The 115,343-nt window shown below is 48.6% G+C and carries 83 protein-coding genes and 1 other annotated feature (1 of these 84 cut by a window edge); of the genes, 60 read left to right on the forward strand and 23 right to left on the reverse strand.

The features are described from left to right. Positions 1 to 18: 18 nt before the first annotated feature. The 3 genes from BM200_RS00580 to BM200_RS00590 are packed head-to-tail and all read right to left on the reverse strand — an operon-like array spanning position 19 to position 2,988. Positions 19 to 1,404, reverse strand: coding sequence for a mandelate racemase/muconate lactonizing enzyme family protein (locus BM200_RS00580; protein ID WP_217649549.1), 1,386 nt, complete (start codon positions 1,402 to 1,404; stop codon positions 19 to 21). A 46-nt stretch (positions 1,405 to 1,450) separates the two neighbouring features. Then, complete coding sequence (locus tag BM200_RS00585; protein WP_091180124.1) at positions 1,451 to 2,194, reverse strand: SDR family NAD(P)-dependent oxidoreductase; 744 nt, start codon at positions 2,192 to 2,194, stop codon at positions 1,451 to 1,453. Next, on the reverse strand, positions 2,191 to 2,988 hold the full coding sequence (locus BM200_RS00590; protein WP_091180125.1) for an SDR family NAD(P)-dependent oxidoreductase: 798 nt from the start codon (positions 2,986 to 2,988) through the stop codon (positions 2,191 to 2,193). The genes BM200_RS00585 and BM200_RS00590 overlap by 4 nt, the downstream gene beginning before the upstream one ends. 251 nt (positions 2,989 to 3,239) lie before the next feature. Here BM200_RS00590 and BM200_RS00595 point away from each other — a divergent pair, with 251 nt between their 5' ends. The 6 genes from BM200_RS00595 to BM200_RS00620 all read left to right on the forward strand — a co-directional run bounded on the left by BM200_RS00595 (position 3,240) and on the right by BM200_RS00620 (position 9,476). Next, positions 3,240 to 3,893, forward strand: coding sequence for a GntR family transcriptional regulator (locus BM200_RS00595; RefSeq protein ID WP_091180126.1), 654 nt, complete (start codon positions 3,240 to 3,242; stop codon positions 3,891 to 3,893). A gap of 49 nt (positions 3,894 to 3,942) precedes the next feature. Then, complete coding sequence (locus BM200_RS00600; RefSeq protein WP_175532691.1) at positions 3,943 to 5,082, forward strand: helix-turn-helix domain-containing protein; 1,140 nt, start codon at positions 3,943 to 3,945, stop codon at positions 5,080 to 5,082. Positions 5,083 to 5,139: 57 nt separating this feature from the next. Next, positions 5,140 to 6,144 carry a mannonate dehydratase gene (locus BM200_RS00605; protein ID WP_091180131.1) on the forward strand — a complete coding sequence of 335 codons (1,005 nt, stop codon included), beginning with the start codon at positions 5,140 to 5,142 and terminating at the stop codon, positions 6,142 to 6,144. Positions 6,145 to 6,319: 175 nt separating this feature from the next. After that, the gene (locus BM200_RS00610) at positions 6,320 to 7,273 is read left to right on the forward strand and encodes a carbohydrate ABC transporter permease (RefSeq protein ID WP_091180134.1); all 954 of its coding nucleotides are present in this window, start codon (positions 6,320 to 6,322) and stop codon (positions 7,271 to 7,273) included. Next, the gene (locus BM200_RS00615) at positions 7,270 to 8,106 is read left to right on the forward strand and encodes a carbohydrate ABC transporter permease (RefSeq protein ID WP_091180137.1); all 837 of its coding nucleotides are present in this window, start codon (positions 7,270 to 7,272) and stop codon (positions 8,104 to 8,106) included. The genes BM200_RS00610 and BM200_RS00615 overlap by 4 nt, the downstream gene beginning before the upstream one ends. 47 nt (positions 8,107 to 8,153) lie before the next feature. Next, positions 8,154 to 9,476 carry an ABC transporter substrate-binding protein gene (locus BM200_RS00620; protein WP_091180139.1) on the forward strand — a complete coding sequence of 441 codons (1,323 nt, stop codon included), beginning with the start codon at positions 8,154 to 8,156 and terminating at the stop codon, positions 9,474 to 9,476. Positions 9,477 to 9,545: 69 nt separating this feature from the next. On the opposite strand, the gene BM200_RS00625 is transcribed toward BM200_RS00620, so the two are convergent. From BM200_RS00625 to BM200_RS00640, 4 genes are all read right to left on the reverse strand, one after another. Further along, complete coding sequence (locus BM200_RS00625; protein WP_091180141.1) at positions 9,546 to 10,073, reverse strand: hypothetical protein; 528 nt, start codon at positions 10,071 to 10,073, stop codon at positions 9,546 to 9,548. A 151-nt stretch (positions 10,074 to 10,224) separates the two neighbouring features. Further along, entirely contained in the window at positions 10,225 to 11,073 is an 849-nt protein-coding gene (locus BM200_RS00630) for a carbohydrate ABC transporter permease (protein ID WP_091180143.1), read from the reverse strand. 20 nt (positions 11,074 to 11,093) lie between these two features. Beyond that, positions 11,094 to 11,981 carry a carbohydrate ABC transporter permease gene (locus BM200_RS00635; protein ID WP_091180146.1) on the reverse strand — a complete coding sequence of 296 codons (888 nt, stop codon included), beginning with the start codon at positions 11,979 to 11,981 and terminating at the stop codon, positions 11,094 to 11,096. 88 nt (positions 11,982 to 12,069) lie between these two features. Next, entirely contained in the window at positions 12,070 to 13,317 is a 1,248-nt protein-coding gene (locus BM200_RS00640) for a sugar ABC transporter substrate-binding protein (protein ID WP_091180149.1), read from the reverse strand. 505 nt (positions 13,318 to 13,822) lie between these two features. Here BM200_RS00640 and bglX point away from each other — a divergent pair. The 3 genes from bglX (at position 13,823) to BM200_RS00655 (ending at position 20,448) form a co-directional block, all read left to right on the forward strand. Continuing rightward, positions 13,823 to 15,979, forward strand: a complete 2,157-nt coding sequence (gene bglX / locus BM200_RS00645; RefSeq protein WP_091180152.1) for a beta-glucosidase BglX — start codon at positions 13,823 to 13,825, stop codon at positions 15,977 to 15,979. 44 nt (positions 15,980 to 16,023) lie between these two features. Then, entirely contained in the window at positions 16,024 to 19,386 is a 3,363-nt protein-coding gene (locus tag BM200_RS00650; RefSeq protein ID WP_091183386.1) for a GH36-type glycosyl hydrolase domain-containing protein, read from the forward strand. A 78-nt stretch (positions 19,387 to 19,464) separates the two neighbouring features. Continuing rightward, on the forward strand, positions 19,465 to 20,448 hold the full coding sequence (locus BM200_RS00655; protein ID WP_091180154.1) for a LacI family DNA-binding transcriptional regulator: 984 nt from the start codon (positions 19,465 to 19,467) through the stop codon (positions 20,446 to 20,448). Positions 20,449 to 20,515: 67 nt separating this feature from the next. Here BM200_RS00655 and BM200_RS00660 read toward each other — a convergent pair whose 3' ends face one another. Beyond that, entirely contained in the window at positions 20,516 to 21,592 is a 1,077-nt protein-coding gene (locus BM200_RS00660) for a substrate-binding domain-containing protein (RefSeq protein ID WP_091180156.1), read from the reverse strand. 406 nt (positions 21,593 to 21,998) lie between these two features. Here BM200_RS00660 and BM200_RS00665 point away from each other — a divergent pair, with 406 nt between their 5' ends. From BM200_RS00665 to BM200_RS00680, 4 genes are all read left to right on the forward strand, one after another. Further along, a complete protein-coding gene (locus BM200_RS00665) occupies positions 21,999 to 22,934 on the forward strand; it encodes a glycoside hydrolase family 43 protein (protein ID WP_091180158.1) in 936 nt (311 codons plus the stop codon). A 193-nt stretch (positions 22,935 to 23,127) separates the two neighbouring features. Continuing rightward, a complete protein-coding gene (locus BM200_RS00670) occupies positions 23,128 to 23,679 on the forward strand; it encodes a hypothetical protein (RefSeq protein ID WP_139230740.1) in 552 nt (183 codons plus the stop codon). Beyond that, entirely contained in the window at positions 23,633 to 26,695 is a 3,063-nt protein-coding gene (locus BM200_RS00675; RefSeq protein ID WP_483869912.1) for an alpha-mannosidase, read from the forward strand. The genes BM200_RS00670 and BM200_RS00675 overlap by 47 nt, the downstream gene beginning before the upstream one ends. Positions 26,696 to 26,698: 3 nt before the next feature. Next, positions 26,699 to 27,370 (forward strand): SGNH/GDSL hydrolase family protein, encoded by a 672-nt coding sequence (locus BM200_RS00680; RefSeq protein ID WP_091183388.1) that lies wholly within the window; start codon positions 26,699 to 26,701, stop codon positions 27,368 to 27,370. A gap of 77 nt (positions 27,371 to 27,447) precedes the next feature. On the opposite strand, the gene BM200_RS00685 is transcribed toward BM200_RS00680, so the two are convergent. Both BM200_RS00685 and BM200_RS00690 read right to left on the reverse strand, forming a co-directional pair. Then, the gene (locus BM200_RS00685; protein ID WP_091180166.1) at positions 27,448 to 28,530 is read right to left on the reverse strand and encodes a Gfo/Idh/MocA family protein; all 1,083 of its coding nucleotides are present in this window, start codon (positions 28,528 to 28,530) and stop codon (positions 27,448 to 27,450) included. Positions 28,531 to 28,567: 37 nt separating this feature from the next. After that, on the reverse strand, positions 28,568 to 29,518 hold the full coding sequence (locus BM200_RS00690) for an MTP-1 family protein (protein ID WP_091180168.1): 951 nt from the start codon (positions 29,516 to 29,518) through the stop codon (positions 28,568 to 28,570). 144 nt (positions 29,519 to 29,662) lie between these two features. Between BM200_RS00690 and BM200_RS00695 the strand changes: the two genes are divergently transcribed. The 13 genes from BM200_RS00695 to BM200_RS00755 all read left to right on the forward strand — a co-directional run bounded on the left by BM200_RS00695 (position 29,663) and on the right by BM200_RS00755 (position 46,601). After that, positions 29,663 to 30,520 (forward strand): helix-turn-helix domain-containing protein, encoded by an 858-nt coding sequence (locus BM200_RS00695; RefSeq protein ID WP_091180171.1) that lies wholly within the window; start codon positions 29,663 to 29,665, stop codon positions 30,518 to 30,520. Between the two features lie 434 nt (positions 30,521 to 30,954). Continuing rightward, positions 30,955 to 31,869 (forward strand): ABC transporter permease, encoded by a 915-nt coding sequence (locus tag BM200_RS00700; RefSeq protein ID WP_091180173.1) that lies wholly within the window; start codon positions 30,955 to 30,957, stop codon positions 31,867 to 31,869. A 13-nt stretch (positions 31,870 to 31,882) separates the two neighbouring features. Continuing rightward, on the forward strand, positions 31,883 to 32,779 hold the full coding sequence (locus BM200_RS00705) for a carbohydrate ABC transporter permease (RefSeq protein ID WP_091180175.1): 897 nt from the start codon (positions 31,883 to 31,885) through the stop codon (positions 32,777 to 32,779). Positions 32,780 to 32,893: 114 nt separating this feature from the next. Next, positions 32,894 to 34,534 carry an extracellular solute-binding protein gene (locus BM200_RS00710; protein ID WP_091180177.1) on the forward strand — a complete coding sequence of 547 codons (1,641 nt, stop codon included), beginning with the start codon at positions 32,894 to 32,896 and terminating at the stop codon, positions 34,532 to 34,534. A gap of 33 nt (positions 34,535 to 34,567) precedes the next feature. Next, positions 34,568 to 35,335, forward strand: coding sequence for a sugar phosphate isomerase/epimerase family protein (locus tag BM200_RS00715; protein ID WP_091180179.1), 768 nt, complete (start codon positions 34,568 to 34,570; stop codon positions 35,333 to 35,335). A gap of 262 nt (positions 35,336 to 35,597) precedes the next feature. Then, a complete protein-coding gene (locus BM200_RS00720) occupies positions 35,598 to 37,586 on the forward strand; it encodes a discoidin domain-containing protein (protein WP_091180182.1) in 1,989 nt (662 codons plus the stop codon). Between the two features lie 27 nt (positions 37,587 to 37,613). Continuing rightward, on the forward strand, positions 37,614 to 39,650 hold the full coding sequence (locus tag BM200_RS00725; protein ID WP_091180184.1) for a discoidin domain-containing protein: 2,037 nt from the start codon (positions 37,614 to 37,616) through the stop codon (positions 39,648 to 39,650). A gap of 5 nt (positions 39,651 to 39,655) precedes the next feature. Then, a complete protein-coding gene (locus tag BM200_RS30255; RefSeq protein ID WP_245772842.1) occupies positions 39,656 to 41,236 on the forward strand; it encodes a galactose-binding domain-containing protein in 1,581 nt (526 codons plus the stop codon). 166 nt (positions 41,237 to 41,402) lie between these two features. After that, positions 41,403 to 41,855: a signal peptidase II gene (gene lspA, locus BM200_RS00735; protein ID WP_091180187.1), complete on the forward strand. Its 453-nt coding sequence runs from the start codon at positions 41,403 to 41,405 to the stop codon at positions 41,853 to 41,855. Positions 41,856 to 42,040: 185 nt separating this feature from the next. Continuing rightward, positions 42,041 to 44,062 (forward strand): beta-galactosidase, encoded by a 2,022-nt coding sequence (locus tag BM200_RS00740; RefSeq protein ID WP_091180189.1) that lies wholly within the window; start codon positions 42,041 to 42,043, stop codon positions 44,060 to 44,062. A gap of 126 nt (positions 44,063 to 44,188) precedes the next feature. Further along, the gene (locus BM200_RS00745; protein WP_091180192.1) at positions 44,189 to 45,082 is read left to right on the forward strand and encodes a nicotianamine synthase family protein; all 894 of its coding nucleotides are present in this window, start codon (positions 44,189 to 44,191) and stop codon (positions 45,080 to 45,082) included. Positions 45,083 to 45,220: 138 nt separating this feature from the next. Continuing rightward, positions 45,221 to 45,796, forward strand: coding sequence for a LysE family translocator (locus BM200_RS00750; protein WP_091180195.1), 576 nt, complete (start codon positions 45,221 to 45,223; stop codon positions 45,794 to 45,796). Positions 45,797 to 45,821: 25 nt separating this feature from the next. Next, positions 45,822 to 46,601, forward strand: a complete 780-nt coding sequence (locus tag BM200_RS00755; RefSeq protein ID WP_091180198.1) for an AraC family transcriptional regulator — start codon at positions 45,822 to 45,824, stop codon at positions 46,599 to 46,601. A 39-nt stretch (positions 46,602 to 46,640) separates the two neighbouring features. Here BM200_RS00755 and BM200_RS00760 read toward each other — a convergent pair whose 3' ends face one another. Further along, positions 46,641 to 47,504: a helix-turn-helix transcriptional regulator gene (locus tag BM200_RS00760; protein WP_091180200.1), complete on the reverse strand. Its 864-nt coding sequence runs from the start codon at positions 47,502 to 47,504 to the stop codon at positions 46,641 to 46,643. 169 nt (positions 47,505 to 47,673) lie between these two features. On the opposite strand from BM200_RS00760, the gene BM200_RS00765 reads away from it, so the two are divergent. Beyond that, positions 47,674 to 48,711 (forward strand): glycoside hydrolase family 88/105 protein, encoded by a 1,038-nt coding sequence (locus BM200_RS00765; RefSeq protein ID WP_091180202.1) that lies wholly within the window; start codon positions 47,674 to 47,676, stop codon positions 48,709 to 48,711. Between the two features lie 68 nt (positions 48,712 to 48,779). On the opposite strand, the gene BM200_RS00770 is transcribed toward BM200_RS00765, so the two are convergent. Continuing rightward, positions 48,780 to 53,900 carry a DUF7507 domain-containing protein gene (locus BM200_RS00770; protein ID WP_139230741.1) on the reverse strand — a complete coding sequence of 1,707 codons (5,121 nt, stop codon included), beginning with the start codon at positions 53,898 to 53,900 and terminating at the stop codon, positions 48,780 to 48,782. Positions 53,901 to 54,171: 271 nt separating this feature from the next. Here BM200_RS00770 and BM200_RS00775 point away from each other — a divergent pair, with 271 nt between their 5' ends. After that, on the forward strand, positions 54,172 to 55,449 hold the full coding sequence (locus tag BM200_RS00775; protein WP_091180208.1) for an ABC transporter substrate-binding protein: 1,278 nt from the start codon (positions 54,172 to 54,174) through the stop codon (positions 55,447 to 55,449). 48 nt (positions 55,450 to 55,497) lie between these two features. Here BM200_RS00775 and BM200_RS00780 read toward each other — a convergent pair whose 3' ends face one another. Continuing rightward, the gene (locus BM200_RS00780) at positions 55,498 to 56,469 is read right to left on the reverse strand and encodes a glycoside hydrolase family 113 (RefSeq protein ID WP_091180210.1); all 972 of its coding nucleotides are present in this window, start codon (positions 56,467 to 56,469) and stop codon (positions 55,498 to 55,500) included. 308 nt (positions 56,470 to 56,777) lie between these two features. On the opposite strand from BM200_RS00780, the gene BM200_RS00785 reads away from it, so the two are divergent. The 6 genes from BM200_RS00785 to BM200_RS00810 all read left to right on the forward strand — a co-directional run bounded on the left by BM200_RS00785 (position 56,778) and on the right by BM200_RS00810 (position 63,963). Beyond that, positions 56,778 to 58,097, forward strand: coding sequence for an ABC transporter substrate-binding protein (locus BM200_RS00785; protein WP_091180213.1), 1,320 nt, complete (start codon positions 56,778 to 56,780; stop codon positions 58,095 to 58,097). 89 nt (positions 58,098 to 58,186) lie between these two features. Further along, complete coding sequence (locus BM200_RS00790) at positions 58,187 to 59,071, forward strand: carbohydrate ABC transporter permease (RefSeq protein WP_091180215.1); 885 nt, start codon at positions 58,187 to 58,189, stop codon at positions 59,069 to 59,071. 1 nt (position 59,072) lies between these two features. Further along, the gene (locus BM200_RS00795) at positions 59,073 to 59,903 is read left to right on the forward strand and encodes a carbohydrate ABC transporter permease (protein ID WP_091180218.1); all 831 of its coding nucleotides are present in this window, start codon (positions 59,073 to 59,075) and stop codon (positions 59,901 to 59,903) included. A gap of 301 nt (positions 59,904 to 60,204) precedes the next feature. Then, positions 60,205 to 62,073: a sensor histidine kinase gene (locus BM200_RS00800; RefSeq protein ID WP_245772843.1), complete on the forward strand. Its 1,869-nt coding sequence runs from the start codon at positions 60,205 to 60,207 to the stop codon at positions 62,071 to 62,073. A gap of 21 nt (positions 62,074 to 62,094) precedes the next feature. Beyond that, positions 62,095 to 63,153, forward strand: a complete 1,059-nt coding sequence (locus tag BM200_RS00805) for a LacI family DNA-binding transcriptional regulator (protein ID WP_091180221.1) — start codon at positions 62,095 to 62,097, stop codon at positions 63,151 to 63,153. A 45-nt stretch (positions 63,154 to 63,198) separates the two neighbouring features. Then, on the forward strand, positions 63,199 to 63,963 hold the full coding sequence (locus BM200_RS00810; protein WP_091180224.1) for a response regulator transcription factor: 765 nt from the start codon (positions 63,199 to 63,201) through the stop codon (positions 63,961 to 63,963). Between the two features lie 139 nt (positions 63,964 to 64,102). On the opposite strand, the gene BM200_RS00815 is transcribed toward BM200_RS00810, so the two are convergent. Next, positions 64,103 to 66,415: a helix-turn-helix domain-containing protein gene (locus BM200_RS00815; RefSeq protein ID WP_091180227.1), complete on the reverse strand. Its 2,313-nt coding sequence runs from the start codon at positions 66,413 to 66,415 to the stop codon at positions 64,103 to 64,105. A 307-nt stretch (positions 66,416 to 66,722) separates the two neighbouring features. Between BM200_RS00815 and BM200_RS00820 the strand changes: the two genes are divergently transcribed. From BM200_RS00820 to BM200_RS00840, 5 genes are all read left to right on the forward strand, one after another. Continuing rightward, complete coding sequence (locus tag BM200_RS00820; protein WP_091180230.1) at positions 66,723 to 68,330, forward strand: type 2 periplasmic-binding domain-containing protein; 1,608 nt, start codon at positions 66,723 to 66,725, stop codon at positions 68,328 to 68,330. A gap of 74 nt (positions 68,331 to 68,404) precedes the next feature. Next, positions 68,405 to 69,304, forward strand: a complete 900-nt coding sequence (locus tag BM200_RS00825; protein ID WP_091180232.1) for an ABC transporter permease — start codon at positions 68,405 to 68,407, stop codon at positions 69,302 to 69,304. A gap of 19 nt (positions 69,305 to 69,323) precedes the next feature. Further along, positions 69,324 to 70,193 (forward strand): carbohydrate ABC transporter permease, encoded by an 870-nt coding sequence (locus BM200_RS00830; RefSeq protein ID WP_091180235.1) that lies wholly within the window; start codon positions 69,324 to 69,326, stop codon positions 70,191 to 70,193. A gap of 61 nt (positions 70,194 to 70,254) precedes the next feature. Beyond that, a complete protein-coding gene (locus BM200_RS00835) occupies positions 70,255 to 74,802 on the forward strand; it encodes an Ig-like domain-containing protein (RefSeq protein WP_091180238.1) in 4,548 nt (1,515 codons plus the stop codon). A gap of 183 nt (positions 74,803 to 74,985) precedes the next feature. After that, positions 74,986 to 75,567 carry a hypothetical protein gene (locus tag BM200_RS00840; RefSeq protein ID WP_091180240.1) on the forward strand — a complete coding sequence of 194 codons (582 nt, stop codon included), beginning with the start codon at positions 74,986 to 74,988 and terminating at the stop codon, positions 75,565 to 75,567. A gap of 115 nt (positions 75,568 to 75,682) precedes the next feature. Here the strand turns inward: BM200_RS00840 and BM200_RS00845 are convergent, their stop codons facing one another. Genes BM200_RS00845 through BM200_RS00860 form a run of 4 tightly spaced genes read right to left on the reverse strand, consistent with a single transcriptional unit; the run spans position 75,683 to position 82,463 of the window. Beyond that, positions 75,683 to 76,639: an alginate lyase family protein gene (locus BM200_RS00845; protein WP_175532692.1), complete on the reverse strand. Its 957-nt coding sequence runs from the start codon at positions 76,637 to 76,639 to the stop codon at positions 75,683 to 75,685. 24 nt (positions 76,640 to 76,663) lie between these two features. Next, on the reverse strand, positions 76,664 to 80,644 hold the full coding sequence (locus tag BM200_RS00850; protein ID WP_091180246.1) for a glycoside hydrolase family 2 protein: 3,981 nt from the start codon (positions 80,642 to 80,644) through the stop codon (positions 76,664 to 76,666). A 31-nt stretch (positions 80,645 to 80,675) separates the two neighbouring features. Next, entirely contained in the window at positions 80,676 to 81,320 is a 645-nt protein-coding gene (locus tag BM200_RS00855; RefSeq protein WP_091180248.1) for a hypothetical protein, read from the reverse strand. A 3-nt stretch (positions 81,321 to 81,323) separates the two neighbouring features. After that, positions 81,324 to 82,463, reverse strand: coding sequence for a glycoside hydrolase family 88 protein (locus BM200_RS00860; RefSeq protein WP_091180250.1), 1,140 nt, complete (start codon positions 82,461 to 82,463; stop codon positions 81,324 to 81,326). A 117-nt stretch (positions 82,464 to 82,580) separates the two neighbouring features. Here BM200_RS00860 and BM200_RS00865 point away from each other — a divergent pair, with 117 nt between their 5' ends. Continuing rightward, positions 82,581 to 83,456: an AraC family transcriptional regulator gene (locus tag BM200_RS00865; protein ID WP_091180252.1), complete on the forward strand. Its 876-nt coding sequence runs from the start codon at positions 82,581 to 82,583 to the stop codon at positions 83,454 to 83,456. A gap of 19 nt (positions 83,457 to 83,475) precedes the next feature. Here BM200_RS00865 and BM200_RS00870 read toward each other — a convergent pair whose 3' ends face one another. Continuing rightward, positions 83,476 to 84,345 (reverse strand): helix-turn-helix transcriptional regulator, encoded by an 870-nt coding sequence (locus BM200_RS00870; protein WP_091180254.1) that lies wholly within the window; start codon positions 84,343 to 84,345, stop codon positions 83,476 to 83,478. 166 nt (positions 84,346 to 84,511) lie between these two features. On the opposite strand from BM200_RS00870, the gene BM200_RS00875 reads away from it, so the two are divergent. Next, on the forward strand, positions 84,512 to 86,485 hold the full coding sequence (locus BM200_RS00875) for a beta-galactosidase trimerization domain-containing protein (protein WP_091180257.1): 1,974 nt from the start codon (positions 84,512 to 84,514) through the stop codon (positions 86,483 to 86,485). A 35-nt stretch (positions 86,486 to 86,520) separates the two neighbouring features. Beyond that, the gene (locus BM200_RS00880) at positions 86,521 to 87,654 is read left to right on the forward strand and encodes a serine hydrolase domain-containing protein (RefSeq protein WP_091180259.1); all 1,134 of its coding nucleotides are present in this window, start codon (positions 86,521 to 86,523) and stop codon (positions 87,652 to 87,654) included. A 53-nt stretch (positions 87,655 to 87,707) separates the two neighbouring features. On the opposite strand, the gene BM200_RS00885 is transcribed toward BM200_RS00880, so the two are convergent. The 3 genes from BM200_RS00885 to BM200_RS00895 are packed head-to-tail and all read right to left on the reverse strand — an operon-like array spanning position 87,708 to position 91,305. Then, on the reverse strand, positions 87,708 to 88,811 hold the full coding sequence (locus BM200_RS00885) for a Ger(x)C family spore germination protein (protein ID WP_091180261.1): 1,104 nt from the start codon (positions 88,809 to 88,811) through the stop codon (positions 87,708 to 87,710). Then, on the reverse strand, positions 88,808 to 89,893 hold the full coding sequence (locus tag BM200_RS00890) for a GerAB/ArcD/ProY family transporter (protein WP_175532693.1): 1,086 nt from the start codon (positions 89,891 to 89,893) through the stop codon (positions 88,808 to 88,810). Before BM200_RS00890 ends, BM200_RS00885 begins: the two co-directional genes overlap by 4 nt. Then, positions 89,890 to 91,305, reverse strand: a complete 1,416-nt coding sequence (locus tag BM200_RS00895; protein WP_091180264.1) for a spore germination protein — start codon at positions 91,303 to 91,305, stop codon at positions 89,890 to 89,892. Before BM200_RS00895 ends, BM200_RS00890 begins: the two co-directional genes overlap by 4 nt. 167 nt (positions 91,306 to 91,472) lie before the next feature. On the opposite strand from BM200_RS00895, the gene BM200_RS00900 reads away from it, so the two are divergent. From BM200_RS00900 to BM200_RS00910, 4 genes are all read left to right on the forward strand, one after another. Continuing rightward, complete coding sequence (locus BM200_RS00900; RefSeq protein ID WP_091180267.1) at positions 91,473 to 92,513, forward strand: NAD(P)-dependent alcohol dehydrogenase; 1,041 nt, start codon at positions 91,473 to 91,475, stop codon at positions 92,511 to 92,513. A 101-nt stretch (positions 92,514 to 92,614) separates the two neighbouring features. Next, positions 92,615 to 92,995: a MerR family transcriptional regulator gene (locus BM200_RS00905; RefSeq protein ID WP_091180270.1), complete on the forward strand. Its 381-nt coding sequence runs from the start codon at positions 92,615 to 92,617 to the stop codon at positions 92,993 to 92,995. Between the two features lie 154 nt (positions 92,996 to 93,149). Continuing rightward, positions 93,150 to 93,308 (forward strand): hypothetical protein, encoded by a 159-nt coding sequence (locus BM200_RS29855; RefSeq protein ID WP_175532694.1) that lies wholly within the window; start codon positions 93,150 to 93,152, stop codon positions 93,306 to 93,308. A gap of 36 nt (positions 93,309 to 93,344) precedes the next feature. After that, positions 93,345 to 97,016, forward strand: coding sequence for a glycoside hydrolase (locus BM200_RS00910; protein ID WP_245772844.1), 3,672 nt, complete (start codon positions 93,345 to 93,347; stop codon positions 97,014 to 97,016). 84 nt (positions 97,017 to 97,100) lie between these two features. Here the strand turns inward: BM200_RS00910 and BM200_RS00915 are convergent, their stop codons facing one another. Then, positions 97,101 to 97,589, reverse strand: a complete 489-nt coding sequence (locus BM200_RS00915; RefSeq protein ID WP_091180272.1) for a pyridoxamine 5'-phosphate oxidase family protein — start codon at positions 97,587 to 97,589, stop codon at positions 97,101 to 97,103. Positions 97,590 to 97,794: 205 nt separating this feature from the next. On the opposite strand from BM200_RS00915, the gene BM200_RS00920 reads away from it, so the two are divergent. The 14 genes from BM200_RS00920 to BM200_RS00985 all read left to right on the forward strand — a co-directional run. Further along, positions 97,795 to 98,724, forward strand: a complete 930-nt coding sequence (locus BM200_RS00920) for a glycoside hydrolase family 43 protein (protein ID WP_091180275.1) — start codon at positions 97,795 to 97,797, stop codon at positions 98,722 to 98,724. An 84-nt stretch (positions 98,725 to 98,808) separates the two neighbouring features. Continuing rightward, positions 98,809 to 99,066, forward strand: a binding site (T-box leader). 89 nt (positions 99,067 to 99,155) lie between these two features. Next, on the forward strand, positions 99,156 to 100,826 hold the full coding sequence (locus BM200_RS00925) for a glutamine--tRNA ligase/YqeY domain fusion protein (protein WP_091180277.1): 1,671 nt from the start codon (positions 99,156 to 99,158) through the stop codon (positions 100,824 to 100,826). A gap of 150 nt (positions 100,827 to 100,976) precedes the next feature. Continuing rightward, positions 100,977 to 101,738, forward strand: coding sequence for a hypothetical protein (locus tag BM200_RS00930; RefSeq protein ID WP_091180280.1), 762 nt, complete (start codon positions 100,977 to 100,979; stop codon positions 101,736 to 101,738). 241 nt (positions 101,739 to 101,979) lie between these two features. After that, positions 101,980 to 103,059 carry a stalk domain-containing protein gene (locus BM200_RS00935; RefSeq protein WP_175532695.1) on the forward strand — a complete coding sequence of 360 codons (1,080 nt, stop codon included), beginning with the start codon at positions 101,980 to 101,982 and terminating at the stop codon, positions 103,057 to 103,059. Between the two features lie 124 nt (positions 103,060 to 103,183). After that, entirely contained in the window at positions 103,184 to 103,537 is a 354-nt protein-coding gene (locus BM200_RS00940) for a hypothetical protein (protein WP_091180285.1), read from the forward strand. 490 nt (positions 103,538 to 104,027) lie between these two features. Continuing rightward, on the forward strand, positions 104,028 to 104,453 hold the full coding sequence (locus BM200_RS00945) for a hypothetical protein (RefSeq protein WP_091180287.1): 426 nt from the start codon (positions 104,028 to 104,030) through the stop codon (positions 104,451 to 104,453). Between the two features lie 117 nt (positions 104,454 to 104,570). Next, a complete protein-coding gene (locus BM200_RS00950) occupies positions 104,571 to 106,007 on the forward strand; it encodes a glycosyl hydrolase family 28 protein (protein ID WP_091180290.1) in 1,437 nt (478 codons plus the stop codon). Positions 106,008 to 106,332: 325 nt separating this feature from the next. After that, complete coding sequence (locus BM200_RS00955; protein ID WP_091180292.1) at positions 106,333 to 107,460, forward strand: glycoside hydrolase family 88 protein; 1,128 nt, start codon at positions 106,333 to 106,335, stop codon at positions 107,458 to 107,460. A 36-nt stretch (positions 107,461 to 107,496) separates the two neighbouring features. Next, on the forward strand, positions 107,497 to 108,465 hold the full coding sequence (locus BM200_RS00960; protein ID WP_091180295.1) for an ABC transporter permease: 969 nt from the start codon (positions 107,497 to 107,499) through the stop codon (positions 108,463 to 108,465). Between the two features lie 18 nt (positions 108,466 to 108,483). Beyond that, on the forward strand, positions 108,484 to 109,356 hold the full coding sequence (locus tag BM200_RS00965; protein WP_091180297.1) for a carbohydrate ABC transporter permease: 873 nt from the start codon (positions 108,484 to 108,486) through the stop codon (positions 109,354 to 109,356). Between the two features lie 72 nt (positions 109,357 to 109,428). Next, complete coding sequence (locus tag BM200_RS00970) at positions 109,429 to 111,006, forward strand: extracellular solute-binding protein (protein WP_091180300.1); 1,578 nt, start codon at positions 109,429 to 109,431, stop codon at positions 111,004 to 111,006. Between the two features lie 80 nt (positions 111,007 to 111,086). Then, a complete protein-coding gene (locus tag BM200_RS00975) occupies positions 111,087 to 111,998 on the forward strand; it encodes a glycoside hydrolase family 43 protein (RefSeq protein ID WP_091180301.1) in 912 nt (303 codons plus the stop codon). A 102-nt stretch (positions 111,999 to 112,100) separates the two neighbouring features. Beyond that, positions 112,101 to 113,609 (forward strand): response regulator, encoded by a 1,509-nt coding sequence (locus BM200_RS00980; protein WP_091180304.1) that lies wholly within the window; start codon positions 112,101 to 112,103, stop codon positions 113,607 to 113,609. Positions 113,610 to 113,614: 5 nt separating this feature from the next. Then, on the forward strand, positions 113,615 to 115,343 hold the 5' portion of the coding sequence (locus BM200_RS00985) for a sensor histidine kinase (protein WP_091180306.1). The gene runs 8 nt beyond the window's last position; the window shows 1,729 of its 1,737 coding nt (coding positions 1-1,729); it begins with the start codon at positions 113,615 to 113,617; the stop codon falls past the right edge of the window.

A 115,343-nucleotide genomic window follows, 5' to 3' on the forward strand; every position in this document is an offset into this window, starting at 1 on the left:
TTTGATCTTACTTGCTGCTCAGCTCCAAAGCCGGTCGTTGGACCAATAGCCGTTCCATTCGTCGGTAGGGAGCCACAGCCCGGGGATTTCCGGGTGCAGATGCTGTGCGATAACCTCGTCGTTAAGCTCTTCGATTCCAAGGCCCGGCGCATCAGGGACATGGATGAATCCATTCTGAACAAGCGGCTTTGGCAGCTTGCTGACGATCAGATCGTCCCACCATTCGACATCGACGGAATGGTATTCGAGCGCCAGGAAGTTTTCCGTGGCGGCTGCGGCATGCACGGCTGCCAGGCAGGCGATCGGGCTCTCCGCCATGTGGATAGCCATCGCGACGCCGTATTCCTGGGCCATATCGCCGATTTTTTTCGTTTCCAGAATGCCGCCGGTCGTCAATACGTCGGGATGGATCACCGATACGCCCCCGGATTCAAGCAGGGGCCTAAAGTTCTCCTTGAGATAAATGTCCTCACCGGTGCAGATCGGTGTGGTCACCATGCCCGCGAGCTGGGCATATTGATTCGTGTATTGCCACGGAATCATGTCTTCCATCCAGGCCAGATTATATTTTTCAACTCGATGGGCGAGCTTGATACAATCCTGCACGCCGATATGTCCGAAATGGTCAATCGCGAGAGGTACCTCGTAGCCGACGACCATGCGAACGTCGGCAACGTATTGCTCCAGCATGTCGAGACCCTTCTCGGTCACATGAATGCCCGTAAACGGATGAGCGATGTTATAAATATCGTAGTGGCGGCTGCGAATTTCCCGCAGCTCGTGCTCCGTGAGAGTCGAATGCTTGCGCGAATACCAGGCTTTGGACAACGCTTTCATTTCCTCCAAAAAGCCAAGCGGGGCGCTTAACGTTCCGGGCTCATTAATAATTTGATTGATGCCTAGGTCCATCTTCAGGAAGGTAAACCCTTGTTCCATCCTTTTTTGCAGCGCTAAGCCCATTGCCTTCCCCGTATCCTTACCGTTAACGTCGGTGTCGCAATACATGCGGATCCGGTCGCGGAATTTGCCGCCCAGCATTTGATAGATCGGCATGCCGTAAGCCTTGCCGGCAATATCCCATAAGGCGATTTCAATGCCGCTCACCCCGCCTCCTTGCCGGGAATGTCCGCCGAATTGTTTAATTCTGCGGAACAGCTTGTCGATATTGCACGGATTTTCGCCCAGAAGCCTGCTTTTGAGCTGAAGGGCAAATTGTCTGTCGGCGCCGTCGCGCACTTCGCCGAAACCGACGATACCTTGGTTCGTGAACACTTTGATCAAGCTGCAGTGCATGGGAGCGCCTGCAATATCGGCAAAACGAATATCGGTTATGCGAAGCTCCGAGGGCTTGGAGAAAGTATTGACGTAGGATAATGTGCTTTCATAGGTTTCCTTTTGAGTCACGGGCATTGCTCCTTTTAGAAATATAGGTTTTGACATAATCGCGCGGTTACATTAACATGCCCGCACCATCCACGCGGATGGTGGAGCCTGTCATAAACGAGGTTTCGTCCGAGGCCAGGTAGCAGGCCAGAGAGGCGACGTCCGCAGGCAGTCCAACACGTCCAAGCGGGAATTTTTTGAGGTTTGGCCTGCTATGCGAAGTCTTGAACTTACCGACGTCAATTGCGCCGGGCGCAATTGTATTGACCGTAATGCCGTAACGCGCGAGCTCGATAGCGCTTTCTCTGCCAAGCATTTTGATGCCGCCTTTCGACATGCAGTAGACCGCGTCGAAATCGGTCGGTCTTTTGCCGTGGACGGAAGAGATGTTAATCATGCGGCCGAAATTCCGTTTCTTCATATAAGGGATAACCGCCTGCATGCATTGCCAGTATCCTTTAAGATTGATATTCATGACGCGGTCGTACAGTTCTTCCGTATATTCGAACAACTGAAGGTTAAGCTGCAGGGCCGCATTGTTGACCAGAATGTCGATGCCGCCAAGCTTAGCCGCGGCCGTATCAACCATGCGGGCAATTTGCTCCCGGTCAGCGACGTCGGCTTGCACGGTCATGCACTGGCCGCCTAACTCCTCGATTCGATGCTGCGTGTCTTTGGCTCCTGCATCGCTGGAATTGTAGTGAATGGCAACCTTTGCGCCCCGCCTTGCAAGCTCTATGGCAATGCCTTTGCCGATCCCCGTTCCCGCGCCGGTGACGAGTGCCGATTTTCCTATCAAGCTTTGGCTCATTGCGATCGCGTCTCCCCCTCGGCGGGCTTGTTCATGCGATGATCCATATAATGCAGGAGGAAGCCGCCGTCCATTCGGATATCTGCTCCGTTCAAATAGCCGGCTTCCTCCCCGGCAAGGAAGAAGGCAAGCTCGGCCAAATCGCTGGCCGTTCCAAGCATCGCGCCGGGCACCTTATAACGGTAATCGTCGTAAAGGCCCGAAATATGACTTTGAAAAGTAACGTCCGAACCTTCGACAGGGCCCATCTCTATCACATTGACGCGGATGCCGAACCGGCCGAGAAACAACGCCGCTTCATGGGCCAGCATCTTGACCGCGCCTTGCGAAGCGCTGTAAGCAAAGGACGATCCGGTCGGCTTTTCGTTGTGAATGGAGCTGACGAAGATGATGCTGCCCCCGCTTCTATCTGCCATCCGTTTTCCGAACGTCTGGGTGCAGAAGAAGGCGGATTTGGCATTTGCCTGCATGATTTCGACAAACTCCGTTTCTTCGCAGCTTTCGACATGGGCTGGTCTTGTCACGCAACAATTGTGAATCATGACATCGACAGGGCCAAGCAGCTTCTCGGCCTGATCGAGCATAGTCGATAAGTCGCGGCTGCTGCTTAGATCGGCATGGGTCACAAGCACCTTTGACCCCGCTGCTATGCAGGAAACGAGCACGTCTTCCCATTCCTTCTCGTCAAGACGACTGTTCAGAATCAGATTCGTTCCGACCTGGCTGAACCGTGCGATGAGGCCCTTGCCAGACCAGCTGTCGGCATCCGCGATGAAGACTACGTTCCTGGGCAAACCGTTTACACCCCCTCATGAATCATGGATTCCCTTTGGTCTTCGTTTTTCGTTACATGACCATCTTACCGAGCGATTGAAGCGAAAAGCGATGCCGTATAATTATGATTTTGTTTGTTTTTTTACGGTCGACGACCTGAAATGAAAGCGGTTAATTTTCATCTTGACATTCCCGTTCGAAGCGACTAGCATCAAATTATCGATTATCGATAATCCACAAAAATTTCCAAATTACAAGGTGGTGATAACCCGTGTCCATCCAAACAGACAGTTCAGCGCAAAGTCCAATCTCTCTTAGCGAGCATGTCTATACCACCTTGAAGAGACAGATTATGAAGGGTGAACTGCTGCCCGGACACCGCATGATCGTTCTGGATATCGCCAAACAATTCAACGTCAGCCAAGCACCCGTCAGGGAAGCGCTCGAGAGGCTGAAGCAGGAAGGTTTCATTGTCGGCAAAATGAATAAAGGATCGGTTGTTTCCGAAATAACCGCCCAGGAAATACGCGATATATACGCACTGCGGCAAATGGTCGAGGGTCACGCACTTCGCAGAGCGATGAAGGTGCTGGAGGATAAGGATATTGATTATCTTGAAGGCGTCATTGCCGGCATGCGTGAAGCCATCGATCAAGGGGATTCGTACCGTCTGGTTGAGCTGGATATGCTCTTTCACGGTTACTTTTATTTGCGAAGCGGGAATGCGCTGCTTTATGACATTTGGAACAGCATCAAAACAAAGATTATGCGCTTTATTACCGTAACGAACCGGGATCACCCAGGCTACTCTCTCTCCGACTCTCATACCGAAATTTTGGACCTCATCAAATCGGGTGACGTCGATCTTTCGGAAACGAAGCTGATAAGGGGATTGGATTTCTATAAAAATTACACCGGAGAGTAACTCGGGAGCCGAAATGACTTATTCATCCTTTCTCAAGAGAGGAGTGTCGATGATGAAGCAAGGGGTAATGGTTCGTGCCAGAACGCTCAACGACCTGCTCCCCGGCATCGCGGGAGATATGAAGAGGAGCCTTGAAGAGAGCGGGCTTCACGCTAATTACGCTTACCCGGCACTGGCTCTGTTCAGCGTTAGTACCGCTGAGGTGGATTTATGGTCGCGAAGATACGCCGTCGATGAACTGTATGCCGTCATCAAGCGACATGGGCCCGGCAACACGGCTGTCCTTCCGGATGACAAAGGGCATGTCGGAGTCATTTTCTCGTGGGACGACCGCGAATCCATAACGGAGTTATACAGCAGCATTTGCAACCAAGAGCAAGGCCTCTACCCTCAAATCACACTTGGAATCAGCAATCCTTATCCGCAACTATCTGAGCTGCATCAAGGATACGAGCAAGCCCTCCTCGCCACGCAACACCGATTCTACCAAATTCATTCACAGCCCATTTACTTCAGCGGCATTAACGAGTATGCACAGGGTGCCGAATATCCCAAGGAAATGGAGGATGAGCTCCTGCATCTCCTGACTGGGCACTCGATCACCAAATCTGCAGCAACCCGGCAAGGGGTAGAAGGGTTCTACGAGATGCTAACTCGGAACGGTCCGCTGCCGGTCAAGAAAGTCGTCGACGCAACGCTTCAGCTGCTGGTCAGCCTGCAGCTCCGGGTCAAATCCGCACTTGGTCAGCCCCATCTATGCAGCACGCCCGATATTACGGCGCTTATGCAGCTGCAAACGCTGGAGGAAATGAAAGACAAGGTTTGCGAGGCGATTAAAGGAATGGGGGGGACGTCTTATGCCTCCGACAGCCTTAATCGCAATTTAATCAAGAAAGCGGTTACATTAATGGAAGAAGAGTACGATAGGGCATCGCTGCATTACGTCGCCGAAAAGGTATACATTACTCCCGCCTACTTAAGCTCCTTATTCAAATCGAAAATGGGCGTCACGTTTATCGAGCACCTGACCTGCATTCGAATCTCAAACGCCAAAAAACTTCTCAAGCAAACGCATCTGAAAAACTATGAGGTTGCTGAACGAGTCGGTTATCACGACTCCCGCTACTTTAGTCAAATTTTCAAAAAGAAGGTAGGTTTGTCGCCAAGCGAATTCCGGGACGCGAATTAAGGAATCCAACAATCGCGAGTGGAGGTTATTAACGAAAATGAAGGAGTGTGTTCCGTCATGAAGTTAGCCGAGTTTTTCACTTCTCAACCGAACCAGCTATGGCATTTGGCGAAGCAGATGGGCGTTGATTACGCCGTTGGTCCGCTGCCAAGGGAAGAGAACGGCATGAAGCCCTGGGATTATATGAATCTGCTTCACATGAAGCAGCGCTACGAGAATCATGGTATCCAGCTGCTTGTCATCGAATCGGCACCGCCGACGAATAAGATTAAGCTTGGCCTGCCGGGGCGCGATGAGGAAATTGAATGGATGGGGCAGCTCATCACGAATATGGGGGCTCTTGGCATTCCCGTTTTATGCTACAATTTCATGGCTCAATTTAATTGGTTCCGCACGTCGACGACAACGCGTACCCGCGGCGGAGCGCTCGTGTCCAGCTACGACCACTCCTTAATGCACAACGCGCCGCTTACGGAAGCGGGCATCGTGACGGAGGATCAATTGTGGGACAATCTGCGTTATTACTTGGAAAGAATTGTTCCGATTGCCGAGAAAGCGAAGGTCAGGCTGGCTTTGCATCCCGACGATCCGCCTATAAGCCCGATTCGAGGCGTATCGCGCATTCTCCGAAATGCGGAGGCACTGCAGCGCGCAATCGATCTTGTGCCGAGCGAATTCAGCGGAATTACACTATGCCAAGGCACGCTGGCGACCGCGGGAGAGCATATCCCGGATGTCATCCGCCATTTCGCGAGTCAGAACAAATTATTTTTCGTGCATTTCCGAGACGTTGTCGGAACGCCGGACAAATTCCAGGAGACTTTCCATGATGACGGCAAAACCGATATGTACGAGGCGATGAAGGTGTATTATGAAGTTGGATTCGACGGTCCGTCGAGACCCGACCATGTACCGACTATGGAAGGGGAAGACAATACGAATCCCGGGTACGAAACGCTTGGACGTCTGTATGGCGTAGGTTATATTAAAGGCTTAATGGAGGCTGCAGGGGCGGAATGGAAGTCGTCTGCCGGGAGCCTGGACGGATTAGCGGTTCAATAGAGACAGGAAGCTATGCATGCTGCGGCTGCATAGCTTTTTTTGTGAGCAGAGAGGCTTGCTAAAGCCGATCAAGAGCGTAAAAAAACAAACCAATTCATAATTCTATCGCATGTACACTTGTAAGCGATTTCAATAAAATGAGCCTATAGATGCTGTGAGGGGAGATGAACGCGAGATGAAGGCTGAAGCTGTGAATAAGCCGGCGGCTGTAAAGCTGCGCTTGACGAAGAAACTCAAAAGATCGAACAATAACAATCTGGCAGGCTATATATTCATTTCGCCCTGGCTGCTCGGCTTTTTGCTGCTTACGGTATGGCCGATCATCCAGTCGTTTTATTTGTCCTTTACGGAGTATTCGCTGCTTGAAGCTCCGACCTGGACCGGAACGCAAAACTACGTCAACATTTTCAAGAACGATACCGATTTCACGACATCGCTGAAGGTCACCTTTATTTTTGTATTGTTTTCTGTCCCGCTTAAGCTTTTCTTCTCATTAATGGTCGCGATGATGCTGAACAAAAATTTGAAGGGCATGAATCTTTATCGGACGGCGATCTATTTTCCTTCTCTCATTGGCGGGAGCGTAGCCGTAGCGGCGCTGTGGCGCAACATGTTTAGTTTGAACGGTTATTTCAATCAGGTTCTTGCCTGGTTCGGCATTGAAGGCGTCGGATGGATCACGAATCCGGATACCTCGCTTGGAACGCTGATTTTGCTTAATACGTGGCAATTCGGCTCTACAATGGTCATCTTCCTGGCCGGTCTGAAGCAGATTCCAAACGAGCTTTATGAATCGGCATCGGTCGATGGTGCTTCAAAGATTCGGAAGTTTTTCCACATTACGCTGCCGATGCTGTCGCCGGTTATGTTTTTCAACCTGGTGCTTGGTATTATCGGTTCGTTCCAAATGTTTACCGCCGCCTCCATCATTACGCAGGGTGGTCCGATCAATTCGACGTACATGTACGCACTGTTCCTCTACGATAAGGCGTTTAAGCATTATCAAATGGGATACGCTTCCGCGCTTGCCTGGATTCTGCTCGTTATTGTAGCACTAATTACCGCCATTAACTTTCTGGTATCGCGCTACTGGGTATTTTACGAGACGGATGGAGGGAAGCAAAAATGAACAATGCGCTTAGAAGTAATAAATTCACCAGCCATCTGCTGCTGATCGTGTTCTCTCTCCTGATGCTTTACCCGGTTATCTGGTGGGTTGGCGCTTCGCTCAAAACGACGGCCGAGATGAGCTCGCCTTCCATCTGGCCTTCAACACCGATTTGGGAAAATTACACGCAGGGCTGGCAGTTTTCTCCGGAATTTACGTTTGCACGTTTCTTCGGAAATACGCTCCTTATGGAGTTTTGGAACGTGCTGGGCGGCGTTGTCACAAGCGCGATTGTTGCATACGGCTTTGCACGGTTGAACTTCAAGTTCCGCGGCGTATTATTTTCGATTCTCTTGCTTACGATGATGCTTCCGGGGCAAGTGACGATCGTTCCGCAATATATTCTCTACAATAAGCTGCAGTTTATGGACAGTTATGTTCCTCTAATTCTCCCGCATTTCTTCGGCGGCGGCGCATTCTTTATCTTTTTGCTGGTGCAATTCATAAGGGGCATCCCGAGAGAGCTGGATGAGGCTGCCAAAATCGACGGTGCATCGGTTTACGGCATTTTCTATCGGATTGTATTGCCGCTTATAAAGCCTGCTTTGGTGACGGTGGCGATCTTTACGTTCATATGGAGCTGGGACGATTACTTCGCACAAGTGCTGTATCTGAATTCGGTTGGCAATTTTACGGTCAATCTGGCTCTGCGCATGTACGTGGATCAATTTGAAGTCCAATGGGGCAAGCTGCTCGCGATGTCACTTGTTTCGGTTATGCCGTCCGTCGTTTTGTTTTTTTTCGCGCAGAAGCATTTCGTCGAGGGAATCGCAACGACGGGCTTAAAGGGATAACAACATGGCAGGTACAGCTCAAATTATAAGGTAAAGGGGAAAAGAGAATGAAGCAAAGTATTCTCAAAGGATTAACGTTATTGACGCTTGCAGCTACATTAGCATTGACGGCTTGCGGGAATAGCGGCGGGAATAATGGAGAGTCGAATGCTGCAAACAGCGGCGGTAAAGCAGATCCCAATGCTCCGGTAAAGCTTAAGATCATGTGGCAGGGACCGGATACCAGGCATCAGGCGATGCTAAAAACGCAGGAGGTGTATACGAAATTAAATCCATCGGTCACCTTCTCGCCTGAATATATGGCATGGGACGATTACTGGAAGAAGCTGCCGACGCTTGCTGCTTCCCATTCGCTGCCGGATGTCCTTCACATGGACGGCGCATACATTCAGGAATTTGCGACGAGAGGCACACTGGAGGATTTATCAGATATCGATCTGACCGGCGTCATTGATGATAAAACGTTGGAAAACTTGAAAATAGACGGCAAGCTTTACGGCATCCCGATCAGCCGTAATGCGCAAGGCATTGCATTTAACAAGGAAGCGCTTGCGGCTGCCGGCATCGAGCTGCCGAAGAAAGACTGGACGTGGGATGAATATTTTGACTTTGCAAGAAACGCGCGCGCCAAGCTTCCGGAAGGCGTCTATCCGATCGGCGATTCGACTACGTGGGATCATTACCTATACTATCAAATGTCGTACGGCAAAGGCCCGATTATTCAAGAGGATGGCAAGAAATTCAATCTCGACAAAGAGCTGTTCATGAAGTTCTACGGCATATATGCGGAATTCCGCGAAAAGAAAATCGTTCCTCCTGCGGACATGGGCAGCGCCTTCAAGGATAATGATCCACAGGCCGATCCGATGGCAAGCGGCAAAGTAATGACACGAGGAGCCACGGTTGGTTCGGTAGGCGCGCTGACGCAGTTAATGCCGGGGAAAGTGGGCATCGTCAACATGCCGGTCGGGCCGGAGGGCGGCGGATGGGCGCAGCCGACTATCTTCCTGAGCGTAAGCACCGATGCGAAGCATAAGGATGCAGCTAAGGCTTTCATCAAATGGTTCGTTACGGAAAAGGAAGCCGGCCAAACGTATGGGATGAATTTCGGCATTCCGATCTACGACGATATTTACGCAGCTCTTGAGCCTAATTTGGAAGAGAAGGATAAGCTCGGCAAGGAATTGTACGACGTGGCGAAGGATAAAGCGATGCCATTCTCACCGGCTGCTGCAGGATGGACGGAGTGGATAGACAATTACAAGAAAACGATGGATGCCGTAATGTTCGGCCAGAAATCGCTCGAAGATGCTTATAATGAAATAACCAAATCAGGCAACGCGATCGCGGAAAAGCAAAGCTCAAAATAATCTTTTACGAATCATGAAAAGCGGCAAACTCATCCGGGTTTGCCGCTTTTTTAGAAATCCCAGGGGGATTTAAGGTTTTTCTATTCCAACGTTTGCTAAGGCAGTTTCTCTCGCGGCATTGTGAGCTAGTCTATGTAAGTGGTTGTTTTTCTTGTGTTTGCTCATATATTTGATCTGAATGCTAACATCGGGGTACAAAAGATTGAGGCTGGCTAGAGTTGCTGCTAGTTCTTCTCTTCCTCGCTCCTCTCGAACATGCGACTGTGCTAGCAGATGCGAAATGCGGATACAATCGGTAAATATGACCGCAATCTTCGGTTGATGCTCCATTAAGGCGCCTGCAAGTGTTTCCAGGCTGAATTTGATCGCCATCATTTCACCGTAATTTGAGCCGTAATCCTTTGTTAGGGGCAGTTTCTTGGCTGAGAGGCTTATGGTTCGATTAAACACCATGCAGCAAGCTGCGCCATAAACGTTGCGCGAGGCGAAGCCCGCGTAATCGCAATACAGGAACATGGTTCCTTTATTTACGATATGTTGTCTTAGCTTAGGGTTTGCAAAAGCTTTTCTGACCAGCAGGTTATTGAATAAATCCATGAGCAGCATATCTCCAAGTCATTCGTATTCGATCAGCATAAACCGACAGAGCATAATTTAAACCTGTGCAATCCGTATTAGTGGAAAAAGGATTAACAATAAGAGGCAGCCATCAAGGTCAATAATGACCTTGATGGCTGCCTCTGGTGTTTTACTTAATGCCTGAAATGGCATAGTTCTCAATAATATGTTTCTGGAACAAAATGAAGATGATGATGATCGGCACAACCATAAAGGTAGAGCCGGCCATTTGGAGCGCATAGTTGCCGCCATATTGCCCTTTGAGCAAGGATAGGCCGACGGATAGGGTGTAGAGCTTTTCATCATTAGCGATAATAAGCGGCCATAGGAAGCTGTTCCATCCGCCGATAAAGGCAAGAATCCCCTGTACGGCGAGAATAGGCTTGGAGATCGGAAGCACAATCTGAAGGAAAGTACGGAATTCGCCTGCACCGTCTAGACGAGTTGCCTCCAGAAGCTCATCCGGGATGGTGGACATGAACTGGCGGAACAAGAATATGCCGAAAGCTCCGACAAGGCCAGGCAATACGATACCAATCATCGTATTCGTCAGATGCATTTGATTCAGGATCAAGTAGACTGGAATCATCGTCACTTGACCAGGAATCATCATCGTTGCGAGCACGATATAAAACAGTTTATTGTCAGCTTTGAACTTATATTTCGCAAAACCAAAGCCGGCCATTGCATTCATGAATAAGCCGATAAACGAGAAGAAGACGATCATAAGCGTATTTTTCAAATAGACGCCAAAGTTCATATTCTGGAACAAATTTTTAAAGTTTTCTGTTGTGAATTTCTCAGGCAGCAGGGTAGGCGGGATGTTCTGAATCTCGCCCTCCGGCTTGAAGGCAGACAGGATCATCCATACGAAAGGAAGGATGACCAATATACCGCCAACGGTGAGGCAAATGCCCAGTATCCACTTGAGCAATTTGTCGCTGCTTGAGGCGTTTGATGCTTTTGCTTGCGAACTCATCCGTTACACCTCCGTGTGGACTATAGATCGGTTTCTTTATTTTGAAATTTGAATTGTACCATTGTAATAACAATGATGGCGATAAACAGGACAAACGAACCAGCTGCTGCATAACCGAAGTGGCTAAGCTGGAAGCCATTGCGGTAAATGAACAGGGCTACGGAAGTCGTGCTGTCGAGCGGTCCGCCATTTGTCATGATGAATGGTTCCTCGAAGAATTGCAGCCAGCCGATCATCGTTGTGATCGATACGAAGAAAATCGCGAAGCGAAGCATAGGAATAGTAATATGGATAAGCTGCTTCCATGTGCTGGCTCCGTCAAGCTGAGCTGCTTCATAGTAAGATTTCGGGATACCTTGCAGTGCGGCGATGAAGATGATCATATTTAGACCGACCCCTCTCCATACCGCCATGAGAATAAGTGAAATCTTGGCCATAATTGGATCTTGCAGCCAAGGGACGGCAGGCAGATGGACCGAATCGAGTACATAGTTGAGGAGACCAAATGCAGGGTTGTAGAGGAAGCCCCATACGACCGCAACGGCAACAACGTTCGTCACCGAAGGCATGTAATATACAATTCGGAAAGCTTTAAACACACGGTTCGCGCCGAAATTAATCATGATCGCAATCGCAAGCGAGCATAAGATGACAAGAGGTACCCCGACAATAACGTAAAACAAGGTATTCAATATGGCTTTCGTGAAAATGGGATCTGCGAGTACGTCAATATAGTTTTTGAGTCCGACGAATGAAATATTGGACCAATCAGCAAGTCCGGCCAAGTCCATATTCGTAAAGCTTATGATCAGAGCCACGAGGATCGGTAGTAATGAAAATAAGGTAAGTAAAATAAGCGTTGGAGCGATAAAGAAATATGGTGCCTTGCTCTGGGACATCCCTTTCATATACGACCCTTCCTTTGCTATGAGCGCCATTCCAAAATGGAACCGACAGCGACTCCGTTACAGGAGGCGCTGTCGATACTAGCGATCATTATTTATTCAAGATTTCCTCGGATTTAGCATTGAAGCTGTCCAGTTCTTTTTGTACGTCAGCATTTTTATTGCGATAAATTTTCTCGAACGTAGTCAGAACGTTTTGAGCAATTTCTTCCCAAGGCTTGATAAGCGGCATTGGCTCAGAAGCATTCATTTGCTCGCCGATTACTTTGAGGTTAGCGTCAGATGTCAGAACAGGATCTTCCCAAGCTTTCTTAGTGGAAGGAAGGGAGTTCGTCAGTTCCAGCCATTTCAATTGTGTCTCAGGCTTGCTCATGTAATCCAGGAATTTCATTGCTTCGTCTTTATGCTCTGTATATTGGAAGACGGACAAGTTGGAGCCGCCAAGAGCAGAGATATTGTTTTCTTTAGCAGGAAGAACAGCTGTAGCCCATTTGCCAGCAAGCTCAGGCGCTTGATCGTTGATCAGTTTGATCATCCAAGGTCCGCTGATGAACATTGGAAGAATGCCATCGCCTTTGAATGCAGGGATGATGTCCATGCCAAGATCAATTGGTGCTTCGCCATCTTTGAAGAAGCTGTTCAAGTAGTCGACTGCTTCTTTGAACTCAGGCTGATTGAACAGCGGCTTGTTGTTCTCGTCGATCAGCTTAGAGCCGTTTTGACGAGCAAACATGAACAGAAGAGACTGCTCATTCACATCAAGGCTGATGCCGTATTTGTTGCCGCCGCGAGCTTTCAGCTTCGTTGCAGCGTCTTTCAGCTCGTCCCAAGTTTTTGGAGCTTGATCGTAGCCAGCTTCCTTAAGAAGATCTGTACGGTAGTAAAGGACGCGAGTGTCGATATACCAAGGCACGCCAACCGTTTTGTCCTCGAATTTAGTCGTAGTAATGGAGCCTGGGAAGAAATTCGATTCAGCCAGCTCAGGATATTGTTCGATATAAGGAGTAAGATCCATAAGTGCACCAGCAGAGCTGAATTCAGGAATCCATGTTGTACCCATTTGAAGAACGTCAGGGCCTTTTTTAGAAGCAACAGCCGTGAGCAGCTTGTCATGTGCAGTATCCCAAGGAAGGGCTTGTACATTTACTTTAATGTCAGGGTTTTCTTTTTCAAACTCCTCAACAATCTTCGGCAGAGATTTAGCTTCCTCACCCATACCCCAAACGTTGATCGTTACCTTGCCGTTAGCGGCTTCATCGTTATTGCCTCCTCCACAAGCAGAGAGTGCTCCGATAAGCATCATGGAGCTGGCTAAGACAGTTACCGTTTTCTTAAACATAAATAATTCCTCCCAAGTTAATGATTATGTTTAGTACTATGCAGTGATTAAGTGCATGTTATGCACTCTAGCGGCTGATATTTAACATAGTAGCCGCATTTTTAAGCTATTTTGCTGAACCTTGCATTTCTGAAACAAGAACATTCGCCACATCTATATGACATGCTATTTCATGTGGTGAAACGTTTCTATGATACAGAAACAACCCCGCTTACAACTTTCAAACAGATAAGGATAATGCAATCGAAACGTTTCGAGGTTATTATAATTCAAAGTGAAATCGTATTCAAGCGTTTTTTTATAAGGCTTAAATAGGGATTATATAGCAATAGAAACGTTTCAATTTTTGTTGCAGCAGCAATTGACGTCTCTTTTTGAATTGTTTATAATCCAAAATAGAAAACAATCGAAACGTTTCGATATGTGTAAAGACAGGCGTTAGACACTTCTATAAGTAAAGAGATGCTGACCTGCAAACAATAAAGACAACTGGAGGAATACGGATATGATGAAGCAACCTGCCGAACTTTTGCAGCTTATGACACTTGAAGAGAAGATTGGCCAGCTGCTTCAGCTGGCGGCGCCATTCTTCCAAGGTGCGGATGGACAAATAACTGGGCCTATGGCTGAGATGGGCATAACGGAAGAGACGGTTCGCAATACCGGCTCGGTGCTTGGCTTGACTGGTGCTGAAGATGTTATTAACGTCCAGAAGCAGCATTTGGCGACTAATCGTCTAGGAATACCACTGCTCATTATGGCGGATATCGTTCATGGCTACAAAACAATCTTCCCGGTTCCACTGGCGATCGGCTGCTCGTGGGATTTGGAGCTGGCTGAGCAGAGTGCTGAGATTGCTGCTAAGGAAGCGGCTGCGGCTGGAGTACATGTCACGTTCGCTCCAATGGTTGACCTCGTACGCGACCCGAGATGGGGCAGAGTAATGGAATCGACTGGCGAGGATCCTTATCTGAACAGCGAGTTTGCAAGAGCATTCGTAAGAGGATTCCAAGGGAAAGATCTTGTGAATGATGTCAGCCGTGTCGCTGCCTGCGTGAAGCATTTTGCAGCATATGGGGCAGCAGAAGGTGGACGCGACTACAATACGGTCGATCTATCTGAGCGTCAGCTTCGCGAATTTTATTTGCCTTCCTATAAAGCAGCTCTAGATGAAGGCTGCGAGATGGTGATGACGGCATTCAATACGGTGGATGGCATTCCGGCAACAGGCAACAAGTGGCTTATGCGTGATCTGCTTCGCGGAGAGTGGTCGTTTGACGGCGTCATGATTTCTGATTGGGGCGCGGTAAAAGAATTGATCCCACACGGTGTTGCGGCGAATGAGGCGGAAGCGGCGATAAAAGCGATCAGAGCTGGTGTGGATATCGAGATGATGACGACTTGTTATTCCGATCATCTGCAAAAGCTTGTTGAATCGAAGGAGATTGACGAAGCGCTGATCGATGAGGCTGTGCTTCGTATTTTGGAGCTTAAACAAAAGCTTGGGCTGTTCGAACAGCCATACCGCGGCGCAAATGCGCAGCTTGAGCAGGAACTTGTAAGCTCGGAAGCACACCGGAACGCTTCTCGGGAGCTGGCGCTTAAATCATGTGTTCTCTTGAAAAATGATTCCGTTCTCCCGCTTAATCGCGAACAGAAAATCGCATTAATCGGCCCGTTTGCGGCGAATGGCGATATTCTTGGCCCTTGGTCTTGGCTTGGATCCAAGGATGAGGCTGTCCAGCTGGCAGCAGGCATAGGAAGCAAGATTGATGCATCGCTCTTGTCTGTAACAGAGGGCTGCGGCATTGAAACCGCAACAGAGGAACAATTAAAAGCGGCGATTGCAGCGGCAAGTGAGGCAGATGTTCTTGTTCTCGCACTAGGTGAGCATTCGGATATGAGCGGAGAAGCGGGAAGCAGATCCAATATCCAGCTGCCACAAGTTCAACTGGAACTGATTTCTAAGCTGAAGCAGCTCGGTAAGCCAATGGTTGCTGTCTTATTTAACGGACGCCCACTTGATTTGCATGGCGTTATTGATCAAGCGGATGCAGTACTGGAAGCCTGGTTCCCTGGAACAGAGGGTGGAGCCGCTATTGCGGAGCTGCTGTTTGGTGAATCAGAACCAACGGGAAGGCTGACAATGTCATTCCCTTATTCCGTAGGACAAATTCCAGTCTATTATAATCGGTTTAATACCGGCCGACCGCAAGGCGCACCGGATGCTCAGGTGAGGTATGTTTCCCAATATCTAGACATTCCGAATGAACCACTCTTGCCATTTGGCTACGGGCTAGGCTATACGACCTTTAAATACAGCGAAGCGGTGATGGCTGCGGATACGATGAGCGCATCGGAACCATTGCAGGTCAACTTAACGGTAACAAACACGGGAACTCGCGCCGGTGAGGATATCGTGCAGTTATATGTAAGGGATATGGCGGGCGATGTTGTTCGTCCATTGCAGGAGCTGAAAGCATTCAAGAAGGTTATGCTGCAGCCGGGCGAGAGTAAAGAAATCTCCTTCACGCTTGAGGAGCAGCAGCTGCGTTATTATCATGCTGATCTTACCTTTGCCAGCGACCCTGGTGAATTTGAACTTTATATCGGTCCTAATAGCCGGGATGTATCGGCGCTAAAATTCAAACTAAGCAAGTAGATAGAAAGGCAGTGAGTGGAGTGGAAGTCAATACGCTTAAGGCAATGGATTTGGTACAGGTAAAAGCGGGAGAGCTGACGTTTGATTTTCTAAACAGCGGGGATCTTTCAAAAGCCATGCATCAAGGAACGTTGCTGAATCAAGTAGTGTCGAACCCGGTGGATGGATCGCTTAACAACATTTATTTGCGCATGTTTAGCGCTGAAGGCATTTCTTACGAGCCATTGCTTGGCATTCGTTCAACGAGCCGCATGTCGGCTGCAGGTGGTCGTCTGCTTTGGGAGGGGACAGCGTTTGGGGCTATCTCTTACCGTGTTGTATTCACTGCGACAAAGGACGGCATTTGGTTCTGGGATGTAACGCTTGACTTGCAAGGAAGCGAAGCGAAGATCGATATCATTTATGGTCAAGATATTGGACTGGCTGATATTGGTGCGGTACGGACAAATGAAGCCTATATGTCCCAGTATGTCGACCATAAAGCGTTTAAAGACGAGGAACAAGGCTATGTGCTCTGCTTCCGTCAGAATCAGCCCATGCAGGGCGGCGCATTCCCTTATATGCAGCATGGTTCGCTTACAGGTGCGGCTGGCTATTCGACAGACGGGTTCCAATTTTTTGGCCTAAGCTATAAAGAAACAGATGTGCCAGAAGCACTTGGCAAGTCTGAATTGGCGAATGAAGTATATCAATACGAATTCGGATATGCAGCTCTGCAATCGGAACTTACTCAGCTTAAAGGGGAAGCTCGCTTCGTATTTTATGGGATGTTCAAGGCGAATCATCCTTCAGCTGTTGACTCATTGGAGTTCCTAACAGAGGTGCGTAACGCTTGGGAAGAGGCTGAGCGTACAAAAGAGGCTGATCTTGCAGCAGCTTCTAAGCCTGTAGGAAAGGTTGAGTTCTCTACTGCCATCGGTTCTCCGGTACAAACGGCTTCGCTGACTGCAGCTGAGATGGATGCTTATTTCCCAGTCCGTCATCAAGAGGAATGGCAGGATGGCAAACTCTTGTCCTTCTTCACGGACACGCATGAGCATATCGTGCTGAAGGAGAAGGAGCTGCTTGTTGAGCGTCCGCATGGTCATATTCTAATGTCCGGCGGCAACGACAAAATGACGGAGAACGTCATGACGACTACTTCTTATATGTATGGTATTTTCAATTCCCAGCTGCTTGCAGGCAATACGAACTTCCATAAGATGCTTACCAATGCCCGCAGCGCTCTGAATACGTTCAAGACATCGGGTCAACGTATCTATATTGAGCAGGAAGGAACATACCGCCTGCTCACTATGCCTTCGATGTTCGAGATGGGCTTCAACTATGCCCGTTGGTATTACAAAATGGCAGAAGATACGCTTATCATTACGAACTTTACAACCGTTGATACACCTGAGGTGAAGCTCCAAGTTCGCTCGATAAGCGGGAAAACGTATCGTTACCTCGTTACGAACCAAGTGTCGATGAACACGAATGAATTTGAGCTTCCCTTCTATATGGAGCAAGCGGATGGCGTGCTTACCTTTAAGGCAGATCATGAATCAATCAGCACGTCCGTTTTCCCTGATCTGCAATACCGGATGAATGTTGCCGGAGCGGATGTGACGGTTGGTGATGAAAGCCTGCTTGTCAGCGGAGTTAAGCAAGGAGCGGGTTCGTTAGTCGTTCTTTCGCTTGGTGCGAGTGCACAATGGACGATCACGATGCAAGGACTTCTGCATGGTGAGAATCTTCCATTTACAGAGCGGCAATCGGAGCTTGAAATCGAGCGCTACCGTGAATTTTTCCGTCATGTAATGAACGGCTTCCGTTTATCGGGAGAAGGTACTGCTGATGCTGCAGCTGAGCTGAATAAAGTGAATGCACTGGCATGGTGGTACACGCATAATATGCTCGTCCATTATTCCGTTCCACATGGTCTGGAACAATACGGCGGCGCGGCGTGGGGAACTCGTGACGTCTGCCAAGGGCCAACGGAATACTTTATGGCGATGCGAAAATATGAGCAGGTTGCAGAAATTCTGAAGACGGTCTATTCGCATCAATATGAGGATGACGGCAATTGGCCGCAATGGTTCATGTTCGACAAATACTCCCGCATTCAGCAAGAAGAGAGCCATGGCGATATTATTGTATGGCCGCTGAAAGTGCTGGGCGATTATATTGCTGCGACGAAAGATTACAGCATTTTGCAAGAGCGTGTTCCTTATACGGTGCGCCATAAAGGTGAGTTCACGACGGAAACAGCAACGCTTCTTGATCATGCTCTGAAGGAAATTGGTTATATTATCGATCATTTCCTGCATGATACGCATTTGTCTTCGTATGGCGACGGTGATTGGGATGATACCCTTCAGCCGGCTAATGCGCAGTTGAAGCAATATATGATCAGCAGTTGGACGGTTGCGTTAACTTACCAAACGATTGCACAGTTTGGGCGAGTGATGGAATCCGTAGATGCTGCTCTAGCAACGGAACTTACAGAGCTGGCTTCCGCTATCAAAGAAGATTTCAACCGATACATGCTTCAGCAAGAAGTGATCCCGGGCTTTGTCTATATGGAGAAGCCAGGCGATGCGAAGCTGATGCTTCACCCAACAGATACAACTACAGGCATTCAATACCGACTTCTCCCAATGACGCGCAGCATGATCAGCGAGCTGTTGACTGAGGAGCAAGCGGCGGAGCATTATCGCATTATTAAAGAACAGCTGTATTGCCCGGATGGAGTGCGGCTCATGAATCGTCCTGCGCAGTATGCGGGCGGCGTGAGCACAAACTTCAAACGCGCGGAGCAAGCTGCGAACTTCGGCCGTGAGGTTGGTTTGCAATATGTGCACGCTCATATCCGCTATGTAGAAGCAATGGCGAAGCTTGGTAAATCCGATGAAGTATGGCAAAGCCTGCTCATGATTAATCCAGTTGGTCTGCGGGATGTCGTGCCAAATGCAGAGCTGCGCCAAAGCAACTCGTATTTCAGCAGCTCCGATGGTAAGTTCAACAACCGTTATGAGGCACAGGATCGATTCGGCGAACTGCGCGAAGGTACAGTGCCGGTTAAAGGCGGCTGGCGGATTTATTCAAGCGGCCCTGGAATTTATATGAACCAATTGATCTCGAATGCACTTGGCATTCGTCAATCAGAAGGCGAGATGGTGATCGACCCGATTCTGCCTGCCAAGCTTGACGGCATGCAATTCGAATTCATGTGGAACGGCTTGCCGGTTACCTTCATCTATCGGATCAGTGATGCGAAGCAGATCACAAAAGTAACGATTAACGGCAAGGAGATGCCGCTAATACCGTCAGCTAACCGCTATCGTACAGGTGGCATGCAAATTCCGGGTGAGCAATTGCAAGCAAGCCTGCATGCATCGTCCAATCGGATAGAAATTTTCATGTAAGAAGCAGACTGGCGGTATCCAAGAACCGCCAGTCTTTGTGATATAATGGTGGAACAATGATAGATAGGAGCGAGAACTGTGGTTAGTATTAAGGATATCGCTAAACAAGCACGGGTCTCGATCTCGACGGTATCTTATGCGCTTAACGGCAGCCCCAAGGTGACAGATGAGACGACGGCAAGAATACTTGCTATCGCCAAGGAATTGAATTATGTCCCGAATGCGGCTGCAAGATCGCTTAAGACGAGGGAAACGAAGATTATCGGTGTCTTTCTTACCGACTTCAGCGGGGCGTTCTACGGTGATCTCCTGCAAGGGACGAAGGAGATTCTGACGCAAAAGGGCTATGACCTTATAGTATGCAGCGGCAAGCAGTCCCATCGGATGTTGCCCGAGCGAATGATCGACGGAGCCATAATATTGGACGAGACATTTGGCAACGAACAGCTGCTGAGCTATGCAGATCGTGGTCATAAGCTTGTTGTGCTCGATAGAGAGCTTTCACATTCGAATATTAATCAGGTGCTGCTGGACAACAAGGCAGGAGCTATGCTGGCTGCAGAGTATCTGATCGAGCAAGGACATCGGAAGCTTTACGTCGTTACGGGACCTAACGGCTCGTATGATTCGAAGCAGCGGCTGCAGGCAGTTACACAAGTGGTAGAGAGGACAGCTGGTGCTCAGCTTATTGTTATCGAAGGCGACTTTAACAAAGCAGCGGGAGAGCGGGCAGCCGAGAGAATAATGGCAGACAGCAATAGCGGCCTGGTCTCCTCAGCAGTATTTTGCTTCAATGATGAAATGGCGATCGGTATGTTTAACTATTTGTCAGAGCATCATCCAAACGTTAAGATCGGGGAACAAATTCATATCATCGGATTCGATAATATGGAGCTGGCTTCCTATACGCAGCCGCGCCTATCCACGATTGATTATTCGAAGCGCAAGTGGGGCGCACTTGCTGCCGAACAGCTGATCAAGCTTATAAGCGGTGATACGGTTGAGCATGAACGGATCTATGTTACTCTGATCAAAGGTTGTTCAGTTGGATCGGAAAAGTAATTCAAAATAGCAGGAAATGTTAAAAGAGATTCTCTATCCTGGATAGGGAATCTCTTTTTTTTGACTATTAGACCGGACTAACCGTATCGCGAATAACCAGACTAGTAGGCAGCATGACTTTTTTGTTGCCGTAGGAATTACCTTCGCTGATTTCAAACAGCAGCTTGGCGCTCTCGTAGCCAAGAACGTCGAAATATTGCTTTACGGTACTTAATGCTACTTTAGCAAATTTGGAGCTTTCAAAATCATCAAAGCCCATAAGCGAAATTTGCTCCGGAATTCGAATGCCCCGGCTGGTCAGTTGCTCAAGCACTTCAAGGGCTCGTTTGTCATTGGCGCAAAATAGCGCCGTAATTTCTCCCTCCTGAATTTGGCGGGTGAGCGCATCGTAATCCAATTCCTTCTCCAGATACAAAAGCTTTCTGTTAGAAGGCAGGGAAGCATCTGCAATCGCATTGTTATAGCCGTTATAACGGTCTACCTCTGGACTGAGATGGAAATCGTAAGCGGCAAACCCGATCTGCGTATGTCCATTCCGAATCAAGTATTCCACGGCTTCATAAGCTCCGTCGTGATTGTTGCAAGTCACAACATTGACGGGATACCCTGGAGGATAACGGTCAAGCATGACAAAAGGAATCGATTTCTTGCGGACATCATTCAGATAGCTCTTCGCTGCGACAGGATCGGAGGAGTAAATGAGAAGCCCGCGAATACCCGACTGGAGCAGTCTCAGAATAAGCTCGCGTTCTTCCTCGAAGTTATTTTCCACAAATTCAATAATCAATTTGCAATCGTTTTTGCCGAGAAAGGATTGAATGCCTTTCATAATTTGCATATAGGAGCTGTCGTACATTTCAACTCCGGAGATCACAAAGGCAACCAAATTAGAAGCTTTCTCAGCTATGGCCGTTTGGCTCGCCGCCACGAAGCTTCCTTTTCCCCGTATGCGGTAAATAACCCCTTCGTTAACTAACTCGGAAAGCGCCTTTCTGACCGTAATCGAGCTGACATTCAACATTTTGGAAAATTCGGACTCACTTGGTATACGATCATCCTTCGTAATTTCCTGATTCTCGATTTGGGCCAAGACATAGTCCTTAACGAGTTGATACTTGGGTAATGCAGGTTCTTTTTCGCTCATTCTCGAGTCACCTCATAACAACATTTCTTTGATTATAACTTAACTAAAGTCAAAATGGTATACTAACTTTTTCTGAAAGTTGCGAAATATGAAGGTTTTCGTGAAGATTTTGCGAATAGAGCCGGAAGTTGCACGTTTTTGAACAAAAAAGGTTTGAAAAATTTAGGAGTTCGTATTACTATAAGTTCCAAGATAGTGTGTGAACTTGTTGTGGTTAGCATAATAAGTTTGGCTGTCAAGTGTATAGTAAGCGAGGAGGGATAGGTAAAGTAGAGATTGTCAGGTTTGTGTAAGCGCTTAACCTTGAGGGATAAGTCGGTGGAAGTCCACCTTCTATAAAGCTATGAATCTAATCTATTCTTCTTCGTATACATACTTTCTTACAACAGAATTGGAGGATTAATAAATGAATAATCGATTGTTTAGCAGCAACCCTGTGTTTTCCGGCTGGTATGCCGATCCGGAAGCGAGAATCTTCGAAGGGCGGTACTGGATTTATCCGACATACTCCGCGAAATACGAGGAACAGCTTTTCCTGGATGCCTTTTATTCGGATGATTTGGTCAATTGGACGAAGGTGGAACGGATTCTTGCGATTGAAGATTTTAGCTGGGCGCATAAAGCCGTATGGGCACCTTCCCCTATAGAGTGTAACGGGAAATACTATATCTATTTCTCGGCCAATGATATTCAAAGCAATGACGAAGCCGGGGGTATCGGCGTCGGGGTAGCGGACCGGCCGGAGGGGCCATTCCGCGATGCCATCGGAAAGCCATTGATTGACCGCTTCCATCATGGAGCGCAACCTATCGATCCGCATGTTTTTCAGGATGAAGACGGCCAGGTATACCTCTATTACGGAGGATGGGGGCATTGCAATGTCGTCCGTCTGGGTGAGGATATGATTAGTCTGCTTCCATTCGAGGACGGCAGCCTCTATAAGGAAGTGACGCCGGAAGGTTATGTAGAAGGCCCTTGTATGATCAAGCGAAACGGCCTTTACGTCTTTATGTGGGCAGAAGGCGGATGGGGCGGACCGGACTATCGGGTAGCGTACGCATTGGCAGACTCGCCGGTCGGACCATTCGAGAGAATGGATACGATTTTGCAGCAGGATCCTGAAGTAGCAACCGGTGCGGGCCATCACGGCTATATTCAAATTCCGGATACGGATGAGTACTATATCGTCTATCATCGGCGTCCATTGACAGAAACTGCAGCGAATCATCGGGTGGTTTGTATCGACAGGCTTATCTTCAATGAGGATAACACGATTCGTCCTGTGAAAATCAGTTTTGAAGGTGTCCGTGCACGTACACTCGGAGCGAATGGTCAACTATAAGGAGGTAACAATTGATGTTACGAGGATTAACGCGTGCCGGAATCGGTGCGATCGACAGTGATGAGAGATTTATAGAATTGACAGCTGCCGGAGGGTTCCAGGCGGTAGATATCGATGCCAATTGACCGGTTGGGACTCGTACGGACTCGCGATTTTCTCTGATCATAGAACGGATTATTCACATGGGGAGGATGTGCCGCTCTCTCTGACATTGGGATGGGGCGGGGAAGGCGGCTTCTGGTGGGGCAAACGTCCGCTGCAGAACGTTCAAGAGATGCGTTACGCGATCTTGCCTTATAGCGACCGTTGGGAGCGGGCAGGCATTCAGCGTGAATCTCGGCGTTGGACAGAGCCGCTGCTGCCGGTACACATTCGGTTATCTTCCAATACTGCACAGAACATGTCGCTTCTGCAGGTAACGGATCCTTCAATCGAGATCAGCTCCGTGCAGCGGGATGGTAAGGACCTCCTCGTAAGATTGTACAATTCGGGATCCGATTCTTCGAGCTTCACGTTCATTGTTGGTTCCGAGTCGGGCGATGTCACGGCCGCCCAGCTCGACGGAAAACATAAGGAGCGGCTGCCGCGCACGATACGGCCTGACTGCGGCTCGGAAGTAGGGATGTCGCTGCCTTGTCATAGTCTTGCCACCCTGCGAATATCTGACATTAGATACAACAAAGACGAATCTATAGGATGTGAACCCGGACTTGAATACGAGAAAAGAGATTCAGTATCAACTTGAAAACCTGCTTAGAGCCAAGCAAAGGTTGATTTATAAAAAAATATCTGCAGTCGAATTTACCGGTTTTATCACAAATGAACGCCTTTCTTATTCAGAGATCAGTAACTGCGGGTTCGAGCCAATACATCCTGGTGATCGTTGGGGCAGCAATTGGATGTATTTCTGGCTGCGCGGAACAATCGTTGTTCCGAAGGAAGCAGAGGGCAGGCGGCTGGTTGTGGTTGCGGATTTTGGCTCGGAAGCGACGCTCTACATTAACGGAATAGTTAGCGGAGCGATGGATATGCAGCATCATGATGTGACGCTGACCCGAAGCGCCTCGGAAGGGGAGCAATTCGAGTTCGTTGCCGAAGCTTACGCCGGTCATTCCGATCAACAGCCGGTATTTGGCGAATCATATCTCTGCCTGTTTGAAGAAGATGTCTATCAGTTTTTCATCGATCTCGAATGCTTATGGCAGGTTCTTACGTTCACCGATGCCAACTCGCTGCGGGCTGCGGAAATTAACCGATGTTTGACGGATGTGATAGCTGCCGTTGATTTCGGGCTGCAGGGAGAGAAGCTTATAGATAATGTTCGGTTCTGCCGAGATTTGATGGAGCCGCTCCTCTCCTGTGTGAACGGTTCAACATCACCGCTCTTGTTCCTTATGGGGCAATCCCATCTTGACATCGCCTGGCTGTGGCCGATTGAAGAGACGAAGCGGAAAATTGCCCGCACGATGTCCAACCAGCTGGCGCTTATGGAGGAATATCCGGACTATCAGTATGTCCAGAGCCAACCCTATTTGTTCCAGCTGGCCAAGGAGCTTTATCCGGAGATGTACGAACGTATGAAGCAGAGAGTGGAGGAAGGACGGATCATTCCCGAAGGCGGGATGTGGGTAGAGTCCGATACGAATCTCGCAGGCGGGGAAAGTCTGATTCGCCAATTCCTTCATGGCAAGCGGTTCTTCCAGGAGGAGTTCGGCAAGGACAACCAGATGCTGTGGCTGCCCGATGTATTCGGTTATTCCGGCAATATGCCGCAGATTATGAAAGGCTGCGGGATCAACTATTTTGCTTCCGTGAAGATGTTCCAGACCTACGAGAATGTTGTAGATCCGTTCCCGTACAATACGTTCATGTGGGAAGGCATTGACGGTTCGGGGATTTTGACCCATTTGCTGGATTATGGCGACTATCCGATTCGCGTGAATCCGTCGTTCTTAATTGGGCAGTGGAATGACCGTGTGCAGAAGGATGGCATTGCCACCAGACTCGTGCAGTACGGACATGGAGACGGCGGCGGCGGGGCTAACCGGGATGATATGGAGTTCCTGCGCCGGCTCGAAAATCTGGAAGGCGTACCGCGGACGAGACAAGGTTCGCCGATTGATTTTTTTGAAGATCAGGTGGAAAGAGGGATTCCGGACGCGAAATACGTTGGAGAGCTGTATTATCCTGCCCACCGGGGGACGTATACGACGCAGGCCCAGTTGAAAAGGTTGAATCGCAAGACGGAAATAGGCTTCCGCGAATTTGAATTATGGGGTGCGGCGGCGGAGCTGCTGCAGAGAAAGGCTTATCCGTACGAGCGAATGGATCACCTATGGAAGCAGCTGTTATTGCATCATTTCCACGATATTCTGCCCGGTACGTCTATTCATCGAGTCCATGAAGAGGCGCAGGCTGAGCTGGCCAGGCTGCATGAAACTATGCATGTAATGGCTGGCGAGACTAGAGCTTCTCTGCTAGAGAGCAAATCATCAGGCGTCACCGTATTTAATTCGCTTTCCTGGGACAGGAAGGAGCTTGTTGCCTTGCCCGATGGCGTTCAAGCGATTGCAGACCATACAGGGAATGCGGTGCCGGTACAATGGCATGACGGCACCCTATATGCCGAACTGGAGTCGCCGTCTATGGGCTGGTCAACTTATGGAGTCATTCGGGAAGAGCAAGAGGTGCCGACCGTCGCTTCGTCAGCTGTTTGGGCTACCAAGTCGCATCTTGAGAACGAGTATTTGACCATTGAGATGAACGATCGAGGCGATCTCATCAGTATTGTAGATAAACAGACGGGCACCGAATGGGCAGCGGATTCTTGCAACGCCATAGCGATGTACAGGGACCAGCCTTCCGCATTTGATGCTTGGGAGATTGACCGCCGCTATCAGGCATCCAAGGTAGCGCTGGAAGACAAAGCGGTAATTACCGTCACGGCTAATGGACCACTATTTGCCAATATCCGCATAGAGCGGAAGCTTCATGAGTCAACGATGGTACAGGATATCCGGATTCGGACCGGAAGCCGGAGAGTTGAATTCCATACAACGGTGGAGTGGAATGAGAAGAACAAAATGCTGCGTGTGGATTTCCCGGTTCGGATTCACGCGAATGAGTCGATGCAGGAGATTCAGTTCGGTTATGTGCGCAGGCCTAATCACGCTTCCCGGCCGCATGATGCGGACCGGTTCGAGGTAAGCCAGCATAAGTGGACGGCGCTTGCGGAGACGAACCGCGGCTTTGCTCTGCTCAATGATTGCAAGTACGGCGTTGCGGTAAAAGATCAAACGATCAGCATGACGCTTCTTCGTTCGCCGTCTTATCCGGATGAAACCTCCGATCAAGGAACGCAACAATTCACTTATGCCTTCCTGTTCTGGGACGGAGCGTTCCACGACAGCCGGGTCATTCAAGAAGCTTACGAACTTAATTATCCGCTTCACGCCTTAAGCGGAACGCGCAGCCTGACCGAACAATCTCTGCTTCAGGTTGATCAGGCGAATGTCATTGCGGAGACAGTCAAGCTTGCCGAAGACGGCTCCGGGGATTGGATCATACGTCTGTACGAAAGCAAAGGATCCTCTGCGTCTTGCGGCATTCGCGTTGGGCTGTCCTATTCGGCTCTGTTTGAGACCGATATGCTGGAACGTAACCTGACGGAGCTGCCGGTCGAAAATGACCGTATCAGTCTGCAATTCCGGCCATTTGAAGTGAAAACCATTCGTCTTGCACATACAAGGGAGGTATCTTAAATGATGAAGCTCGGGCAAGGACAAAGGCTTGTGATGATTGGTGACTCGATTACCGACTGCGATCGTAAATTCCCGCAAGGGGAAGGTTTGTTTCAAGGCGTCGGCAAAGGCTATGTTGCCTTGGTGGATGCCATGCTGCAAACCGCTTATCCGGAGCTGTCCATCCGGGTAACCAATATGGGCATCGGCGGCAATACCGTGCGTGATTTGAAGGCAAGATGGCAGACGGACGTGCTGGAGCTGAAGCCGGATTGGCTGACCGTTATGATTGGCATTAATGATGTGTGGAGGCAGTTCGATCAGCCGTTTATTCCGGAATCGCATGTGCTGCTGGAGGAGTATGAGCAGACCCTGGAGGAATTGGTGACGTCCGCGCAGCAAGGGCTGCAAGGACTTCAGGGAGTTATCCTTATGACTCCATTCTATCTGGAGCCTAACCCGGAGGATTGGATGCGCAAACGGATGGATGAATTCGGTCAGGCAGCCAGAAGAGTCGCAGAGCGGTCTGGTGCCCATTTCATCGATATCCAGGCGGCATTTGCTTCACAGTTCAAATATGTACATCCTACTGCCATTGCCTCTGACCGGGTGCATCCAGGTTTGGCTGGCCATATGGTTATTGCGCGGGCGGTACTGCAGGCTCTCGGCTTTGAGTGGAAGCGGATGGAAGGCTAGCAAATATGGCGCCATAGGGATTTCTCCCGATGGCGCCATTATCCGTCTTTCCATCTATAAAATTAGGATTACGGTTATCAGAACGGAAGCTCGATGGCAACCTCTCTCTTCAAAGAGGAGGAGCGGAGCACCCCGTCGATAATGGCTTGCTGAATGACGATCTGTTCTCCCGGAATTGGAGCGGTACGTCCTTCCCGAACGGCCTCGGAGAAGTCGCGGACCTTCTCAAAGAACAGGTTGGTATCCGAGTTGGTAACAGGGATAGGGGTCTCTGTCTGCTTGCCCATGAAATCATGGAACAGCTTCATGTCGCCAACGCGGCCATCCCAGACTCCGGACCAGTTCCCGGTACCAAAAGGATTAACTTTAAGGCCGCCTTCTGTACCAAGGAACATTGTGGAGCCGAGGGAATCCATGTGCATAGCCCATGAAATCTTGAATTGCAGCACCAGATCATTCTCAAAGCGGACAAGCGCGACTCCGAAATCCTCTACATCGAATTTGTCCGCTTCCGGGTGATATACCGGATTGGTGCCAAAATGATTGGAGGTATACGCCGATACGGTAAGCGGTTTAGGATATCCGAGCGCATTCAGCGCCATGTCAAGGGAATAACATCCGATGTCTGCCATGGCACCAGCGCCAGCGAGATCCTTGCGGATGAAGGTTCCGCCCGGCATGCCGCGTCTGCGTCCGCCGCCAGTCTCTACATAGTAGACCTTGCCGAGCTTGCCGGATTGGACGATATCGTTAACGACTTTCATATTAGGGTCATAACGGGGTTGGAAGCCAATTGTAAGCATGCTACCGGTTTCCTGGGAGGCATGAACCATATCAATCGCTTCCTGCAAGGTAACGGACATCGGTTTTTCAAGCAGTACAGCCTTGCCTGCCCGCAAAGCGTCTACGGTCGTAACGTGGTGCGAAGCATTTGGCGTACAGATGCTGACGCCGTCCAGATCTAGCTCAAGCAGCTTCCGGTGATCTTCAAAAGGGCTGGCGCCATGCAGCTGCTCCTTGTCAATAAAGCTCTCCGCTTTGCCGGAGATTACATCGGCGACCGCTACAATCTCGACATCAGTCAGCTGTTTATATGCTCTTACATGCGCAGAGGCAATTCCGCCGCTGCCGATAATTCCGATTCGTTGTGTTTTTGCCATTTTTAAATTCGTCCCTTCTTTTTATGGGTTGTAAAGGTTATTGCGGGAAGGTTACAATCGGCCCTTCCTGTTCAAACGGGTAATCAATCACGATGCGGCCGGATTCGGTATCGCCGATACCGCTGTACAGATTAACCTTGCCGTCAGGCCGCATTTCGATGCCGGCTGTAAAAGCACAATCGGTCAGATTGGACTTTTTGGCAGGTCCTTCGGGATAACAAGAACGGGTGCCTATAATTTTAAGATCGGTGAACTGATTTGTTTGCGGATCCAGTACGAACGACATGTTCATATAAGCTAACGTGCCATTGTCAGATTTATAGCAAATATGTCCTATAACGCCGATTTTACCGCTCTCCAGAAGGTATGCCTGGTTGCAGCCGCCCCACTCGTCCTTCTGGAATAGTCCGGGAATATGCGGCGCGTTCTCGATGATCTCCGAAGACAGCTCATCAAGACTATTAATGACGGTGAAGCCGATCAGAGATTCACTTCCGTATTTTTGACGCACTTCTTCGCTCCGCGGTCTGGAGAATACGCCAATCCTGCTATCAGGAAGCTGGACAAGCCGGATATCCTTCATGCGATCCGGACCCGTCGTGAAATAGAGAAGATCTTGAAGATCTGTCCCTTTGTAAAAATAACCGTAAAACGTATCCAGCTGGCCCTGGTTATAACGGACATGCGTGCCGCCAAGGATAAGCTGCTTGTCAATAATACTGATATAAGGGTCCTCAAGCTGATAGATCATCGTATCCGGCACAAGGGTCCATTCATTCGGGCCGGTTTGTTCAAACAAGCGTACCCAGGAGCGGGCCCATTCATCCCGTTTTTCTACACGGCCATATATAAAGCGCTTACCGTTCCATTCGAACGGAATCGATGGATTGTAGACGTCAAAGCCGGCGATGCCTTTGAAGCTAAGCTTGGCGCTTTCGTAAACGCGTTTGTTGTCTTCGAAATGCCTGCGCTGCTCAATCAGATTCATTGCTCGAAATCTCCTTTCGATCGTTTGTCTAGTCAGCTTAATCGTAATGGAAGAAAGGCTATAAAATCTTGTTTATATTTAATATATTTTATGGTATTTTGACATGGTATTTAAGAGCGCGTAAAAGATGTGGGGGTGGCAGCAATGTTAAAGCTTCTTGCGGCGGATGGCATAGACCCGGAAATTCAAGCTCACTATCGGCTAATCACTTCAATTAACGATACGGTTGGCATGCATACCCATGATTTTTTTGAACTGTTTCTTATCTTGAAAGGCAGTGTTGTTCATGTCATTAACGGCACCCGGCAGCTGCTGCAGGAGAACACGCTTGTGTTCATACGTGACCGCGACGTTCATTGCTATGAACAAACGGGTGAAGGGGATTGCCAGCTCATTAATCTTTCTTTTTATAAAGAGGTTATTGATGAATTGTTCGGCTTCCTGGGGGCCGGGTTTCCGAGTGATAGGCTGTTTGAGCCGGAATTACCACCGACCATTCTGCTTACCAAGACGGAGAAGGAGTATGTGCGTTACCGGCTCGACCAGATGAATGTAATCCCATCGGACGAGAAGCTGGTCGTCAAAGCAGAGGTGAGAGCCTTGCTGACGGATCTATTCTCCCGTTATATCAGAATTACAGCGGAAAAGGATGATCCCTACGGACAACCGGATTGGTTTCTGGCGCTTTGCTCGGAGATGAGGAAAAAAGAGCATTTTACAAGGGGGACATCGGCATTACTTCAGCTGTCAGGCAAATCGCATGCGTATCTATGCAGAATGTTTAAGCTGCATCTAAAGATCTCGCCTACGCAATTCATTAACGAGCTTCGAATGTCTTACGCAGAAAATTTGCTGCTTAACACCGATATAGACATTCTGGACATTAGTATGGAGACCGGTCTTGAGAACGTTAGTTATTTCTATGAGTTATTCAAGAGAAGACATCATATGACGCCTTATCGATTCCGTCAATTCGGCAGAATCATGCGTGACAAATTGTGAAGAGCCTGATTCGCCAACCGAATCGGGCTTTTAGCCTATGTTAAAGGGTTGGCATACTAACTTATACTAACTTCAGCTAAAATAATAGGAAAATGTAGGAATAAAACTGTATTGACGTCTCAAAAAGTATGTGTTAATTTTAACATAGTATAATAAGATTAGGAGGGGAGATAAGCCGTTCCTATTGAATCGCATCCCTTATTGGCCATGCTCCTTTCTGTGTACAAATTATGTAGTTAACTTGGATATCGCCTATGAAGCATCTTGTATGGGCTCAAAAATGAATACGCTTCCATGTAAAAGGCTTGACTTTAGTTTTCCAAGTTTAATAACGCAGCAGGGATAAATTCATCGTGTCGGAATCAAAAATTCAATCTTTAAAAAAAGTTAGTTGGTATACTAATTTGGACAATAGCTCTTGAAGGGGTGTTATTTTGGAGACAACCAATAGAAGCTTGTGGTCAAGGATAATAAGACATCGCTATCTTTATTTAATGGTTTTGCCGGGTTTTCTGACGGTTCTCGTCTTTAATTACTTTCCGATGTACGGCATTCTAATTGCGTTTAAAAACTATAGCGCGTCAAAAGGAATAATGGACAGTCCATGGGTTGGATTTAAATACTTTAACACTTTCTTTCATGATCCGATGGCGTTCAGGGTGCTCAAGAACACTTTATTGTTAGGGGTATTTACGTTGTTCTGGTCATTCCCCGCACCAATTATTCTTGCCTTGCTATTTAATGAACTGCGAAACAAGAGATTTAAAAAGATTGTTCAAACCGTTTCCTATTTTCCGCATTTCATATCGGTTGTCATTGTTGCCGGCATGATTAAGGAGTTCACGGCGAGAGACGGACTGTTTAATGATATCATTTCCTTTTTTGGCGGAACGCCTATCATGTTTCTGTTGGAACCGGATTATTTCAGAACGATTTTCATCTCGTCGGGGATTTGGCAAGGGATCGGTTTCGGTACGATCATTTACCTGGCAGCATTAAGCGGCATAGACCCTACCCTTTATGACGTTGCGGAAGTGGATGGCGCCAACCGGTGGAAGAAAGTTGTACATATTACATGGCCGTCCTTAAAATCAACAACCGTCATTTTGCTGATCTTCGCCGTCGGAGGAATACTGGGGTCTGACTTCCAAAAAATTATACTGCTCTATTCGCCTGAAACTTATAGTGTGGCAGACGTCATTGGATCTTACGTTTACCGGCAGGGGATATTGGGGGCGCAATACGAGTATACAACGGCCATCGGCTTGTTCATGTCCGTTATATCCTTCATTGTTCTGTATCTGACCAATTTGATCAGCCGCAAGGTATCGGATACAAGTTTGTTCTAGGAGATGAGAAGCAATGAAAAAGGTGAGCTTGGGTTCCAGAGCTTTTGATACGGTTAATATTCTGATCATGCTGATGATTATGGTTACTGTACTGTACCCGATTCTGAACATTATGGCTACTTCCGTGAGCAGCTCCCGTTTTATTTCATCCGGAAGCGTGACCGTCTGGCCTAAAGGCTTCAATATTGAGGCCTATACCACCGTATTTAAAGATCCTTTTATCTTTAAAGGTTATATCAACTCGATTATGTATGCGGCAGGCTCCACGGGTCTCATGCTGCTGTTTACCTCCTTGATGGCGTACCCTCTTACCGTTCAGGGCTTTGTAGGGAAGAAGTTTCTAACGATCTTTCTCATGATTACGATGTTTTTTGGCGGGGGCTTAATTCCTACCTATTTGCTTATGCGCAGCATGCATTTGCTCGATACGATATGGGTTATGATTCTGCCGGGTGCAATCGGAGCGTATAACGTCTTTCTATTCCGGACCTTCTTCATGAACATTCCGGCGGAGCTGAAGGAGTCCGCCTTAATGGATGGAGCCAATGACCTGGTGGTCCTGTTCCGAATTGTTCTGCCCTTGTCCAAGGCACTGCTCGCGACCTTTGCTTTGTTTGGGCTGGTAGGGAGCTGGAACAGCTGGTTCGAGGCCTTGGTTTATCTTCAGGATCAGGATAAGTATCCGCTGCAGATGGTATTAAGAAACTATTTGTTTACCCTGGACACCAATGCCATAGCAGGCAGGGTGGGCGCCGGCAACGTTGCGATTAATCAGGCGGGTGATTCCCTTGATCCGCAGGCGATAAGAATGAGTGTCATCATTATCACGATGTTCCCGATTATGTGTATTTATCCTTTCTTCCAGAAGCATTTCACAAAAGGGGTACTGGTTGGCTCGATTAAGGGCTAGCGGTAACGCGTGCAGGATGGAAGCCAGGATCCTAATTGGGAGGTGGTTCATAGCGCAGTATCCAGTAAGCCTCATTTCATGCTGTAAACCAATAATTATACAGGAGGGGTTTGTATGAAAAGAAAGACCATGTCTTTGCTTTTAGCTTCCATGTTGGCTCTCACAGTAGCAGGCTGTACCAATAATACCAATGACGCACCGGATAATTCGTCCAGCTCGAATGCGGGTACGACAGACAGCAAGCCTTTGAGCTTTTCGGTAGCGCTGCCATCTAACGGTGTTGATAACGAAAACAGCATGATGGGGAAAGAATGGCAGAAGGAAATGGAAGCGTACATGGGCAGGGAGGTTAATATAGACTTCAACTATATTCCTTCCTCCGAATACGATGAGAAGCTGAAATTAATGATCGCCAGTGATGATCTGCCGGACTTTTTCGTTACTCCATTATTCTATGACACGACTGAAATGGCGGAAGAAGGCCAGATTCTTGAGCTAAGTCAATACAAGGATCTTATGCCGAATTATATGAATTATTTGAGTAAGGTTAAGAATGGCTTGACGCGCGTGACCAACGCAGAAGGCAAAATGTATACCTTCAAAGAAACGTCAACGCCAAGGTACCCGGCTGATAAAGGCATGCTGATTCAAAATACATCCTCTTACCGTTACGATCTTTTCCAGCAAAATAATATTAAAATTCCCGAAACATGGGATGACGTGTACCAGGCCGCTAAGAAACTGAAAGAGCTGTACCCGGATAAATATCCGATCGCTACTAGATGGAACAGCTTGCGCTCTCTGTTCGCTGCTACTCATGTGAAGGATGATATTTTTTGGGATGGCAGCAAATATGTTTACGGCGTTCTTGAAGACGGATACAGAGACGCATTGCAATTTGCCAATAAGCTCTACGCGGAGAAGCTTCTAGATCCGGAGTATACGATTGATACGGATGATACGCTTAAACGAAAAGCCTTGAATGGCGATAACTTTATTTGGCTGGCGCAATGGTTCACGACTCCGGCGGAATATACGAGAACGGTGAATGACGGAAAAGTGTTCGCGGTTACTCTTTACCCGGATAATCCGGATTACGGAAAATCGTGGCAGGAAGTTGCAAACGGCAATACGCCGGATCTGGGCTGGGCTCAGTTCTGTATCAATGCCAAAACGAAAGTTCCGGAAGATCTGATCAAGCTTATTGACTATCAATACACGGACAAGATCATCAACCTCGTGACTTGGGGGATTGAAGGAACCACATATACGGTTGGAGCAGACGGTGTGCAAACCTTTAACGATGAATTTAAAAGCGCGCCGGATCCTTGGTTAGTCGGCGATAAGTACGGGATCCGCGCAAGTAAAAACTATAACCCTGGTCTGCAAATGGTTAATGATGCCAAAGCGTTCGTAGACTTCGCAGCCAAGGATTATACTTACTTTGATGGCAAATATGAAGAGGTTCCTATCGAGAAATCGCCATACCTGACGAGCTTGCCGATGCCTAAGAATGATTATGTTCCATCCTCGTACAGCGAGCCTAGCATCCAATTCACGCAAGAAGAAAGCCAGAAGATTTCTGAAATTATGAACCCGGTCAAAACCTTCGTGACGGAAGAGCAGGCAAAATTCGTATCGGGCAAATCCAGCTTTGAAGATTGGTCCAAATTTACGGACAAAGTTAAGAAAATGGGCGACATCGATAAAGTGCTTCAAATTTACAACGATGCTGCAGCTCGTGCAACGAAGTAATTCATGCAGGGTTACAGATAGGAGTGAGAGATATTGGCTAAACCAATCATTGGTCTTCAACTATATACCTTGCGTGATTTAACGGAGAAAGACTTTCCGGGCACGATTCGCAAAGCTGCGCAGCTAGGCTATAAAGCGGTGGAGTTTGCGGGATATTACAATACGCCTGCCAAGGAAGTCAGGGCGCTACTGGATGAGCTTGGTCTGCAAGCACCATCTGCTCATGTCGGGCTGAATTATTCCGAAGCAGCAGATATAAGGTCATCGGAGCTTGACCGGCAGATTGAGTATGCTCAGGAACTTGGTCTGCAGTATATGGTAGCACCTTCGGCGCCTCTGCCCGATCATCCAACTTTGGATGATGTGAAGAGACTGGCGGCTATTTTTGAAGAAGTTGGAAAGAAAGTGTCTGATGCAGGAATGACATTTGGTTATCATAACCATGATTTTGAATTTAAACTGGTCAACAATAAACCTGTTATGGATCATTTTCTGGAGCTGGTTCCAGCACAATATCTCATCGCTGAATTTGATCTGGGCTGGATTCATACGGCAGGCTATACGCCCGTGGATTATGTAAAGAAATACAGCGGCCGTGTACCGCTCGTACATTTTAAGGATTTTGTGGAAGGTCGCAGAGATACCGAGGTAGGCAAAGGTGCTGTTGATCTCGCAAGTGTATTGCAGGTTGCGGAGGAATCGGGCATCAAGTATATCTTTGTCGAGCAGGAAATCTTCTCCTCGTCATCACTTGAGAGTGCGGCAATCAGTCTGGCGTTTTTTCATAGGAACGGCTTTTAAACTGCAGGAGCGGTAGAAGAAGTTTCACAAAAATTGAGGAGCAGTTTGCCGACAGCATGCTGCTCTTTTTTTGTGAATGCAATTGGCATCTATCATAAATGTAAGCGCTTTACTTTTGAGAGTCGGGTCAAAACGGATGAAAGGAGGTGATGCGATGACATTATGAGAGAAGCGATTAATGGAAACGTGAAGGAGGTACATTGCGACATCATAGATTACGAGATGCGATAGGGACATTATATTGATCGGAGGATTATTACGCATGCATATGAAGTTTCGAAAAACATCCGGGTTTGTTGCCTCTATTCTGCTGAGTCTGGCTATATTCCCGGGGACGATGTCCGCGGACAATGCCGCACCGTCACCCGTGTCCAGCCAGGTTTATAGTGAGCAGCCCTTTAGCATTCAGGTCGTCGATTCAGAGACCGGACGGGGGATTCCGGCTGTAGAACTGAGGACAACCAATAACATGACTTACTATACGGACAGTGCAGGATACGTCGCCTTTAAAGAGGCGGGGCTGATGAATGATACGGTATTTTTCCATTTGTCCAGTGATGGCTATAAGGTTCCCCAGGATATGTTCGGGTATTATGGGCAAGCCGTTGAGGTGACGCCCGGAGGAAGTGCTACGCTGACGATGGAACGGGTGAATATCGCCGAACGGCTGTACCGCTTGACCGGCCAAGGTATTTACCGGGATAGCCAATTGCTTGGCAAGACGCCCCCGATTGAAGATCCGCTTTTGAACGGAAAGGTTATGGGCCAAGATTCCGTTCAGACGATCAAATACAAGGGCAAGCTGTATTGGTTCTGGGGTGATACGGATCGTGTTGCTTATCCGCTGGGGAATTTCCGTGTCACGGGGGCTACCTCGAAGCTTCCGGGGCAAGGTGGTCTTGATCCGGATGTGGGTGTCGATCTGGACTACTTCACGCAAGAGGATGGCTTCGTCAAGAGTCTTGTGCCGCCGCTGCCAGACGGAGCAAATATCGCATGGGTATTTGGTTTAATGACGGCTAAGGATTCAACCGGGCGGGAGCGGCTGCTTGCCGGCTACAGCACGCATGATCCGAATCTGTCCGCCTTCGGCATTCTCCAGTTCAACGATCAAACAGAGCAGTTCGAGCAGCTTGTCCAATTCCCGGACAAGGACGATTGGCGCCATCCGGGTGGTCAAGCGAGCTACTACAAGGAGAATGGCAAAGGGTATTGGGTATTCACCGAGCACCGGATGCCAAATCTCCGTGTACCGGCAACCTATGATTCGATCAAGGACTATACAAAGTATGAGTCTTTCACGCCGCTTAAGCCCGGGACGACCTATAACGGAGCGAATACTCAGCTTGAACGGGATGCCGCAGGCAAGCTTGTGTGGGGCTGGAAGAACAATACGCCGCCGCTGAAGCAGGACCAGGAGAAGGAGCTCATCCGTCTGGGATTAATCAAGGAAAACGATCCGCGTTATTTCCAGCTGAAGGATGTAGACACTGGCGCTGACGTAACAATCGCAGGCAGCTCAGTTGAATGGAATGACTACCGCCATCGTTACGTCATGTTTGGTCAGCAAATGGGCGGAAGTACATCAGGACTTGGGGAAATGTGGTTCGCGGAGGCACCAGCGCCGCAGGGGCCGTGGACAACCGCTAAAAAAATCATTACGCATGACAACTACACCTTCTATAACCCGGCTCACGACGAGTTTTTCGACAAAGAGGGCGGCAGATACATCTACTTGGAAGCCACCTATACAAATACGTTCACAGACAGTGAACCAACGCCGCGCTATAACTACAATCAGATGATGTATAAGCTTGATCTGGCCAATCCGAAGCTTGGGCTTACGCCGCTGGCGACTGATTTGGCCAACGGCAAAGCAATCACCTCTTCATCGCAAGAGAAGGGCCACTCGGCAAGCTTGGCTAATGACGGGAACTCACAGACATTCTGGACATCTGCATCCAAACGTCCGCAATGGCTGAAGGTTGATCTTGGAGTTCCAAGCACCATTCAACGTGTCGTGTTGAACTGGGGAACAACGTACGGCAGAGCGTACCAGCTTCAAGTTTCAAACGATGGGAAGAAATGGACCAATGTTTACAGCACGACAGCCGGTGATGGTGGTGTCGACGAAATAAAGCTCAAGGATATGAAGGCCAGGTATATTCGGATGTACGGTACGCCAAGAAGCGTCTTTGACGGCTATTCCGTGCGGGATTTCGAAGTGTATGGAACCCCGCAAAACACCTGATAATTCTTGAATGGAGGAGATAAACGCATGAAATTTCATTCTCGCAAAGCATCTCTAATAATGGCGGGTGTCCTGCTGGCAGTGGCCATTATCCCCGGCACTTTCGCATCGGCAAGCGCATCGGATAGTCATCCTTCCGGAACGCAAAGCCAAGTTTTTAATCAGGAGCTGTTTAAAATTCACGTCGTTGACGCCGAGACGGGCAGAGGTATACCGGCTGTGGAGCTGAAGACGACAAATAACATCCGCTTCTATACGGACAGCGCCGGCAACGTCGCTTTTGACGAGCCGGGACTAATGAATGAAACGGTCTTCTTCCATCTCTCCAGCAACGGGTATGAAGTTCCGACAGACATGTTCGGCTATCGCGGTCAAGCGGTCAACGTGACGCCGGGCGGAAGCGTGACGATTCAGATGAACCGGATCAATATCGCGGAACGGCTGTACCGGGTAACAGGGCAAGGCATCTACAGGGACAGCGTTATGCTTGGAGAGACGACGCCAATTCAAGAACCGCTTTTAAACGGGAAGGTCATGGGGCAGGATTCGGTTCAAACCATTAAATACAAGGATAAGCTGTACTGGTTCTGGGGCGATACGGACCGGCCTTCCTATCCGCTTGGGAATTTCCGCGTGACAGGCGCTACCTCGAAGCTCCCTAGCCAAGGTCTGGATCTCGATGTTGGCGTAGACCTCGACTATATTACACGCGAGGACGGCTTTGTGAAAAGTCTCGTTCCGCCGCTTCCGGATGGAGCGAACATTGCTTGGATTTTTGGACTGATGACGGTAAAGGACAATAATGGTGAGGAACGGCTGCTGGCCGCTTATAGCACGCATGATCCTAACCCTCGTTCTTTCGGCATTCTGATCTTTAATGATGAAAAGCAAGAGTTCGAGCAGCTGGTCCAATTTCCAGGTACCAGCGACTGGCGCTACCCGGGAATGGGCGGTCAAGGAACGTATTACGAGGATGGCGGCAAAGGGTATTATATTTTCACGCAGTACGAGTATCCGAATATTCGGGTAGAGGCGAAGATGGAATCGATCGTGGATTACACCCAATACGAGTATTTTACCCCGCTTGCGCCAGGGACGACTTATGCCGGGGCGGACACGCAGCTTGAGCGTGACGCTGAAGGCAAGCTGGTATGGGGCTGGAAGAAAAACACGCAAATGCTTACGCAGGATAAAGAGAAGGAGCTTATTGGACTCGGTGTCCTTCATGCAGACGATGAGCGCTATTTCCAGCTGAAAGACGTGGATTCAGGCGACGAGGTTCGAATCGCCCAAAGCTCCGTCGAGTGGAATGAATACCGCCACAGCTATGTGATGATTGGCCAGGAGAAATTTGGGAAGACATCGCTGCTCGGCGAAATCTGGTTTGCGGAAGCACCTGCTCCAAACGGACCGTGGAAGGTCGCGAAAAAAATAATTACCCACAACGAGTATTCCTTCTATAATCCTTCCCAGCATGAATATTTCATCAAGGATAATGGCCGTTACCTCTACTTCGAGGCAACCTTCACCAATACGTTTACGGATGCTCCCGCTATGCCGCGTTACAACTATAATCAGATGATGTATAAGCTCGACCTGGCAAATCCGGTGCTGAATTTGACGCCGCCAACCGGTCCGGAGCTCGTAGAACTCGCTAAAGGCAAAGCGATTACCGCTTCTTCCTCGGAGAGCTCGAACCCGGCCGCCCAAGCCAATGACGGAAACAGCCAAACGCGCTGGGCATCCGACTCCTCCGACCCGCAGTGGATTCAGGTCGATCTTGGAACTCCAAGCCTCATCAGCCGGGTCAGACTGGATTGGGAAGTCGCTTATGGCAAAGGCTACCAGATTCAAGTGTCGAATGACGGACAGAACTGGACCGACGTCTACAGCACGACTTCGGGAGACGGGGGCACCGATATCATCAACTTCGACGAAACTGAAGCTAGATATGTAAGGATGTACGGTACTTCCAGAGGTACGATGTACGGCTATTCGTTATGGGAGTTCAAAGTGTTTGGGCAGGCAGCGGATACAGAAGCTCCTGAACAATTGGAGGAGTAAATCCGATGAAAAAGAGGATGAAAGCAATGCTCACGGCAGTTGTAGGGGTAACTACGGTATTATCATCCGGCCTTCTTGACAATCCGGCTCCGGCTTCGGCGGCCGATCCTGTGCTGACTTCCTCAACGGCGGATAATTGGACCAATCTGTTCAACCGGGCAGGCTATTCCAATACCTGGTTAAATGCTGACGGGATTTACTCCACCCCTCTAAATGAGGTGGACTCGATTGGAAGTGCCGGCAGCAGTTCCAAGACGTTTTTTATCTTTAGCGATACGATACTTGGCTCTGCCAATGCTGCCGGTACAATCAGCAATCTGGCCTATCAGAACCATTCCTCGGCCGTATTGACGGGAAACACTCCTACGGTTAGCAACATGAGCTTCAAGTATGGGGATAAGGCTAATCTGAACACATCTCAGGGGAACAACCTGTTCGGGTATACGGCCTGGATGCAGGAGGCTATTGCGCTCGGAGGGAATGTGTATGTTTTTGGTATTCCGTTTGACGGCGATTGGAAGCCCAAACAGGTCGACTTAATTACCATACCAGTCGTTAATGGAGAGCCTAATTACGCCGGGTTTACCAAAACCTCGGCCGTCTCCAAGCTATATTTTAAAAATACGACCTATTTGTACGACTATGGAGTTGGCATAATGAACAACTCTGCCCAAGCGGGAGCGCCGAATCCGGACGGTTATATCTATCTGTACGGATACAGGGATGCGCTTATTGGCGGACAGAAGGATTTAATCGTCTCTAGAGTACTCCGGTCCGAGTTCCCGAATTTTAACAATCTGAAATATTGGAACGGAAGCAGCTGGAGCTCGACAATTACGGATTCTGCCGCTCTGTTAAGTAATGTCTCGACCGAGCTAAGCGTTACACCTGTTACCAGCGGGCCTTATTCTGGGAAATATATTGCTGTCTATACCAACGGCGTACAGAGTGCCGATATGATGTATGCCATTGGTGACAGTCTGACAGGTCCGTTCGCGCAGCCGGTTAAATTCTATACCGCACCCGAATTTGAAGGCGTGGGCTCCGGTCAGCGTTACACCTATAATGCAAAGGCGCATCCTCACCTCTCAAGCCCGGGACAGCTGCTTATTTCCTATAATGTAAACCGAATGGGCGGAGCGAATAATACGAATGATTACAGACCAAGGTTTGTTAATCTGAATTTAGGGTCAAGCAACCTAGCTTTGAATAAAAGTGCAACAGCTTCGTCTACTGACGACGCTTCAAGTCGTACGGCAGTTAAAGCTTTCGACGGAAATTCGGGTACTCGGTGGTCGTCGGCATACAGCGACCCGCAGTGGATTTACGTGGATCTTGGTTCTTCGCAAACGATTAGCCGTGTGAGGCTTAGCTGGGAAGCCGCATACGGTAAGAGCTACCAGATCCAGGTATCAAACAATGCTTCCGACTGGACGACCGTCTACTCAACTACAACAGGAGATGGCGCCATTGATGACATTACTTTCAACGCCGTCAGCGGCAGATATGTCAGGATGTACGGAACGCAGCGAGTGAATGCAGGGTGGGGCTATTCCTTGTGGGATTTTGAAGTATACAATAATTAGACTTTAGAAAAAGAGACATCCGATTCCTGTTATTTGGGAACGGATGTCTCTTTTACTGGACTGGCCTATCAAGCATTTGTAGTCAATCGAGTTAAGAGATTATGATATCATTAAGCGAAATAGAGGATTAAACAGGGGGAAATGAACGAGGAAAGGCGAGAAGTCTATGCTTTTTTATATCATTGCAGCATTTGTTGTATTGGTCGATCAACTATCAAAAATAATAATCCGTATTAACGTAAAGATTGATGAAACCTACACTCTATGGGGTATTCCAATGACTCACATTGAGAACAGTGGGATGGCTGGAAGCCATTTTCAAGGTTATGGCCGTCTCTTTGGGATCTTGGCTGTTCTGTTTATTGTGGTTGTGATCTACAATCGAAGAAAAGGAATGTTTAATGAGAAAACGACCGAGATTAGCTTGGCTTTCCTGGTAGGGGGAGCGGCTGGAAATGGCATTGATCGACTGTTGTTTGGGGAGGTCACTGATTTTTTAGTGTCGCGTTCCGGTAACGGTGTGCTCAATATGGCGGATCATGCGATTGAAATCGGAGTGTTGCTATTAATCATTAGTTTTGTCATTCGACCGTTAAAAAGAGTCTTTCGTCATAGTTGAGCTTATGATTCGCAAGATTTTAATCTTAATGGGTAATGAGTGTTTTAATTTGGCAGTCTTTCAAAGTTTGAATGACAATATTTTGTTATAGGTCGCATCTTTTTGTCGTTTAAACCTATCCGCTCGTCCACTAAAATGAAGGTGAGAGTTTACTTCAATAAGGTGAATAAAAGGAGAGCTCAAGGATGCAGCAATTATACTATGGCGTGGCTTATTACGATGAGTATATGCCTTATGAGAGGCTTCAGGAAGATATTCGAATGATGAAGGCTGCCGGTATTAATGTCGTCCGGATTGCTGAATCGACATGGAGTACCCATGAGCCGCAAAACGGGATCTTCGATTTCACCAGCGTTGACCGTGTGCTTGACGCAATGCATGAAGCAGGCATTCATGTTATTGTCGGAACGCCAACGTATGCTGTGCCGACTTGGATGGTTAAGGAACATCCGGACGTGCTGGCAGAGACGCCAAACGGACCGGGGCGTTATGGCGCAAGACAGATTATGGATATTGCCAACCCGACGTACCTCTTTTATTCGGAAAGAATTATTCGCAAGCTGATTGGACGAGTATGCAAACATCCTGCTGTTATTGGTTATCAGGTGGATAACGAAACGAAGCACTACGGCACGAGCGGCCCGAATGTTCAGCATCGGTTCATTAAATACATGAAAGAAAAATTTGGTACAGTGGAGCGGCTGAATAAGGAATTTGGCCTCGACTATTGGAGTAACCGGATCAATGGCTGGGAAGACTTTCCTTCCGTTGCAGGTACCATTAATGGCAGCCTTGGCGCAGAATTTTCCCGGTTCCAGCGCCAGTTGGTTACGGAATTTCTGGCTTGGCAGGTTTCCATTGTTAATGAATATAAACAGCCTGATCAATTCGTGACCCATAACTTTGATTTTGATTGGAGAGGACATTCGTTTGGTGTTCAGAAGGATGTCGATCATTACGAAGCAGCAAAAGCACTCGATATTGCCGGAGTTGATATCTATCATCCCTCGCAGGACGAGCTGACAGGGAAGGAGATCTCGTTTGGAGGCGACTCCACTCGTTCGCTGAAGGGCAACAATTATTTCGTCATCGAGACACAAGCGCAGGCGTTCCCGAATTGGACTCCTTATCCTGGTCAGCTTCGGCTTCAAGCCTTCAGCCATCTTGCCTCAGGGGCTAATATGGTCGCTTATTGGCATTGGCATTCGATTCATAACTCTATTGAAACGTATTGGAAGGGCCTGCTCAGTCATGATCTGAAGAGCAATCCAACGTATGAAGAAGCGGTAACGATTGGCCGCGATTTCAAGCAGCTGTCTGCTAACCTGATTAATTTGAAGAAAGAGAACCGGACTGCAATCCTTGTCAGCAACGAGGCTCTAACCTCGATCGAATGGTTCAAGCTGCCTGGAGGCGAAGTGCGTTACAACGAAATGGTTCGTCTGCTCTATGATCGGTTATATGAGATGAATATCGGTTGTGATTTCTTGTATCCAAGCGCTTATGACAGGTTCGAGAACTATGACCTGATCGTCGTACCGGCGCTTTATGCGGCTTCAGACGAGCTTCTAGAGAAGTTGAACCGGTATGTGGAGTCAGGCGGTCATGTTGTTTATACGTTTAAGAGCGGGTTTGCGAATGAACATATAAAGGTCCGGACCGGCATTCAGCCAGGAATTATAGAAAAGGCATGCGGCATCCAATATAGTCAGTTTGTAGAGCCCAATAAGGTCTCGCTTAAGGGAAATCCATTTGGAGTTGACGAGGAGTCCAATCAAGTGAAGGTCTGGATGGAGCTCCTTACGCCAACTAAGGCAGAGGTGCTCGCCTGGTATGATCATCCTCATTGGGGGACCTATGCAGCTATAACCGAAAACAAATACGGCCGCGGTACAGCCACCTATATCGGTTATGTTCCAAGTTCGGAGGTTGCGGGTAAAGTGTTAGAAAGAGCGTGCAAGGCTGCTGGAATATATGGTCCGGATCAGGCCCTTCGCTTCCCGTTAATCGTGAAGTCGGGAGTTAATGAAGCAGGACGGACCATCCGGTATTACTTTAACTATTCGAATCAGCCGGAGTCGTTCTCTTATCCCCATGGGAACGGGATTGAGCTATTGTCTGCCCGGAATATCGCCTCGGGCGAGCAAATCGCGTTAGATCGCTGGGGGCTGGTGATTATTGAAGAAAGCGAAGCCTCTATGAAATAATTTGAAAAGACTGCCTTGATCGTAAGATCAAGGCAGTCTTTTTGTCATAGGAGTATCCTTCTACATCCTTGCCCAATTGAATATATTTCGAAGTAATGGAAGTGGGATGAAGGAGGAGTCGGGCAAATGGACGTTTATTCTGCGGGTTCTGCTATACATACAGCCAGCTTGCCAAGAATGCAAGTGATTAACGATTTTATCGCTTTTATCCGTGAAGCCAATGAGCTTCTTCAGAGAGAAATAGATCTTTCTCCTGCTAATCAACTGGTCATGAGCATGATCAGCCGCCTGTCCCTTCAACTGCGATCCCGCTATTTACCGGAAGAGGTACAAGCTGTTCTGAGCAATGAGTATATTCGGTTGCACCAACGGCAATTGCAGGATAAGCTGTCAGAAGCCGAATTTCTGACTGAGCTAAGCGATTCCCGTCAAGCCAGCAAATCCCAGGAGCCCGTCCTGGATGCTGTGAAAGGGCTGCCTCATTGGCCTGTTTATGTCGCCTTGGTCAGACAGGAATTGTCCACTCTTCACCGGTTTACCCGCGAGGATCGCCAATCAGACAAGTCGCCGATTGTCTTTGTTGGCAGCGGACCAATGCCTCTAAGTCCAATCATTTTGCATCTGCTTGGCGATGTGGAGGTCATCTGCGTAGAGATGGATGCTGTTGCCTATGAAGCCTCTTGCTCGCTGCTTGAGCACATGGGCTTGGGCAATAAAGTGTCTGTCGTATTGGAGAATGGCTCAAGGTTCGATTATGGCTCTTATAACCGGATCTTTGTTGCTAGTCTCGTCAGAAATAAACAGGCGGTGTTCGAACAGATTAACCGCACCTCTCCGAGTCCTCTGGTAGCTGTCCGCACAGCGGAGGGAATGAAGCAGATCATGTATGAGGCTATTGATGAAACACAGCTGCAAAGCCAAGGTTGGCGGATTCTGGGGCGGACTATTCCGGACGAGAATCTGGTTATTAATTCGACCTTGTTTCTGGAACATGCAGCGCCTCATTCCATGCTGGATTGACTGCGGTTAGAGTAATAAGTGGCAGACAACTCCCTACACTTGGAGGTTGTCTGCCACTTTTGTGATCTGCAATAATATACTATAGGCCATTTCTTTTCGGATGTAGGATAGGAGAAGAGCACGAAAGGGGCGCTTCTCATGGATATGACATCCTTTTTACTGTACTGCATGATTGCTACTTTTACACCCGGGCCTACGAATATTCTCATCTTGTCTACCGTAACTAAGGATGGAGCAAGGAAGGCGATGAAATTCTCGTATGGATCGGCGATTGGCTTTGGCTTATTGCTAGTTATTTCTGCTGCCTTAAATACGGTGCTATTAACGGTAATGCCAAAAATTCTGGTCATTATGCAGATAACAGGAAGTCTCTATATGGTCTATCTAGCTTATCAAATGGTCAAAAAGAATACTTCACAAGCAACAGTTAACCAAACGGTGACCTTTCTATCCGGTTTCCTGCTGCAGTTTTTAAATCCAAAGACCGTATTGTTTGCACTGACCGTCATTCCGACTTTTATTATGCCTTACTGCAGCGGAATCCCGATGGTAACGGCTTATATCGCGGGGATAACTTTGATCGGGTTTGCTGCTTTTATTACCTGGGTTCTGTTTGGTGCCGTCTTTAAGGAATTTTTACATAAGCATCAAACGGCTGCGAATCTGATCATGGCTTTATTTTTAGCTTACGCAGCCATCATGATATGGGAATAGGCAAGCTTAAGCAGAGGAGTGCGAAATGGAGAAATTTATTTATAAAAAATCGGTAGGCATTACGGCGTTATCGGCAAGCATGACGGAATTTAAATATAAGAAGCATGCGCACAAGGAGTACGCGATAGGTGTTACCCTGCGCGGTATTCAACATTATAATTTGGACGGCAGTCTGCAATTATCCCATAAGAACGGCATTATGCTGTTTCATCCTGAACAGACCCATGACGGAATGGCACATGATAAGTCAGGACTTGATTATGTCATGCTTTATATCGATCCCGAGCTGCTGCTCGAAGTGATGGAGAAGAAGGATATCGTGCGCTTCTCAAGCCCTATCGTGTATGATCGGACGCTTGAACAAAAAGTATTAAATCTGTCGAGCGCCATATTAGGCGAAAAAGAGGAGGCGTTGTGCAGTGAATTATTTTTGTCCCTCACGGATCGCCTTGTTCAATCCAGTCTTTCGACAGACTACATGAGGAAAGATAACGCGTTAATCCGGAAGGCCAAGGATATGATTCATGCCAATTTGGAGCATGTTTTGAAGCTGGATGAGATTGGTAAGGAGCTTCAACTGTCCAAATATCAGTTTATTCGTCTATTCAAAGCTCAGACAGGAATATCGCCTTACCAGTATTTTCTTAATTGCAAGGTGGAACATGCCAAGCGGGTCATTGAGCAAAGCAAAGACATTTATTCTGCTGTAGCTGCCTGTGGTTTTGTTGATTTGACTCATCTGAATAAGCATTTTAAAAGCGTATATGGAACAACCGCATACGAGTATATCGCACATTTGAAATAAAAATGGTTGAACAGGCTAGAATCCTGCTCAGCCATTTTTTTATTTCTGCACGAGCTTCCGGTAAGCACGCGGGGACAGGCCGGACAGCTCCTTGAACACCTTGCCGAAGTGGGAGAAGTTTTCGAAGCCGCAGCGCTCGGATACTTGGGTAATGCTCAAGTCCGTTTCCCTTAGAAGATGCTCAGCCTCCTTAATCCGGGTGGTATTGATATATTGGCTGAAGCCAAAGCCGGTCACTTCCTTGAAGACGCGGCACAGGTGGCCTTTACTTATATAGAATTGCTTGGCCAGGTCGTCCAGATGCAGCGGCTCCCGAAAATGCTGGTTAATATGGCGGATAATATCGGTCACCTTCCGCTGGACGGGAGTAAGCTCAACGCTAGGCAGCTGTTTGCGTTTCTGCGTGTGGCGGGCGGTGAACAGCAGCAATTCGATCGCCATGTTCCGGATATGCAGCCGATAGCCGGGGGGAGATTCGCTCAGCTCACTCAGCAGAGAGGCAAGCAGCGATTCAACATGCATTTGTTCCTGAAGGTTCAGCTTCACGATCGGATGATCAGCACCGAAGGGAGCAAGCAATAGCTCCGTCTCCTCCCGGATTAATCCGGCAAAGAAGGCATGGTCGTAATGAAGAACTGCCCGTTCATGATTAGGCTTGTCCAGTTCCGAGGTTTTGTGCACAACGTTGGAATCGATGAGCACCAAATCTCCGGCACGGACGTGGTAGACCGAATCTCCAATAAAGAAGTTTCTTTCCCCGTTATATAAATAGAAGAGTTCATAGGCTCTATGGTAGTGGGTATTATCCATGGAATGATAGCCGATTCTCCGGTCATATTCGATCCAGAGCGGCTCGCTGATTGATCCATAAAGCAGCTTGCCGGGAAGTGAGGGCATCGTCATAGAGAAACTCCTTTCATGATCATCGGTATGCCCATTATATCAATATTTGCGGTGTTTAAGGAGTAATTGTGTATAAATGCGGAGAAATCCTTCTAAAATTCATGCTAATCTGGGGTTGGAATCATTTTAGGATATGCCCTGAAGGCTTACAAACGGAGGAATGATGGCGATGAAAAAATTCGATATCAACGAAGAAGAAGTAAAGGAACTAATCGACCGCGTTGTCCGCAGAACGATGAATATGGATTTTACCTGGAACTGGTCTTGCGGAGTTGCTTTCTATGGAATCAGCAAAGCCTGGGAAGTAACGAGAAATCAGGACTATATTGATTTTCTGGTCAAATGGGTGGATGAATATTTGGAGCTTGGTCTGCCGGCATTAATGGTGAATTCCTGTGCGATGGGGCACACGATGCTGACGCTGCATGAAGCAACGGGCGATCAAAAATACCTTGATCTTGCTCTGATGAAAGCCGAATATTTGCGCAAGGATGCCATCCGTTTCGGTCAAGGGGTATTCCAGCATACGGTATCGTCTAAAAATGACTTTCCGGAGCAGGCGTGGGCGGATACGTTGTTTATGGCGGCCTATTTCCTGCTTCGGTTAGGCTTCAAGCTAGACAAGAAGGAATACATTGACGATGCTCTTAATCAATTTTACTGGCATGAAGAATATTTGCAGGATACGAAGACCAATCTGTTCTATCACGCTTGGGATAACGTAAGGGGAGATCATCTGTCCGGCATTTATTGGGGCAGAGCAAATGCATGGGCTGCGTATACGATGGCTCAAGCTCATAAAATGCTGAATCCGTTCATGCCGATGTGGATGCAGCTTGGCGGAGCGGTTGGCGATCAATTAAGTTCTCTGGTCAGACTGCAGTCTCCAAAGGGATTGTGGCGTACGGTATTAAATGACGAGAGCTCCTATGAAGAAACCTCTGCCTCCGCGGGGATTGCCGCGGCAATGACGATCTATGCGCATCCGCTGCATCAGAATTATATGGCTAAAGCGTATGAAGGCATCCTCGCGAATATTGATGAAGACGGCTCGGTCCGCAATGTTTCGGCGGGTACAGCGGTGATGTATTCGGCAGATGATTACAAGGTGATCTCCAAGAAGCGGGTGCAAGGATGGGGTCAGGGACTGACGTTGGCTTATCTGGTCGCGCTGCTTCAGAACAAGGAAGTTGTAAGTGCAATTTAGTTGAACAGTACCGAGAATAGGCATAGTAACGGCCGGTCCTTTGGCGAAAAGGACCGGCTGTTATTTCTTTATTCTTCTTCTTCGGGAATCACGGTTACCGACGCACTTGCTTCGCGTAACGGCCCGTTATCGGATACCAGCGTCACAGGACTTACGATGATCGTTTCTTCTTCAACATCCGGTAGTACAAAAGGGACCCTTAACGTCTCGCTTGCTCCGGGGTCGAACTCCGTCAGCCGCAGCTGCACGTCTAGAAGCGGAGCGCTTAATCGGACATTTAATAGCGGTACATTCCCCGTGTTGCTGGCCCGAAGGGTAAAGAATACCGTCTCGCCGGGGCGTCCGATTGGACGGTCAACCGTTTCGGTAAGCGAGGCATCCGGCAATGCTTGTGCTTGAACGGTTACCTCCCCTTGCTGCAGCGGCGTCTCGTCGGAGAAGACGGTTACCGTATTCCGGAATACCGTTCCGCCTGATGTTCCTGCCGGTATCGGCAGTTGAAGGGTAAATGTTCGGCTTTCTCCGGGAACGAGTACAGGGATACGCGTGCGGAAGCCAAGCAGCGGATCAGAAATTCGAACATTGGTGAGCGTTCTGCCCGTAACGTTGGTTACGATGATCGTCTTGAGTACGGTCTCCCCCGGCTTTGGCGATTCCGGCAGCGCTTCGATGTTCACTTCCGGCAGCTCGGCAGGAATCGTAACGGTAATTCTTGCTTCATCTTGCAAGGAAGATGTACCGGCCGGCTGTTCCGGCCAGGTGACCGTCACCCGGTTAGCGATTACCGTTCCTTGCGTTGTGCTTGCAGGCACCACAAAGGCGAAACTTATCCTTTCCGTCTCTCCTGGGGCGATTACCGGAATATTGAACTGTTCACCGGTGAGGGAATCTTGTATGGCTACGCTGGTTGCTGGTGCGGAACCGGTATTTGTTACTTCAACCGTATACTGGATCGTTTCGCCCGGCTCAGCGACAGTCCGGTCCGAAAGTTTGCGGACAGTTAAAGTGGTCACTTCAGCAGGTGCAATCTGCACAACAACTTCGGCAATGGTTTCGATCAGCGGCGTCTGATCGGATGACACGGTAAACGTATTTCGAATGATACTTCCAATTACGGTATCATCCGGGATGGTGAAAGACAGTGTCCGGGTTACCGTTCCGTTCGCAGGCAGACTGGCGATCGTCTCGCTAAGTCCCAGCAGCGGATCGCTTAGTACAACGTTTGTCTGTGGGATATCCAGCAAATTCGTTACAGTCAGTGCATAGGTCACTATCTCCCCAGGGGAAGCCGAATTTCGATCCGGCAGCTTATGAATGACGAGCGAAGGGGCAGGAAGTCCTTGCACAGCAACTTCGGCAACCGTTTCGAGCTGCGGCGTCTGATCCGAGACAGCTGTAAATGTGTTTCGAATGATGCTGCCAATCAGCGCATCTGCCGGTACGGTGAACATAAGTGTCCGGGTTACGGACCCGTTGGCTGGCAGACTGGCAATCGTTTCGCTTAGTCCCAGCAGCGCATCGGACAAGATGACGTTCGTTTGAGGAATATCAAGCAGGTTCGTAATAGTCAGCGTATAAATGACCGTTTCCCCAGGAGAAGCCGTATTGCGGTCCGTTATCTTCTGAATTACAAGAGCCGGGCCGGGCGTCTCCAGCACGACAACCTCGGCAATCGTATCAAGTATAGGGATTTGATCGGATTCGGCTGTGAACGTGTTCCGAATAACGCTGCCGGCTTCCGCATCTAAGGGAATGGTAAACACTACCGTCCGGGTAATTGTTCCATTTGCGGGAAGACTGGGAATCGTTTCACTGAATCCCAGCAGCGCGTCGATCAGAACGACATTTGTTTGGGGGACATCGAGCAAGTTTGTTATGGTCAAGGTATAGGTAACGGTCGTTCCCGGTACAGCGGCGGCAAGGTCGGATTCCTTAAGGAGTGTCAATCCAACACCATCTACCGTGACATTCGATTCGACCTCCTGGCCGCCGGTTTCGTTCGATATTACGCTGAGAATATTAATAATATTGGATCCGATCGGTGTCTCCCGCGGAATAGTGAAGGTAAACAGGATTTCACGAACTTCGCCTACCGCAAGATCCGGACCAGGCTGGTCAATCCCCAGCAACGGATCGAGGATTCGGATTCCGGTTAGAGGAACATTGCCGATATTCGCCAGAGTAACGGTGTATTGGATCGTTTGGCCTATCACGCTAGAGAGCGAGTCAGGAGATTTAATGATTCCAAGACGCGGATCAGCAGGAACCGTTATTTCTTCATTGGCAAAAACGGGCTCCGTCTGATTGCTGACGGCTACGGCAGTATTCGTGTAGTTCTGCGGCTGCGTTTCCAGCGGAATGAATAAGGACAAAACGAACGTTTCGCTTTGTCCGGGGAAGAGTACCGGAACAACCGTTTCGAATCCGGTAAGATCATCGGTTACAGAAACATTTGTCATGTCCGTATTCCCGGTGTTGATGACCGTAATGAAGAAATTCACCGATTCTCCCGGGAGAACCACGTTACGGTCCGCTGTCTTGATAATCTCAAGCCGAGGCACCGGCAGAACCTCGACTACAGTTCCGATTTCCTCCGGATTTGGCAGATTATCTGCCGTAATTTTTGCCAGATTGGCTATGGTTGGTCCTGCTTGCGCATCCGGAGGGATAACAAATGGCCAGTCGATAACAATGCTCATTCCAACGTGGATATCACCGACAAATTCGTCCAGCCCGATAAGCGGATCGGTAATATGAACATTGATCAGATCGGCATTGCCATGATTCTCAAGAACAATGGTAAAGAAAACCACCTCTCCGGGAGTTGCAGCTGCCGGATTTACGTTCTTGAAAGCGACCAATACAGGAGTTCCCGTCACGAGAATTTCCGTCTCCGCAACAATAGGCTCGCCGATCTGGTCAGCCCTAACGGTTACCGTATTTCTGAACAGCCCTAACGGGAAATCCTGCGGTACATGGAATATGAAATCAAAGATTTGAATCGAAAATGGCGGAAGCTCAGGAATGACATGAAAAAAGCCCAGTATATGATCCTCAATAACCACATTTGTGAGCGGGGCTGCATTAGGGTTATGGATTTCAATAAAGTAGGTTACTTGCTCACCCGGGCTTACTTCGAACCGATCCGTAAATTTGTTAACCAGAATATCAAAACCAAGGCTGAATTTCATGACGAATGCGTCGCTGCTGCCGCGCAGGAAAGGTTGAACTACGCCGGGTGTAACCGGGAAGTTGGGAGAGAAGGTCTGGCCGGTCAAGTAGACACTGCCTTGATTGTCAACAGCGACAGCATTATCGGCATCGCTTGAACTGCCGCCAATGAAAGTCGAGAAGACAAGCGACGCACCATCAATGTTAAATTGGGTAAGGAAACCGTCTCCGCCTTCCGGAAACGGCTGAATGGCGTCAGGCGTGATAGGGAAATTAAACGAACCTGTATTCCCTGTCACATAAGCGAAGCCTGACCGCACGGCTATACCGTTACCGGAATCGGCTCCTTCCCCGCCAAGAAAGGTGGAGTACACCAAGTAATTGCCATCGGGACTAAGCTTGGTTACAAAAGCGTCAGAGGCCCCGCCATGATAAAAAGGCTGGTAGGCTCCTGGCGTTATTGGAAAATCAAACGAAGTGGTGCTTCCCGTTACATACGCCTGACCGAACTCATCGACCGCTATCCCCTTAGCTTCATCATCGCCTCCACCTGTAAGGTAAGTCGAATAGAGCAGAGCAGTACCATTACCGTTAATTTTAGAAACGAAAGCGGATATGACACCGTTAGGCGAGATTTGGAACGCTCCTGGCGTGGTTGGGAAGTCGAAGGAGGTCGTCATACCGGTTACATAGGCGTCGCCGGAACCGTCTACCGCGATGCCGAACGCTTCATCAATACCAAAGCCGCCAAGGAATGTAGAATATTCAAGCAACGTGCCGTCCGGAGATATTTTCGCAACAAAAGCATCCTCAAGATTGCCGTTAAGTACTGGCTGCAGCGCACTGGAAGTGATCGGAAAATCAAAGGAGTTTGTCGACCCCGTCACATAGGCGCTACCTACACCATCGACTGCGATGCTAAAGCCCGTGTCCACTCCCTGTCCGCCAAGAAACGTGGAATAGATAAGCGAGCTTCCATCAGGGCTTAACTTGGTTACAAAAGCATTTTGATTGCCAACCAAAAAAGGCTGAAAAGTATTGGGTGTGGTCGGAAAATCAGGGGATAAGGTCTGCCCGGTTAAATAGGCATGGCCAAACTCATCAACCGCGATGCTGTTCCCTTGATCGGCACTGCTGCCGCCAAGGTAAGTTGAATATTCTAAAGAGCTGCCGTCGGAATTTAATTTCGAGACAAATACGCTGGACGATCCGTCGATAGAGGGTTGGAAGGCTCCCGGGGTGATGGGGAAATCAAAAGATAAGGTTTGCCCGGTCACATAGGCATTGCCAAATGGATCTGCCGCTATGCTGAAACCGGTATCCGTATCGCTTCCTCCAAGGAAAGTGGAATAAGTAAGCGCAGGATCAATAATTAATTCATAGTTCGGGTTATATTCTTCGACTTCAAATCCATAAATACATGCTTTCTGTCCCTCGGGTAAAATAAACCGGCTTTCAACTGTAACCCTAAGACCGTCAATGATCTGATAGCTTACGGGTTTCTTTTCCGTCAATATGCCGTAGGGGGTGCAGATTTGAAGATCGCCTTCACTGCTTACAGCCAAGCTGTCTGAACCGTAGTAAGCAAAACGAATATCTCTAAGCCTTGCACCGGGCTGCGCAATGACGTCGTATTTGAAATCTCCGTCAGCGGCATAAAAGAAAACGTCAATTCCCGGCCAAGGCTCACGATATGCAATCTCACGGTAGGTAGGAAGGTTGGTGTGCCAATTTGCGGGATCCTTGCCGGTCAGATAATGAACCTTTTCCGATTGAGGTTGTCTTCCTTCCGGTAGTAATGGACCGTTGGCGGCCAGGAAGCGCAGGGAGAGGGCTAATCCTTCCTGTTTCCCTGTGAAAACCAGTAGCACCTCTTCGGGAGAAAAACCGACCCTGCATCCCGGCCCATTTGAAACATAACGAAAAGCATTCCTGACCTGACCGGCATTTTTGGTGAAAGTCATTGGATTCTGCCATTTATTCCGAAATGGCATTTGTTGCTTTGTATGACCTTTCAACAAAATTATCTCCTCCTTTGCGTTTCTCCAGCGTGCTTTCCTTTACGACGGGTAAAGCCAAGTGTCTTAGAAACAACTCTTGAATAGATGTATGAGGCTCATTTATGCATATTGCTTAAGTTATAAAATTTATTTGGCGTAACTTGTACGGCTTTTTCGATAGTTAAGGCGGGATCCATTAGTAGTATTGAGAATAAGCTTATCGTATAATGAATAGAAAGCGCTTCCTGTCGAGTTTCGTCTAATATAGTAGTTGAAGGGGGGACGAGCATTGCGGAAAACAGCCTGGATGATGCTGATCATAATTGCCGTATCCTGGGTGCTGGCAGGCTGCTCGGGCAGGGGGGAAACGGACGGAAATGGGAATAGAGCCGAAACGGAGGCTGCCGGCGTCCAAACGTTAACGGTTCTGACTAATCGAATTGATTTGATCGAGAATGGCACCATGGAGCGTTATGCCAAGCCGTTCGAGCTGGAGCATCCGGGTACCAAGATTGAGTTTCAGGGCTTGGGCAATTATACGGCTGACATTATGACTCGTCTTTCTACCCTTAATATGGGGGACGTGCTTCTTCTGCCTGCAAATATGCTGGCGCAGGATCTGCCTCAATATTTTGAACCGATACCCGATAAATTGTTCGACTCGGTCCGCTTCGCTGATTATAAATCGGTAAATGGCGTAAGGTACGGCATAGCTTCCGGTGCTTCAACGATTGGTATTGTATATAACAAGAAAGCTTTTGAAAAAGCCGGGATCAGTGAGGCTCCGACAACCCTCAGTTCCTTCTACGAGGTATGCGAAAAGCTGAAGGAGGCAGGGATAACACCGGTTTTTCTCAATTATGGCGCACAATGGCCGATGAAAACCTGGGGAGAAGAGCTGGTCAGCTTTATGACAGGGGATCCGGATTACTTGAATAAGATGGCTGAGACGGATAAACCTTGGGATCTGGATAATCAATGGGGACATTCGATAAAGATTGTCCAAACCTTGATTCATAAAGGCTACACGGAGCAGGGGCTTATGACTAATCAATGGGAAAGCTCGAAGAAGAAATTAGCCAGCGGCGACGCGGCGATGTTCCTGAACGGCAATTGGGTCATTAATCAAATTATAGAAGCGGGTGCTGATCCGGATGAGATTGGATTTTTCCCGTTTCCTTACGATGATTCGGAGAAACGGTATGCCCCCATGCTGCCGGACTGGTTCGTAGGCGTAAGTAAATTCAGCAGTAACAAGCAGCTTGCGGAGTCTTGGGTGAAGTATTTCGTAACCCAATCCGGATACGTGGAAGAGCAGGGATATTTACCGGTCAAGATTAATTCGGACACGGCTATGTCGCCGCAGCTTGAACAGTTCATGTCGTTCTCTCCTTCTTTCGTGGAAAGCGTCCCCCCAAGCGACAAGTTTCTCCAAATAGCTGAAAAAGCGAATATCTCATTATGGTCGGGTGATTACATCCAGGAATGGATTGCATCTTCAGATCTGCAAAAAACATTCGAGCAATATAACGCCAGGTGGCAAGAAGCGCGTCAACTGGAACAATAACAAAGGAGGCTCCGCCATGAGACGGAGCCTCCTTTGTTATTGCTCGGTTTAATCCTGCAATACGGATGATTGGGATGGATTCTTAATCTTGTGCGTATAGTAAGCTCCGACAACTTCCTCTCCTGATTTGCCGAACATGCAGTAATCGTCGTTGGAAGAAGCCTGATCCTCGCGATATAGCAGAGCGGGCCAGTCCCATAGCATAAAGCCGCCGACCCAATCTCTGGAGTCGCAGCATCGGAACATGGTCTCCAGATAACGTTGTTGAACCGATTCATCCGGATCGCCCGCCAATCCCCAGTCATTAGGCAAATATTCAGAGCCCTGCCGGCTTGGGCAGCCGGCTTCCATGAAGAAGAAAGGCTTCTGGTGGCGCTTGACGACGGCTTCAATCCGGTCGAGCTGACGCTCCCAATCGTTGATGGGGTAATACCCGCTGGAGGAGATGACATCAACCGCATCCCACCAGGTTACGTGGTCTTCCTGATATTTATCGCAATTATAAGTAATGATTCCTGTATAAACAGCTCTTACCTTCGCAATTAATGCCCGCCATTCCGATTCTCTCCGGTCTGTCTGAACCATCTCACAGCCAATGCACAGCATTTCACAGCCTGTTTCTTCAGCAATAACCGCATAGTGAAGGATGAACTCGGTGTAGGATGAGAACCACTCCGACCACTTTGGCTCACAAGGAACATCATGGTCGAAGAAGTTGATATGTGCCCGCCAAGTGCCATCGGCGCAGTTGACGACCGGCTTCAACACGACATTTAATCCAAGCTGCTTCGCTTCCAGGATGGCATGCCGGACTTCGCTGTCCGTAACCGTAGGCGCATCTTGATAAGATATAATTGTAGCTTGAGGATGAGCCTGCATCGCGGCAAAGGTAATAGCCGTCCAATTCACGTGCAGCCGCTTTGCCATTTCATGCATCGACCGGATCGCTTCATCTCCTTCCCAAGTACCTCTGACACCTGTCCAGCCCCAAGTCATTCCTCCGATAAACTGATTGTTCATGTACACCTCTCCGTTAATAGATTTGTTAGCATAACAAAAATAACATTGTTATCACCAGTAAACAGCATAGCGGTTCGTTTGGCAATAGCTTGAACAAAAAAGTTAAGCATGGTAGCCGAGAGTGCCCTTAATTCTAATGTAGGCATATAAAATACCATAAAATAACGATTTTGAAGCGGTTTCAAAATTGTTTATCCAGAAGTGTTTTGAAGACTATAAAAGATAACACAGACCATTTTCTTCTCGGGGATAAGATTATATACTCGAAATGCAAGCGGTACCATAAATGAAAAGAGGGGGAAGTAAGAATGAATAAGAAGTATTTGTTATTATTAACGTCTGCAATTATGCTAACAGTTTTATCGGCCTGTGGCGGGAATAACGCCAATAACGCGAAGAACGGCAATGCCGAGCCTACCAATACAGGAGCGGAAGCAACCGCAGCGCCAACCGCTTCAGGCAACGGGGCGGAAGAGATTAAAGGGAAGATCGTCTTTCTGACTCAACGCACGGATATGATCGGCAAAGAGTTTAACGATTACAAAACAAGGTTTGAAGAGAAGTATCCCGGTGTAACCGTTGAGTTTGAGGGAATTCTCGATTACGAGAAAAATTCGAAGATCCGGATCGCTTCCGGCAAGTTCCCGGATGTCATTCTGATCGGACCTGGTATTCCAAATTCCGATTTCCCGAAATATTTTGCCCCGCTGGATGACATCCCGTTCTCTGATGATATTCGCTTCAAGGATCTAAAAGCATTCGAAGGCAGCATGTACGGTATTTCATCCGGCAACAGCACAGTTGGCATTGTGTACAACAAAAAAGCTTTTGAAAAAGCGGGAATTACGGAAGTGCCAAGAACACTTGATGAGTTTTACGCAGATGCACAAAAGCTGAAGGATGCCGGCATCGTTCCGCTGGCTTCGAATTTTAAAGACAAATGGCCGCTTGACGCATGGATTTACGACGTACCAACAATGGCCGGCGGAGTATCCGATCATCAAAACAAACGTGCCGACAGTGATGCGCCTTATACATTAGACGGCGTATACGGCCAATCGTGGTCGATCCTTCGCACCATGTACGAGAAAGGACTGCTCGAGAAAGATATCAAGTCCACGAACTGGGAGAAGTCCAAAAAGGATGTGGCCCAAGGCAAGTTTGGCATGTATCTGCTTGGTAACTGGGTAATCAATCAGGTCATCGAGAACGGAGCTTCAACCGAAGATATCGGCTTCTTCCCATTCCCCGTCGACAACTCCGGCACGGCTAAGGCACCGCTGAATCCGGACTGGTTCTATGCCGTTAATAAAGACGGCAATGCAGCGGCAGCTAAAGCATTTGTGAAATGGATGATTGAAGAATCGGGATATGAAGATTTTGCAGGGTTCATCCCAACGCTGAAATCCAAAGAACCGAAACTACCGCAGCTTGCCGAATTCAATAGTTTCAACCCGCAATACATCGAACAGGGACCTCCGAATGATACGGCGACTTCGATTCAGAATGCTGCACAAATTGATCAAGGGGCTGTGGTTCAGGAATTCGTCCTGTCGAAAGATCCGCAATCGGTTTTGGATAAATACAACAAGATTTGGGCTAAAGCCAAAAAAACGATCGTTAAATAAAAAAACAATTTGCTGCGGGAGCGGATGTCGAATGAAGACATCCGTTCCTGCGGCGATGGCTAACAAGATGAGAGAGAGGAAGGGACACCATGCTTAGCAGGCTTCCTTTTGGAACACAAAAGAAATTGATTATTGGATTGTTTGTCGCGCTGCCTCTCCTGCTGTTGTTGACGTTTTCCTATTATCCGGCGCTAGAGCTCATCAGGCTCAGCTTTACGAATTGGGATGGCATGAGTCCGGACAAAGAATGGATTGGGCTGCAGAACTATAAAGAAGTATTTTCTAATCCGGAGATCTTTGGTGTATTTAAGCATAACATCGCTTACTTTGTGGTTGGGATCGTGCAAAATATCGCCGCGATCTATTTCGCAATTGTATTAAACAGCAGGTTAAAAGGCCGGTACTTCTTCCGTCTGCTGCTGTTTCTGCCATATATTCTGAACGGAGTAGCGGTAGCTTATCTGTTCGGTTATGTGTTTGATACGACAGAGGGCTCACTTAATTACATGCTCGGAAAGCTTGGACTTGGCTCTGAAACGAGCTGGCTGGGAACGGGAAGCTTCGTAAACTATACGCTGGCATCGATAGGCTTCTGGCGGTTTATGGGCTTTAATATGGTGATCTATTTGGCTGCGCTGCAATCGATCCCGTCGGATTTGTATGAAGCGGCCTCTATTGACGGGGCGAATAATTGGCAAAAATTCCGGTTCATTACGGTACCTAATATATATAAAATCATTGAGCTGAACCTGTTCCTGACCGTAACAGGCGCTTTGGAAGTATTTGATCTTCCATTTGTTCTGACCAATGGCGGTCCGGCGGGAGCAAGTCAAACCTTTGTGATGAAAATACTCGATACGGCGTTCCAATTTAACAACTATGGTCTGGCTTCGGCGATGAGTGTGGTGTTGCTGGCGGGAGTCGTCCTCGTACTATCGCTTCAGAGATACTTCTTGAATAAGGGGAGGGACTAGAATGACAAAGGAGAATCCGGTGTGGGCCATAACCAAATATGTATCTTTGCTGGTTGCAGCATTTATTGTGTTGTTCCCGCCTTATATCATTGTAGCGAATGCGTTCAAAACGCCGGATGAATATCTGGACAAACCGGCAATGGCCATGCCTTCGAGCTTTCTGAATTTCAGCAACTTTGGCGAAGCGTTTGTGCAGGCCGATATGGGCAGGGCTTTCGGCAATACGCTTATTATTCTTGGCACGACGCTTACCTTGAATGTACTGCTGGGTTCGGCGTTTTGTTATGCGGTGTCCCGCTTTCAATTCAAATTGCAGGGACCGCTTGTCGGGCTGTTTCTGTTTGCAACGATCATTCCGCAAATTACAACCCAAGTCATTAACTACAAGACGATTCAAGGGCTTGATTTGACAAACCATCTGATGGGGCCGGTACTGCTATATGTCGGTGCGGATATTCTGCAAATCTATATTTACCTGCAGTTCATCCGGAACATTCCTTATGACCTGGATGAGGCGGCCATGATGGAGGGAGCTTCCTTGTTTAAAATCTTTTACTCGATTATATTCCCTCTTCTTGGACCTGCAACGGCTACCATTGTAATCTTGAAGACCATTGCTATTTATAACGATATGTATACGCCGTTTCTTTATTTGCCCGGCTCGGACAACGTAGTGGTATCAACCTCGCTTATGCGGTTTTTCGGTGTGAACAGCGGGGATTGGCAGATGGTATCTGCGGCTATTCTCATTATTATGATACCAACGGCAATCATGTATCTGCTGCTTCAGAAGTATATATTCGCGGGTGTTACGAGCGGTGCTGTGAAGTAGTTGGCCATTGAGAAATGGAATAGAGGGAACGGGAACCAGTCAGTTCCCTCTATCTTGTTGTTGGCTGGTGTTATTTTTTTAGCAAAAATGAAAGCGTTTTATACAATGGTGATTGGGGCGCAAGGGCGCTGCAAGCGTGCAATAGCAACTAAAGAGACAACCCGCTGTGCGTTGGATGAGCGGGAAGTCTCTTTGTTAGTAGAGTAGGCTCATTTAGCTAACAGCTAATAACAGACATATGCGAACGCTAACAGAATGTCGTATAATGTTCGGTATATGATTACAGGGCGGAAGGACCAGCATGATGAACACGAAACAACGGGCCAGATCGGTATGGTCCAAGCTGACTGACATGCCGATGGAGCGTAAGCTGCTGGCCGTGTTTCTGGTAGCCATCACTTTGCCTTTGACATTCATCGGCTACATCTCCTATACCAACTACACAAGTTCAATTGAGAAGACAACGGTATCGTATTCCAACAACCTGATGATCGCCATGATGGAGCGAATGGATGACTACATTGAAGATATGATGCGGATTTCGTCCATTCCTGCCTATCAGGCGGATATCAGGCAGAATTTGATCCGTTCCAACAACTATTACGAGCAGCGTCAAGAGATGGCGGGGAAGTCTGACGGCAAAGCCGTGCCTGACGACTTTAACCAGCTGCTCTTCATACAGCGGGGCATTCAGTCATCTGTCAAGTTTATTAATAATATCAAGCGGGGAGCTAACGTAGTCTACATCTTTGATGCGTTTGGCAACGGCTATTATTCAACCGAGACAGGCGCCGTACGTCTGGATCTGGAGGAAAGTTATCTGCGTTGGAAGAAAGCATCCGAATCTTCCAGCGGGGAAGCGCTGCTGCTTGGCAATGAAGCTTATATAAGCAACTTGAACAGCAAGAAGAATGCCCTTACCGTCGTTCGCAAAATACTGGATGATGCATCCTTGAAGCCAATCGGGCTTATTGCCGTCGATACGGATTTCCGCGTTATTGAAGATCAGATTATTGAGCTGAATAAGCTGACACATGGCAACGCGCTTATTGTGGACGATAAGGGAGGGATGATTTATGACAGCGACAAGGCGCACAGCACGCACTCTATTGCTGACCAGGTGATGCAAACCGCCGGGCAGAACGGTCACTTTTATGCTTCCGTTCAAGGTGAACGCCAGCTTGTCGTGTATACAACATCCGCTCAAACCCATTGGAAGCTGTTCGTATTTATTCCGGAGAGAGAGATGAACAAGGATTCCGTCCGGATCCGAAACACGACATGGGCTGCGACTTTTGTGACAATTGGAGTTGCGCTTTTCATTTCTATCCTGTTCTCTAGTGCATTAACGAAGCCTTTGAGGAAAATGATGCGTCTGATGAGATCCGTTCAGGAAGGGAATTTAAGCGTCAAGTTTCCCGTCAGGAACAGGGATGAGATCGGTCAGCTTGGCCTTCAGTTTAACCGGATGATCATGCGGATCGACCAGCTGATCAAGGATATTTACGATATTGAAGCGAAGAAGAACGAGGCGGAAATTCATGCGCTGCAAAATCAGATTAATCCTCATTTCATGTACAATACGCTCGAGACAATTCGTATGTTTGCCGAGCTGAACGATGATGACTCGGTCGCGGACATGCTGTCCGCCTTTGGACAGCTGCTACGATACAGCATCGGAGACGTGCGGGAAAAGACGACGGTGAAGGCAGAATTGGAGCATGTCAGGCATTATGTGGAGATTCTGAATTACCGCTATCCTAACCGGTTCAAGCTGGAGCTGCATGTAGAGGAGCCATTTTATTCCGTACCAACGCTTAAGCTGCTGCTGCAGCCCATTATAGAAAATGCCATCCAGCATGGCTTTGACGACAGCAAGCCGGTAATGAATATCGTCGTGCAAATGGATAAAACCGATCAATTCCATCTGATTCATATCATAGATGACGGCACGGGCATGCCGCCCGAAGTACGCGAACGCTTGAATCACTCTTTTAACGGAGGGGATGTCAGCAGCTCAGGCCGCAGCGGCATCGGCCTTCGCAATGTATGTGAGCGCATCAAGCTGCATTATGGCCATAATTATGGCTTGCAGGTTTTGGAAGGACCGTTTGGCGGTACGGAGGTTGTGCTGAAACTGCCGTTACCCTGGTCGGAAAATGATAAGTGAGTTCATGAAGGGGAAGACAAAGTGACCAATAAAATAACCATGCAGCAAATCGCGGACCAGCTGGGAGTATCCAAATATGTGGTCTCTAAAGCCCTTTCCGGCAAGAAAGGCGTTAGTGAATCTACCAAGGAACGGGTGATCCAAGTCGCCTCCCAGCTTGGTTATTTTGCCCAGAGCAGCGGATATTTGAAGCCGGGCAGGACGAGCCGGGAGGAAAAGGCACAGCAGGAGTCCGATAGAAGGCAGTCTATTCTTGTTCTCATGCCGAATATCCGGTTCCAAACAAGGGATTCGGTGTATTGGGGGCGTATTCTGGACGGAATAACGAGCCGGCTGGAGGACAAAGGGATCGGGATGATCATCGTTATGGAACAAAAGGTAGACAGCTTTATGCATCTGCTTAAACCGGAAGCGATACTGGGCATGATCGGAGTAGGCGAGGTTGCCTCCGGGATGCTGTTGGAAATTCACCGGTTAGGTGTTCCGATGGTACTTGTTGATCATGAGGATCCTTTAATTCCGACGGATACGGTATTTGTCAACAATTATGACGGCATGTACCGATTGACTAAACATCTGATCGGCATCGGGCATCGAAGCATCGGCTTTATCGGCAATATCCGTTATTCCCAAAGCTTTTTCGACCGTTGGAACGGCTTTCGGATTGCAATGGAAGAGTTTGGTTTATGGAGCGGGCTCGATCATTTCACGGATCTCGAGAGCATGGAGCATTTTGATGAGCCAATCAAAGCATGGCTGCAGCGCTGCAAAAAACAGCGTACCCTTCCGACAGCTATTATTGGCGCGAATGATTCCATCGCGATTGATGCATATCGGGCGATGCGGGAGCTCGGAATGGATGTCCCGAGCGACATTTCCTTATCCGGCTTTGATAATATCGAGGATTCCGTGCGGCATTATCCGCCGCTTTCGACGGTAAATGTACCTAAGGAGGCGCTTGGTGCAAGAGCGGTTGATAAGCTGCTGGAACGTATTGATCGTTCGAATGAGCCCATGGAAAAAATTTTAGTACGGGGCGAAATTGTTTTCCGCCAGTCTACAGCACCGGTCAAAGCGTAAGGGGCATGTAGCTGACGATTTATTCTGAAGAAGGTGTGCAAGGTCATGAAAGTAATCATCGTTGATGACGAGGAAGTTATTCGTATGGGCTTAGCCAAGATCATGTCCAAGCTGAATCCTGATATTGAAGTGCTCGGGACATTTCCTAACGGAGCGGCGGCGTGGGAGCAGTTTGAAGCCATGTGCAAGCAAGGGCTCGATGTTGTCATTACGGATATAAAGATGCCGCAAATGGACGGTATCGGATTAATCGAGAAAATCCGGGATACCCGGTCCGGCGTTGATATTATTGTCATTAGCGGTTTTGAAGAGTTTGAGTATGCCAGGGCAGCGCTTCGTAACGGCGTAAAGGATTATTTGCTCAAACCGGTGGTGAAAACCCAGCTGGAGGCATCGCTGAAGGATATCGAGCAAACCCGGCAAACGTTGAACCAAGAGAAGCCGCAGGAGATGGATCAGCCGCTGCAGGACCGGGAGCATCATGCCGTCGAGACGGTGAAAGAGACATTGAAAAATAATTACGAACAGCCCTTTGAGCTGGATAAGCTGGCAGACTCGGTTGGTATGAACGGCAACTACTTAAGCCGCTTATTCAAGCAGCAGACTAACATGACAATCACCGATTATTTGATCCAGCTGCGGATCGTCAAGGCGAAAGAGTTGCTTATTGGCGAACCGCTATTGCGTAATTATGAAGTGGCGCAGCTTGTCGGTTACAGTGATCCCGTTTATTTCAACAAGTTGTTCAAGAAAATCGTAGGACTGACGCCCAAAGATTATAAAGGGAAAAAGTGGCCTGGAGCGGATTAATGACTCCGGGCCTTTTCGTATTCGTCGCGCAAATTCAATGTAAAGGGGATTGAGCAGAGCTTACCGATTATCTGTTGAAGTTGCGAATGGAAGCAGCAGTGAAGCTGTTTAACGAGACGGACTTGAAAGCCTATTTCTATTATTCCGCTTGCTCTCTCCCAGAGGCGAGGAGCCTCTCGGCAGCATGCTGCTGCCGGTATTGTCCTGGAGTAAGTCCCGTCCGGGCTTTAAAGATTTTATTGAAGTAGCTGACGTTGGCGTACCCGATCTCGCGGCAGATTTCCTCAATGGAAATATGGAGCTGGCCGAGTAATTCCGCAGCCCTTTTGATGCGGAGCTGGATCAGATAATCATTAATGGTCATCCCCGTAGACTCTTTGAAGATGCGGCTTAAGTAAGAGGAGCTGCGCTCTACGTATTCGGCGACTGTATCTACAGAAATATTTTTATTAAAGTTCGCGTCCATATAATCTTTCGCCAGCTGAAGGGTCACATCCGTCATCCTGGAGCGCTTCTCGCGATGGTAATCGATAATTCTGCTGCACATCTCGAGCAGACAGCTCTCCATGTCCTTAAGCGTCTCGGCGCGAGCCAGTGCATCGGCGTATGCTGCCCGATTGCCGAATACGGCGGCCATATCGCCGCGGGTCTGGACAAGCGTCTTTACAACTTCGCCGCTAAGCTGGAAGAACAACTGCTGAATATTCGCTTTGCTCAGCTTTTTGTCTAAGGCGGTCCGGGTAATTTGCCGGATCGTTTGGAAGCATTCCTCTTTATCCGTCTGAAGCAGCGCCTGCTGCAGCCTGGTTTCCAGATCATACGGATAATAATAGCCCTCCTCTTCCTCGGCCTTCCAGTCCCCCAGGATGGAGTACGGCAAAATTTCGCCTTTTCCGATGTATATTTTCAGATTCAAGGCAGCTACTGTTTCCTCGTAGGCAAGCCGGACCGCTTCTTCTCCTGAGTAGATTCGGCTGACAGCAATCGTAACGGTCATGCCATATCGGGTGAGCACATGGTGCTTCAGCTTCTTGGCATGCTCCAGCGGGAAGTCGTCTGCCTCAGGTGGAACGGTCAAGAGCATCACCGTCCTCTTGTCATCCCTCGCGAAAACCTCTCCGTCGATATCGGCTCCCAGCTCATCCATCAGACCATAACGCAGCAGGTGAAAATGAAAGATGTCGCCGGTGCCTTTAACCGGATAGGGCTCCTCCAGTTCAAGAGTCAACAGGGCATACCGGTCAAAATCTAACCGGAGTCCAAGCAGATCCGCAGCCTGACCGGTTCCGCCGCCGCCCTGGATGAGGTCATTTAAATACTTTTCTTTAATGGCTGTGCGGTTATCGGTAAGCAGAGAATCGACCTGCCGTTTCTCCTTCATCAGCGTCTCCCAGCTGCGGACCATCTGATCAAACCTCTGACGGATGAAGCCGGCTTCGTCACCTGTCGGCATAGCTCCATCCTGCTGATCGTTAGCGGTGCTGTCGATATAAGTGATGACGCTTTGGAGCGGCCGGTACAATCTTCTGGACACATAAAAGGAGATCGCAATCGCGGCTATCAGATAAGCCGCCGCAACAGTGATCACAATGATCTTGATACGGTCCATCCCTTGCAGGAGGGACGAGCGCTGTGTAATGTCCACGAATTTCCAGCCTGTCAGCTCGGATGTGGTGTAGGAGATGATCCGGTCAGAATCATCAATGTAGGAGCCGCTTGCGGCATTCAGCCGGCTGAGGTCGACTTGCTGCGGCAGAGACGCTTCTGCTGCTGCATCGGAATATAAGAGCTCGGAGTTTGCACCCAAGACAAGAGTGGCGCCTTTTTTGTTATGGTAATGGCTCAAATAGTCGTCAAACAGAAGATCCAGCTTCAAATTAATGACAATGGCGCCATTTACTTGACCAATCAACGGCATTTTTTGCAGCAAGCTGGCGGTCGTGTGATCGGGCGCAAAGCCGTCCGGCCTCCCGGTAATCCAGAGCGAGCGGCTTTCCGATGGCTGGCTCCACGTCTCCAGCCAGGATCGGTCTGCAAAGGTTGAGATCGGGGAGGTTCTAATCTCCTGGCGTGAAGTCAGGACAAGCTCGAGTGGAGCGTAATATAAATAGATGGAATCGATGTAAGGACTGATTTTTTTCTGCTCCTCTACAAAGCCGGTTAAGTCAATGAGGGAGCTGACACTTAACTTGCTGCCTTTCAATTGATAAAGGTACGATTGTGTTGCAATCATGCCGGCAGCGTTATATTTGATGGCGGTCAGCTCTTTGTGAATAAGCTCCTGCTGCTGGGTTAAGACGGATTCGTTGTACGTAATCGCATTTTGAATGCTGTTGTCCGCCGAAATGGAGTAGGTGACCGTTGCAATAAGAACGACGGTGATCACAGCAATAGCGGTTAAGGAAAGCAGCAGCTTCACAAACATGGAGTTTTGTTTGATTGAGCCCGGCATTCGATTCACTCCCTCGTTCCCTTGGTTGCGCTTACATAAACGCCTGTAAATCCATGGGCGCTGATACGGGGATTATATCATAGTTGTATCCTGCAGACAGCGGAAGCACGAAAAACATACCAAAAAGCGAAAAACATAATGCAATCGGACCGCTCAAATGGCCAAAAACATAATGGAGGATGGAAAGAGAGGATTGTGATTGCGGGCATAGAAGTCTATCGTAAATATTGTAACCGCTCCCATAACCCGGCCGGGAGCCAGAGCCTGGATGCGGTCCATTATACCGAATCAATAGGGGGAGATTTATTTGCAAATGCATATGAGGCGCAAGACGATAAGCAAGGCTGCTTTGGCGGCAATCGTGGCGGCGGGTTTACTCGCGGGCTGCAGCTCCAACTCAAATAACACGACTAATAATAAGACGCCAGATCCTGGTGCCAGTCCAAGTGCAAGCTCGGGAGCAACAACAGAGACAAAAGAAACCAATTCGAAACCGGTGGAGATTACATGGGGGATCCATTTCCAGGCTGCCGGTGTCGTAGAGAATTCCCCGGTGCAGAAATGGCTGGAAGAGAAATTTAATGTAAAGATCAAGCCGGTGAAGGTAACCGATGCAAGCATTGCTTCCGGCGATATTCCGGATATCTTCATGCTGGGGGATCCCGCCAACGTATCCGCGTACCAGAATCAAGGTGTTCTTATGAGCATCGATCCGAACATGCTGAAAGAAAAGATGCCAGAGTACTCAGCGGACATTGAAAAAAACAGCAAGCTGTTCCAAACGGTTACCTTTAATGATCAGCTGTGGGCGATTCCGATGTTCATCGACTTGAAGCCTTATGATCTGGCTATGCTGTGGCGCAAGGATTGGCTGGATAATGTCGGCATAACGAAGGTTCCGCAGACACTGGATGAATTCGAGCAGGCGGTATACGCATTCGCGCAGAAGGATCCGGACAAGAACGGCAAACCGGATACGTACGGCTTGACGGGGACAGCAACCTCCACCTGGTCATCCGGGTTTTATTCGATATTTGGAGCGTTTGGCGTAGAACCAACAATGTGGCAAGAGAAAAACGGGGAGATCGTCAACGGATCGGTCATGCCGGAGACGAAGGAAGCTTTGGCTAAGCTCCGGCAATGGTATGCAGACGGGGTTATTGACCCTGAATTTATTACCGATACCCAGGATTCCTACCGTAAGAAGCTCTACAATAACCGGATTGGTGTCATTGAAGAGCAAATTGCTAAAGGCGCGCTTCCGGACTCCGGGACCGTAACGGAGATGAAGTCTTTAAATCCGGATTCAGACCTCGTGTTTGCGAAAAATCCGAAGGGCCCGGGTGGTGACGGCTCATGGGATTGGGGAGTAAAAAGCAATTTTGTCGTTATCGGCAGCAAGGTGAAAGACCAACCCGAGAAGCTGGAGAAGCTGTTTGAAATCTTGCGTGCAGAGAGCACGGACGAGGAAACCATCAATATGACGAGCCTTGGGGTAAAAGGTACGCATTGGGACTTTGCGGAAAGCGGAGCGGCTGCGGGAGCAACCAAGTTCCTGACCAGCTTCGAGAAGCAGGAGCAGCGGGATCAAGAGGGAATCCGTCTCTTCTCGCTTGGCAACATTACGACGCAAGCGTACCGCGAGAAGTATTCCAATCCGAAGCTGAACGAAGCGATTAAGACGTATTCGTCTGCTCCAAATCGGACAGATGCCCTGCTGTTCTCGGTATTGCCTTCCGACGGAAAATACAAAAGCGATCTGACCTCGCTGATGCAGAAGTATTTCGCCCAGATCATCAGCGGCGAGATTCCACTTGATGATTTCGATAAGTTTGTATCGGAATGGAAGGCGAGAGGCGGAGATGAATTAACCAAGGAAGCCAACGAGATGTATCAGGCGCAATTCAAAAACTAACCGATTCCGCTGACACGCAAGGGCTGGTTACAGTTCTTGCGTGCGGGGCGGCTAAGGGTGCAAGGACGTGTAGCATGAAAACCATACGCAGGCACGGCGAGCTTCTCTCGTTATTTCTGTTTGCTTTTCTGTTTTTCTTTATCTTTAAATACGGTCCGCTATATGGCGTAATCATTGCTTTCAAGGATTTCCGCGTAGTCGACGGCATAATGGGAAGTCCTTGGGTGGGACTGCAGCATTTTCAAGAGCTGTTCACAAACAGCGACTTTTATCGTCTTCTGAAAAACACCCTTCTTCTGAATCTATATCTGCTTCTTTTTGCTTTCCCCGCTCCAATCATTCTCGCGCTGCTGCTTAACGAGGTGCGGTCCCGGTATTTCCAGCGCTTTATTCAGATGACGATGTATTTGCCCCATTTCGTGTCGTGGGTAATCATGTCGGGGCTTATCATTTACTTCCTGTCGCCAACGACCGGCGTCCTGGCTGAAATTGTGGGGTGGTTTGGGGGAGATCCCGTTTTCTATATGGGGAAGAAAGAGTATTTCCGGCCTATTGTTGTCATATCCGCAATCCTGAAGGATTTGGGCTGGGGCTCCATCATCTACTTTGCCGCCTTGACGGGAATAAATCCGGAGCTGCAGGAGTCTGCCATCATTGACGGCGCGAACCGCTGGCAGCGTATGATCAAGATCAATATCCCTTCGATTATGCCTACTATAGCGATTATGTTTATTTTGAGTCTGGGCGGCTTCTTAAGCGCGAACTTCGAACAAATTATCAATCTGCTTAACCCGGTTACCTACGAAACCGGCGATGTCATCGATACTTATGTCTACAGAGTTGGTCTGCAGCAGTTCCAATACAGCTACACCGCAGCAATAGGTTTGTTCAAATCACTGGTCGGACTTCTGCTAATCCTGAGCGCCAATCTGCTCGTAAGGAAGCTGAGCCGGGGGGAGAGCGGATTATGGTAGGAACAGGAGGAAGCTTATTATGAAGGCCAAAAGATGGCAGGACCGTATTGCCCCCGGCATGATCTATTTCGTGCTGGCATCGCTTGCCTTAATTGTTGTATATCCGTTCATCCACGTCATTGCCGTTTCGTTCAGCGGACGCGGGGAGGCTCTTCGGAGCGGATTTCATTTCATCCCGCGGGATTTCGAGTGGACCGCCTATCGGGAGCTGCTGAATTATCCGTTTATCTGGTCAGGCTATTCGAATACGTTGTTCCGCATGGTAGTGGGCACTGTTCTGACGCTATTGGTTACGGTTTGCGCTGCTTATCCGCTGTCGCGTCCGGATTTTCCAATTAAGCGCTTTTTAATTCTGCTCCTCCTCTTCACCATGATCTTTGATGGCGGTATCGTGCCGAGCTATTTATTAATGAAGGAGCTGCATTTGCTCAATTCTCTTTGGGTGTATGTGCTTCCTACGGCGGCTAACGCCTTTCAGGTGCTGGTGATGCTTTCCTTCTTCCGGTCTATTCCGGATGCCCTTATTGAAGCAGCCCGAATCGACGGTGCCAGGGATATTCGAATTTTGTTCCGAATCGTGCTGCCGCTCTCTATTCCGCCACTCGTGACAATTGGGTTATGGTCGATGGTGCATCATATCAATGCGTTTATGGATAATCTGCTCTATGTGACCGACCAGTCCAAGTTTGTGCTGCAGCAAGTTATCCGGCAAATCCTGATTGAAAACAAGATAGATCCGTTCACGACGGCAACCAATCTGGTGCCTCCGGCTCCGGAGAGCTTGAAGATGGCTTCCGTTATCGTATGTACGCTGCCTGTGCTTGTCGTGTATCCTTTCTTGCTGAAATACTTCGAGAAAGGAACGATGATCGGATCGGTAAAAGGCTAAAGTGAGGGGAACCGGACGGTTCCCTTTCGATTTGAAAGAAATAAGGAGGAGTAGATGAGGCATGAAGAGAAAAATGATGATGGTTTTATGGCTTATAACCATAATCTGGAGCGGTATGCCGGCGGGGGGAGTGCAGGCGGCGGAATCCGAAAGTTCCAGCCAAAGTTCCGGCACTGTCTTTTACGTATCACCAAATGGAAGCGATTCCAATTCCGGGTCGGAGGAGGCTCCCTTTCTTACCCTGGAGAAGGCGAGAGACGCCATCCGACAGCTGAAGCAAAGCCCGGGGCTGCCTGATGGCGGTGTTACCGTCTATCTGCGAGGAGGAACATACAACCGGACCGGAAGCTTTCTGCTCGAGGAGCAGGACTCAGGCACGGCAGACAAACCGATTACCTATAAGGCCTATCCGGGGGAATCCGTCCGGCTGAGCGGCGGCTTGAACCTGGAGAAGAGCTGGTTTGAGCCTGTAACGGACGAGGCGGTCTTGAACCGGATCATCAGCACGGATGCGAGAACAAAGGTTGTGCAGGTAGACCTCGCGGCGCATGGCATTGCCGATTATGGCGTTATGAGCCGTCATGGCTATTACAAAGCGAACGATGTAAGCCAGACACCTCCTATGGAGCTCTATATCGAAGGCGAAGGCATGACCTTGGCCAGATGGCCTAACAACGGAACGGTCCAGATGGGCGATATTGTTGATCCTGGCCCAACCCGCAAGGATGCCGACCTGCAGACCCGAGGCGGCACCTTCACCTACACTTATGAACGGCCGGAGTTATGGGCGCAGGCGGATGATATTTGGCTGGATGGGATTTTCGGTTATAGCTGGGAATGGTCCTATAACAAAGTCGCTTCCATCGACACCGTGAACAAGACGATCACTTTAGCTTACGGGGAAATGAGCGGCTTGTTCAAAAACTGGTACCCGGACTTTCATTTTGCCCAAAACCTGTTGGAAGAGATCGATATGCCAGGGGAGTACTATATGGACCGCAGTCAAGGCATTCTGTACTTCTTGCCGACAGCTGCTTTTCAAAAGAAAGAAGACCCTGAGGTTACCGTAACGATGCTGAAGACTCCTATGATCAATACGGTTAATGCGTCTTATGTGACCTTCGAGGACTTGATCATGGAGAACGGCCGTGATTCAGCGGCGGTCATTATGGGCGGTGATCATGTCCGGCTGGTGCATTGCGAGATTCGCAACTTTACCGAAGGAGGAGTGCGGATTAATACGCAAAGCCGTTGGCTGTATGATGACTTTGCCAAGGCTTCCGGGGTGAATCATGCCGTCATCAGCACCCATATCCACCATGTAGGAGGAACGGGAGTTATTCTGAACGGAGGCGACAGGCTGACGCTGGAGCCGGGGAATAACGTGGTGGAGAGCAGCCATATCCATGATTTTGCCTATTATCATAAAGCTTATAATCCTGCTGTAATCCTGACCGGGGCGGGCAACCGCATATCCCATAACGAGATTCATGACGCTCCTCACCCGGGTGTTCTTATCTTTGGCAACGATCACGTTGTCGAATATAACAACATTTATGATGTCTGCAAAACGTTCTCGGATCTTGGCGCCATCTATATGAACTTGGGCGCATCCCCTCAGGAGCGGGGAACGGTGATAAGGAGAAACTATTTCCATCATATCGGGGAAGGCAAAGCCGGCGTACAGGGTGTCTACCCGGACAACTTTACGATGGGGCTTACGATTGAAGAAAATATTTTTTACCGGATGGGCAATTCCGCCATTCTGAATAATGGCGGCGCTCATATCCGCACGAGCAATAATCTGTTTATCGACGCCAAGGTTCCTTATGAATATTCGGATATGTATCTGGGCGACGGGCCGGACCAGCAAATTTCTAAAAACTACATGGCTCCGTGGCATGCTCTATTCGACAAATACAATATTTTCGTTGATATGCCGCATTTGACGAAATATCCGGAGCTGGCGGACTTCTTCACGGAGAACCGTTATTATCCGGACACCAATACCTTCAAGAACAATGTCATCTATAATCCAACTAAGACAAGAAGCAGCACAACAAATGCCAACGGGGCTTACGACAAGCTTAATCTGGTTCAGTATGCGAACAACTGGGTCACGAACGGGGATCCGGGATTTGTGAACCTGGCGGGCGGGGATTTGAATCTGAAGGCTGACGCGGAGGTGTTCCAGCAAATCCCGGGTTTTCAAGCCATCCCTTTCAGCGAGATGGGACTGATGGACAAAGCCGGACCATACCTTGCTCCTGACGTTATTCCTGTCGAAGGCGTCGAGCTGTATGATGACAGCCTTACGATCGGGATTGGCAAATCGTATGCCTTGTATTCGGCGGTCCTTCCATGGAACGCAACCAATGCTGCACTTGTGTATACTTCCAGCGATCCCTCTGTTGTGAAGGTGGATGCGGACGGAAAGCTAAAGGGAGTGAATTTGGGCAGCGCAGTCATCACAGCCGTATCCGCAGACAATCCGCTCCTCAAGGACGAGGTTCAGGTGACGGTTGAGGTCGGTGACGGCATTATGGATGATACGAATTTCGAGAATGGCAGGAACAGCTGGCCCACCGATCCGAACCGGAGCATCGTAGAGACGGGCGGAGGCAATCACATGTATAAGCTGCTCAAAGGTGCAACGGCGCTGAACGATAACGACTTCAGCAATTACGAGCTTACATTTAAGCTGAAGACGCCGCCTGTTATTCCGGAGCTGGCTACCTTTTACGTATTCGACAGGTTGAATACAAGTGGCAGCGGAGGGCGGATCGGATACCGGAAGTTCGCGGACGGAACCTCCTCCTGGATTTTGTATAATGCCTCTTGGGCTACGATTAAGCAAAATACGCTGGCATCCCAGGATCTGATGCCCGATACCGTCTATAACATGAAGATTATTGTCAAAGGGCAGGAGATCAGCGTATATGCCGATGGCCGGCTTAAGCTGAAGGCCACCGATCCGACCTATCATCCTTCCGGGAAAGTCGGGTTTTATGCCGGCGGCTTCGACTATCTGTTGTTTGACGATATTCAGTTCAAAGTACCAACGACAGATGTCGCCGGGTTGCTGCTGGATAAGAGCAGTGCAAACATGGTTATAGGCGAACAGCAGCAGCTGCAGGTTCAATTCGATCCCTCGGATGCAGTGGACCGGTCCGTCGCCTGGCATTCTGCTAATCCGGAGATTGCCTCCGTCGATGAAGCGGGTACGGTTACTGCCTTGGCAAAAGGCGAGACTACAATTACGGTCACCTCGGTTGCCAATCCGGCAGCTTCGGCTTCCGTCCGCATTGTGGTATCAGATGTCCTTCTATATACGGATTTCGATTCAGGAGCAAACAGCTGGCCGGTTGATCCGAACCGAAGCATCGTAACCGTGGATGGGAATAAGATGTACCGAGTAGTAACCGGAGCTTCTGCCCTTCATCCGAAGGTATTTACCGACTATGATTTAACCTTCAAGCTGCGAACGCCTGCCGAGATGCCGGCTCAGGGCACCTTCTACATTTATGACCGTTCCGCTTCCGGCACATCAGGCAAGATCGGATACCGGAAATTGGCGGATGGCACATCACAATGGATTTTGTACAATCCGAATTGGACCGTGCTGCAAACGAAAAGCTTTGCCAATCAAGATCTGCAGCCTAATACGGAGTACAACATTCGTGTTCTGGTTGATGGCGCGACCATTCGAGTCTACGTCAACGGCGAATTAAGACTGGACGGTACCGACTCTAATCATCATGCGTCGGGAACGGTAGGCTTCTATGTAGGCGGCTTCAGTGAGTTCTGGTTCGATGACATCAAGTTTACGATGATTGATCGAACGGCTCCCGTAACATCTGCCGTGGCTGCTCCCGTACAATCTGACGGCACGGGAGAATGGCACACCCTTCCCGTAACGGTTGAACTTCATGCCGTGGATACAGGAACTGGCGTAACGGGCACCAAATATAGCTTGGATGACGGAGAGACATGGCTGCCTTATGACGGTAAACTGACGTTCAACGAAGATGGCATGTATTCCGTGCTCTATCATTCGGTTGATGCAGCGGGGAATAGAGAAGACGATAAGGCCCTAACCTTCAAGCTGGATACGACTGCACCTGAGTACTCTATTACGGAACCATCCGAGAGGGCATATGCGGGGACGGACACTCTCAATCTCAACTGGTCGGTCACTGACGAGGTCTCCGGAGTGGATGCCGGGAAGACGGTCGCAATGCTGGATGGTCAGCCGGTACAGCCTGGTGCGGCCATTCCTCTGTATACGCTGGCTCCGGGCACACATACTTTCACTTTATCCGTAAGTGACTTGGCGGGCAATACTCGTGAAAGCACCGTAACCTTCACGACATATACCGATGTAAGCACATTAAAGCAGCTTGTCATCGAGTTCCGCGAGATGAACCGGATTGATAACGAAGGGATCGCTAACGGTCTGATTCAGAAGCTGGACAATGGGAATCTGGAAGCGTTTATTCATCATGTTGAGGCTCAAAGCGGTAAACATATTCAGGCCGAAGCCGCAGATTATCTTTTGCGGAACGCTAATGTCATTTTGCAAGGGGGGGAGTCGGAAGGTTTGGCTTGATGCTGATATAAAATAGGGCTATCTAAAATAGCGGTGTAGGGAAGTTCACCCCTGCACCGCTATTGTTCTTCTATACTTCTATACTCAATGAAGTAGAAGGAGGGTGGTGCATGACTATAGAATTTATTAATGTCATTTAATTAAACACGATTATTAAAGCTTTCAAGGGGAGAAACACGCTAGATGGTCTTATTCTGTTTATTGGCTTTTTTTGTTATTTTTGTCATTGGTTTAGTCGGGGGAGTTCGTAGGAGGACTAAGCAATTCAAGCTTTGGTTTATCTTATCAGCCGCATTTCTTGTTATCACTGTTATATCATCTTATACAGATAGTACTGAAGATGCTCTTACGCAGACAGTCACAGTCACAGCAATAGACGCAGACTGGGTAAAACAAGTTATGGAGATTGCAAACAAGAACGTCAAAGAAACAGAAAAATTCGATGAAGTGTCAGCTCTTGCTCAATCCTATAGGGTGGAAAATGAGAATGAGCTCAAAGATTATGAAAAATATCTTGTAGATGAATTTGAAGCGAGAGAGTATTTAAGGGATATAAAGAACCATGAAAATATGCTGCAAAACACATTTATCGCAACAGTTGTTTGTGAGCATTATAAAGATCAAGAGAATCAGCCGATCCATACATTTGCTTTCAATATCCTACAAAACACAAAATATACCTACCAAAGTGTCGATGCTATAGACAGTGATACTGTAGTTGAAAATGAAGAACAAATGGAAAAAGCTTTAGAGAGAATCAAATAAACAAATTACCATGTTACACAAACGGAACAATTCAAATGTTTCTGTAGTATAAACAAAAAGGCCGTTCCATTGTCATTTTTAAATGACTTATGGCAAGGCCCTTCGTCTATCTAGTTCATAGCAGCTCCGGAAAGACCCAGGCGTAGGACTGAAAATAACCGCTGTTTCGGTTCATGTTGCCGATGATCGGGCGATAGGAGGAGACGAATCGATCATATTCAGGATCCTCGTAAACCCGGGACATCGCTTCGTACAAATCAAGAGGCCAAGAGCGAGGCGTGAGCGGGGAGGGGAAGTTCTGGCCTTGTTCATAGGGCCATTCCTCCGCCCGGCCGTCGGCATAATAAAATAAGGTATCAAGCGCCTGCTTAATGCTTTTCCCTCCTGGAGAGATCCAACGAAACAAGTCTTCGCCGGTAACGTCCAGGATTTGCTTGGCAGCAGCCGTAAGCGGAGCAAGCGCGAAATAATGGTACCAGATCGCATTGGTTCCTCTCGTCGTTTCTTCCGGGATAAATCCGGTGAGAGAAAGGGAAGAGTCGATATGCTCTTTCAGATTTGCGGCTTCTTCGGCAAAGGCGGTTGTATCACCCATGAAGCGGTACAGCAATAATTGGGCATACAAGCTCCAGCTCCACCAGTTGTTCCGGAGCGGGATTTGGTCCCACTCCGGCAAGAGAACCAGTGTTGTCCATTGGACAAACTGCTCTTGCTCCGCTCTTTGCCAGCCTGGATAAGTTTTGATCCACTCCGCGGCTTGAAGGAGGCCTGCTCCCAAATAGGCGGACACAAGCGGGCCGTCCTTGTCGGTGATTTCCCGGTTGACCGCAGCCCAGCCCTGAATCAGCTCCATCGCTTTGTCCGCAAAGACCGTGTTGCCTGTAAGCCGATAAGCCAGCGCCGTCGTGTAAGCAGCTTGAACATCCGTTTCCATAAGCCTTTTGGCCGCCAAGTGGCTGTCCGTATCAAAATAGAAGCCGGGAATATGCCATACGGGAACGGCATGACAGCTGATGGTCAGGCTATCCTTTGCCATGCGAAGAAGTTCGTCTCTAACCGCTGCGTGATTCATAAGAGGCGCTTCCTTTCCTGCCATCTATTTGGGCTCAACTTCATCAAGCGTTAAGCTGTATTTGAGATGCCTCATATAGGTTCCATCCGAGTTTCTGAATACCATACCGAACCGAATATCTTTCTCCATGTCATCCACGATGGCAATCAGACGGTTTATTCCGGCCTTCAGTATAATCTTTTCCTCCGGATCAGGCACATGAGCGCCATTCAGATAGATCTCATAAGAGCTGTTTGTTGTTACAAGGAGCTTGCCATGCTTTTCTTCATATGCAGGATCCAGCAAATAGACAAAACAGCTGAGGAACCATCGCTCTCCGTTCGGATTCGGAATACGGAAGGCTCCATCCTTGCTGCTGCGTTCCTTCTTCTGCATCCAGCCGTATAGTCCTTCCCCCAGGTTGTTCAGAGAGAATTCAGGATCTATATAATAGGCTTTCATAGCTTCGTAATCGACGTAGGGACGGCATGGCATGGCCATAATCTTCTCTACTGCCCACTGATTGTCGCCTTTGCGGGAAGACAGCAGTCCGTCATCGAATGCAGCACCCAGATTAGCCAGCAATCTCGTATACAACCGGATAGACTTGTCGCTTTCCGTCTCCATAAGCAATTGGGAGAATACGCAAAGCCCTTGTCCTGCTTGTGTCTGAAGGACGTAGCATTCTGCGGGCTTTACTTTATCCCGATTCAATTCTACCAGAGCCATTCTGCTATATTCATCCGTATGCTGCCCGATAAAATAATCGTACCATGCCGTTCCTTCCACGCTTGTGCATAAGGCGGCCGCGCCGTCTACCGACAGGCTGTGTGTGCCAAGCGGGCGGTTGACAACATCCCGGAGAGACAGAAAAACCTTGTCGTAGCCAAACAAATCTACCGGACTAAAGCCTTGGACTGCCGGCATGGAGTAATCCGCTTCCAGGTGATAGGTTTCTTGCTCCCGAATAGTGACAGGGAGCCCAACCAGTGTAGTTAAGGCAGACTCATGCCCGACTGTTGAAGGAAGGATAACAAGCCTGCCGCCTTTTTCTGCAAATCTCTGTAATGCTATAACCGATGAGTGATCTGCAAGCAGAGAGGGCTCAGCCACAATCAAGCCATATTCGTCAAGCTGTAGGCTTAATAGATCCTCAAGCAGGTCGAACGCAAGGCCAATGGAATGAAAGAAAGCTTCCGCCTTTCCTCCCGGCACTGCCAATACACCGGTACGGACGGCTGCTACTGTCTCCACACTTCCTGCATAAGCAAGCAAATTACGAAGCAGAAGACAAGCCTGCGGCACGCGATGGAAGTTATCCATCAGCTCCAGCTGATTGGCAATAAAGAGACCGTTCTTGCTCCGGTATTCCAAAAGCGGCGACCACAAATCCCCGCCGTCGCCAAAATCACCGGCGCTGCATTCCAAAATCATAGAGATATTGCCTTTGACGGGCTTCTCGAAGGCAGCCTGCATAATCGGGAGCGGCCCATCCTCACGCAGTTCTTCGTGCCAGAACCTCAAATCATCGTTATCGAGGCCTTGAAGGACAGGATGATCATAATTGCCGGTATGGGCTCTCATGAAGTCTTGCCGTGAGACCGCTAATTGACCAAAGGACAGATGGAGCTGCTCCAGCAGCAGTACCCGGCCGCCGTGGTCGACATAACGGTTAAGGTCTCCTTCAAGCTGACCATCCGGATCCTCCAGCTTGCTGCCAACCACCAGCAGATGTTCGGGGGTCAACTGTCCGATCTGTCCGGGAGAGGTCCGTTCGCATGCCGGAAGCAGTGCGTTGATAATGCGGTAGTCCTGCTCGCCGCCGGTATAAACGACAGGTCTCTTGAGGGCTATCGGCTCGGTCAAGTAGCGGGAAGGATACAGCTTGAAGCCCAGATTCAGTTCATGCACCGGCACGTTATCATGCAGCAATTCCGCATGAAAGTGAAGAGGGGAAACCTCGTCTGCAGGCTCCGGCTTCCACGTAAGGGTTGCCGTTATCCGCTCAGCCGGCCGTTGGACAAACTCCTGTGTCTCTGCATGAATAAGACGACCGGCTTGCCGTACCTCGCAAACCAATCGGGTCTGGTGTGTATATAACGTATCGTTATAGACGTCGAAGCTTCTGATAATCGGCTCATGATCAAAGAAAGAGCGGTTATAATCGGCTGGAATGATCGTAGCGGGCTTGAAGGCAGCTGCAAGCATGTCGAACGACGGGTTTTTCCGGTACGACGGATATTCCTTCGGAAGCAGACCGTTGTTTAAGGTCAGGGAATACCGCGGAATCATCTTTAGCCGCGGCTCCGTTGTACCCCGTTCGTCCCGCTGAAGCGGTATGTCTCGCTCAGGCATGGCTCGCATGAAATAATGGGCGAAGTTGAAGGTGGACAAGCCGGATACCTCTTGGCGCCTTGCGTATTCAATGAACAAACGCTCCTTCTCCGCTAGTCCCTTCGTGCATTCATCCGTATCCCGGTACGCAAGATGCCCGACATACATGCTGCTGTTCTGAGGGCAAATATACCACCAGCCGCCATGCTCGCCAAATACGAGAGGGACCTTGCGATCCCATCCGTCGATGGTTCCGTCAATGTTATAGTGCCGGCTTTCCACCTCGGTAAGTTCTCTTGCGAGAAGGCGGTTATCGCCTTCAAGTATAATCGGGCGGGTAGGATCAAGCTCGCGAATAAGCGTCATCATAGACGGGATATGCTGCTTGTATCCGTCGCGCCCATCCACCCAGCGCATTTCGTTCTGCAGGCTCCACATGATGAGAGAAGGATGATTCTTGTCACGTTCTACCAGTCTGCGAATATGATCCTTGCAATTCGCGATGAACTCGGGATGATCCGCCATCATCGATTTACTGGAGCCGTAGATAGCGGTTTCATCAACGAGCAGCATCCCTTCTTCATCGGCAATATCCAGATAGTAGACGGGATGCGGCTCAGCGTGAAGGCGGATGCAGTTGACTCCGGCTTCTTTGCACATCCGGTACCAGTTCCTCACATACTCCTTTGTTTGCTGAATCCCGCCTTGAAAATGCCAGGAATCGCCGCGCAGGTTAAGGGGAGTACCGTTGAGAAAGAAGCGTGGTCCATCGGTGCTTATTTCCCTGAAGCCGAAACGTTCCTCCAGCCGGTCCAGTCTTTGCTCACCGTCCATAAGCACGAGCTCCAGCGTATAGAGGAAGGGATGATCCGGATTCCACAGCTTGGCGTCTTCCCACGGAAGACGGAAATGGATCTGACTCGACTCCCTATTTTGAATCCATCCTCCAGCAGGGGCTTCCGCAGACAAAACAGGCGACAACAAGCCGCTCTCCCGGACAAACAGCCTAATCTTAAAGGTTCCTGTTTTCTCCGCCATCATGGCCGGAAGGCTGATCTCCGCATGTACATCCAGCCGGCCTTCCCGGACTGACGTGCGAATTGTAACATCTGACAGCGAAACAACCGGCTTGCTTTCCAGATAAACATCCTGCCATATGCCTCTGGCAAGGGCGCCGAACCAAGAGCCGGCAAGGCCGGTTATTTTCGATTGGCCGGAAGACAGCGTGACTTTCTCGAAACTGCCGCAGACGACATGAAGATGATGCGCGGCTCCGGCTTTCACCCGTTCGGTCACCTCTACCCGAAGCGGCAAATAGCCATCCTGCCAAACAGCAATTTGATGATGGTCCAAGTAAATGGCGGCCTTCTGCATAATGCCGTCAAACCTCAGGAAGATGCGCGATTCCTGTTCTGTCATAGCAGCCGGCACCCGGAACACCCGGTGGAGCACTCCCGCATCCGCCCTTGACCATTCCTTCGGGTAACCATATAAATCATAAGGGGAATACCCGTGCTCGGGTATTTCTCCAAAGCTTTTGCCCGATGCACGCATGTAGGAGCTCCTCCAGCTGGAGGGTACCTGAACTTTCTGTTCTTCATAGACTATATCCGCTGGAAGGTCAAACCCCGATTCATTCTCAAACAGGGGCATAAAATCCCAATCGCCATTTAAACTATACGTTGTTCTCATTGTGCATGCTCCTCATCCTAAGCCGTTGTCCTCAAGCCTGGAACAGCAGAGGGATTTCCAGCCATATCAGGGAATTGTCTGTCTCTTCGTCCCACATGATGAAGTGGGGATTCATGGCGGCCATCCAGTCAGCTGGCGTGTGTGCGGTGGAGAGCTTGCCCTTGTAGGACGGAGACTCCATAGTCGCCGGATGTTCGGAATAGAAGAATATGAGATTTTCGTGAAGGGCGATTATCCCGTATTTATCCCCGTCACCGGGACGTTCTTCCTGATATTGATAATGGTAAAAGATATAGCTGGCCACTTGCTCCGGCTTCAGCCGGGCAATTCGGGCAAAAGGCTTTGCCGTATGGTTGTCCCGGCGCCAAGGCTCTTCGCTGACTGGCTGCTGGTAATGGAAAATGTCCATCATCGGTACCCAGTTCCTCGGAATGTCCGCACCGGGCCAAGTCTCAAGACCGGCCTCGCAGCGCTGAAAGAGAGAGTGGGGATCTATTCCTTTTGCCGGGCTTTCGTAATAGAGAAACAGCAGAGAATCCCAGTAAAATAGACTAAGATTCTGAGCGCCTGCTTCCTTCATCTGAGCCTTAAGGCCGGACATAAATCGATCATCGCGGAAATAGACCTCCGGAGCTAACCCTTTACGGCATTGCGCAAGATAGTGATAACGCTGCATAAGCTACCTCCCTTGCCGCTCGTACCAATAACCCGGCACTCCGCGTTCCATTCTCATCAAGGCTTCCAGATAGAAATAATCTCCCCAGATGACATAATCATCGGGCGAAATATCAAGCCTGACCGCATAGGAGCCCCGGTTAATCAGACCTTGAGCATCGGTCTCTCCAGCGGTGGAATAGTTCGCGACAAGGGAAGCAGCGATTCTCCTGGCGGCGCTTGTCAGCCATTCCCGGTCGTTATCTTCCTCCGGAAGCAGAGAGGCAAGCTCGAGCATTCCTGAAGCGGCGATGGCTGCAGCGGAGCTGTCCCGCTTCGTCTCCGGCACTTGAGGCACGTCGAAATCCCAATACACGACACCGTCATCAGGGAGCCGATCCACAAAATAGCGCGCCAATCGTTTGGACGTCTCCATCAGCTCGGGCTGCTGCATATATCGATAAGCCAATGCAAATCCATAGATTCCCCACGCCTGCCCTCTGGTCCAAGTAGAACCGTCCCGACTGCCTTGATGGGTGCCGCCGCGGATAGAGTCACCAGTCTCTAAATCGAAATAAAAGGTATGGTAGGAGGAATCATCTCCGCGGACAAGGAACCGTCGGCTGAGTGCCGTTTGCTGCTCGGCTGCTTGACGGTATCGTTCTTCTCCGGTTTGCTGATAAGCCCAGTGGAGCAAGGGCAGGTTCATCAGGCAATCAATAATGATTCTTCCGCCGTTCTGCGGATCGTCCTTGGGACCCCAAGCCTGCAGCATCCCGGGAATCTCGCGCCATCTCTCCAACAGTATGTCTGCGGCCTGCAGCGTATTCAACCGGGATGTATCGTCTTGTTCCAATATCCATTGGGCCTTGGTAGAGAGGGAATAAAGAAAGCCAATGTCGTGATGATCGAGATTCACCCGGTTCATCAGGCGCTCGCGGAAGCTGTCCACGGTTTTAATGGCGGCATCCCGGTACCTGTCATCCTTGCTGTATTCATAAGACAGCCACAGCATTCCGGTCCAGAAGCCTTCGGTCCAGTCATTGCCCGGAGTCAGCCGATAGATTCGGTTTCCTTGGGTGCTGGTGAGAGGGAACTGGTTTTCAAATCGTTTGATATTATTTGCTACTACGATCAGAGCGTCTTCGATGGCTTGAGCCCACATGTCGGCATCCTCCAGTCCATATTGTCATTTCTGCCTCCATTATATAGCCGGACGGATTATTCCCGGTTGTGCTAAAATATAACTAAATTGCGATTATATCTTGGGGGAGCGGTCGAATTGGCGTCTCATATCGAGCATATGGATCCGGGGCAAAGCAGCTTTTTTCTTGCCTTCCGGGATGAGTGGACGGAGGATCATTTTCTGAAGTTTCACGCGCATCAAGGTGTGGAATTGCTCTTTATCCATGAAGGCGAAGGAGTGGTGGAGGTGGATGGCAGCAGCTACAAGCTTGAGGGCGGATCGTTGTTCTGCTTCCAGCCTTATCAGCTGCACAAGCTGGAGATTCCGGGCCGGAAGGATACCCGGTATATCAGGACCAATCTGACTTTTGACCCGCGCTTCCTGGAGCCCTATCTGGTGCCGCATCCCAAGCTGCAGGCCTTTCTCCGTTTTCTGTCCAGAGGGACAATGCCCGCACCGAAATTCGCATTCGAGGAAAAGCAATTCGCGGCTATCATGGAGTGCCATGCATGGGCGGTCAGGGAGACCGGGGAGGAGCAGGAGGAGGCACGTGTATTATTGCTGATAACCTTGCTTCGTTATCTTCAGCTGTCCGTTATTACGCATGCGGAGCTTCCTTCGGAGGACTGGTCGGTCAAAAAAACCGCCCACATTGAAGCGATTATGGATTGGATCGAGCAATCTTACAGGCAGCGCTTCCATTTGGATGTGTTAGCGGAAGAGCTTCATCTTTCTCCTTACTACGTGTCCCACTTGTTCAAACAATACACCGGGGTATCGCTGACGGATTATGTCACGGTCAGAAGAATTCGCGAAGCTTGCGTGCTGCTCGGGAGCTCTGATCTGTCGGTGCAGCAGATCGCTCGGGAGGTTGGCCGTTTAAGTGCCCCTTATTTCTGCAAGCTGTTCAAAAAACATAAAAGCATGACGCCGCTGGACTACCGGTCGGCGCTGCGTCATACCGCTAAATAGCTTGTCCCTGCCGGCATGGTTAAACCCTGCCCATTCTGCCGGACCGGTATTGCCCCGGAGTGACTCCCGATTGCTTGCGGAATAGCCGTATGAAATAGTTCGTGTTCTCGATTCCCACGTGCTGGCCGATTTCTGCTACGGATAAGGCTGTACGCTCAAGCAGCGATTTGGCCCTTCTGATCTGCAGATCGTGCAAATATTGAAGTGGACTCATCCCTGTATATTTTTTCAGACACCTGGCGAGATAGTCGAAATGGAAATGCAGCGTCTGCTCCATATGCTTCGCGTCAAACGGGCGGGTCATATGCTGCTCTAGATAAGCGATTGCTTGATCGCTCAGCAGTCTGGAGCGGGGAGCATATTGGTTGCGCACGGCCGTTTGCAGCTCAACGAACAGACTTGCCAGCTGCGACTGCAGCAGTAACGAGCTTGCAGGCGATAAGGCATGATGCAGCTCCAGCATCTGCTGCAGGTACGGAAGGATGTCCGGGATATGGATACTCGTAAACTTCGGAATATACATCATCTGCTGATGGGGAGTAAGATCGTCATTGGTCCCTTTGGTAAAAGGAATAGACCATGAAATCTGACCGCTGTCGACCGCCCGGACAGGAGCCTGGTGGGCAAAATGGATCCAATAGATTTCGGTTACTTCCTCGCAGGGGCGATGACCGATATGCATGCGGTTTGGCTCCAGCACAAGCATGCAGCCTTCTTTGATTTCGTAAGGCACATCATCCTCTGTCATATATAAGGTCCCTTTCAGGACAAAGAGCATGTCATACACGTTAAACGACCTTGCAACATGCTGTTGTCCCGGTGTCCAGCAGGAGTGACCAATTGTGAGCAGCTGCGGCAGCGGAGGGATAATCAGTTCAAGACAATGCATGGCCAAGGTCTCCTTTGCACGGTACTGTTGTAATCGCTTACCCGATTGTAGCATGGCTGCTATCCAGAAGGTAGAAAATGTGCTATAAAAAGTCGTTAATGAACCTGTCCGGTCAAGCGTTGAACTTATATAGTTAACGTATACGAACCGGAAAGGATGACAGAATATGCGATTTCGCCAGGTCCATCTTGATTTCCATACCTCCGAAGCAATTAACCCGATCGGAGCCCGTTTTGACAAAAAGCAGTTTCAGGAAATGCTGCGGCTAGGCCATGTGGATTCCATTACGCTGTTCTCCAAATGTCATCACGGCTGGGCTTATCATCCTTCGGAAGCCAATGAGATTCATCCGGGTCTCAGCTTTGACCTGCTTGGCGCAGCAATCGAAGCCGCTCATGAGATTGACGTAAAAACGCCCGTATACTTGTCGGCCGGTCTTGACGAGAAGCTTGCCAGACGTCACCCGGAATGGCTGATCCGCGATGAGAATGACAGTACCGGCTGGGTGAAGGGATTTTTGGAGCCGGGTTATCATCAATTTTGCATGAATTCCCCTTACCTGGATATTCTCCTTGCTCAGATTAACGAAGTGTTGTCCCGCTATGACGCGGACGGCTTGTTCCTTGACATTGTTGGCGTGCGCAAATGCTATTGCCATAACTGTATGGAAAGCGCCTTGCGCGAGGGGAAGGATCCGAGGGACAAAGAGGCGATGCGGAGTCTGTGGGAAAAGACGTATGCCAATTATACGGCGAGGGTTGAGGAAACGGTGGAAGCTGTTAAACCGGGTCTGCCGATCTTCCATAATGGCGGTCACATTAAGCGGGGCCGCCGTGATCTGGCAAGGATGAACAGCCATCTGGAGCTGGAATCGTTGCCGACGGGCGGCTGGGGCTATGACCACTTCCCGCTGTCGGCCAGGTACGCACAAACGCTAGGCGTTGATTTCCTCGGCATGACCGGGAAATTCCATACGTCCTGGGGAGAATTTGGCGGCTATAAGCATCCGAACGCCCTTCGGTACGAAGCGGCGCTTAGCATAGCCAATGGAGCAAAGTGCTCGATCGGTGACCAGCTGCATCCCGACGGGTATATGGATAAGGCAACTTATGCTCTGATTGGAGAAGCCTATAGCGAGGTCCAGAGTAAGGAAGCATGGTGCGTTAAGACGACCAATGTTGCCGATGTGGCGCTTCTCTCGCTTGAAGCAACCGGTGTGCATGGGAAGGCAAGGGACGGGCAGCGCAAGACGAATTCCGATGCAGGGGCCGTACGCATGCTGCTTGAAGGGAAATTCTTGTTTGATGTCGTTGATATGGAGCATGATTTTACCGCCTATAAAGTATTGATAATGCCGGATTATGTGGCGGTAGAGGATGATTTAAAGGTTAAATTGGAGCAATACTTGCAGCAGGGCGGCAAAATTCTCGCCACGGGCTGGTCCGGACTTAATCCCGAAGGCAGTCATTTTGCCGTTGATCTCGGAGTAAGGTATTTGGGAGAAAATGCGTTCCAACCGGATTATTTCCGGCCTTTCTTTAAGCCGGCGAGTTTAGGGGAGGCATCATTCATCTTTTATTCCCGGGGACAAAAAATCGAGCTTGCCGGCGGCACCGAGCTTGGAAGGCGCGAGGACCCGTATTTTAACCGGGATGCATTTACATTTTGCTCCCATCAGCATACGCCGAGCAGCCACGCCTATGGAGGTCCAGGCATGGTAGAGAGCGCAAGCGGGATCTATATTGCTTGGAACGTATTTGATGACTACGCCGCCAAAGGCAGCCTGATCTTGAAGGAATCGGTTCTCTACGCGCTGAATCGCCTGCTCCCAGGCAAGACGCTGCAGACCAATCTGCCTGCGCAAGGGGTGGTCACCCTCCAGGAGCAGAAGGAGCAGAGCCGGCTGGTTAACCACTTGCTGTATGCTTCCCCAGTACGCCGGGGGGATGGTATTGAAGTAATCGAGGATATCGTGCCGTTGTATAATGTTCAGGTTTCCGTCAGGACGGCGAGTCCGGTGAAGAAAGTCTATCTGGCACCACAGATGACACCGCTGCCGTTCAGCTATGAGGATGGAGTGCTCAATTATACCGTGCTTGTTGTAGAGTGCCATCAGATGGCCGTTATCGATTATGAATAAGAGGCTGACGATTAACAATAAAAGGATGAACTATCATGAATAGTAGACCGCTGACTGAATTTATCGACCGATTAACCTCCTGGCGCATCCCGTGGGCGGAGGTTATGGTCATTCATCGTAATGAGACCGTATTCCGTTACCGGAGCGGCTACTCCAGTCTGGAAGAGGAGACGCCAATCGAAGAGGGACGGATCTTCAATATCTATTCGATGACCAAAATCATGACCTGCGTGGCGGCCCTTCGGCTTGTTGAACAAGGCAAGCTTCTGCTGAATGATCCGTTATCGGCCTATCTTCCGGAATACACCGAGATGAACGTTCGCAAGCGGCTGCCGGAAGGCAAGGTTGCAATCGAGAAGGCGAAGAGGCCTGTCAGAGTGCGTGATCTCTTCACCATGACAGCCGGTTTCTCTTATGATATCGGATCACCTTCCGTGCAGGAGGTTGTGGAACGGACAGAGGGTAAGGTGCCGACACGCGCCTTCGCGGAGGCACTCGCCAAAGAGCCGCTGCTCTTCGAGCCGGGTACCCGCTGGAATTACAGCCTATGTCATGATGTGCTCGGGGCACTCGTAGAGGTAGTGGACGGACGGCGCTTCAGCACCTATATCCGGGATGAAATAACCGGACCGCTAGGCATGCACGATACTTGCTTTGATCTGTCTGACGAGCAGCAAAGCCGTCTGATTCCGCAATATGAATATAACGACAAGCTGGGCAGGCCCGTGCGCAAAGACGGGAACGGCTACCGTATCGGAACCGAATTCGAAAGCGGCGGTGCAGGACTATTGTCTACGGTAAGCGACTATGCGCTTTTCCTGAATGCGCTCACCAATAAGGGAACAAGCCCGGATGGCGTACGCATTCTATCGCCTGCAATGGTCGATTTGATGCGGACGGATCAATTAACCGAGCGAATGCAGGGTGATTACTCATGGGAGCAGCTTACAGGTTATGGCTATGGGCTAGGCGTCAGAACACATGTCTCCAAGGCGCGCAGCGGGTCGCTCAGCCCGCTTGGTGAGTTTGGCTGGAGCGGCGCCGCAGGCTGTATGGCGATTATCGATCCGGATTCACGGCTGACGGTCATGTATGCGCAGCATCTGCTTAATAACCAGGAGCCTTACGTGCATCCGCGGTTGAGAAATATCGTATACGCGAGCTTGTAGTTTCCCTTAGAAACAGAGAGAGAGACCGTTCCAATGGAACGGACTCTCTCTGTTTATTTAAGAGCGCCGGTGCTCGTGATATGAATATGAACTTCCGGCGTTATTTTTACCTCCGGATATTTGCTCTTCCAGTCGATCGTTTTCCAAAGCTCGGAATGACTCACTTTCAGCTTGCGTCCTATCCCGAAGGCATCGCAGTTTGCCTTCAGCAAAATGCCCGTAATTTTGGCAGCCTGCTTATTTAGGGATTCAGCCAGCTCCTTGCTTAATTGTTTTGAATCTATAATCCAGTCCGGACTGCCTGTATAGCTGTCGATATTGCCATACAAATCAATCCGTATTTTGCTTTCTATGGATTGTGTTTGGTCATTGACAGTCACTTTGAAACTCCGTTTCATCTTGCGCACTTCAAAGGAAACAACACTCTCTCCCAGCGGTATATCCAGCCATGCTACGCTGCTCATCTTATCCTTAAGCAGCATTAACAGGCTGCTATCGTTACGTGCCAAGGTTACTCCCGTAAAAGTATCTTCATTAAACAACCCGATGCTGTCAATGACTAAAGCGCCGTTGCTCATTTTTCGAATGATGGGTAATACCGTATCTTCAGACGGGTCTGAGATCTGGTTCCACAGGGAGTACAAGGTCTGACTAGGAACGAGAGATGTTCTTTCCGAACTATTTACCATTTGCTTGATATCAAAGGCAATCGGGTTGTTCTCAACCTCCGGAACCGATAAAATGTCGGAACCTTGACCTTTGGCAATCAGCACCTTTGTATTCAGATAGGCTTTAGGAAGACGGTAAAAAAACTCCAAAATGGGCATGATCCCCTGATGCGCAAGCTCATCGCCGATAATAATGACAAACGCTTTATTCGCTTCAATCGTCCCGGGCAGCATGCTGTCCATTTTATGGCCGATTTCGGGAATGTTATGACCGGTCGATTGAGCTAATTTATCCTTAACGTCGAATTGCCCGCCACCTTTGCTCTCCAGAATAATCGCCTTAACCGTCCCCAGAATTTGACCGTTTTCCTGTGTGTCTAGGGCAATCCCGTTCACTAATTTCTTATTGATCAGCATTTTGGCATCCCAGCAACCGGGAAGGAGCAGCAGAATCCCTAAACAGACAGCCGGTATGAGCTTTTTCATCATGTCAATCTCCTCTTATGATAGCTTAGCAGTAAGAAGGACATCGTCCACATGAGAAGGGGAACAGCCGCGATCATAATGAGATAGCCGTATTCCATCCATTTGCTGAAGGTATCCAGGCTTTCCCGCGTAGACATGTAGATGGCCAGCATTAAAATAAGCACGCCGCTGATCCTAACCATTCTTTGATAGGTTTTTCTTGTTGTTGTAAGGGTTTTGCCAGCTAAACATAAATAAGAAACAATCGTAGTTGACATGGGAATGATCCAAATGGACAGGAAGATCAAGTCCAACCGGTCAAAGAGCTGGAAGCTTAATCCCCTGAGCAGAAACAAGACAGGTTCTTTCACCTTGGACAAGGCTTCTTGACTAAAGCCGATCAAACAAATAAAGACAAAATAAGAGTAGAACAAGGTCACAAAACAGTTGGCCAAAGTTAAGGTCTTCATCACCTCCCGAGGAGACGCCTTCACCTGCGCAATAAAGAAGAGGATAACCTCAAAGCCGAGCATCGCAAAAAACGTTTTTCCACTGCCTTTAAAGATTTGGGATATACCGGCCTGACCTACAGGCAAAACGTTGGACAAATGCACATCATTTACAAAGGTTGCCAAGCTCATGGCAAACAAGACAAAAAGCAGAACGGAGGCTAATTGATAAAATCTTGCGATAACACGCAAATCCTCGACTGCGAGATAGATTCCGATTACGATAATTAGCAGGATTAGAACCCAGCTTGGAGTCAGAGGCAGAAGCCAGACTTTAATGAGCTTTACGTATAGCGTACAAGCATACCCCGCAATGAGGACAAAAAAGCCGTAATAAATACAATTCACGGCTCTCCCGATATATTTTCCGAAAAAGAGGACAGTCATTTGGCTTAAATTCTTTTCTGGATATCTGCTGCATAAATGCCAATACGCCAGGATCAACAGCTGAATAACCACTCCTGATCCTAACACCGATATCCACGCATCTCCGCCGGCAGATTCCTGAATGTCCGAAGGCAATGATAATAGTCCTATTCCAATTTGGGTTTTGATGACCAGGAAAAACAGTTGATTTTTTGTAATGGAATTATTCAATGGCGTTTCCACCTCTGGGTAAACGACTGTTTATGTGAACCGGATTTTTGGGCATTTTTTTCGGTTTTCCAAACCGGCAGTCTCAGGAAAATATCCTTCATGCTCTCTTTCCCCTTAAACGGCCCAAAAGGCGCGAAGTAAGGGACTCCTAACGTTTCGATTTTGCATAAATGAATAAAAACCACCATCATCATAACCGAGATTCCGAAGAAGCCAAATAAGGCGGCAGCGAGCATGGTCGGAAATCCTAATATTCGCAGGCTTGTTCCAAATTCATTTAGCGGGGCCGCAAAGGAAGCGATGGCCGTCAGTCCGATCACGACAATCATCGTATGAGAGACAAGATGAGCCTCCACGACAGCCGTTCCGATAACTAAACCGCCGACGATCCCGATCGTTTGGGCAATAGGAGAAGGAAGCCGTATGGATGCTTCCTTCAGCAGCTCCAGAATAATCTGCATCGCAATAGCCTCCACAATCGGGGGGAACGGTACATAGGTTAAAGAAACCTTAACGGAATATAGAATGCCGGGAGGAAGCACTTCCGAATGAAACGACACGATGGCGATATAGATCGCAGGCAGGCTGATCGCCAGAACAAAGCTGATCATCCGGACAAAACGGAAAAAGGAGCCGGTAATCCACCTGCTGTTATAGTCATCCGGCGACTGGTAGAAGGTGAAGAACTTAATCGGAATCACTAATACCGTTGGATTTCCGTCGACCACAATATTGATTTTACCTTCGAGCAGATAAGAGACCGCCCGGTCCGTACGTTCCGTATGCAGGGATTGGGGAAACGGGGAAAGCGGATGCTCCTCGATCATCTCATCGATTTCGCCGGTTGAAATTAAATGCGTGAGATTAATGGATCGCAGTCTCTTTTCGCATTCCTTTACGATATTCGGGTCGGCCAGGTTCTCCATATAGACCATTGCTACCTTTGTATTGGTCAGAGACCCCATTGAAAAATATTTCACTTTCAATTGCGGGCTTTTGACCCGATAGCGAAGCAGATAGATATTTGTGCTCAAGCTTTCTACAAAGCCTTCATGCGAACCCTTGATAATTTGCTCGGCCGAAGGCTCTTCGATTGACCGGCTGTGCAATAGAGCAGCGGAAATCATATAAGCCTTTGCGCGGCTGTCGGGCAAAACAACGCAATAACCATCCAGCAAAGCCTGCCCGATAAGGGGAAGATCCGAGGATTGACGGGCGCCCGAGACAGCTTCGATGGCAGCGAAGCCCTCCTCAAGAAAGGGCTGTATAATATTGAATTGAATAAGTTCCATTTTCGTAAGAGATTCCAGGTAAAGGATCGTGCACCTCTCGTTATGAAAGGTGAGATTTTGCGTTATTAAATCCTCCGTATAGGACAAGTAATCGTTAATTGCAGCGCTATTTAATGTCATGTCATCACCTTCTTCTGATTCCGAGTTTGTCCCTATTATGAGCAAGTATTAGGTAAATTATGAGTAATGAGATGTTTAACTCAGCGGCAACGTGTTGACATGGAGTTCACTCCAGCATGTATACTCCGATTGTGTTTATCTTTTCAAGACAAAGGAGTAGAGAAACGATGTGTAAATCTCATGTACTGAGTGTTTCAAGTGCGAAAGCACCTTTCGAAAAAACGACGATAGAGCGGAGAGCTTTGCGTCCGGACGATATTCTGATCGATATTAAATTCAGCGGAATCTGTCATTCTGACATTCATACCGCCTTTGGCGAATGGGGAGAGACGATCTTCCCGCTGGTCCCCGGCCATGAAATTGCCGGCGTTGTAGAAGCCGTAGGTTCAGCTGTAACTCAGTTTGCTGTTGGCGACCGCGTTGGTGTAGGCTGCTTTGTGGATTCCTGCGGGGAATGCGAGTACTGCCTTAAGGGCGAGGAGCAATTTTGCACGAAAGGCGTAGTAAGTACCTATAATGCATTGGACTATGACGGCCAGCCGACTCATGGCGGCTACAGCCAGAAAATTGTCGTGACGGAGCGATTTGTTGTCCGTATTCCGGACAGCCTGGAGCTGGACGTGGCAAGCCCGCTGTTATGCGCCGGCATTACGACCTATTCTCCACTCAAGCATTGGAACGCCGGTCCAGGCAAAAAAGTAGCAATCGTAGGCATGGGCGGACTTGGCCATCTGGCTGTTCAATATGCGCATGCATTAGGCGCGGAAGTAACCGTATTGAGCCAGTCCTTGAGCAAAAAAGAAGAAGCACTGGCGTTTGGTGCGGATCATTATTATGCGACAAGCGACCCTGCTACCTTTAAAGAGCTGGCTAACCGCTTTGATCTGATTCTGAATACCGTGTCTGCTAATCTGAATGTGGATGCTTATCTGTCCTTGCTTCGAGTGGACGGAACGCTTGTTAATGTGGGAGCTCCAAGCGAAGCAGATACCTATCATGCGTTCTCTCTGATTATGCAGCGCCGTAATCTTGCAGGCTCGCTTGTTGGCGGGATTCGTCAGACGCAGGAGATGCTTGATTTCTCTGCCGAGCATGGCATCAAGCCGCAAATTGAACGGATCAGCGCGGATCAAGTGGATGAAGCGTACCAGCGTGTACTGCGCAGTGATGTCCGCTACCGGTTTGTCATTGATATTTCAACTTTGTAAGCTGGGAAAACGAGGGATCGGTGAGCCAACTCTTGACTTGGAGTTCACTCCAGGTGGTAGACTATAAAGAATAGATCTTATTCTTGGAGGGAACAATCCGTATGAGAATGGCTGAAGTAAGCGCCAAGTTTGAACTGTCGCAGGATACGCTCCGTTATTATGAACGGATCGGACTCATTCCCCCTGTTAACCGCAATAATAATGGAATTAGAGAATACAACGAAGATAATCTTAGATGGGTTGAGTTTATTAAATGCATGCGGAGCGCAGGTCTTCCCATTGAGGCGTTAATTGAATATGTCAACTTGTTTCAACAAGGAGACTGCACCTTAAGCGCAAGAAAAGATCTGCTTATTGAACAACGTGAGCAGCTTCGTCTCCGGATTGAGGAGATGGTCCAAACGATGGGGCGGCTAGACTCCAAGATCGAGAATTATGGACAATCCTTACATGAAACCGAGAAAGCTTTGTCCAGATCTTAAACGACGAGATGAAAGAAAAAGCAGCCGCTGGCTGCTTTTTCTTTTTGGTTGAAATAAAAGAAATGTGGCAGCCGTTTACGACTGCTCCAACATAAAAGGCCATAATCAGACAAAAATAGCGACTTGAAACGGGGATTTTTGGGAGTAAAGTAGGATGTGGACGGAAGTGGCAGGAAGTAAAATCGAGAGCGTGGAGCCCTTTTTAGATGGAGTGCTCCATCTTTTTGAAGGATTAAGAAACCGGTTTCATGAAACCGTTTTCTTTTTTCCTTGGGAGGAGAAAACAGGTACAGCAAGCGTTTGGGGCAGATGAAATGTTTTTGACCAATTGACTTAAGGGGGAAAACGAGTGAAACCGTTCAAGCTTAAGAAAAGCACCGCAGCAGCGATGCTTGGCACTGTAATCAGCCTTACCTCATTCGGAAGTCCGACTTTTGCCGCCGAGGCCGTAAAACCGGCAGTCACCTATGATGCCGTGATTAACGTGGATGCGTCAACAACCTTCCAGGAAATCGATAATTTTGGAGCATCCGATGCCTGGTCGATGGAGCAGCTCGGCAAGAATTGGACGGAAGCAAATAAATCGCGCGTAGCGGATCTGCTCTTCTCGAGAGACAAGGGGATTGGCTTAACCGCATGGCGTTTCAATATCGGAGCCGGCTCAACGGAGACGGACAAAACGATTATTACGGATCCATGGCGCCGTGTGGAAACGTTCAAAGCTTCGGAGGACAGCGATTATGATTGGAGCAAGCAGGCCGGTCAGCAATGGTTCCTGAAAGCAGCCAAGGATCGGGGCGTCGACACGCTCATCGGCTTCGTCAACAGCCCTCCCGTATGGATGACGAAGAACGGTCATGCCCAGCCGGATGCTGCCGTTGGATCGACGAACTTGAAAGAAGGGTACGAGGACGAATTTGCCGCCTTCCTGACGGATGTGATCGAGCATTTCAAGAAGCAGGGCATTAATCTTAACTATATCAGCCCGATTAATGAACCAACCTGGGACTGGAACAAAGCCGGCCAGGAAGGCAACCGTTACAACAACGACGATATTAAGCGGGTCATTCTCGAGCTGTATAGTCAATTGAAAGCCAAAGGGCTGAATTCGCAGATCAGCGCACCAGATGGTGTTGAAATTACAGCTCTGCTGGATGACGAAGTATTCAAATCGTTCTCGGGTCAAGAAAAGTATATGGGCGGTTCGAACAGCCTGGGCGTAGGCAAATACCGCGAATATATTAAAGACCTGCTTGGCGATCCGGAGCTTCAGGAAGCCGTCGGGCATCATATCGCTTCCCACTCCTACTGGTCGGATTACAGCAATCCGGGGGATGACCGTCTCGGGACATTAAGAGACCTGCTCTTCTCCAATCTGAACAAATATGACCGTGAAGCCGTCTACTGGGTTAGCGAATATTGCATTCTCGGAGATTACGGACCTGGCCGTGATCTTGGTATTGATCCCGCTCTCCATATTGCGAAGACGATTCATTTCGATTTGGCGAGAGCGAATGCCTCTGCCTGGCAGTGGTGGACGGCTGTATCGGCAGGCGATTACAAGGATGGCCTGATCTATACCGATTACCATAACCCGGGTGATGAGCAGAATATCCTCACTTCCAAAATGTTCTGGACTCTTGGCAACTACAGTAAATTTATCCGCCCGGGCGCAGAGCGTGTTGCACTGACCGGACTCGATGAAGACGCGCGCAACGGCGCGCTGCTTGGTTCCGCATACAAGCATGACGGAGAAAATACCGTTACAACGGTGTTCGTCAACGATAGCAGCAAAGAGCAGCATATCAAGGTAGAATTAAGCGGCATCGATAATCATGAGGCCATTCATGTGCTGAAGCCCTATGTAACATCGGCGGATCAAGATTTGGAGAGAGGAGCAGATATTCCGGCTTCGGCTGACGGTTCCTTTGACGCGGTCATTCCAGCACGTTCGATCGTGACGCTTAATGGTGATGTGGTCAAAGAAAACAAGAAGCCCGATGCTCCTCAGATTTTAAAGGTAGAGCCTTTGAACAAAGGATTGAAAGTAGATTTCAAAGCTCCGAAAGGCGCTTATAACTATGAAGTGGAGTATGGCTTCAAGAATAGCAAAAAAGTATTGAAATTATCGAATATGTCTGCGGATTCCTTTGTGCTGCAAGGTCTGCAAAACAATGCTTCATATTATGTGACTATCCGTGCGGCTAATGACAACGGTTTTGGACCAACATCCAAACGCGCATATGGCACGCCTGAGCTGCTTGCTCCGGCAGTCGTCAAAGCCGCAGGGACGGATGGCGGTTTTACCATTACCTACAACACTCAAATCGGTGTACCTGCTTACCGCGTCCGTTATGGTACCCAACAAGGCAAATACGACACGCAATATGTAACGCAAGAAACGAGCGGGAAAATTCAAATCAATGGACTTATGAACGGAAAGGTCTATTACGGTGTAATTGAGGCCGTAGACGGCAAGAACACCAGCAAACCAACGGCTGAGTTTAAAGTGCAGCCAAACATTGCAGCACCTGGCAAGCTGATTGCAATTCCGGGCAACGGGGAAGCTTTGCTTACCTTTGGCTCCGTTGAAGGAGCTGTTGGTTATACGGTACAAACAACGTTAAACAATAATGTCCAGCAGATCAGCGGCAATAAGACGGTATTGACCGGTTTGACGAACGGCAAGGCTGTCACCATTCGCGTATCGACAGTTGGCAAAGGCGGTAAAGGAACGGGCTATGCCGAAACGTCGGTAACACCTGCAAATGGAGAAGTCCGGTTCAAGGATGATTTTACGAGCGGAGCTCTCACCGGCTATAGCCAGGATGTAAGCAAGTGGGTCATCGAAGATGGTCTGCTGAAGCATGCATCTGGCGGCAATAACCGCGGTGAGATTGGGGTTAATAATCTGACGGTGATTGACGGTACGATTACGGCTGTTGCGAAGCATGCCCTGGGCGAAGCGGATTGGGGCGTTACATTCCGCGGAAGCAGTTACTCGAAGGGGTACATGTTTGGCTATGAGAACGGCATTCTTGTCCTTCGCAGGGATGGTCAGAATCTGGCTGATCCGGTGCCATTCTCCGCGAAATTAGGGGAGTATTACAATATGGAAGTCCGGTTGAACGGCCAGCATATTCAAGCCTATCTCGATGGTACGCTCATCTTTGATGTGAAAGATACGATGTACACAAGCGGCCGCGTAGGGCTTCATAGCTGGGCGGATGCACAATTTGCTTATTTGCAGGCTGCCCGTAATCCGGAGAACCTGACGGCAGCACCGGAAATCTATCAGATCAAAGAAGGCGACGGGCAAGTTGTGCTTCATTACCGGGAAGTGGATGGCGCTGGCAGCTATCTCATCCGTTATGCTGCGAAGAACGGAGGTACGGTGACTGAGGTTGCTGCTGCATCAGGCTCTTCTGTTGTCACGGGCCTTCAGAACAATACGGCCTATTCATTCAAGGTTGTTGCGGTCCGGGGCACGGTGGAAACGGAATCCGCTCCAATGGACGCAACGCCTAACTCGAATAATAGCGTGGTCTATTATGTTGATGCCGGGGATGGAACGCCGGGAACTCTTGAGGACGGTGAAGTGCTTGGCGTATTCCAGTCACAGGAAGAGCAGGAGTATAGCCTTGACCCTATTACGGGCATGAAGTGGGGTTATGAAGCGGATAACGGACAGACTTGGGCTCAAACCTCTCCGGTAGATGCTTACGAAACGATCCGTCAATACGATGGCAATGAGAACGGCAAAGGACTCGCTTACCGCTTCCAGCTGCCGGACGGTACGTATAGGGTGACGGTTGGCTTCTATGATCCATGGAAGTCGAGCGACCGAAACATGAATGTGACGATTAACGGCGAGACCAAGCTGTCCAATTATGTGATTGGCGCAAGCCGCGAAGCCAAGGTGTTTGAGGATATTTCCGCAGTAAACGGCGAGATCATTGTTAAAGCGGTAAAAGCAGGCAACTCCAAACCGATGATCAGCTGGATTAAGATCGAGAAGTAGTCGTGAAAGCGTATTTGACAGCTGCAGAAAAATGAAAAGAACGGCCATTCCATAAAGGATGGCCGTCCTTGTTCCTAACGAATTCTAGCTCAATTCCACAGTCTGATTGAGCTCCATACCTTCTGTATTTTTCCCCAATAGTCTATTGAACATGAACTTCACCATCTTGAATTTATTGCCTGAATCCCAATACTCGGCCGTATCGACGTTGACCTTGATAAGGACGAGGTTCGGATCATCGTAAGTGGTCTCCAGTAATTCCTCGTAGGCTTTGTTCCAGAACTCTTTTATTTTCTCAGCGCTTTCCACAAGCTCCGCTTCACCGCGGATGGAGACGAAGGACTTATCCGCATAGGCCACATTCACTTGCTTGTTCCGGCACAGCTCATGGAATTTCTCCGTGTCCTTCTTTGTAAGAAACCACAAACTGCCGTCAAACTCAACGTCCTGGGTTTTCATCGGGCGTGACACTAGGCCCTCCTCCGATACCGTCGTGAGCATCGCGATTTCAATGTCTTTGATTAATTCCCGAACCTTCTCGACCGCTTCTTGATGATTTGAATTTGGATTCATACCTATCACCCCGTCTGAAATTGATGTATCGATATAGTATTACACGCGATACGCTTCGTCTAACCACTTTTTAGATAATTAGATTAAGCACGATAGGTCAGTTTTTCGCTGTTATACATTATTGTTGTGGAATGAACCGATGTTTATAATCGGGGTGAACAGGAAAGAACCGTCTTTCGGTCATCGAGAGGAGTAGTTGATTTCTATGGAAGCTTATTTATTCGTGCATTTTAAGGAAAAGACAACCCCTGATGGCGAGCAGGTATATTTTGCAATAAGCAGGGACGGATTTAATTGGGAACAGGTTAACGATGGACAACCCGTTCTTTGGAGTGAACAAGGGGATAAAGGCGTGCGGGACCATACTATCGTGCGGACGAAGCATGGCAAATTTTATATCCTCGCGACTGATTTGGGTCTTGCTAATCATTTTCATAACAAGTACAAGGGAAGCTGGGAGACTATTACGAGGGAGGGGAGCAAATGTCTTTCCGTGTGGGAATCGGATGATCTTGTGAACTGGTCTAAGCAACGAATGATCAGATTAGGCGATGAGGATTATGGTTGTTTATGGGCACCGGACGTCATTTATGATCGGCTCGAGCAAGATTACGTGCTTCACTGGTCCTCGTCTCATGTTTCCGATGATTACGGGCATAAAGGCATTTATTACTCCCGGACAAAGGATTTTGAGAATTTCACGACACCGCAGCTGATGTACCGGAAGGAAGACAGCGGGGTTATTGATTCCGCTATTTACGAGGATAACGGGAAATTCTACCGGTTCGTAAAGAGTGAAGCAAACCCGCATGGCGTTATTATGCAAAAGGGAGAATCTCTGACTGGTGAGTACATAACCATCGATGCTTTTAATAGGGAAATGGAGAGGCTTGGCAGCAGCGCTTATGAAGCCCCAACGGCCTATAAGCTAAGCAACGGAAAGTGGTGTCTGATGCTGGACTTCTTTGGCGTTGCAGGGGAAGGGCAAGGCTATGTTCCTTTTATAGCCGATGAGATGGACGGCGGGGTCTTTATCCGGTCGGATGAAAGCTTCAGCTTCCCTTACCGCTTTAAGCATGGTACGGTGCTTTCCATTACGGTGGAAGAGTATAACAGAATTAAAAACGGGTTTTAGCGGATTGCGGCAGCACGAGACAAGAAAATGACCCGAATATCATTTACAAATAAGGGAATTATTCATATTATAATAAGCAACGATTTAAACGCGATGACGAGAAGAGTAAGGGAAAAACATGCTCATACAGAGAGCTCCGGCAGCTGAGAAGGAGCAGAGAACTTTTCCCCGAACCAAGCCTCCGAGCAGCATGCTGGATCCGGAACCGGTGATGGCATGACGGGTGCTCCCGTTACAGGGCTAGAGTATAAGCATTGCCAAGCAAGCAATGCCGTACTTGAAGAGATTAATATGGCGACATATTAATAAACTGGGGTGGCACCGCGAAACTTCGTCCCCAAGACATAACTGTCTTGGAGGTGAAGTTTTTTTGTTTTGTTTCTAACCAAAAGCGAAAATGGCGTGATCATTTTTTCTAGGAGGAGTTGGCAATGGAAAACCCCAAGGAACATTTAGCGGAGCACCACATGTATAGACTTATTAATGAGGAGCTGGAGCAAAACCCTTTTAGCAGGGAGATGTGCACTAGGTTTCCTCCCGAACCAAATGGCTATCTTCATATCGGGAGCGCGTACGCCATTCATACGAATTATATGATCGCTCAGCAATATAAGGGAGCTTTCCATTTGCGCTTTGACGATACGAATCCGCTCAAGGAAGATATCGAGTTTGTCCATGCCATTATTGAGGATATCAAATGGCTTGGATACGATCCCAAAGAGCATATCTACTATGGCTCGGATTACGCGGAAGAGATCTACAATGCAGCGCTATCCTTAATCAAGCAAGGGAAAGCGTACGTTTGTGATCTTACCCCGGATGAATTAACAAAGTATCGCGGGACTTTAATGGAGCCGGGCAGGAACAGTCCTTATCGGGAGCGTTCCGCGGAGGAAAATCTGGAGCTGTTTGAGCAAATGAAAAATGGCGCTTTCCCCGCAGGTTCCAAGGTATTACGCGCAAAAATAAATATGGCTTCGCCCAATATGAATCTGCGTGACCCGGTACTCTACCGTATTATCCACGCCGAACATTACAGGACTAAGCGCGAGTGGTGCATCTATCCGATGTATGATTTTGCCCATCCGATTCAAGATGCCATTGAAGGAATCACCTACTCGTTATGCTCGATTGAATTCAAGGATCATCGGCCTTTGTATGAATGGGTCCTGAATGAATTAAACATTGCTGAGCCTCCGCGGCAAAGAGAATTTGGTCGTTTAAGCTTGACGGGAGTCGTAACGAGCAAACGTTTTTTAAGGCAGCTGGTGGAAGGCGGCTATGTGGACGGTTGGGATGACCCTAGACTTCCGACCATTCGAGGCTTAAGGAGAAGAGGCTATACACCGGAGAGCATACGCAGCTTTATTGAAGAAATCGGGAGCATTCGAACGCAAAGCACCGTAGATATTTCGCTGCTGGATCATTTCGTCAGACAAGATCTGAAAGAAAAAACGGTCAGCGTCATGGCGGTTATGCAGCCTTTAAAAGTGGTTATTACGAACTACCCGGAAGATGCAGCAGAGTTGTTGGTGATAGAAAATAACAGCGAAAACGTGGAGCTGGGAACAAGAGAGGTTCCTTTTTCAAAAACGATATATATCGAGCGTGATGATTTTATGGAGGAGCCAATCAAAGGCTTTCACCGGCTTATTCCAGGTGGTGAAGTAAGGCTTAAAGGGGCTTATTTCATCCGCTGCGAAGAGGTGATCAAGGAACCTGGGACCGGCGAAGTAGTTGAGCTCCGCTGCACTTACGATCCGGCTACAAAAAGCGGTACGGGATTCACAGGGCGCAAAGTTAAGGGGACGATCCATTGGGTCTCTGCGGATCATTGTGTGAAGGCGGACGTAAACCTTTATGAAAAATTGCTTCTAGACGAGGATACCCCGAAGGACAGCGAAGATTGGACATCCAAGATTAACCCCGAATCCTTGGTTCATAAAAAGGACGTTTTTATGGAGGCCTTCGTTCAAGATGCACGAGCGGAAGAAAAGTTCCAATTCTTGCGCCATGGCTATTTTAGCGTAGACAGGAAGCATGATACCCGCGTGTTCAACCGTATTGTGCCTTTGAAGGATAGTTGGAAAAGATCGAACTAATGGCAAATTTAAGGCAGCCGATCTCAAGCGGTTGCCTTTTTTTAGTCTTAAGACAGAGCTTGATTCAGGGTTCTATGAAAGTTAGAACTGTTCGGCAGATAAGCGTGCTGGTACCTTTGTAACAAGAAACCTGTGAAGGGGAATGTTACTATGCCAAGATGGTCTCGGATTGCCAATGCTGCTGCTTCCAAACTTGCAGCCGCAGGAATTATATTTCTCGGTTTTTTAGTTATGGTTGTTGGCCCGCACGTTTATCAGATGTCTCAGTTAACCAAAGAGCTTTCATTATGGACATTTATTTATGTCTATGCTGTACTGTTCTCAGTCGTAGTGGACGTTGCGCTTTATAAATGGAAGTCTGGTCCGTTCAAGAGGATACTCACGGTGATGCTTTATATGCTCGGAGGGTATGTGCCTTTTGTAGTCTGGTTTCCAAACCAGTGGATGTTGAGTCTGATTGCTGGCATGTATGGGATTGCCTGTTCGCTTGCGTTTCTTGCTGCCGTTTACTTCTTGCGCAGATGCTGGCCTTATAACGCAGTTGCAGCCATTCTGCTATTATCCGCAGCCATTTATGTTTCCGTGAATGATTTCACAGTAGCCAGGCAGTGGACGGAAACGAGAACCGCCGATAGCTACCGGGCGGAATTCGATTATTTTAATGGAGATAAAGAAATCCCCATTCACCTCGACAGTGGTCAAACATTGTCCTATCGCATTGAGTGGCAGGTTACGAATGGAGGCGGGTATGGCACGCATTTGGATGCGGAAGGCGGTTCCTATACGAAGGATATAAGTGACGGTGGAGATTGGATTGCCTATCGAGTAGAGATCCCTTCTACTGTGCGAATCGTCGTTAGCGGCGATGAGGCGAAGGGAGCATTCACGATACAGTGGCAGATAACCGACTGACAACGTAGTAACCGCGTATAAAATGGAGAAATATTTAAGAAGAACTGCTTCTCTGCACTAGTGAGCAGTTCTTTTTAATCCAGTACTATTAAATATTAATGAACACATAGATTCCAGCATGTGGTAATATTGGGGTTGCGGGGCTTTTTTGTATTTATAGTTGGAATCAATGATTTCGTTAATAGGATTTCCTGTTTCTAATAGGAGGAACGATAATAGAATTGGGAGGATGAAACTCACGATGAAACGAAATCTGGCAGTACTTCTATCATTCATATTGTTCTTAGTATCAATGAATATTGGAGAGAAGAAGGCATTTGCGGATTCTCCGATTACCTCAACAACCATTTATCGAGCCTATCTCGATATTGATATGGTGGCCGAAGCACACCGCTTGGGATTTAGCCCGGAGATTGCCCAGTTTTTATCATCCGAGAAAAATCCAATTGATCATAAAGCTGCAGTGATAAACGCAATCTATTCCAGCAGCCAATGGGATGATCGCGATATTATGAATCAGTACGCAAAGGCTGTTTATGGCAAGCCCGCAAGTTCTCTCAACGTTAAGACCCTTCGTGGAGATGAATTATTTGTGCTGGGGTATTTGAAGGTGTTGGATCATTATTTGGAGCCGGATACGTATTGGCTTGGACTAGCCGCTGAATCTTTGCCGAACAGCATGACAGTGGCATTAGTAAACTCCCTTGCAAGATCGCAAGGGTCGTCTGAAGCAATGGATTTAAGCTATTGTTATCTGGAGAGGGTACTTGCCGATAAAAGCCTGGTTCAAGATATCCGGCAAGAAGCAATTGCTATTATTACGGATTATATCGATCTCTATAAGAAGGATGAAGGATGTCAGGACGCAGTAACCGAACTGATGAACCATTCAATCGGACTGATTGTGAATCAACCGCAGGCATTAGTCTTTGGCAGGCATCAAACGGTTGACCCGTCGAACTCTAAAGTTGCATCATATGTCAAAAAAGGTACGTCCTACGTGCCTCTTGTCTTTATATCGCATGCTTTGGGGGCTGCCGTCAATTATGACAAGAAGCGGGAAGAGATCACGATTGAGCATGAGTATTTGGAAGATGCTCCTTCTCATAAATTAGTGTTTAGCCTAAAAGATTCGGAGTATGAGGTTCGAAATGGCCGTGCATTTGTTCCGCTTCGAGCGATTGCCGAACCCTTGCGTTTGAACGTTTACTATAGCAAAGGGCTAATCATTCTTTCGAAGGGGATTGTCCTTCATCCTCAACTTGCATATGATCAGCAGTTGGCCAATGAGATAAGGGGAGCTATTGAAGATTATAAATAAAAGCAGGCTGCCTATTAAGACAATTGGTTGCCAGAGTTTAATAGTTCTCGAGGACCATCTTAGAAGATGGTCCTTTTCATTTGTGCGGAGTAGCGTATATTTTAAGAAAGGAGGCTGTCCAAGAATGAAAAATACGGCTGATCGCATACAGAGTTTTTATCAAAAACATTACAAGCTTTGCTACATACAATCCTTTAATCTGGTACGTTGCGAGAATGAGATGGGGATTCTGACAGATAACTTGATTATAACGCTTAGTTCACTTCCGCTAGTTCCAGAAGGGCCCAAATTAATCATTACCTTTGAAGATGTTAAAGATCTAACAATAGGCAGCTTCCAAGGAGCGTTCCGGCTAGATATCAAAATTCAGGATAAGTCAGCAGACCAGCTTGAGAATATAAATTTCAGGGTGACGGAAGTAGAGCATGAAACCTTCGCTTTTGTATGCAGATGCTTCGAGTGGGTAAGAACGTACTAGAGAATGGAGTGCTCGGAAAGGCACCGGCTGTGTAGGGATCACCTTACCAGCTGGTGCTTTTTTGAGTATAAACGAAACTATTCACGTATATCTGTCGTCTAACAACTGGAATTGTATCCTTATTATGGAATATTAAACGATGAGGTGATAGATTATTAAGCTGCAGAAAAGCACAAAAACCAGGATGGTCATCATTATTATTTTATTCATGTGGATTGTTAGCTTCTTGTCTCCGGAATTAACAACTCGCAGGTATATGCTGACCCGCTTACATCTGGGAAGTGTATTTACATCAAACATAACCGATATGAATCGCTATGATCGACATTATGGCCATGAGTACGATGTAACCAATTTCGTTGATAGGACTACCGGTGGATCTATGGGTACATTCTATCTTAGTAAGTTTGGGCCGTTTTGGGTCGTATCCAGTGTTGGGACTGCTCCTTAATACTTTTGAATTTTATACCAAGAAGGAGAAGATATCAGGATGATTAGCATACGAAGCTGGAGAGTAAGGTTGACTGTACTGGTAATCGTAATTCTCGCTGTCTACCTCAGTTTCTACATATGGATTCTGCAAAGTGTGAAAGAAACGGTAACCTCGATCTATATGGACGGTAAAAATGGCATTCAGCTTGATGAGTCTCGTGTGTCAGACCCGGTAAAAAACAAGTTCCTGCAGTTTATTGATTTCCCGAATCGCGAAGAGGATGACGAAATTCGTTTTAAATTAAGCATGGGACACGTATTCCATACTTTCGTGAGAGGCAAGGTTTGGGTGGAGTACACTTACAAAGGCGTGGATCAAGACACCAAACAGGTTAAGTATGGTGCGTCCAAAGTTCCGATCCAGATAAAGGCCAAGCTTGATCAGTGGGAATGGGTCATTGTCGATAAAAAAGAGAAGCCATAATCGTCAGTTCTTGATTCCTCTCTCTTTTTTACAAGAAATCTCGCAAAATTGCGATTGTTAGGAGGACGGCAGCGTCAGTAGAATAAATGGAACAACAAATGAGGAGAGTGTTTCCGCTTGGCTAAGACCGCCGTTAACTCGCTAGTCGTTTATCCCATTCCAAGAGCGCTGCCTAAAAATAATGACTTCACCGTACACCTGCGTACTCCCGGCGGGGAGTGGGTTGAGACGGAGGCATTACTTGTTAAGGTCGACATGCATTATGTCAGGGAGGCCTCTCTAGTCAAATTTGATTTCGGCGGAGAAGTGGAGGTGAAGATCGCCTGTAACCGGGAACCGGTGAAGGAAGCCGTGATCCGGCCACTTTCAACCGGCATAAAGGCAGAGAGAGTTGATGAAAGGACAATCAAGTTCCGTTTATCCAAGCCGCAGAAGCTTTCGGTTGAAATCAACGGCGACCGGTTCCATAACCTGCATCTGATAGCAAAAGAGCTGGAAACGAATCAGCCGGATCCGGCTGATCCCGGCGTTGCTGTCATCGAGCCTCGCATCCACCGGATTGAAGACTTGCAGGAGAAACTGCTGGATAACCGCTATCATACGTTATACTTCAAGTCCGGACTGCATCATATCGAACAAGTTATCATTAACGTGCCTTCGGGCAATAAGATTTACGTCGAAGGAGGTGCTTATGTAGCCGGATCCTTTGTCTGTGATAAGGTTGAAAACGTGCAAATCTCGGGTCGAGGCATGATCTATTTGGCGGAGTTTGGACGCTTCTCTGCCTTTCGTGGGGTCCGTCTGATGTACGCTCATCATATCGACATTTCCGGGATCTCCGTCATTGATCCGCCTCACTACAGCATCTATCTGGGTCAGTCCCATCAAATCCGGATAACCGACTTCGAGTCATTCAGCACCCGAGGCTGGTCAGACGGCATTGATATGATGTCCTGCTGTGATGTCGAGATTGACAATGTGTTTATGCGCAATTCGGATGACTGTATTGCCATCTACGGACACCGCTGGGGCTACTACGGTGATACAAGGAACATAACGGTAAAAAATTCAACGCTCTGGGCAGACGTGGCTCATCCAACGATGATCGGCACGCATGGGGATTACCATGCAGAAGGAACTCTGATCGAAAACATCACCTTCGAAAATATCGACATCCTCGAACATCACGAGCCTCAGGATAATTATCAGGGCTGTCTGACGATCAACGCCGGGGACAAAAATACAGTCCGTCATGTGACCTACCGCAACATCCGGATCGAGCCTTTTGAGCTTGGGCGGATCATCGATATCCGCGTCATCTGGAACCCGGATTACAATCCGGTACCGGGCAATCGAATCGAGCAAATAACATTCGATGGCATCTACTACAATGGCAGCGACAAAACCATTTCACGCCTTAACGGGTTTGATGCGGAGCGCTGCATCGACGGAGTCACAATCGATAATTTCTACATTAACGATCGCAAAATCACCGATTCCGCCTCCGGCAATTTCGAGCTGGGAGAGCATGTTAACCGGCTTACATTTACTTAATATGAGGGCTGTCTTACAAGTTATTAATTTTAGCTTGTAAGATGGCTCTCTTTTTTTGTGCTTCAAAGAGGAGATGTATCTTCTGGAGGAGCGCAGCGCTCGCCTTTGTCTAAACTTTGCAACCTTGTATAAATTGTTCAGGCAAAGTTTAGGCAACAGCGACCGGAAGAAGATACATCCCTCCTCTGAGAGGCTAACAAAGGTAGCTCTTTTACAGCGAAAATTACAAGGAATCTTGTAAAAGTGTGATATTTTCATTTTTTTGATGCGCTTACAATTAATTTAGCAAGAGGAAATGTTAACGACAGAGAGTAGGAGAATGAGCATGGTTAAAGACGATATTCAGCAGTGGATCGACAACACATGGAGCAAGATCGAGCTTAAGATGTCGGCTCAGTGCGACCGGATCGGTGACCGGATTCCTTATGTGCCGGAAGAAGGCGTATACCGTGAGGATATGGGAGAGTCTGACGTATTCTGGTGGACAAACGGGTTCTGGCCGGGCATGCTGTGGCACCTGTATCAAGCGACAAAGGAAGACAAATATAAAGCGGCGGCTGAAGGCGTGGAACGCAGGCTGGACGCGGCGTTTGATGGATACGACGGACTGCATCACGATGTCGGGTTTATGTGGCTGCACTCCGCGGTAGCGAACTACCGGTTCACCGGCAACGAAAGAGCCAAGACAAGAGGCATGCACGCTGCCAATCTGCTGGCGGGCAGATACAATCCGCGCGGCAAATACATCCGGGCCTGGAATGATGATTGCACAGGCTGGATCATTATCGACAGCATGATGAACGTTCCGCTTCTGTACTGGGCGAGTCAGGAATCAGCCGACCCGCGGTTTCAATATATCGCAGCAGATCACGCTGATACGGTGCTCCGGCATGCGGTAAGGGAAGACGGTTCCAGCAATCATATTGCCATTCTTAACCCGGAGACCGGCGAGCTGCTCGAAGCGCCTGGCGGTCAAGGTTTTGCGAGCGGTTCCTCATGGTCAAGAGGTCAGGCATGGGCCTTATACGGTTTCGCGTTAAGCTACCGATACACGAAGGATGAGCGTTACCTGAACGCAGCTAAACGTATCGCCCACTACTTCATCGCGAATGTAGCTGCTACAGGGTTTGTTCCCGTCGTTGACTTCCGGTCGCCGAAGGAGCCGGTCAGATGGGATACAACAGCGGGCGTATGCGCGGCATGCGGACTTCTCGAAATCGCCGATGCGCTTCCGGAGCTCGAACAGGATTTATACCGGAACGCAGCGATTAACATTTTACGCGCAACGGATGAACGCTTCTGCAATTGGAAGGTAAGCGAAGATTCCATCGTGAACGGCGGAACGGCTGCTTATCACGGACAGAGACATGCAGAGGTTCCGATTATTTACGGGGATTACTTCTTTATCGAGGCCCTCATGCGTTTGACCGGCAAGCATGTGCTCATTTGGTAAGTCAAGCAAGAACCGATAGGAAAGGAGCAAGTTAGGATGGAGAAAGCACATGCTGTCCCTTTTGAAAGCGCCAACATACCCGCGAAGCAGTCCAAATTCCGACATACCTGGAGAGAGTATAAGAAAAGCAGATATCTTCTCCTGATGCTGCTGCCGGTCCTGGTCTGGTATGCGATTTTCTGCTACGGACCGATGTATGGCATTCTGATAGCCTTTAAAGATTACAGTCCGGTATTGGGGACCTGGGACAGCCCTTGGAACAACTTTGCCTACTTTGATTATTTGTTTAACCAGTCGCCGGAGTTTCCGAGGATCTTGAAAAATACGGTCATCATCAGCGGTCTAAACATCCTGTTCGGATTCCCGGCGCCGATCATATTGGCCCTTCTGCTAAATGAACTCCGAATCAGCTGGTTTAAGAAAATGGCTCAATCCATCTCGTATTTGCCGCATTTTTTCTCATGGGTTGTTCTTTCGGGCATCGTCTTTCTGATGCTTTCGCCGTCCACCGGTCCGGTTAACTATGTGCTTGGATGGTTTGGCATCGACCCGATCTACTTCCTTGGGGACACGAGATATTTCCGCTTCAGTCTAGTCATAACGAACATCTGGAAAGAGGTAGGCTGGGGAACGATCGTTTACCTCGCTGCGTTGTCCGGCATTGATCAGACCTTGTATGAAGCAGCCCGCATGGACGGGGCTAACCGCTGGAAGCAGACTTGGCATGTCACGCTTCCTTCGATGCTGCCGATTATATCGATTATGTTTATTCTCTCGCTTGGCGGCATTCTGAACGCAGGCTTTGACCAGATTTATAACCTTTACAGTCCGGCAGTATTCGAGGTCGGAGATGTCATTGACACCTATGTTTACAGGCAAGGCATTGTGAACTTCCAGATGGGATTAACGACGGCGGTCGGGTTATTCAAAAATGTCGTCGGAATTACGCTCGTCCTCGGGACGAACTATATCGTGAAGAAAATGGGACAGGAAGGCGTTCTGTAAGGAGGGGAGTATGGCGATATGAAAATGACATCCGGTGAAAAAGGGTTTCAAGTAATCTTATTTTTATTTATCTTATTGCTTTGCGTAATAGCGATCTATCCATTTATCCATATTGCATCCATATCCTTCAGCGCTCCCAAGGAAGCAGGCCGCTTCGGGTTCCATTGGTTCCCGAGAGATATTGACCTCTTTTCCTGGAAGCAGCTGTTAACGCAAAAGAAGATTTGGATCGGGATGAGGAACACAACGCTTCGTACCGTCCTCGGTACGGTGCTCAGCCTGATTGCTATGGCGCTGGCGGCTTATCCGCTGTCCCGCAAGCATCTGCCGCATCGCAGCTTCTATACGATGATCATCGTGTTCACGATGTTTTTCAGCGGCGGATTAATTCCAACTTACTTACTTATCAGAGATTTGCATCTCTTGAACAACTTCTGGGTGTACATCCTGCCGGGATTAATTCCTACGTTCTCGATGCTGATCATGCGTAATTTCTTTATGACGATACCGGTAGAGGTGGAAGAGTCGGCCAAGATCGACGGTGCGAACGATATGCGGATTCTATGGAGTATCATCCTTCCACTATCGAAGCCCGTGCTGGCGACACTCGGGTTATGGGCGGCCGTTGCGAATTGGAATGCCTGGTTTGATGCCATTATCTACGTCACGGATACAGACCTGAAGACCATTCAGTTCTTCCTTAGGGAAGTCGTCGTGACAAGCGCGGATGCCGAAATATTCGGCAGGGTTACGGGTGCGGCCAATCTTCAGTATGAGACGTCGATTAAAGCGGCCACCGTCATCTTCGCTGTTGTACCTATTCTCATTGCGTATCCGTTCCTGCAAAAGTATTTCGTCAAAGGGACGATGGTTGGTTCTCTCAAAGGTTAATATGGTTTGGTTTATCCGGAGTACGTACTCCGTTTAAATAAAGGTCTATTACATGTAAAGGGGAGCAAAAAAATGAAACATGGCAAAAAAGTGATATTAGCGTCCGTACTGGCACTATCCCTAATGGCAGGCTGCAGCAGCAACTCCAGCAACAATCCGGGCACAAATGCATCCCAAACCAATGACGCGAAAGAGAGCAGCGGAACAGAAAAAGAAGCGCCAATTGAAATCTCGATCGGTTCGACCTGGAATCTGCCGTCAGCAGACGGCAACCCGACTCAGAAATACCTGGAAGAGAAATACAACGTCAAATTCGTCAATATGAACCTTACGGATGAAAGCTTTAAGCTGAAGCTTGCGTCTAACGAGATCCCGGATATTTTCCCGGGCACGCTTCAAGAAGCGGATATGGCGAACTATGCAAGACAAGGCATTATCGCTGTCATCTCTACCGATGAGATTAAGCAATATATGCCGAAATATTCGGCGGATATTGATGCGATTGATACCGCGGCATGGGGAATTGCGCTTGTTGACGGCAAGAACTATGGCGTACCGAGAATTTGGCTGAATGGCCGATACGGATTTATTCCTACTTATAACGGTGCATGGCTGAACAAGATCGGCTATACGGAAGCACCAAAAACATTGGAAGAATACGAGGATGTGCTGACGAAATTCCGCAATGACGATCCGGACGGCAACGGCAAGAAGGATACGTACGGCATGACAGGCCGCGGCAAAGCGGCAAGAAATCAGCTGTTTAATGAAGTTTTCGCTTCGTACGGCGTTAACCCTTATCAATTCATGCTGGCAGCGGACGGCACGGTCACTTGGGGCGGCATTACCGACCAAGCCAAGGAAGCGGTTAAGAAGATCAATCAATGGTATAACGCCGATCTGATTGATCCGGAATTCCTGACAGACGATAATGACCAGATTACAACGAAATGGAACAGCCAGAAGATTGGTATGAAAGACACCTTCATGTACCACCATCTGTTTGGCATGCTGGAGCAGGACAAAGCAAACGGCTTCCCGGTTGTATATGGCAAAGGTCTGATCGGTCCGGCAGGCAAAACGTACGTCATGTCGAACGGGCCTCTGCAAACCCCGCTTATGTTCGGCAAGCAGCTGGAGAAGGACGACAAGAAACGGATTAAAATTTTGCAAATGCTCGAAGATCTTGCAACAAACGATGAAGTGTATCTGAAAACGACTTACGGCGAAGAAGGCGTATCGTACGATATGGTAGACGGCGTTCCCGTATGGAAGAAAGAATACTTGGATACTCCGCAGCTGCAGAACGATCTGGGTACAGGCGGCTATTATAATCCATTCGTAGACCGTTCGCTCTCCAATGCGAAATTCCAGATGCCTGCCGACAAACAAGCCTTCTCGGATAAACTGAATGCCGGCAATGAGATCATTTCCGATCTTCTTGGTCCGACACCTTTGGAATCGAAAACGCAATATTTGGCTAACTTGAATACGCTCGAAGATTCTTTCTACTCCAAGGTGATGGTAACGAAAGGCGACGTGGAGAAAGAGTTTGAATCTTTTAAAGCGGAATGGCTGAAAGCGGGCGGTCAGCAAATGCTGGATGAGGCTACCAAAGTATATAAAGAACGTCAAGAAGCATTGAAATAAACGGCCAAGGGAAGGCTTCTGATTGATCAGAAGTCTTCCTTTTTTACCACACAATTTCAAATAGATAGAGGGTGGATGAGGTGGCGGATAACTATGCAGGCTATTTGTTTGCCTATTTCAAGGGTAATGAGACAGCAGATGAAGAGCAGGTATACTTTGCGCTGAGCAAAGGAAATGATCCTCTGCAATGGCTTGAGCTAAATGGCGGACGTCCTGTACTGACCTCCGCATTAGGAGAAGGCGGGGTAAGGGATCCGTATCTGGCAAGGTCACCGCAAGGGGATAAATTTTTCCTTGTGGCGACGGATCTGAGTATTTACAGAAATCCGGGCTGGAATCGTGCGGTAACCTCGGGCAGCAGATCGATTATGATGTGGAATTCGTATGATCTTATCCATTGGTCGGATCAGCGAATGGTCGAGGTTGCTCCGAGTGATGCGGGCTGCGCCTGGGCACCGGAAATCTTCTATGATGCGAGGCACCAGGACTTTAAAGTGTTCTGGGCTTCTATGGCGGACAGCTTCCCCGGCGGTTCCGGCCGTTATCACCGGATGATGTATGTGTCCACGAAAGATTTTGTGCAGTTCAGCAAGCCAAGGGTGTATATGGATTATGGCTATTCCGTTTTTGATGCAACATTAATTGAGCATAAGGGGCACATTTACCGGTTTACCAAAGGAAAGAACATTATTCAGGAAGTGGGACAATCCTTCGAGCATGAGACATATGCGATGATTCATCAGCAGGTAGAGCTCGATTTTATGGTTCGGGGGGAAGGTCCTATCATTTTCAAATCCAACGTGGAGGAGAAATGGTATCTGTTTATCGATGAATTTGGATTCCGAGGGTATATTCCGCTTGTTACTTCCGATCTGTCATCCGGCATCTGGCAGATGCCCGAGCATTATTCTTTACCGGATCGGCCGCGGCATGGCTCTGTTATTCCGGTTACGGCATTGGAGTATGAGAGATTGCTTCAGGTATATGGATAAATATAAGAATCTATCCTCACTATTTAAATTTGCGACAAGATCATATAAACTTTAAGAAGTTGCAAGCGTTATCATCATGGAAAAAAAGGGGCGGGATGACTCATGCGGCTGCTGATTGCAGATGACGATGATTACACCCGGGAAGGCTTGAGCGAATCGATCGATTTCGAGAAATTTGGCATCCAGGAAGTGTTTCTCGCCTGTGACGGGGCGGAGGCGTTAAGGCTGGCTGCGCTGAAGAAGCCGGATATTGTCTTGACCGACGTCCGTATGCCGAAGCTGAATGGAATCGAATTTGCCGAAAAGCTTGCCGAGACCAATCCGGGCTGTCAATTATTATTTATGAGCGGTTATATGGACGTGGACTATTTGAAGAGCGCCATTAAGCTGTCCGCTGTTGAATATATAGAGAAACCGCTCAAGCTTGCGGAAGTCGAGCAGGCGATTCTGAAATCAGTTCTTGGCATTCAGAGCAAGCAGAAGCAAACGGCGGTTTTGAATCAGAAAAACGAGCTGGAGCGGCAACGGCTGGTCGGCTTATTGCGCGATACGGGAGCTGATCAGGACACCATTAAGGAGCTTTGCCAGGAAACGGGTTTTCCCCTTGGCAAACGTTACGTGGGGATGATTATGTTCAGCAGGAACGAGGATGAACACAGCCGTGCCGATCTGGATCTCATCAATCGCTACTGGAGCAGCACCGGGGTAATGGCGATCGGGGAGCAGCTTGACCGGTACCGCTGCTTTGTTATTGCCGCTTATGACAAGCAAGATTTCAAGCGGATCAACTATTTGGCTGACTTGTTTGTACGACAACATGATTCTTACAGCATCGGAATGGGAGAGGCCGCTAACCGGTTGGAGGAGCTTCCGGAGAGTTATCGCTTGGCTTATATGGCAGCGGAACGCTCCTTCTATTATCCGGACATCCGTTTCTACTCGCGGCAAGAGGAGAGGACGCAGAGCAAAACCTTCTTCACGAATCTGCTGCCGGAGTTCTATAAGCGCAAGGATGAACATCCCGAGCAGCTTCCGCAATGGGTGGAATCCTCATGCAGCATGCTAAGAGAGCAGGAATATGCTGACCGCGCACGCATTATTGCGTTATTTGAGACCGCTGCCATAGCCTTGGTTGGCGGTAATCAGAAGCTGCTCATTCAACTGGAGAATGATTACGGCATTCGGAATGTGGAGCAAAGTCTGCGGGACTGCAGGACGCTGGACAGTCTGGAAATGATGATGCGCATCATCTGCGGAGCGTACTTGGAAGAGGTGCAGCGATCTTCGCCTTATTCCCGGCTAATTCAGGACGTCATTCAATACATTGCCTCCAATTACCGGAATCCCGATCTTGATTTGCGGACCATCGCCGACCACATGCATCTGTCGACCGCTCATCTGGGGATGCTGTTCAAGCAAGAGACAGGCACATCCATTAAACAATATATCAGCGATTACCGGATCGGCTTGGCGAAGAAGCTGGTTATGAGCGAGCATTACAAAATGAATACAATTGCCGAGCTGTGCGGCTACGCCAGTGCGAGTTATTTTGCCAAGGTGTTTAAGGCTTCAACCGATTTGTCGCCACTTGAATATAGAAAGAAGACCTGATCCGGATGAACCATATCCATTCTGTCAATGACATGCCTTTGCGCAAGAAAATTATTATTTTATTTGCTTTAATCGGGATCGTCCCGCTTATTATTACCTTCTTTATCTCCTATGGCGAAATCCGCAAGCTTGTAGTGAACGGGCAGAACTATGCCGAGAATCAGAGCTATGAGCAGACGCTCATCACCTTAACCCGCAAGCTTGAGCATATTGAGGAATTATCCTCCATGCTGATCGTCAACAAAGACATGGAAGCGATCCTCTCCAAAGGGGCTGCCCGTATGAGCGTGGCCGATCAGATAGAGGTCTACGGCAATATCGTGGATTACACGCAAATCATGGTGTCAAGCTCGGATATCGACAACATCGTTTATTTTGTGGATGATAACTATGCCTTTACCGGCGTAGATACTCTCTTGCGGCGCATGAACAGCATTCGGGGACTGGATTGGACACAGAAAGTGATTGCCAATAAAGGAGGCCCTACCTGGATATTAAACAAGGATATTGATACCCGTACGGGCCTGTCTTATTTGTCATTGAACAAGCTGCTTTGGAACCCGGAAGACTATACCTCTGCAATTGGCATCGTTTCGCTGAATATGGAATTAAAGCAGATTGAGCAAAGCTTGACGAAATCCAACCCGGAGCAGCTCGTTTATGTCGAGACCGCTGCCGGTGAGCTTGTCGCGGGCAGCGGGAAGAAAGAACTCGAGACGATGCGGCTGAAGGGACCGTTTGACAGCAAAGGCTCTTATGTGAACGTATCGCTTGCAAGCGGATCCTATATGGCAAGAGGCCAAGAGATTGGGAATACCAATCTGTATCTGATGTCCGTTATTTCGCACCGCGCCGCAACGGAGAGCATCAATCATATTAAATATCAAATGGTTATGGTCTATTTGATCATCTGTCTCGTATTGCTCTTGTTTATTTTCCCTGTTGCCAAATCGATTACGAGACGGATCTATCTTCTGATGAACAAAATGAGCCAGGTGAGGCAGGGCCGTCTGAATGAACTGGACATTCGTCCAAGCAAGGACGAGGTTGGCCAGCTGATCTTAAGCTATAACTATATGATTAACAGTGTGCAGGAGCTGATGGTCGAGCAATATAAGCTAGGCCAGGAGAAGACCCAGGCGGAGCTGAAGGCGCTCCAGTCTCAGATCAATCCGCATTTTCTGTACAATACGCTTGATATGCTCAACTGGATGGCGCAGAAGGAAGAACGGGACAATATTCAGCAAATTATTTATGCCTTATCCGATTATTACAAGCTGATTCTGAACAAAGGCCATGATTTTGTAACGGTTAAAGATGAGCTGAGGCTAAGCGCAATTTATATGGAAATTCAGAAGAAACGGTTCAAAAACCGGATTCAGCTTGAGGTTGATGTTGACGAGCAAGTGATGGATTGTATGCTTCCAAAGATAACCCTGCAGCCGATTGTAGAGAACGCCATCCTTCATGGCATCTCCGAGAAGCCGGGAGGAAGAGGGACGATTCGGATAACCGGCAGCATAGACAAGGATCGTCTACTTATAAAGATCTGCGATGATGGGGTTGGCATGCCCGAAGAGGGCAGCAGCGAGCAGCGCAGGCATCGCGGAAGCGGCTACGGCCTCAGTAATATTAGAAAGCGGCTGGATTTATATTATGGCCAGACCGCAGAGCTTCAGCTGCAAAGCACTCTGGAAGAGGGTACCTGCGTCACCATTGACGTACCGGTTATTC

The organism is Paenibacillus catalpae (genome assembly GCF_900112695.1).
In the GTDB taxonomy this organism is placed as follows: Bacteria; Bacillota; Bacilli; order Paenibacillales; family Paenibacillaceae; genus Pristimantibacillus; species Pristimantibacillus catalpae.

Bases quoted from the DNA above. Each gene is read 5' to 3' on its own strand.
- BM200_RS00585 (WP_091180124.1), bottom strand. From the start codon at position 2,194: ATGAGCCAAAGCTTGATAGGAAAATCGGCACTCGTCACCGGCGCGGGA.
- BM200_RS00600 (WP_175532691.1), top strand. From the start codon at position 3,943: ATGATGAAGCAAGGGGTAATGGTTCGTGCCAGAACGCTCAACGACCTG.
- BM200_RS00605 (WP_091180131.1), top strand. From the start codon at position 5,140: ATGAAGTTAGCCGAGTTTTTCACTTCTCAACCGAACCAGCTATGGCAT.
- BM200_RS00610 (WP_091180134.1), top strand. From the start codon at position 6,320: ATGAAGGCTGAAGCTGTGAATAAGCCGGCGGCTGTAAAGCTGCGCTTG.
- BM200_RS00615 (WP_091180137.1), top strand. From the start codon at position 7,270: ATGAACAATGCGCTTAGAAGTAATAAATTCACCAGCCATCTGCTGCTG.
- BM200_RS00620 (WP_091180139.1), top strand. From the start codon at position 8,154: ATGAAGCAAAGTATTCTCAAAGGATTAACGTTATTGACGCTTGCAGCT.
- BM200_RS00625 (WP_091180141.1), bottom strand. From the start codon at position 10,073: ATGGATTTATTCAATAACCTGCTGGTCAGAAAAGCTTTTGCAAACCCT.
- BM200_RS00630 (WP_091180143.1), bottom strand. From the start codon at position 11,073: ATGAGTTCGCAAGCAAAAGCATCAAACGCCTCAAGCAGCGACAAATTG.
- BM200_RS00635 (WP_091180146.1), bottom strand. From the start codon at position 11,981: ATGAAAGGGATGTCCCAGAGCAAGGCACCATATTTCTTTATCGCTCCA.
- BM200_RS00640 (WP_091180149.1), bottom strand. From the start codon at position 13,317: ATGTTTAAGAAAACGGTAACTGTCTTAGCCAGCTCCATGATGCTTATC.
- bglX (WP_091180152.1), top strand. From the start codon at position 13,823: ATGATGAAGCAACCTGCCGAACTTTTGCAGCTTATGACACTTGAAGAG.
- BM200_RS00650 (WP_091183386.1), top strand. From the start codon at position 16,024: ATGGATTTGGTACAGGTAAAAGCGGGAGAGCTGACGTTTGATTTTCTA.
- BM200_RS00660 (WP_091180156.1), bottom strand. From the start codon at position 21,592: ATGAGCGAAAAAGAACCTGCATTACCCAAGTATCAACTCGTTAAGGAC.
- BM200_RS00665 (WP_091180158.1), top strand. From the start codon at position 21,999: ATGAATAATCGATTGTTTAGCAGCAACCCTGTGTTTTCCGGCTGGTAT.
- BM200_RS00680 (WP_091183388.1), top strand. From the start codon at position 26,699: ATGAAGCTCGGGCAAGGACAAAGGCTTGTGATGATTGGTGACTCGATT.
- BM200_RS00685 (WP_091180166.1), bottom strand. From the start codon at position 28,530: ATGGCAAAAACACAACGAATCGGAATTATCGGCAGCGGCGGAATTGCC.
- BM200_RS00690 (WP_091180168.1), bottom strand. From the start codon at position 29,518: ATGAATCTGATTGAGCAGCGCAGGCATTTCGAAGACAACAAACGCGTT.
- BM200_RS00695 (WP_091180171.1), top strand. From the start codon at position 29,663: ATGTTAAAGCTTCTTGCGGCGGATGGCATAGACCCGGAAATTCAAGCT.
- BM200_RS00705 (WP_091180175.1), top strand. From the start codon at position 31,883: ATGAAAAAGGTGAGCTTGGGTTCCAGAGCTTTTGATACGGTTAATATT.
- BM200_RS00710 (WP_091180177.1), top strand. From the start codon at position 32,894: ATGAAAAGAAAGACCATGTCTTTGCTTTTAGCTTCCATGTTGGCTCTC.
- BM200_RS00720 (WP_091180182.1), top strand. From the start codon at position 35,598: ATGCATATGAAGTTTCGAAAAACATCCGGGTTTGTTGCCTCTATTCTG.
- BM200_RS00725 (WP_091180184.1), top strand. From the start codon at position 37,614: ATGAAATTTCATTCTCGCAAAGCATCTCTAATAATGGCGGGTGTCCTG.
- BM200_RS30255 (WP_245772842.1), top strand. From the start codon at position 39,656: ATGAAAAAGAGGATGAAAGCAATGCTCACGGCAGTTGTAGGGGTAACT.
- lspA (WP_091180187.1), top strand. From the start codon at position 41,403: ATGCTTTTTTATATCATTGCAGCATTTGTTGTATTGGTCGATCAACTA.
- BM200_RS00740 (WP_091180189.1), top strand. From the start codon at position 42,041: ATGCAGCAATTATACTATGGCGTGGCTTATTACGATGAGTATATGCCT.
- BM200_RS00745 (WP_091180192.1), top strand. From the start codon at position 44,189: ATGGACGTTTATTCTGCGGGTTCTGCTATACATACAGCCAGCTTGCCA.
- BM200_RS00750 (WP_091180195.1), top strand. From the start codon at position 45,221: ATGGATATGACATCCTTTTTACTGTACTGCATGATTGCTACTTTTACA.
- BM200_RS00755 (WP_091180198.1), top strand. From the start codon at position 45,822: ATGGAGAAATTTATTTATAAAAAATCGGTAGGCATTACGGCGTTATCG.
- BM200_RS00760 (WP_091180200.1), bottom strand. From the start codon at position 47,504: ATGACGATGCCCTCACTTCCCGGCAAGCTGCTTTATGGATCAATCAGC.
- BM200_RS00765 (WP_091180202.1), top strand. From the start codon at position 47,674: ATGAAAAAATTCGATATCAACGAAGAAGAAGTAAAGGAACTAATCGAC.
- BM200_RS00780 (WP_091180210.1), bottom strand. From the start codon at position 56,469: ATGAACAATCAGTTTATCGGAGGAATGACTTGGGGCTGGACAGGTGTC.
- BM200_RS00785 (WP_091180213.1), top strand. From the start codon at position 56,778: ATGAATAAGAAGTATTTGTTATTATTAACGTCTGCAATTATGCTAACA.
- BM200_RS00790 (WP_091180215.1), top strand. From the start codon at position 58,187: ATGCTTAGCAGGCTTCCTTTTGGAACACAAAAGAAATTGATTATTGGA.
- BM200_RS00795 (WP_091180218.1), top strand. From the start codon at position 59,073: ATGACAAAGGAGAATCCGGTGTGGGCCATAACCAAATATGTATCTTTG.
- BM200_RS00800 (WP_245772843.1), top strand. From the start codon at position 60,205: ATGATGAACACGAAACAACGGGCCAGATCGGTATGGTCCAAGCTGACT.
- BM200_RS00810 (WP_091180224.1), top strand. From the start codon at position 63,199: ATGAAAGTAATCATCGTTGATGACGAGGAAGTTATTCGTATGGGCTTA.
- BM200_RS00815 (WP_091180227.1), bottom strand. From the start codon at position 66,415: ATGCCGGGCTCAATCAAACAAAACTCCATGTTTGTGAAGCTGCTGCTT.
- BM200_RS00825 (WP_091180232.1), top strand. From the start codon at position 68,405: ATGAAAACCATACGCAGGCACGGCGAGCTTCTCTCGTTATTTCTGTTT.
- BM200_RS00830 (WP_091180235.1), top strand. From the start codon at position 69,324: ATGAAGGCCAAAAGATGGCAGGACCGTATTGCCCCCGGCATGATCTAT.
- BM200_RS00835 (WP_091180238.1), top strand. From the start codon at position 70,255: ATGAAGAGAAAAATGATGATGGTTTTATGGCTTATAACCATAATCTGG.
- BM200_RS00840 (WP_091180240.1), top strand. From the start codon at position 74,986: ATGGTCTTATTCTGTTTATTGGCTTTTTTTGTTATTTTTGTCATTGGT.
- BM200_RS00845 (WP_175532692.1), bottom strand. From the start codon at position 76,639: ATGAATCACGCAGCGGTTAGAGACGAACTTCTTCGCATGGCAAAGGAT.
- BM200_RS00850 (WP_091180246.1), bottom strand. From the start codon at position 80,644: ATGAGAACAACGTATAGTTTAAATGGCGATTGGGATTTTATGCCCCTG.
- BM200_RS00855 (WP_091180248.1), bottom strand. From the start codon at position 81,320: ATGCAGCGTTATCACTATCTTGCGCAATGCCGTAAAGGGTTAGCTCCG.
- BM200_RS00860 (WP_091180250.1), bottom strand. From the start codon at position 82,463: ATGTGGGCTCAAGCCATCGAAGACGCTCTGATCGTAGTAGCAAATAAT.
- BM200_RS00870 (WP_091180254.1), bottom strand. From the start codon at position 84,345: ATGCATTGTCTTGAACTGATTATCCCTCCGCTGCCGCAGCTGCTCACA.
- BM200_RS00875 (WP_091180257.1), top strand. From the start codon at position 84,512: ATGCGATTTCGCCAGGTCCATCTTGATTTCCATACCTCCGAAGCAATT.
- BM200_RS00880 (WP_091180259.1), top strand. From the start codon at position 86,521: ATGAATAGTAGACCGCTGACTGAATTTATCGACCGATTAACCTCCTGG.
- BM200_RS00885 (WP_091180261.1), bottom strand. From the start codon at position 88,811: ATGATGAAAAAGCTCATACCGGCTGTCTGTTTAGGGATTCTGCTGCTC.
- BM200_RS00895 (WP_091180264.1), bottom strand. From the start codon at position 91,305: ATGACATTAAATAGCGCTGCAATTAACGATTACTTGTCCTATACGGAG.
- BM200_RS00900 (WP_091180267.1), top strand. From the start codon at position 91,473: ATGTGTAAATCTCATGTACTGAGTGTTTCAAGTGCGAAAGCACCTTTC.
- BM200_RS00905 (WP_091180270.1), top strand. From the start codon at position 92,615: ATGAGAATGGCTGAAGTAAGCGCCAAGTTTGAACTGTCGCAGGATACG.
- BM200_RS29855 (WP_175532694.1), top strand. From the start codon at position 93,150: ATGTGGACGGAAGTGGCAGGAAGTAAAATCGAGAGCGTGGAGCCCTTT.
- BM200_RS00915 (WP_091180272.1), bottom strand. From the start codon at position 97,589: ATGAATCCAAATTCAAATCATCAAGAAGCGGTCGAGAAGGTTCGGGAA.
- BM200_RS00920 (WP_091180275.1), top strand. From the start codon at position 97,795: ATGGAAGCTTATTTATTCGTGCATTTTAAGGAAAAGACAACCCCTGAT.
- BM200_RS00925 (WP_091180277.1), top strand. From the start codon at position 99,156: ATGGAAAACCCCAAGGAACATTTAGCGGAGCACCACATGTATAGACTT.
- BM200_RS00930 (WP_091180280.1), top strand. From the start codon at position 100,977: ATGCCAAGATGGTCTCGGATTGCCAATGCTGCTGCTTCCAAACTTGCA.
- BM200_RS00935 (WP_175532695.1), top strand. From the start codon at position 101,980: ATGAAACGAAATCTGGCAGTACTTCTATCATTCATATTGTTCTTAGTA.
- BM200_RS00940 (WP_091180285.1), top strand. From the start codon at position 103,184: ATGAAAAATACGGCTGATCGCATACAGAGTTTTTATCAAAAACATTAC.
- BM200_RS00945 (WP_091180287.1), top strand. From the start codon at position 104,028: ATGATTAGCATACGAAGCTGGAGAGTAAGGTTGACTGTACTGGTAATC.
- BM200_RS00955 (WP_091180292.1), top strand. From the start codon at position 106,333: ATGGTTAAAGACGATATTCAGCAGTGGATCGACAACACATGGAGCAAG.
- BM200_RS00960 (WP_091180295.1), top strand. From the start codon at position 107,497: ATGGAGAAAGCACATGCTGTCCCTTTTGAAAGCGCCAACATACCCGCG.
- BM200_RS00965 (WP_091180297.1), top strand. From the start codon at position 108,484: ATGAAAATGACATCCGGTGAAAAAGGGTTTCAAGTAATCTTATTTTTA.
- BM200_RS00970 (WP_091180300.1), top strand. From the start codon at position 109,429: ATGAAACATGGCAAAAAAGTGATATTAGCGTCCGTACTGGCACTATCC.
- BM200_RS00980 (WP_091180304.1), top strand. From the start codon at position 112,101: ATGCGGCTGCTGATTGCAGATGACGATGATTACACCCGGGAAGGCTTG.